The following is a 91,810-nucleotide window of genomic DNA, read 5'->3' on the forward strand; positions in this document are numbered from 1 at the left end:
TGTCCGAGAACGAGTCCACGTACATTCCGATCGGCATGACGCACCGCCTGGAGAATCCGGGCAAGCTGCCGCTGCACCTGATCGAAGTGCAGTCCGGCAGCTACCTCGGCGAGGACGACATCGTTCGCTTCGAGGATATCTACAAACGGGCCTGACGGCGTCGCCAAGATCGCGGCGGAGGATTTCCGCCGCAGATTGTTCACAACATCAAGCCGCCCCCACCAGGCTCGTCACCCGTATCGTCTTCGATTCCGGAATCTCGGAATGCGACAACACCTTCAGTTGCGGCAGTGCCCGGCGCAGGAAGCGCGACAGCAAGGTGCGCAGCGGTCCCGGCACGAGCAGCACCGGCGTCAGGCCCATCGCTTCCTGCTGCTGCGCCGCGTTGGCGGCCTGCTGGACGATGGTGTCGGCCAGGCCAGGTTCGATCCCCGTGCCGTCGCCGCCGGCATTCAGCGCCTGCACGAGCAGGCGTTCCAACCGATTGTCCAGGGTCATGACGGACAATTCGTTCGTCCCCGGGAACAGCTGCTGCACGATGGCGCGGCCCAGCGCGACGCGCACCAGTGACGTCAGGTCGTTCGGATCCTGGGTGCTGCCGCCATGCTCGGACAGCGTCTCGATGATCGTCCGCATGTCGCGGATGTGCACGCCTTCCTGCAGCAGGTTCTGCAGCACCTTCTGCAGGGTCGACAGCGACACGACCTTGGGCACCAGGTCCTCGACCAGCTTGGGCGCATCCTTGGCCAGATGATCGAGCAACGCCTGCACTTCCATCCGGCCCAGCAATTCCGACGCGTGCGTCGTGATCAAGTGGTTCAGATGGGTGGCGATGACGGTGCCCGCATCGACGACGGTATAGCCCATGCTTTGCGCCTCGTCCTTCAAGGCGGCGTCGATCCAGGTGGCCGGCAGGCCGAACGCGGGGTCCGTCGTCACGAGGCCGGGCAGCGTGCCGCTCGCCATGCCCGGGTTGATCGCCAGGTACTGGCCGTTCATCGCCTCGCCGCTGCCCACCTCCACGCCCTTGAGCGTGATGCGGTAGGCCGACGGTTTCAGTTCCAGGTTGTCGCGGATGTGCACGGGAGGCGCCAGGAAGCCGACTTCCTGGGCGAATTTCTTGCGGATGCCCTTGATGCGCTTCAGCAGTTCGCCGTTCTGCCCCTTGTCGACGAGCGGGATCAGGCGGTAACCCACTTCCAGGCCGAGGGTATCGACCGGCAGGACGTCCTGCCAGCTCGCCTCTTCCTGCTCGGCCGGCGTGGTGGCCGCCGCGCCGCCACTACCCGACGCACCACCCGGCCCCGCGCCACCGGCCGCGCCCTGCGCATCTTCCGGCGGCATGTTCTTGCGGCGCTTTTCCAACAGATAACCGCCACCCAACAGCGAGCTGCCCAGCAGCAGGAACACGAGGTTCGGCATGCCCGGGATCAAGCCCATGCCGCCGAGGATGCCGCCCGTGATGTACAGCACTTCCGGTTTCGCGAACAACTGGCTGACGACCTGGCTGCCCACGTCCTTGTCGCTGGCCACGCGCGAGACGACCATACCGGCCGCGATCGAGATGATCAGCGACGGGATCTGCGCGACCAGACCGTCACCGATGGCGAGCAGCGTGTAATTCTTGATAGCGTCGGCAAACCCCATGTCGTGCTGGACCATGCCCACGATCAGGCCGCCGACGACGTTGATCACGGTGACCAGGATGCCGGCCACGGCGTCGCCGCGCACGTATTTCGACGCACCGTCCATCGCGCCGTAGAACTCGGCTTCCTGCGCCACTTCGGAACGGCGGGATTTGGCCTCCTGTTCGCCGATCAGGCCGGCGTTCAGGTCGGCGTCGATCGCCATCTGCTTGCCGGGCATCGCGTCCAGGGCAAAGCGTGCGCCCACCTCGGCGATACGGCCGGCGCCCTTGGTGACGACGGTGAAGTTGATGATGGTCAGGATGATGAAGACAACCAGGCCGACCGTGTAATTGCCCCCGATCAGGAAGTGACCGAACGCTTCGATCACCTTGCCCGCCGCGGCGCCGCCCGTATGGCCCTCGGTCAGCACGACGCGGGTCGACGCCACGTTCAGGGACAGGCGCAGCATCGTCGTCACCAGCAACACGGCCGGGAACGCCATGAAGTCGAGCGGCTTGACCGTGTACAACGCGGTCAGCAGCACGATCACGGACATCGCGATGTTAAAGCTGAAGAACAAGTCCAGCGCGAATGCCGGCAACGGCAGGATCATCATTGCCAGCAGCAGGATGATCAGGATCGGCGCGGCCAGCGCGTTGCCGCGGGAACCGATCTTTTGCAGCCAGGCTGGCACTTTGAAACCGTTCATTGATGCTCCGTCATTCAGGGGTCGGGTCATTGGCCTGGACAAGAACGATCACTTGCCCAGATACAACATTATTGCCCGTACCCGAGAAGCACCATGCGGGAAGCAGACGGGAAAAACCGTCGTATTTCGTAGGGTGGGCACCCCGTGCCCACCGAACTACCGTCAATGATGCGTATTGCCTGGCGTGCGCGCCTTCTGCGAAGCCGGGTTGAACGGATCCATCTCCGGCGGCACCGGCAGCTTGCCCGGACGGTCCGGATACTGGTCGATCGTGCCCTTGCTGTAGGCCCGCAGCTGGTAGACGTAGGCCAGCACTTCGGCCACGGCCGAGTACAGGGCTTCCGGGATCTCGTCGTCGATGTCGGTGTGCTTGTACAGCGCACGGGCCAGTGCCGGCGCTTCCAGCATGGCGACCTTGTTCTCCTTGGCGATCTCGCGGATCCGCGCCGCGACCTCGTCGGTGCCTTTGGCGACGACGCGCGGCGCGCCCCGCTGCCCTTCCGCGTACTTGAGCGCGACGGCGAAGTGGGTCGGGTTGGTCACGACGACGTCGGCGGTCGGGACGTTGGCCATCATGCGCTTTTGCGCCATCTGGCGTTGCATCTGGCGGATCTTGCCCTTGATCTGGGGATTGCCGTCCGATTCCTTCGATTCCTGGATGACTTCCTGGCGCGTCATCTTGAGCTTGTCGGCGTAATGCCACATCTGGTACGGGCCGTCGAGGATGGCGATGGCGCCCAGGGCTCCCACCATCGTCAGGAAGGCCTTGGCGAGCAGGCCGCCCAGGTGCGGCGCGGCCGTGCCGAACGGTTCGGTGACGAGGCCGATCACGGCATCCTTCTGGCTCATCACGACGAACCACGCGACGGCGCCGACGAGCAAGGTCTTGGCGACGGCCTTGAGCAGTTCGACGAGCGCATTGGTCGACACCATATGGCCGAGTCCGCGCATCGGATTGAGCTTGCCGAAATTGGGAGTGAACGCCTTGGCGCTGAAATTCCAGCCGCCGATGAGCATGGGCGCCGCCAGCATCATCAGCATGATGGCCCCCGCCAGCGGCAGGCAGGCCAGGATGACGCCGCCGACGTCCGCGGCGATGCGTTCGAGGAGTACGTTCGGGTTGTAGATCTGCTCGCGGTCGAGCGACAGCCCGCGCTCCAGCACGGTCGACAACTTGGTGACGATACCGCCGCCCATCATCCACAGGCCGGCGCCGGCCGTCATCAGCACGGTGAAGGTGGCCACTTCGCGCGAGCGGGGAATGTCGCCGTCTTCGCGCGCTTGCCTCAGCCGTTTCTCTGACGCTGGTTCGGTCCGTTCTGCGTCGCTGTCTTCCGCCATCCTGCGCTCCGTTGTCCGCCGTCCACAAGGACGACCACTTTGTTCAGGCTGGCATTATTCCAGATGTTGCCCAAGGGCTAGGCAAGAAAAAGGATGGGAAAGAGATCGCATATCACATCCCGGCCTGCCACGAAGGGCAATACCTATGTGAACACGCAACAAAAACCGGCAAAATTGGTAGGAATACCTTTCACTATCTGTCAAAATTGCAAATTGCTTATGTCGAAAATAGAACACATTTTTCGCTGAGTTGACTTTCAAATCGGCATTTGATGAATCAAGGCAATGTTTACTTGCTATATAATTAGCGAGCCACATTGCGCTGTGCAGGTGCCCCGTTAATTGAACAAAAGGATTACAAGATGAAGAAACTCCTCGTCACGACCGCTATTCTGAGCATGCTGTCGGTCCAGGCCTTCGCCCAGACCGCCCCCCTCCCCGCAGTCGGCCAGGCTGGAACGGCCACGGGCGCCGGTGGTGCCGGCGCTGGTGGTGCTAGTGGTGCTGGTGCTGGAGCTGGTGCTGCTGGTGCTGGTGCTGGTGCTGCCGCCGCTGGCACCGCTGGCACCGCCGCAGCAGGTACCGGCTTCTTTGCCACGACCGCGGTCGCCGGTCTGTCGGTCGGCACTGTGGCCGCCATCGGCGCCGCTGTCGCCGCCGTGGCTGTCGCTTCGTCGGACAACGGTTCGACCACGAACCACTCGACCACGACCCACCACTGATCGCAAACGGGACGCCTGCGCGTTCCTTTGCAGCCAGTTGCAAAGAAAACGGCCGCATCTGCGGCCGTTTTCTTTGCCTGTGCGACGAGACGATCAGGCGAACACTTCGGCCTGCGCCAGCAGCTTGCCGGCCTGGTCCTTGGCCGCCAACTGCGGTGCCGCGTCGATGGGCCACTCGATGCCGATCGCCGGATCGTTCCACAGCAGGCTGCGCTCGTGCTCCGGATACCAGTAATCCGTCGTCTTGTAGAGGAATTCCGCCGACTCGCTCAGCACGACAAAACCGTGTGCGAAACCGGGCGGGACCCACATCTGCCGGCAATTGTCCGCGCTCAGCTCGACGCCCACCCAGCGCCCGAAAGTCGGCGACGATCTGCGCAGGTCGACGGCCACGTCGAACACCCTACCCTGTACGACCCGCACCAGCTTGCCCTGCGCATGCTGGATCTGGTAATGCAGCCCGCGCAGGACACCCTTGGCCGACTTGCTGTGATTGTCCTGCACGAATTGAGTATCGACGCCGGTCGCCTGGGCGAAATCGCGCGCATTAAAACTTTCATAAAAGAAGCCGCGGGCATCACCGAAGACTTTCGGCTCCAATACCAATACATCAGGAATGGCGGTCGGGGTAACGGTAAAAGGCATTTGCTCGGTTTATTTCAACAAGTTTAAAAGGTAGTTTCCATAGCCATTCTTGGCCAGCGGTGCTGCGAGTTTTTGCAATGCGGCCGCATCGATCCAACCCTGGCGATACGCGATCTCTTCCGGACACGCGACTTGGAGGCCCTGGCGCTTCTGCAGCGTGGCGATAAAGCTCGCGGCCTCGAGCAAGCTATCGTGGGTGCCTGTGTCGAGCCAGGCAAAGCCGCGGCCCATGATTTCGACATCCAGCTTGCCGCGTTCGAGGTAGCGGCGGTTGACATCCGTGATTTCCAGTTCGCCGCGCGGCGACGGCTTGATGTCGGCGGCCACGTTGCAGACGTCGTTGTCGTAGAAATACAAGCCGGTCACGGCATACGACGACTTCGGCACTTTCGGCTTTTCCTCGATACTCAGGGCGCGCTGGTACGCGTCGAACTCGACGACACCGTAGCGTTCAGGATCATGCACGTGGTAGGCAAACACGGTGGCGCCATCGGTGCGTTCATTCGCACTGTTCAATTGTTTTACCAGGTCGTGACCGTAGAAGATGTTGTCGCCAAGGACAAGCGCACTTGGATCATGCCCCACGAAGTCCTTTCCGATGATGAAGGCCTGGGCCAGGCCATCCGGCGAGGGCTGCACGGCATACTGGATGTTCATGCCCCAGTGGCTGCCGTCGCCGAGCAACTCGGCGAAACGCGGCGTGTCCTGTGGCGTGCTGATGACGAGCACGTCGCGGATTCCGCTCAGCATCAGCGTGCTGAGCGGGTAGTAGATCATCGGTTTGTCGTAGACAGGCATCAGTTGCTTGCTGACGGCCTGGGTAACGGGATACAGCCGCGTACCGGAGCCGCCGGCCAGGATGATGCCTTTACGCTTGAAATTGGTCATGGCTGCCTCTCACAGGAATTGCCGGAGCACGTGACGCACGCCTTCCTGCCACGGCGGGAGGCGGAGATCGAACGTCGTGCGAAAGCGGGTCGTGTCGAGCCGCGAATTGAGGGGGCGCTTGGCAGGCGTCGGATACTGCTGCGTGGACAGCGGCGCGACCGCGTCGACGGTCGCCTTCAGGGTTTTGCCGGCCGCCAGGGCCTCACCGATGACGAATTGCGCATAGGCGTGCCAGTTCGTTTCGCCACCCGACGTCACGTGATACGTACCGTATGGGAAGTCGGCGCTGCGCACGCGCGCATGTTCACGCACGAGATGGGCGCTAAGGTCGGCCAGCAGCGCGGCCGAAGTCGGCGCCCCGAACTGGTCCGCGACGACTGTCAGTGTCTCGCGCTCGCCGGCCAGGCGCAGCATCGTCTTGGCAAAATTGCCGCCGTGCGCGCCCACGACCCAGCTCGTACGCAGGATCAGGTGACGCGGATTGGCGGCCGCCAGCCCCCGCTCGCCTTCCAGCTTGGTGCGACCATAGACGCTTTGCGGCGCTGGCGTGTCGCTTTCCGTGTAGGCACCCTGCTTGGCGCCGTCGAACACATAGTCGGTCGAATAATGGAGCACAAGCGCCCCCAGCTTCGCGCCCTCTTCGCCCAGGATGGCCGGGGCGACGGCATTGACGGCGTGAGCGGCCGCCTCGTCGGACTCGGCCTTGTCGACGGCCGTGTAGGCCGCCGGATTGACGATCACGTCCGGCGCCACGCGACGCACGAGGTCGCGCAGCGCTTCGGCGTCGGCCAGATTGCAGTCCTGCGTGCCGACGGCGACGACTTCGCCGAGCGGCGCCAGCGCGCGCTGCAGTTCGAAGCCGAGCTGGCCGTTCTTGCCGGTCAGGAGAATCTTCATTCAGGCACCATATTGTTGACCGACCCAGGCGCGGTAAGCGCCGCTCGTCACGTTCTGGACCCATTCCTGGTTGTCGAGATACCACTGCACCGTCTTGCGGATGCCGGTCTCGAAGGTCTCGGCCGGCTTCCAGCCCAGCTCGCGCTCGAGTCTCGTCGCGTCGATCGCGTAGCGGCGATCATGGCCGGGGCGGTCCGTCACGAAGGTGATCTGGGTCGCGTATGACTGGCCGTCCGCGCGCGGGCTCAATCCGTCGAGGATTGCGCAAAGTGTACGCACCACGTCGAGGTTCGCCTTCTCGTTCCAGCCGCCGACGTTGTAGACCTCCCCCAGTTGACCTGCCTCCAGCACCCGGCGAATGGCCGAGCAGTGGTCTTTTACGTACAGCCAGTCGCGGATCTGCTGGCCGTCGCCGTAGATCGGCAGCGGCTTGCCGGCCAGCGCGTTGTGAATGCACAGCGGAATCAGCTTTTCCGGGAAATGGTACGGGCCATAGTTGTTCGAGCAATTGGTGGTCAGCACGGGCAGACCGTACGTGTGGTGGTAGGCCCGCACTAGGTGATCGCTGGCCGCCTTGCTGGCGGAATACGGGCTGTTCGGCTCGTATCGGTTGGTTTCGCGGAAAGCCGGGTCGTCCTTGCCGAGGGAGCCGTAGACTTCGTCGGTGGACACGTGCAGGAAGCGGAACGCGGCCTTGCGGTCGTCCGGCAGTGCGCCCCAATATTCGCGCACGGCTTCCAGCAAGTGGAAAGTGCCGACGATGTTCGTCTGGATGAATTCGCCAGGGCCATGGATGCTTCGGTCTACGTGGCTCTCGGCCGCGAAGTTCACGACGGCGCGCGGCTGGTGCTCCTGCAGCAGGCGGCGCACAAGGTCGACGTCGCCGATGTCGCCGTGGACGAAGACGTGGCGCGGGTTGTCGCGCACATTCACCAGGTTCTCGAGATTGCCGGCATAGGTCAGCTTGTCGAGGTTGATGACCGGCTCGTCGGTCAAGGCACACCAGTCCAGCACGAAATTACTGCCGATGAAGCCCGCACTGCCTGTCGTCAAAATCATTTATACATTCTCCAGTTGACGGATAACACACGGGCCGTCCGGACCGCACCCGTTCGGCCGGTCCGAGAATCCGGCGGTACCGCGCGATCCCGATTTCAATTATCAATAAGTTCCGAACCACGCCACGCCGAGCGATTTCTCACCCGGCGTCACGGCAAAGTTCGAATGGGTATCTGTGCGCTGGGCCTGCCACAGCCAGCCGCCCACCGCCATGCCGAGCACGCCGCCAGCGACGACATCCGAGACCCAATGCTGCCGACCCGCCGTACGTCCCAGCGAACCCGCCGCGGCAAGCCCATACAGCCAAGGCGCATCGTACTCCTGCGCAAACGGCGTGACGGCCGCAAATGCCACGGTAGCGTGGTTGGAAGGGAACGATGCGTTCGACCGGTCCGTCGCCCTGCTCCACTGCCCCAGCTCCGCGTTCGGGCGGGCCCGTCCGACGACATGCTTGGTGGCTATTGACAACGCCGCGGCGCCGGCGACCGATTCCAGCGAGATGATACCAATGTTTTGCATGCGCGCATCGCCAAATGCCACTGCGCCAGCAGCTGCACCAGTCAGCAAGACGGGCAGCGCCTTGCCCACATTGCTCCAAGCGCGCGCGACGCTCGATCCCTGGTGCTTCTTCATGAAGCGGTCGACCGGTTTGTCGAGCAAGGCACCGGCCAGGATCGCGCCGCCGCCGATGACAGCGCCGTTAGCCCACTGCGGGAATGTCGGCGTCGTTTTAACGGACTGTTCCACGCGCATGCGGAACAGCGGCCATGGATTCGGCATGACATCGACTGGAGGGTTCACGGCGGGCAGGTTCTGTTCGTCACGCCGCTCGGCGAAGTTGCCGAGGCCGTCGAACGTATTCAGATCCCGACGCGGCTGTTCGACCATTTCGTACAGGTCGCCCGGGCTTGCAACCATCTGGCCGACGTCGCGGGTCCACGGCGATAGGCCGATACCGGCCGTCGCCTGCGTGTCGGACAGCAGCATAATGTTCAGAGGCACCGACAGAAAGATGCCCTTGTCGTTGTATGGATTCGATGGCGTGCCAGGATTCGTGATGTCCTTGCCGCTCGTCTTCGTGTACCAGGCGCCGATCTCGACACCGGATAGGAAGCGTCGCTTGAATTCCATGCGCACGCCATTATCCTTTGCCAGAAAGTGGCCGACACGGGCCGTCGCGGTGATGTCGTATGGAAGCTTGTAGTGCAGGGCCGCGAAACTGGTGACGGTATTGTAGTCTCGCTTGTCGAACCAACCCTTAACGCCACGCTGCTGCAACGCGTCAACCGTCACGTCGGCTGCCCAGCGGCTGTCCTTCGGCAAGTACAGCATCTGGCCGCCGACACCGCGGTACATTTCCTCGTACAGACCGCCGGACACGCGCGCATAGACTCGCTCGGCCGGCATCATGTACTGGTTGAGCATAAAACGGTTCAGCTTGAAGCGGTGGCCGCGCTTGTAGTCGGCGATATCCGTGCGCACATGCTGGAGCAGGCTGTTGGACGGCTGGGTGACGCCAGACACGTTTTCCAATGCGGTCAGCTTGAGGTCGCTGTTCAGGTACAAGCCTGGGGCAACGCGCCGGTCGTAGTTGACCGCGGCCCACAACTCGTAGCGCAGTGCGCCGCTAGGGTCATTGAAGAAGAACGACGTCTTGGGCACAACCTTGAAGCGGTTCGCTTCACGATCTTCCGATGCGAGCTGGACCGTGTTGCCGTCGCGACCGACCTGAACCTGCAGATCAGCGCCTTCGTCCCTGACCTCGGCCAACAGGCTGTCCTGATCCTCTCCGACTTGATCGTCCGGGCGGGCATAGCGCACGATCACCGTCTGCAGGAAGCTGTCGCGATCCGCCAGTCCTGTCAGGTAGTCGGTCAAGCGCTGCAGATCGACGAACTCATAAGTGACGACCGGCTGCTCCAATTTGGTATACGTGATCCGAATGACGCGTGTACCCAGTGGCGCAAACGCGAGCGCGGTGCGCGCGGCGCGGCCCACAGCACGCCCCGTGTTCGAGATGCGACTGTTAGTCAACGACAGCTTGAGCGTGTTGTCTTCAAACGTCACGCGAACATTCTTGAAATCCTGCTGGATCAGGGCCTGGACCAGTGCGGCGCCGTGATTGGGCTGCTGCTGCCACTCATGCGCGCTGACGCGCGGCGGCGCCTTCTTGGAATCGAACGGCGCCGGCTCGTAGAATTTGGGAACGAATTCGCGCTCGGAAAACGGGATGCTGAGGTAAGCATTAGCACTGAAGTGGTCACGATGGCGCGCCACCTGCGCACCCAGCCATCCCCAACGGTATTCGATCGCTGCTGCGACTCCATTCCTGCGCGTCCCAGCCGATGTGTATGCCGCACGAAAATCCTTCTGGTAATCGTTAGCATCGTATTCGGCGACGAGCGCAACCCCAGGTACCGACAACGGCACCCAGCGCACGCCGGCGAAGGCACCCGCCGGACGCTTGTTTCCGTAACCGATACTGGCCTCGATGTTGTGGGTACTACCGAAAGACTTCGACGCTACGACGTATTGGCCTTTGAACAATTCAGTACCGAAAAGGTCCGTCGCACCAACAGCCACGGATGGTCCCCATCCCGATTCGTTTAGCAAGCGCAGTTTTCCGTCCACGACCTTGTCCTTGTACCGGCCGTATTGACTGCCGTATTCGCCTTTGACGTTGGAAAAACCAGGGATTCCGGTAATGGAAACGTAACGACCGGTCAGTTGCAGAAAAGGCACAACGGTGGCACTCGTCCAGAGACTTCCATATGGACTGTCGTAACTGTAGCCGGTTGAAATCGTGCCGTCGGGCTCGACCCATGCGCTCGGCATGTTGATGTAACCGGACTGACCTTGCACTGCGGGGGTTGCTGCAAAAGTGCTGGCCATGCTCAAGGCCACGCATCCGAAACAACCTAACTTAAGAGATGTTTTCAATGATGTAAGTACGACCGCACAACCCGGGACAGACGCTACGAAAAACTAGTCCGGCACGAGTTGAAAAGGCTGGTCTATAGAATTTGTTCAAGATATTGACGGCCCTGAGGTCAACATCGGACTAGGCTTTTCATCCAACCATGCCGTGTTAGTTCAGGTTTGCGTCAACGAATCTGGCAACGCACAAGAATACGATGTTAAAGACCATCTTGGATTCGTAATGTCGCCAGAACCGCGTGATTCCTGCGTTGGCGTTCACGGTCAAAGACCCAGCCCCATTTATTGAAATATTTAATTGCCGAGCGGATATGATAGAACAACAGACGATAATTCCGATACGAACCTTTGGCATATCCATGAACAACCGATACCTGCGGAAAATAGATCGCGCTTCCGATATCCGCGAGCCTTCGGACCAGATCGACATCCTCCATATACATGAAGAAGCGCTCGTCGAATCCGCCGACTTCCAGCAAAGCGGCCGAACGTACCAGCAAAAAGCAACCGGAAAGCGTGGGCACCTCCGATCTGCGTTCCTGCGGCAAGTCGTGCAATTCGTAGCGCTTATCGAGTTTCGCTCGGATGAAATGGAACGGTACGAACCTCCTTACCAACAGGTCTACCGGGGTAGGCAACAGCTTGCACAAGCGTTGCAGTGACCCGTCCGGATACGCCACCCGCGGCATGGCGACCGCAAGATTCGATGTCCTGTCGAACTCTTCCATTAGGCTGGTCAGTGTCGCTGGAACGAAGCCAATGTCCGGATTTAGAATCAGATGAACATCCGACGAAGGACAACCCAGCTTAATGGCAACATTGTGCGCAGCGCCGAAACCGATATTGGCCCCGTTGTAAATATATTCAACCCGATGATCATTGAAGAACTCGCTCTTCAATGGCTCGGGAGAGTTATCAACCACGTATAGCTTCACCTCAGCCGGAACCGCCAGAAAGGCGCGCATCGCGATCTCGAACTGGTCGTTCCTTGATTTATAGAGAACTAAAGATGCAGTTACCTTCATGATCATGATCTTTTTAAAAACAAACCGAAGCGCCTACCGGCTCGCTCCAAATACCGTACGTTCAATATTCCGTTGCGCATCAACAACGGCTAGAGGCACTTCGAAGTTCACCTGTTCGAGAATCTGCCCTTTCTGCATCGCCGCGAGCAGGGACACAATCTCGTCGATCGTCTTCCTGAAATGAGCCGCCCCGTCAAAAAATTCACGAAAAACTCGTGATTCGAGAAGAAAACACGGCACTCCTGCCGTGAGCGCCGCAGCAAGCGGTCGCCCGAAGCCTTCATTCGTGGCGACCGAAACCACCACATCGACAGAGTCGAGAAAACCTTCAAGTGTTGACTGATCGCTTTCCACCAGCTCTTGCCGAATTGTGCCAAACTCTGTACCCAAGCCGGCCAAATACGAAGTCTTGTGACCGTAGATCCTGAATTCGAACAAGTCGCCGTGACCAGCCTTCAGGGTCGCCGCGAACAATCCTTCGTAATTTTTCTTGGGCGAGTCTGTACCAACCAGGCCGATTCTAAGTCTTGGCAAATATACATCGCGCTTGGAATGGCGCTTCCCTAACATCGCCGGAAAAATGTTGGGCGCAAAGAACTGGCGTTCGTCGGAAACACCCAGATCGATTAGAAAATCCTTGGCATCCGACCGGTTGATATGCCCAACCAAACAACGCGACGTGCTAAGCGAAAGCCTTAACAGAAACTTCTTGAGTTTACCCAAGTTACCAAAAAAAGGATATGGATCGTGCAAAACGATGAACTGCGTCGATATAAACGGCAAGGGATGGGGCGTTGGAGTGTAAAGCAAGTCGTCGCCCCTTACACATCCTTGTACAACCTCAATGACAAATCGGATAAAGTTGCATTCCACAACACACAGATCGGGAAACTGCGTCCGCAGATTCGAGGCCACATGCGGCCGCACCAGAACCTTCAAAATGGCATTCTGATTATTTTTTATATAATCCAGTGCATAATAATATAATCCGTTGGTGTTTTTCAGATTATAAAAATTGACGATAACCATTATTACTCTCCGACATTCATCCAAAACGTTGCACAAAAATTGAAAATCATGTGAAGAACAATAAACAAGAACATCGCATACACGTACAGAAAGAAAGCGCCGTACCAGCCCGGAATAAGCAGTACCAGCCATGCATACCAGACCATATCCCGCGATTCTTCAGTAGGTTTCAGCATTTTCCCCATCAGCGCGAGGAGAGCCGACACGACAAGCGCATAAAGAAAGTTTAGCGAAGCATATTGCGGCACAATGAAAAACCATCCAATTATCGTAGGATTCGCATTCCAATTGACTTCCGACGCAGGATCAAGTTGCTGCGCAAACGCAACGCCAGCACTAAGATGATATGGATCACCGAAAAGCCTGTCGATTGCGAGTCCGTGTATCCCTTCCAACCAGAATGGATACATCAAACCTTGTGAATAATTTTCACCTAACGCAGAAGCGAGCTGATATACGCCTATCGAACTCGATATCAATTGCAGTCTATCAAAAACCTGCTGAAGAGCAATACCCATCGCCTGCAGCACATCGATCGACTCGTACACTCCGAGAAATTCGGAGAAACCGGCATTTTGCTTATATGCGTAATACCTGACGAACAATTTTAAAAAATATATCAACGGATAGCCGACCAAAAACAACAGGCCGCCCCATAACACATGTTTTGCCTTGATGGCACGGGCCCGGATCAAGCGTGAGGACTCGAAGAAGATCATGGTCAGCAGAACACCGCTCCATCCACGTATCAGGCTGGACATCAGCCAGATTACGCAGTTAAGCTTGAAATAACGGGACTGCCTATAGAACCCGTAGTAAATGAAAAACAATACATCGACCGGTACGAAAACCCAAAGCATGGACAGAAGCGACTGGTCACGACTGGTAGATCCGGCGACAAAGCTGCCCGTCACGAGAACATAAAGCAAGAACATAGCCTGCAAAAAAGCCAAGGTCCAACTGATCCGCTTGTCCATCAAGACCGGATCGGAAATCTGAATCTTGTAAACGCGAACTTTGTCTACCAGGTTGAACCAGAAAGTCTGCGCGACGATATAGAAGCCTGCCAACAGCAGAAAAATCCGGAAAACCGGTGTTGCCTCATTAATCGGGACGAGCTGTGTTTCACCGAAAAGCGTCTTCTGAGTTATGATCAGAATGGTATAAATCAGATTTAAAAGCAGATAGAAAATCAACCACAGGTATCTCGGCCGTGCGCCAAAGTATCGATAAAACATCTGTTTCCGGATCCTGTGGCAATCAAAACGGATGCTTGACCAGCAACGTGTTCGCGGTCCGCAACAATTCTGCTTTGCAATGGTTGAGCAAGTACGGCAGACAAAAAAGAACTACCTTGGGGTCGACAAATGCCAGCAATGGTACCGATCCTAGATAAATCGGCAATGCGATGGTTTTCATTGTTTCCTCAGAAACATTCACCACTGTTTTTGCCCCGAGATAATGAATCAGCTTGACGATCAGATGCGGCAACGCGCCCAGGACGTAAAAGGTCGCCGCGGGCGAGAGAATTATCACGCGCATCCAAATCTTGAGAGTATTCAGCGCAATGAAACTGGCGATGCGCCAACGAGGCTTTGTCAAGGCGTTGTGCACAATGAAGACGGCAAACAAAATCAGGAGGCAAAACATGACCGGCGTAAAAGATTCAGGACACAATGAATATGTCAGACATCCCATGCCAGCTATCGGGATCACACGCAACGTAAAAAACGTAATCGGATTGAATCCGGCAAACTGCGAGCGCTCGGTCATCCCGACTTCTTCCTTCTTCGCCAGAAGATCGTTCTGGATATAACCGATCTCATAGACCGAATAAAGGAGCAGAAAGCCGAGAACGACCATTGATACCGAGATCTGTTCAAGCCAAGCGACGATCAGGAATGGTACGATTTCCATCAATGCGAAACCAATCAGCCTTGGTATCTGCAATTGCGGTGCATAACGGTAGACGAATACGGAACCCGGGACTAAGGCGAAAAAAAATTCTTTCATGTCGTCACCCTAGTGACAGCCTTATGTTCGACCAAAAAATTCTTTGACGGCTTCCAAAAATCTAGATGACTATCCGAATAGATCGTCCGAATGCTCAGCGCCTGCTGTTCCATTGCACGATAAACTTTGTGCTTCTTGGCAAGGAGGTCGTGTGTCAGAACACCGAAAATGCTCTTGGACGCGTAGACGTCAACGCCCAGCGCTCTCGCTAATGGGCGGGCTACGCGTTCCGGTGTGGCCGACACCAATACAACAACATAGTTATAACGCTTGTAGCGATCGATGCGACGCTTCAGGCCCTCATGCACATTGTCCGAGTCGTTCAGAATCTGCAATGTCAGGGAGCGCAACTTACGTTCCGGAATGAAGGCGGTGATAAGATATTCGATTCGGCGCTTGAGGAAAGGAACGACACACAAGGCGTGTAGACACGACGTGGTCCAGGCAAGCACGCGACGATGGAAGTGTTCGGCACACCACAGTTCGATGATCAATTCATGTAGATTGCGATGAATCAACGTCTTGTCGATGTCAAAAACAATTATTTCTTTTTCCTGATTCATGCTTCGCTCGCGCGGCCAACATCACAGAAATACTGTTCAAGTGACTGAACAGGATCTAAATATTCCGACATGCAATGTAGAGAAAGACCAGGCACGGGCGTCAGCAATTTGCGGCCCATTCCCGCGATCAGTCTGTCGAACATCAAATGGTCTGGCTTGGTCGTGTACAAATGTTCAAAGTCACGCCGAAATACCTCATGCTTCATCATGAACGTACCGCATGTGGACGGGGCAGTCGTCCAGTGCCGCGATTCGGTCGCGTAGAGTGTCGATTGACCGTAATGTGCCGGATATTTGTACCGGTCCGGATGATCGTATAAGGATACATAGTCGAAATTCAGTCCCGACGAATACAATTTGAATACCTCATCGACCCAACCGTCAGCGTGCAGGTAATCATTCTCGAGCAGGTAGACGATATCGCAAGGCTCGAGCGGCAGGTCTCTGACGACCCGCATCATCACCAATGCGGCTTCCACGGCCGAGCGCGCGCTGTGCAGTTGTACTTCGATGTCGCGGTCACATTGTCGCAAATATGTCGCAAACGGGTCAATTTCGAGTTGCTCGGCAGTACCGTTATACAGCACAAGAATGCGAACCCGACTCGCGTGATTACTGGCTTCGACAGTTTCGACGAGGCGGCGAAAGCATTTAACGTAGTCAAAACCATCCGGTCTCGCTTTCGATGGGAATCTGGCGATGTCTTGCGAAATGAATACGTGACGATAAACGATGACAAGATCGCCGATCTGGGCTGCTTTCGGCCTCGGCTGTGGTGCCGGTGACGGCCGGAGTCGGCGATACAAATTCCAGATCGATCGAACCATGCCGTGCGCTCGGATCTTCTGCTTGAAGCGCAGTTTTGCCAAAAGTCTCTCGTCGGAACCCGACACGTTATGAGTTTTATGAAAAATTGAATAAGCCATATCAATGCCGGAGTCTTATACGGGCGGCAACGCTGCCGCTGCAGCGGATTGCCCGGATTACGAGCCAAACGCCATCAATCGACAAGGATTTGCAGATCGCTGGTTATGCCGTCTTGATGAATCTGCCACGTGTCAGCTTTGCCCTCATCGGTGGCGACGAGACTATACCGGCGGCCAATGTCAGCGCGCTGATCAGAGCAATCAAAAGAGACAGTTCGATTCTGCCTGACGGCAGCGGAAGCACATACTTTGCCAACAACACGAACGTGAGTGGAAGGACTAGAATTGGCAAAATATCTTCGAAAACCCAGCGGAAATTGAAATCTTTCGCTGCAAAACGCCTGTGTATTCTAGGCACCCAAAGCACGAAATATCCCGAGTTGGCAAGTAGCCATGCCCAGCCCGCGCCATTCATGCCGAAACGCGTAGTTGCCCATATCAGCCCCGGGATAAGCGTGATGACAAAAATCACGTTTCCGATCAGGTGCAGCTTGAGATCGCCCTTAGCAAATTGCAAATAGTACGGAAACGCGGCAAACGCCATGACGCCGTTGCCGAGCGCGTACAACTGCAAAGAAGTGCTTGCCTTTGCCGCGATCTCAGCACTACCAGTCCACGCAAGAAGCACCGGCGATGCAAAACAAACAAGTACGACGGTCGTCGGAATCGCGGCTACCGCAACAAGTTGAGTCGATTGCCGATAAAGCTTAAGCAAGCCTGTGTCATTTGCCTCGGCGGCCAATTTGCTCATACGCGGCCAGATCGACGCTGTAATTGGCGCACTGATGACCGTCACACCACTCGCGATCATGACGGCCATAGTAAAAAAGCCATAATCGGCTAAGGGCAAGATACCAGACAGGATCAGTTTATCGGTCTGCGTGACTAGAACCCAGACCGACGAGGTAAACGTAATCGTCATCGCAAACTTGACGATGGGAAGTACCGGTTTTATCGACCAACCGATGGCCCCGTCTAGCGAACGTTTAGACGGCAACATTCTCAGATTGATCAGATAAAGCAGCAGTAATTCCGTCAGCGCCACGACCAACTGGTGGATGAAGAATACTTTCGGCGTGTACGAAAAGGCGGCCATCGAACCCAGCACAGCGACGAAACGCAAAGTCGCGATAAAAACATTGAAGCCGCTCATGAGAATAAGCCGCTCGGCACCGGTGATCGCACCGCGGTACAGCCCCCCCATCCATCTCAACGCCACGCATACCGACATGATCTGGACAGCGTTGATCACTGCATTCTTATCAATGTGAGTGACGTTCAGCCAACGCGACGCGACAATATCGGACATGCATAGAAGTGCGCCCCCGCCGAGGACCGCGATCGCGCAGAAAATCAAGCTAATGGCACGGAATAGCTGCCGATAAAGCAAGGGAGACAATGCGCCGCCGTGGAATCGCGCGGTTTCCCTTCCGATCGTGGGCGTGAGGCCCAAATCGAGCATGCCGAAGAATGCCTGCAGCATTGCGAAAAATGCCACCAAGCCATACGCCTCTGCTCCCATGTAACGCACATAGGTAGGCACGAGCACGATGCCTACTATCGTGATATAAAGTTGGCTCGCATAGTTGGCAAGAATGGGGAGCCGTAAACTCACGAAGTGCCCAGACGAGAAGATTGATGTGAAAAAAGGTCGAGTTCCATGAACACCGACACGTCAGACTCGCTCGCTACCGTAAAACCCAAACGCCCGTAGAAGGAACGCAGGCCGGGATTGGTCTTGTAGATTTCCAAACGCATCGTCTTGAAGCCTGCTTTGGCTGCGTATGCAAATGAGCTTCTCAACAACGCAGAGCCAAGACCGGTCGATCGGGCGGACTTGCGCACTGCGACCATCGTGACGAAAGCGCTATCCACAGCCGAATCGTTGCAATATACGGCGACCAATCCGCTAATTTTCCCGGCCTCGTAGACGGTAAAGAGCACCGCCTTCTCGGCGATCTTCCGGCAGTACACGTCGAAGTCGAGCTTAACCGACAGCCTCGGCGTAAAGTCGTTATCTACTTCGACGAGCAAATCCTTGATGTCTTCTGCAACACTCATTTTGCGCCTTGGCCTTCGAAATACGCCCTAATCTCACGACAGATCGCATAAACATCTTCGAGATTCGTATCCTGGTGCACGGGCAGATTCAAAATCTGGCTGGAGATTTCGACGGCAAGCGCATGTTCTTCGCACCGGAGCTGGTCGATCATCCGGTAGTACAAGGCGATCATCGTCATACCTTTCGACATCAGGTGAAAATAGAGCGGCTCCCGCTTGCCATGCTTGACCCGGATCGCAAAGCTTTGCGGAATGTCCGCGTCTTCCAACACATACATGATCTCGATGTGGTTTTGGAGACCTTCGAGCAACTGCACGTAGGCTTCATAGTTCTGGCGGCGGCGGCTGCTGATCGCGGAAAAATCGGACAATGCGTATTGAGCCAGTACATCCCTGTCCGCTTCAATCTCGGCCGGAATCGGCATTATTGAACGGTCCTTGGAGTTTACTTTTAACAAACCCCCGGTGTCCAAGGCAAGGTATTTATGGAGCGAATAAAACGCGAACTCGCCGACATCGCCGATACGGCTGCCCGGAGCATCCAGATAAAAAGCGTGGGCGCAGTCTTCCACCAAGACGGCGCCGACATCGCGACAAAGCTGCGCGAGCGCGTCGAGATCGTTCCGGCAAAAACCGAAGTAGTGAATCACGAGGACGATATCGAATCCCTTCGCGAGCTGGCGCGCAAGATCCTCCATGTCAACACTCAGGTCTCCCTTGATTTTATAGAAATCAAATTCCGCACCGTTGGCCACCACCGGATCATGAACGCCCGAACCCTCGCGTGCGGTGTAGCCAATATACCCTGGGAGAAGCACCCGCCCGGATTTGCCACCGCAAACGGACGCGATGACGTGGCCCCACGCTGCGCGTGCATTTTTTGTAAAATGAGCATTCAGCACGCAATTACGTTTGTCGGTAGCAGATTTCGAAATCATCGTCTTTTCAATACTTTTCTATTACAAGCAATAGGTGTCGTCCAGTAGTTCACGGATACGTTCAGGAGAATTGAACATCATGACGTCGATGATAGACAATCCTGTCTCGAAAGTGCCGCGCCGCTGGCTGTAGGGTTCGAGATTATTACCGAGGAACTTCAACTTGATCTGGGCATCTTGGAATTGTTCCGGCTTGAAAATTTCGACGCCGCCGGTCGGGTTAACGTATTCAGTGCCGCCAAGAGCCTTGGTGATATGCAAGGCCCATTCGCCGGGATGCGTTACTGGATCAATGGCAAGTTGCATCTCGCTGAAAATATCCAATTGCAAATTGACACCGATGTATTTACAAGTCTCACGCAGTACATTCGCGTTCAAATGCGTAATGCTGTCCGTGTCGACCTGCAGGGATCTTTCGATGACGGCAACGGTATCGGCATAGAACGGAGAACGCTTCTTGTAATGCTGGAGCTGACGCAACAGCTTGCCTTTCCAGTCCTCGGCGTTCCGAATCTTGACATCTTTGATCTTTGCACCGAATTCGAACTTTTCCAAAGGCACTGCTACATATTGCCAGCCCTCTTCCGGTTTCAAAATACGATTCCGCTCGATCCAGCCATGACGAATGAACTGGACATCGTCAAACAAGATGAAACGATCGGTCGCCTTGATCAGGCTATAATAGCCGACGTAAGGGAAAAAGTAGGGCTGCATGATCGCGTATTTCATCTTATGCTCCTCGTTTCAGGACCGAGACCACGCGGAACACATCTTCGTCCGTGAGTGCCGGGTAAATCGGCAAGCACAGGACTTTCAAGGCGGCTTTAGTAGCGACAGGAAGATTCGACTGTGCGGCAGACGGCAAGCTACGGTACATCGGAAAATCCGTGATCAATGGATAAAAATAGCGCCGTGCATTGACGCCATATTCCTTGAGCTGTGCGTATAGGGCATCGCGACTCATCGGATAATCGCTTTCCACCAGAATAGGGAAGTAAGAATTGTTGGCAACGATTTGGCCGGTATCGCCAAGGCAAACAATGTTCGGAACATCATGAAGCTCTTGCCGATATATCTCAGCAATTTCAGCACGTCTACGCATAATGTGGTCGAGATGCTTCAGTTGCAGCAGTCCAAAGGCCGCATTGATTTCGCTCATCTTGCCATTGATACCCGGGGCAACCACCGTGGTCTCATCCACAAAACCAAAATTCTTCAGGTGATCGATACGCTGCTTGGTTTTCGCATCGGGACAAACGATAGCACCACCCTCGAAGGTGTTAAAGACCTTCGTGGCATGAAAGCTCAGCACGGACAGGTCGCCGTAATTCAAGACGCTCCCATGGTCGTCGCGCACGCCGAAGGCATGTGCGGCATCGTAGATAACCTTCAGGTTGTAATTGTCGGCGACGCGTTGGATCGCGTGAACGTCACAGGGATTGCCATAGCAGTGGACCGGCATGATAGCGGTGGTCTGCGGCGTGATAGCGGCCTCGATCTTGGCCGGATCGAGATTCAAGCTACCAGGCTCGACATCCACGAACACTGGCCTGTTGCCGTTCCACAGCAACGAGTGAGCAGTCGCAACGAACGAGTAAGGCGTCGTGATTACTTCGCCTGTTACTCGCAAGGCCTGCAGCGCCGTAATTAAGGCCAGAGTGCCATTCGAAAACAGCGCAATATGCTTGACGCCCAGATATTCGCACAAGGCTTTTTCGAGCTCCTGGTGGTACGGGCCGCCGTTGGTCAGCACTTTGTTATCCCAGATTTGCGTCAGATGAGGAATGAACTCATCAAGTGGCGGCAAATAAGGCTGAGTGACGTATATCGGCTTGTTTTTCATTTCAGGTACTCTTGTTATCTTGAAAATGCTGCCAAGGCAGCGATTATCTGGGTATGTCAGCGGAAACCAAGGTGTTTCAGGAGTTCGTTCCACTGAGACGATGGCTGAAGCCCAGACCGAATCGCTTTCTCCCTTGCCTCGGCCGCGAAAGCCCAAAGTGCCGTAAACAGGAAGGTGAAAGACGCCGACAGAATTACGATGATCGCGCGCTTGGGCTTGAATTTCCGTTCAGGAACAACCGCAGGATCAAGGACCTGGACAACCGTCGAGCCGTTCGCCTCGTCCAACCGCGCCACCTCGTATTGTTTGGCAAGCAGTTCGTAAAGCATTTGGTAATACTTGACATTGCGCAGGAGCTTGATATTTTCCAGACCACTCTTGCCGTCTGTATTGGGCGCAGCGTTGCGCGAAGCGTCGGGACGGCCATTCTCAAGCCTCGACAGCTCGGCGCGTAGGCTTGCCAGCTCTTCCGTAGTCTCCTTGAATTCCGGGTGACTCGACGTGACGAATGCCCGCATTGAATTGAGCTTGATTTCGTCCGCCGATATCTGCGCACGCAAGCGCGCCACCGTCTCGAGTACCGATCGACTCTCGGCATCGACGCTGACTACACCATGGGTATCGAGCGCGCCCTTCAATGCCACCTCCGCATTGGCCAGATTATTCTTGGCCTGCTCCAGCTGCCGCTCGAAGAATACACGACGCTGACCGGCCTCGGTTATGGCCAGGACGCTAGTTAGCTTGAGAAGCTCCGAAACATAGGCATTGGCGAGCCTCGCAACCAGTTGCTGATCCTTGTCTTGAACCTCGATCGTGATGATTCCGTCCTTACCAGCTACAATCGCCGTATTCTCTTCGAGTTGCTTGCGGGCCTTTTCGTTAGAGCGGGTATCGTAGATTTTCCTCAGATTGAATTGCTCAATCAAGCGGTCGGCCACAGTCCTACTCCGAAGCATGCCGATGTACAGATCGTTCGGATTTTTCAGGCCGGCGCTACTCGCCGCCAGCCCTGCCATGCCACCTAACTGCGATAGGAGGGCAGCCGCGCCGGATTGCGCTTGCTGAGGCGGAAGCAGCTTGGTATCCGCTTGATAAATGTTCGGAAGCGCAAAGCTCAACGCGGCCGAGACCACCCCGGCTACCAGAGGCAACAGGATAATCTGCTTCTTGCGCTTGGCCATTCCGATTAGAAAATCCATCAAGCTCAGCTCGATGCTTTCGTGCCCTGGAGCATTTGCTCGGGAATCGGTCTTTGATGGATTCTTTTCAACAGCAATATCATTCATACATTTATCGAGGTCAGAGTCTTCGCGTACCTGAATGAGATCAACCATCAATTGCGCAGCGTCTTAACAGCAGCAGCACCGAGACCGAAATTAGCGAGCACTTGTGTCCAATCACGCGCGCCTTGGATGAATTTACTCCAAGCGGTTTGACGATCCAATTTTTCGGGTACGACGATGGTATCACCCGGCATGATCTCGACACCGCCAATCTTGCCGAAGAACCATCCTTGTGACTGAGCCGACACAACAGTACCGTCGACGCGCAATACGAATATGTTATCCATGTCGGCGTCATCAGAAACTCCGGCAATTGTCAGGTAATCGTTGACGCGAGTATTTGGTTTCCAAAGCGGCGAAGCTTCAGCATTAACCGCGCCAAACACGTTCACGAATGCCGGCCTCGGCGGAACCACCAGACGATCACCGTTTTGCAGCGACATTTGCGGCAGATGAGCAAAAGAATTGTCATTGGGGTCCAAGCCAAATGCAATACGGCCAGTCGGCTGGAGTTTTCGAAAACGCGCGATGCGCTCTTCCGCAATTGCACGTTCTGCGTCGAACTGCGCGGTCGCCGCGGCGGCATCAGTTTGGCTCATGCCACGCAGGTTGGCTGCTTGTGTAGATTCCGCGCTACGAATCTGGGCCTCGAAACGGTCCGCAGCACGCTTGAGATTCGCTTCCTGTTCCTTGCGTACTTCTTCGCGATAAAACGCGGTGCCGAACATATATGCGCTCGAGGTCGGGCCGCCGGCCTTTGCGAGAAGGGTTTGAAGCGTATCGCTACGGGTCATCTGATAGACGCCCGGCACATTGACTTCGCCCTCGACGCGCACGAACACCTGACGCTTTGCCATTGGCACCGCCACATCATTTTGTGAGAAGATCGTGACTGTATCGCCTGGCTGCAACTGAATATTGTCGGGGCCATTAGGGTTCGTGAATACGTTACCCAAATTGAATGGGATTAGTTGTACTTTCAGGTCCGAACGATTCACGCGCTCGATAACGGCATAATCCCAGTTGATTTCATCCACCAGCCCGCCAATACGGGATGCAATAGTATCCGCCCTCTCTCGAGTGTCCTTCTCGTTCTCACCGGTAACGATTGCGTTGTTCTGGCGCTTGACCGAATTGCGTGTCAACAAGTATTCCTTGCTTGGAATCAGGTCACTCACCCGCATACCAGATTTGAACGGAGCACGCACCGGTTGATCCACGTTACCGCGCAAGACCACAGCATTCGAGAAGTCCGGCGTGATCGAAACAACGTTCAGCACGTCGCCATTTTTTAGAACACGCTTAAGTCCATCCGCATTCAGTGCAAATTCTTCTACAGTTCGCGGATGGCTGCTGTTCGGATCGATACGTTCAAGAAATGCCCGGCGCGGGTCGGCGACGATAGGCAGGCCGCCTGCAAAGTCCAGCAGAGACTCAATGGTTTCGCCTGTGTTCTTCAATTCGAACACAGCAGGGCTGTTGACCTTCCCGACCAATGCAACGAAACCACCGGCAGGCGGAATGTAGATCGTGTCGCCATCTTGCAGCTTAATGTCTGCGGACTTATCACCCTTGGCAATGAAGGAATACAGGTCGAGTTCTGCCACCGCCTTGCCCCCACGCTTCACCTCGACGTGGCGCATACTGCCATTCGCATTCGGACCGCCACTGGAGAACAGCGCAGTCACCAGCGTTGACAGGCTCGACACAGTATAGGTGCCCGGACGATTGGCTTCGCCCACTACGTACACGGTGATCGCACGCAGCTGACCAAAGGTCACGTTGACGGTAACGCCCTTATACAGCCGAGCGATGGCGGCACGAATGACATTCTGCGCATCGCCAGCTTTCACGCCAGCCAGCGGCACATTTCCGATAGTCGGAATCGAGATCGTGCCATTGCGGTCGATGGTAGCGCGGTAATCGACATCGATAGTGCCCCAGCCGCGGATCATCAGCTCATCTCCCGGGCCGAGCGGATAATCCGACGGAACCGGAGCATTGGAAATCGGTGCAAACGTAGACGGCGCATTCGCAAAAAATTCGGCACCGAAAATTGGAAGTAGCTTACCCGTGTTCTCAGCAATGAATTTTTGGAATTCGCTTGGCTCTACCGGGCTCTTCTGCTGCACACCGACGTTCTGGGGATGCGGAACATTGGCGCCCCCAGCGCCACCTCGGATGGCCCCTTCCCCCAACTCGCTAACCTGACCATTGGTAATCAAGATCTTGCGTGCCGTTCCGCCGCTCAACCCGTTGGGCAGCGCGCCAACGCCCTGGTTCGAAGTGGCAAATGGCTCCTGATTGAAGAGATCTGACTTGTTCGTATCTTGCGCGGATGCGGCAATGGAAGCGACGGCCATGACCACGACCGCAAAACTCTTGTTGAACTTGAACATTGGGCGTTAGGGAAGTGAAGCGTGAATGCATGTGGACCAATCCAACATTTTAACTGAGGGCAACCGAGACTGGGAACCTTTTGTTGCGCCATGGGCCATTAATTGTGCTATGCAATATCGTGACTTCAACATATCTGCCACAGCAAGACTGTCAAAGTATAAGTTGTGCTAACAGAGAGCAACTGGAGTGATCTTTTTGTTAAATTACTTAACATATAAATGCAATCATGATGTGATTTTTGGTGAGAATTGGAACAAACATTTTTGTCTTCTTGGTAGCGACCAAGGTCGATTTTGATAAAATAAACACACCACACTTATGATTTGACGGATCTTCCGGCATGCCGTCATAACCTGGAGCCGCCCAGGATCCCCGTCCTGGCCGCGCCATCTATTGCGCGATCGCGCCGCACACCAACTGCCTTTCTCATAGCGTTTCGACCGGGACTTTGCCCTTAAAGCGAACGAACCAGGTCCCCGCCTCCCATGCTCGTCAACTTCCGGGGCGCGTTGCCCTGCAACGCATGATGAGCCCGACGACGCATCTGCGTTCGACATGATGGTCGTCCCGACGGTGCCGCCAGCCCGCATGTTACGCATCCTGACAAAGCCGTCGATCAGCTATGCAAAATTGAAACCACATCCTCGCCGGCATCGGGCTGACCAACGAGGCATCCGTTCCAACTCGTGTGCAGTGGCTGGTGGACCTTGGCGTCGCGCAAGGCTCACCCAATTCGTCCTGCATCACGGCAACCGGCGCATAGCGGGCGCCGAAATCGATGTCCCATTCTTCGGGGCCAGGACGATATCGCTCATCGGGCCGAGCAGAGCGCCGCTGCCGCCCCGAGTCAGTCGCGACTCCTCTTGGGAATGGCCGTCATACGCCGCGCCAACTAATTGATACGCACGCGGCAACGGCACCATGCAGCGGCCGGGGCCAAATTCGAAGGATCGATGGACGCGATCCGTGTGCAGCTCCCCGTGCAGCGCAGCCAACTGCGGCGCGATGAAGATCCTTCACCCATTGCGGCCTGCAACGTGGGCGCAATGCGGTCCGCCATGTGCGCTGTCTTGAGGCGCGCGCGACAACGGCGAGCCGGCCGACACGCGCGTCGTCGATTAATGTCGCGAGCTTCATGATGGGGCCGCTGCGGATTGCCCTGTCATTGTCGTGCAGCACTACCGACGCGGAGCCCCCATCCCGCCTCAGAACGTCCCGAGCAGGCCTAGCCCCACCGTATTCTGGTAATAGTTGTAGTCGATCAGACTTTGCCCATACCCCGAGAACACCTGGGCATATCCCTTGAGGTGTCCTGCCAGCGGAAATGCCCAGCTGAGCTGGAGGGCACCGCGCCCTGTCGAGAAATTGTGCCGTAACAGTGCCGAGTAATCGCTGCCATTGGCGCGGTACGTGACGGCGAGATCGCCACGCCCCATGTAGTCGACGATGTTCCGATTGTCGTCGCTGGCGGCCGCTTCATTGATGCGCTTCCATACGCGCCCCAACACCGTCCACCCTGCCCGCTCGAGTCCAACCTGCGCATAGACCCGGTTCCAGCTGCGCGACAACGTCGACGCCTGGCCGTTCGACTGGTGCACCAGACCGAGATTAAGAAAGCGCGCGCGCATGCCCAGTAGACTGAAGTGCAGTGGAGTGACGGCCATCAGCTCGGGTTGATAGTTCGTCTCGCGGAAGGGGCTGGACGCCTTGTGATTGCCGGCTTGCCAGAAACTGTTCTGTGTATAGCCGAACCACAGATCGATGGGCTTGTCGAAGGCATTTTCGACCAGCTTCATCTTGAAACCCAACTGGAACACGAGTTCCGAATGCGCAAGGCCGCTCGTCAGGACGTCGAGCCGGCGGAACGGTCGGTAGGGCTCGTCGTTGGGACGCGCCGTACGGGTGGCCATCAGGTAGTTCACCAGATGAGGGCGGAAATTGAACGTGCCACGTTTGTGGTTCTGGTCCAGCTCCCAATGGTCGGCCAGGCTAAAACCACGTGTCGATTCGGGCGCGATGTCGACCGCGTCCGGAACCGGCGACAGATCGACAACAGTTGCCGTGGTAGCCGGTGCGGGCAGAGGCGCCGGCTGGCTTGCCGCTGCGTGGGCGGACATGTCGACCGTTGGGTTCGACGTAGATAACTGGGTCACACCAGCCAGCCGGTCGTAGCACGCCAGGCGCTGACCCGCATCCGCGATGCGTGCACATGCCGCCAGACCTGGATCGGTCTGATGGGCGAGTGCCGGGCTGAGCGCAAGAAAAGAAATGAGGGGTAGGAAACGCGAATCCGTGACGGGCATCGTCTTACTCGAAATAAACTGGCTCAGGTCAATGAATTATTGACAATATCCAAATGACGAGTTTCCCGTAAATCTTCCGCGGACGGCGCACGACAGCGAACTGTCGTGCACCTTCAAGGCAGGCCCGGTGCCCGAATGATCGAGTCGTGCGTACTCAACCCGGCACCAGCAACTCCAACTGCGCCTGCTCCAGATAACACCACTCCCCTTCATGCAACCCCAGCGACTCGAGCGTCAACTCACCGATCTGCGACCGGTGCAAGGCCACGCAATGGTTCCCAGCCGCAGCCAGCATGCGCTTCACCTGATGATATTTCCCCTGCTCGAGCACGATCTCCAGCTGATGATCGTCCCGCTGCACACAGGACTGAGCGGCCAGCGGCGCGGGCTCGTCGTGCAATTGCACGCCGGATAACAATTGGTCAACGAGCGCCTGGGTGACGGGATCTTGAGTCGTCGCCTGGTACACCTTCGGGATATGCCGCTTGGGCGACGACTGCGCATGAATGAACGGGCCGTCGTCCGACATCAGCAGCAGGCCCGTCGTGTCATGATCGAGCCGCCCCACGGGCTGGACGTCGCGCCAGGTGAACTGTTCCGGCAACAAGGTCAGCACACCCGGATGGTGGCTCGGCTTGCGCGAGCACTCGAAGTTGGAGGGTTTGTACAAGGCGATGTAGACGTGTTCGCGATAGACCCACTCTTCGTCGAAGACGGTCAGCACGAGCCCGTCCGTCTCCACGAGGGTCTTGTAGTTATCGTGGACTTCGCCGTTGACGGCCACGTCGCCGTCGTCGATCAGGGCCCGGCAATACTTGCGTGTACCGAAGCCTTGCGACTGGAGCACGCGGTCGAGGGATAGTTTACTCATGGGGCGAGACTGTATCAGAAGGAATGCAAGCGTCAAAGTTCAGCAATCTCGAGGTTTCAACTCGAAGCAAGAACTCGTTTGACACATCTCAAGAATTGACTGTGTCCCGTTGATACACTGAAACCTGATTAGGAATCGACCTACAGTTACTGAGTGTAGGACTAACGGTGGGCCGCACCATCTGGCACATCAGATCGAAAACCCCCAACAACGAGGCAAACGTGCAGATCGAAAAAAAGCAGAACCACAGCACCCCCTCTTCTTTCGCGGCCACAAGCAGCGGGACGAAGGTGGCCCAGGAATATGCCGCAATCTTCCCGACCAGGCTTGCGCTGGCGCGCTGGACGCGCGGTGGCGACATCCCGCATGTACATTGTTTCGAACACGAGTTACCGATGCGAGCCGCGTGGTATGAGCAGGCACAACGTCGGTTCCAGGCCTGGCTCGAGTCGGGCGGGTTTCACCAGCCCGACCCGGGATGCGTGGATAGCGCCGCCGATGCGCCGCAACAAGCCGGCGAGAAAACTCAGCTCAGCAGGAAGTACGTCGTGCATGGCGGTCCGCGATCAGCCATGCGGCCATCGGGCGCGCCGGAAGCCGGCGGGCCGGCACAGGAAGGCGGTTGCGAGGCGCATCAGCGCCAAGCGTCCTCTTTCCCTGGCGTGCAATCGTTTTCAAACAACGACGAACGCCGAAAATGAAAACGACGGCATGACGCCGTCGTTTCCTTCCCGATTGGGACTCCAGCTTGAGGAATTGAATTCTCTCGAAACCGCACGGATGCGGGTCTGAAGCGGTTCCGACAACGTCAGGAATAGTCTGGTTTCCGTGTCGTCTGCGCCGAAACAGCTACACACCAACTATAGACTACCCTTCGTAAGTTTCAAGCCAAATATTGAGACTTATCAGTTGCCCCATGCCCGTGCTCAGCGCAAGCTGGGCACGGCACCCCGGTAGATCGATTGCACCGCGCCGGCACCAACGGATGCGCCGAATTTCTTCAGCACCCGTTCCGGCAAGCCTTCGTGTGCCGTGTAATCGATGATGTCTTCCGCCTTCACGACGTCGCGCGCGACCGTATCCACGGTGCCGAAACCGTCCGCCAGGCCCATCTCGACCGCTTTTGCGCCCGTCCAATAGAGACCGGAAAAGATTTCCGGCGTTTCCTTGAGACGTTTGCCGCGGCCGGCGCGCACGACGGCAATGAATTGCTCGTGGATCTCATTGAGCATCTCCAGTGCATGCTGCTTCTGCTTCTCGGACTGCGGACTGAATGGATCGAGGAAACCCTTGTTCTCGCCGGCTGTCAGCAGGCGGCGCTCGATGCCGAGCTTGTCCATGAGGCCCGTGAACCCGAAGCCGTCCATCAGGACCCCGACGGATCCGACGATACTGGCCTTGTTGACATAGATCTTGTCGGCCGCCGCCGCGATGTAATAGCCACCCGACGCGCAGATCTCGTCGACGACCACATATAAAGGCTTGTTCGGATAGCCTTTTTTGAGACGCTGGATCTCGTCGACGATGATGCCGGCCTGCACGGGACTACCGCCCGGGCTGTTGATGCGCAGGATGACGGCCGCCGAGCCCGGATCGGAAAACGCCTTGTTCAGCGCTGGGATCACGGAGTCGGCCGCGCCGCTGCCTTCGTCGTCGATGGTGCCGTCGATCTCGATCAATGCCGTGTGGCGGCCCATCGCGTCGATGTCCGAACTGCCGAAGTCGAAATCGGAATAGGCCCAGATTGCGAAAAATGCAAGCAGGAGAAACGATAGTTTGAAGAAGATGCCCCAGCGGCGTGCGGCGCGCTGTTCGCGCACGGTGGCGAATACGAGACGCTCCAGGGTCTCGCGTTCCCAGTTGCTGAAGGTCGCGGGAGCGGCCGTTCGTTTGTCGTTCGGATTGTCGTTCGTGGTGTTGTCGCTCATAAATGCCTGATGATGGTTACCCCGTTTGGCTGTCGGTCGCGGCGCCCGCCCGCCCCGGAGCCGGCGGGCGGATGTGCTGGTCCGGCTGCCAGTAGACGCGGTCGTCGGTTTCGCGCACGGCGATCGGCCGCAGCCTGCCGCCGCGGCAGGGTCCGCCTGCGCAGACGCCGCTCTCCGGTGCGTAGATGGCGCCGTGTGTCGAGCACATCAGGTATAGCTTCCCCGTCTCGAAAAATTCGCCCTTGAACCAGTCCAGCTCGACAGGCACATGGGCGCAGCGGTTCAGGTAAGCGTAGATCTTGCCGTGAAAGCGCACGACGAAACCGGTGGCGTCGTCACCGTACGCGCGCACCGGAAACCGGATGCCCTTGCCGCCCTCTTCGACGGTGGCCGAGTCGCAGATGTAGACGTCGTCGGTATCGCTCATGCGTTCTCGACCAGCCATTCATGCAGTTCGGGCACGTTCTTTGCCGTGAAAACGGGATGACACGCCTGCAATTGCTGGACCGGGTGCGCGCCATACTCGACGGCGATGCCGGAAGCGCCGGCATTGTTTGCCATAAGCAAGTCGTGCGTCGTGTCGCCGATCATAACGGTACGCCGCATGTCCTGGCCGAGTTCCCTTGTCAATTCTTGCAACATTGCAGGGTGCGGTTTGGAAAATGTCTCGTCCGCGCAACGCGTTGCGTGGAAGACGGAAAGCAGCCCCGCCGCGTTCAAGGCACGGTTCAAGCCGACCCGGCTCTTGCCCGTCGCAACGGCCAGGAAATAGCCCTCCTGAGACAATTCATCCAGCATCGCCCGCACGCCCTGGAACAGGACGAGTTCATGGTCCTTCGTCAGGAAGTGGTAGCGATAGCGCTCGACCATGCGCGGGTACATGGCCGGGTCGATGTTCGGCATGACGGCCTGCATGGCTTCGCCCAGGCCGAGGCCGATGACGTGTGCGGCCGCGGTGTCGCTCGGCACGGCAAGGCCCAGGTCCTTGGCCGCGGACTGTATACATTTGACGATGGTGGCGGTGCTGTCCATCAGCGTACCGTCCCAGTCGAAGACAATCAGATCGAATTGCTTTCTTGTCATGTCTTCCGGCGCTCGTGGTGCCGGCTCCTCATTCCCGCCTGCGAGAACCGGGCCGCCGGCAGGATCTGCCGCTGGCGGAACCGGGTTCCGGTTGGCGCATTATCGATTGGTGGTGCGTGCTTTGACTTCTTGCGCTGGCCCCAAGCTTACCAAGAAACGCTCGCATTCCGGCGGCAACGCGGCCTGCAGGGTCATCGGCTTGCCCGTGTCCGGGTGCTGGAACGTGATCTGCCAGGCGTGCAGGAACATGCGCCGCAATGCGCCGCGCGCGTCGGTTGCCTTCTGAAGCTGTTTGTTGAGTGCGAAATCGCCGTATTTCTCGTCACCGAGGATGGGAAATCCGGAGGACGCCAAATGGACCCGGATCTGGTGCGTGCGGCCCGTCTTGAGCTCCGCCTCGAGCAGTGCATAGTCCGGCCACTTGCGCAGCAGATTGAACACGGTGTGCGCTTCCTGGCCGCCGGCCTGCACGACGACGCGACGCTCGCCGTCCGGCGTCGTGTATTTGTGCAATGGCAGCTTGACGTGCTGGCGCGGATTGCGCCAGTCGCCCGCGACCATCGTCAGGTAGCGCTTGTCCGTCGTACCGTCGCGCATCTGCTCGTGCAAGCTCGTCAACGCGGAACGTTTCTTGGCGAGCAACAACAAACCGGACGTTTCGCGGTCCAGGCGGTGCACCAGTTCCAGGAATTTCGCGTCCGGCCGCGCTGCACGCAATTGTTCGATGACACCGTACGACACGCCCGAACCGCCGTGCACGGCAACGCCTGCCGGCTTGTCGATCACGAGCAGGTGATTATCTTCGTGCACGATGGCAAACTCGGCGCCGGGCGCGGTGGCGGCCCCAGCAGGTTTTTCGGCCATGCGCACGGGCGGGATACGGACGATGTCGCCCGTCGCCAGACGGTATAACTGATCGATGCGACCTTTGTTCACACGCACTTCGCCCGAGCGAAGGATGCGGTAAATGTGGCTTTTGGGGACACCTTTGCAGACGCGCAGCAGGTAATTATCGATGCGCTGGCCCGCTTCTTCCTCGGTGATTGTGACAAACTGGGCAGTAGCAGGGGGGCGGCTCTCTGTCTGTGATGAAGGGGGAACAACATCGTTTTGCAAGGTCATTCGCTCTGTCTTCCCAGAAATTCTCTCTAAGTCCTTCATTTTGAATATATAATCGACAGGCGGCGGTCAAACCTCTGCTGGTGTAAGAATTAAAACGATATTTTACACAGGGGCGTCTCCATCGGCCCCGCCAAAATGCAAATTCGATGGAAAAAAAAGGAATCCCAAAAAATCGTCGCAAGCGGCAGCAGTGTCGGTGCAGACGCAGAGAGCGCAGCCGCGCAACATGGCGGGCATCGCAACGGCAAGGCGAAAGCGCAGCGACGGATTTCACGGGATTTCTAGACGTGTACGCACATTCCTGTGCGAACCTGGGTTGCACCGCAGTTGCAACCGGGTGGCCGCACAGGATGCAGGATTGGATTGTTTGGAAGTTTAAGGATAAGTACCGGCAAGCCGGCCCCAGGGTCGGCTCGCCGGGTGATGGTGTCGATAACGCTTGCCGTTTCGCCCGACCCGAAGTCAGAACCTAGAAGCCGTCGTGAGCGGTAGTGGTGTTGTTGGAGACAGCGATCCGGGAAGATCATGCGGGTGCGCAGTGCGCATCGCGATCTTCATGGTCCGGATCGCGCCCCGGCTACATCGCTTGGCCCGGCTGTTCCGGGGTTCCACAGGCAGCACACGCGGTCTGGAATCAAGGCTGATATTCGCCTGATTCGCCGGCCGGTATGCATGCCGACTGAAAGTCTGGCTGCGTCGCACCGCTTGCCTGCCCCTGCGCCGCCCCGATCGGGCCGCCCGGGCCGAGCAAGACGATCGTGCGCGCGGCAACTCGTTCGACGCCACTGCGCCCTGTGGCCGGCAATGCCGTGTCACACCCCGGGCATACCACCGCCAACACTCCCTTCCCGCGTACATCCCTGTACTTTCGTCGCTCTGTACTCTGTACAAGACGGCATGAAACGGCCCACGGGTCGCGGAGTTTATAAAAATGAAACGTATGTTGTTTAACGCTACGCAGCAAGAGGAGCTGCGCGTAGCGATCGTCGATGGCCAAAAACTGATCGACATCGATATCGAGACCGCCGGTCGCGAACAGCGAAAATCGAATATCTACAAAGGCGTCATCACCCGCATCGAACCCTCCCTCGAAGCCTGCTTCGTCAGCTACGGCGAAGAACGCCACGGCTTCCTCCCCTTCAAAGAAGTTGCCCGCACCTATTTCCGCGACGGCGTCGACGTCCGCAACTGCACCATCAAGGAAGCCCTGCGCGAAGGCCAGGAAATCATGGTCCAGGTGGAAAAGGAAGAACGAGGCAACAAGGGCGCGGCCCTGACCTCGTTCATTTCGCTGGCAGGCCGCTACCTGGTCCTGATGCCGAACAATCCGCGCGGCGGCGGCGTGTCGCGCCGCGTCGAAGGCGAGGAACGCCAGGAACTGCGCGAGACGATGGACAAGCTGGACCTGCCGCAAGGCATGTCCGTGATCGCCCGCACGGCCGGCATCGGCCGTACCGTCGAAGAACTGCAATGGGACTTGAATTACCTGATGCAACTGTGGCGCGCGATCGAAGGCGCCGGCAAATCGGCCCCGGGTCCGTTCCTGATCTATCAAGAGTCCTCGCTGGTCATCCGCGCCATCCGCGACTATTTCCAACCTGACATCGGCGAAGTCCTGATCGACACGGACGAGATCTTCGACCAGGCCCAGCAGTTCATGAGCCACGTGATGCCCGACATGGCGCACCGCGTGAAGCGCTACACGGACGATGTGCCGCTGTTCTCCCGTTTCCAGATCGAACACCAGATCGAAACCGCGTATTCGCGTACCGTGCCGCTGCCGTCCGGCGGCGCCATCGTGATCGACCACACGGAAGCGCTCGTCTCCATCGACGTCAACTCGGCCCGCGCCACCCGCGGCTCGGACATCGAGACCACCGCCTTCAATACCAACTGCGAAGCGGCCGACGAAGTGGCCCGCCAGCTGCGCCTGCGCGACCTGGGCGGCCTGATCGTCATCGACTTCATCGACATGGAAGTCGCCAAGAACCAGCGCGAAGTGGAACAGCGCCTGAAGGACGCCCTGCACCATGATCGTGCACGCGTGCAGATGGGCAAGATTTCGCGCTTCGGCCTGATGGAATTGTCGCGCCAGCGCCTGCGTCCGTCGCTGTCGGAAGGCTCGCACGTGACGTGCCCGCGCTGCTCGGGCACCGGCCACATCCGCGATACGGAATCGTCCGCCCTGCAGGTGCTGCGCATCATCCAGGAAGAGGCGATGAAAGAAAATTCGGCCGCGATCCACGTCCAGGTCCCGGTCGACGTCGCCGCCTTCCTGCTGAACGAAAAGCGCGGCGAAGTGCTGAAGATCGAGACGCGCCACCGCATCGCCGTCATCCTGATCCCGAACAAGCACCTGGAAACCCCGCACTACAAGCTCGAGCGCATCAAGCACGACGACCCGCGCCTGGACGACGCCGGCGCCAGCTACACGCTGGCCGAGTCGGCCGACACGGACATGGCCTACGCCAAGCGCCAGAAGGAAGAAACGAAGCCGCGCCAGGAAGCCGTCGTCAAGACCATCACCCCGGCCCAGCCGGCGCCGATGGTCGACCGTCAGCCGGCCAAGCCAGTCGAGGCGCCGGCACCCGTCGCCGCCGCGCCCGCTTACGTGCCGCCGCCGGCTGCGGAAGGTTTCTTCGCCAAGCTGCGCAACTTCTTCTTCGGCCGCCCGGCCCAGATCGCACAGCAGCCCACCCCGACCGCACCGCCGAAGCCCGCTGAAGCGGCCCCGGCCGCAGGCGAACGCGGCGAGCGCAATGGCCGCGGCCAGCGCAACGCCCGCGGCGGCCGCAATGCCGCCGGCACCGGCAAGAACCGCGCCGAGCGCGAGGAACGCGACGTGAAATCCGCCGGCGCCGAAGAAGGCGTCAAGCCGGTCGAGGCCGAAGGCAAGCCGGCGCGTCCACCGCGCCAGCCGCGTCAACCGCGCGAGCCGCGCGAGACGGCCGCCGTCACCGCCGACGGCCAGCCGCAAGCGCCGCGCGGCGAACGTGCCGAGCGTGCGGAACGCGGCGAGCGTCCCGAGCGCGGCGAACGTCCGGAACGCGCACCGCGCCAGCCGCGCCCACCGCGCGAAGGTGGCGAGCGTACCGAACGCGCCGAACGCGCCCCGGTCGAGGCCAAGAGCGAAGAACTGAACGCGGCCCAGGCCGTGGCGGCCCAGGCGGCCATCACGCTGGCCGGCGAGCCGGAAATCCCGGAAGCCCTCAAGCCGGTGACGACCGCCGGCCCTGGCAATGAAGAGCTCGACACGGACGCGCAGGGCGACGAGCCGCGCCGCCGTCGCCGTCGTGGCGGCCGTAACCGCAACCGCCGCGATCGCGACCAGGTCGAGGGTGCCGAGCAGGATGCCGTCGAAGGCGAAGCCGCGCCGGCCTTCACGCCGGTGGCCGACGAGGAAGTCGCCAAGGTGCATGCGGAAACGAAGGCTGCGAAGACCAAGCCGGATACGACGCCCGCCAAGGCCGCCGCACCGGGTCCGTGGCCGTTCCCGACGACGGAATCGGTCAAGGCCGCCGCCGTGAAAGCCGCCGCCGAGAAGGCTGCCGCCGAGCAGGCCGAAGCCGCCCGCGTGCAGGCCGCCAAGGCGAAGGCCGAGCAGGAGCAGGCCGCCGCCGCACTGGCCGCTGCGTCGGCCGAGGCCGCCGTACAAGCCGAACCCGTCGTCGAGGCAGCCGCGACCGTCCAGACGCCGTGGCCGTTCCCGACGTCCGAGTCCGTCGCCGCCGCCGTGGCCGAGAAGACTGCCGCCGATGCGGCCGCCGAGCCGGTCGAGACGCCGGCGCCGGCAGCAGCGCCGACCCCGGCTCCTGCCCCTGCCCCTGCCCCTGCCCCTGCCCCGGCTCCGGTCGAGATCGAGCAGCCTGTCGTCGCGCAAGCGGCACCGGTTGCGACAGCTGCCGCACCGGCACCGGCACCGGTCGTCGCCGCACCGGTCGTCGCCGCACCGGCCGACCTGAACGAGCTGCTGGAGAAAGCCGGCCTGACGCTGGCCTCGACGGATCCGGAAAAACTGCGCGCCGCCCAGGAAGCGGCCGCGCAAGCGCCGGCGCCGGCGCGTCCGCGCCGCACGCGCAAGTCGGCGCCGCCGCCGGTCGACGAGCCGCTGATCCAGGTGGATACGCGTCAATAAGCACGTCGACGCCGGTAGGGTGGGTCAGAGCTCACCCGCGAAATTCGAGCTCTGACCCCGAATTTCCGACTTCACCCATCCGTGCTACGATGGCGGCGTCGAAAAAGGCAGGATCGGTTTTGGTAAGCCCGGTCCCTTCGCGTCACGGGTCACTCATGACGCGAAGCTCTGTTCCATGCGTGCGCGCATGAGTACCCGCGACGAACCGTCCGGCGCCCTGCGCCCAACGGGTTCGTTCGCGCGTGCCTGTGCCTGGCAATCGTCCCGAGCGAGCCCACTCATCGGAGCATGCCATGCAACTCAACCATCTCGACCTTCCCGTTCCCGACGTCGCGGCCACCGCCGCCTTCTTCACGACCCATTTCGATTTCCGCCTGAGCGAAACGCGCGGCAACAACGGCTTCGCCCTGCTGCTGGGCGCAAACGGCTTCGCGCTCGTCCTCACGCGGCGCCGCGCCGAGGGCGTCCAGGCCTATCCCGACAACTTCCACGTCGGCTTCCTCGTCGAGTCCGACGCGACCGTGCACGCCCTGCACGCCCGCCTGCAGGCGGCGGGCAGGCACGATCTGCCGCCCGTCTCGGTGCAGCGCGGCGCGACGTTGTTCTATGTCCACGCGCCGGGCGGCATCCTCGTCGAAGTGAGCCATCGCCCATCCGCTTGAAACGTGTAAGATGGGCAACCTGATCGATACGCCTGCCCATCCGCCTTGTCCGCCCTTCCCTTCCGCACCGCCCTGCGCTACTGGCTCAAGCTGGGCTTCATCAGCTTCGGCGGCCCGGCCGGGCAGATCGCCATGATGCATGCCGAGCTCGTCGAGCGCCGGCGCTGGATCTCCGAACGGCGTTTCCTGCACGCCCTGAATTACTGCATGTTGTTGCCGGGCCCGGAAGCGACGCAGCTCGCGATCTACATCGGCTGGCTGCTGCACCGCGTGCCGGGCGGGATCGCGGCCGGCGTGTTGTTCGTGCTGCCGTCGCTGGCGGTCCTGATCGCCCTGTCGTGGATCTACATGGCGTGGGGCCACCTGCCCGCCATCGCCGGCATCATGGACGGCATCAAGCCGGCCGTCGTCGCCATCGTGCTGGCGGCGGCCTGGCGCATCGGCAGCCGTACGCTGCGCAACGGCCTCCTGATCGGGGTCGCGCTGGCCGCCTTCGTCGCCATCGATCTGCTCGGCGCGCCGTTTCCGCTCGTCGTGCTGGGCGCGGCGCTGGTCGGGCTGGTGGGCGGTCGGCTGCGGCCCGCGCTGTTCGAACTCACAGGTGCCCACGCGGCCGCGGCGGATGGGACGCGCCACCCGCCGGCCCTGATCGACGACGCGACGCCGACGCCGCCCCACGCGCGCTTCAGCTGGCGCCGCCTGGTGACGGTCGGCGCCGCCGGCTGCGCCGTCGGGCTGGCGGGATGGGGCGCGCTGGCCCTCGCCTACGGGCCGGACGGCGAATTGCCGCGCATGGCCGCCTTCTTCGGCAAGATGGCATTCATGACGTTCGGCGGCGCCTATGCCGTGCTGCCCTACGTCGTGCAGCAGGCCGTCGAGCACTACCACTGGCTGGACGCCAACCAGATGATCGACGGCCTCGCCCTGGGCGAAACGACGCCCGGCCCGCTGATCATGATCGTCGCCTTCGTCGGCTTCCTCGGCGGCTGGACCCACATGCTGTTCGGGCCCGGCGCGCGCTTTCTCGCCGGCGCGGCGGCGGCCGGCGTGGCGACGCTGTTCACGTTCCTGCCGTCGTTCGTATTCATCCTGGCGGGCGGGCCGTTCGTCGAGTCCACCCGGGGCGACGTACGGCTGACGGCGCCGCTCACGGCGATCTCGGCGGCCGTCGTCGGCGTCATCGCGAGCCTGGCCGTGTTCTTCGGCGCCCACGTGTTCCTGCCGCACGGCGCGCCGCGCTGGGATGCGATCGCCATCGGGACGGCGGCCGCCGTGGCGCTGTTGCGCTACAAGACGGGGACGATCAAGACCATCCTGGCCTGCGCCCTGGCCGGCCTTCTGCTATCGTATTGGCATGGCTGAAAAAATCATCATGGTGGCCGACGCGCGCGCATCCGCGCTGGCCGTCCCCGACACGCTGGAGACACCGAACGGCCTGCTCGCCGACGCCCTCGGGCGTCCTCTGCACGACCTGCGCATCTCGGTCACGGACCGCTGCAACTTCCGCTGCGTGTATTGCATGCCGAAGGAAGTCTTCGACAAGGACTACACCTACCTGCCGCACGCCGCGCTGCTGAACTTCGAAGAGATCGCGCGCGTGGCGCGGCTGTTCGTCGCCCACGGCGTCGAGAAGATCCGCCTGACGGGCGGCGAGCCGCTGCTGCGCAAGAACCTCGAGCGGCTGGTCGAACAGCTGCGCGCCATCGACACGCCGTCCGGCCGCCCGCTCGACCTGACGCTCACCACGAACGGTTCGCTGCTGGCGAAGAAGGCGCAGCTGCTCAAGGATGCGGGCCTGGACCGCGTGACCGTTTCGCTCGACGCCATCGACGACGCCGTGTTCAAGCGCATGAACGACGTCGACTTCGCCGTGGCCGACGTCTTGGCCGGCATCGACGCGGCCCACGCCGCCGGCCTCGGCCCCATCAAGGTCAACATGGTCGTCAAGGGCGGCATGAACGACGACCAGATCCTGCCGATGGCGCGCCACTTCAAGGGCACGCCGGCGATCCTGCGCTTCATCGAATACATGGACGTGGGCGCGTCGAACGGCTGGAACATGGCGGAGGTCGTGCCGTCGCGCGAGGTCGTGCGCCGCATCTCGGCCGAGATGCCGCTCGAACCCGTCGGCGCCAACTACCCTGGCGAGACCGCGCAGCGCTGGCGCTACGCGGATGGCGGCGGCGAAGTCGGCATGATCTCGAGCGTCACGCAAGCCTTCTGCCGCGACTGCTCGCGCATCCGCCTGTCGACCGAGGGCAAGCTGTACACGTGCCTGTTCGCGACGCGCGGCCACGACCTGCGCGAACTGCTGCGCGCGGGACGCACGGACGAGGAAATGCAGACGGCCATCGCCCGGCTCTGGCGCGCGCGCGACGACCGCTATTCCGAAACCCGCACCGTCAACACGGCGGGCCTGTCCCCGCGGGCGGAGAGCGCCCGGAAAATCGAAATGTCCTATATCGGCGGATAACAACATGAACCAGGAATCCATCAGCGGCCTGATCCTCGCCGGCGGCCGCGGCACGCGCATGGGCCATGTCGACAAGGGCCTGCAGCCCTTCGGCGGTACGACGATGGTCGCGCACGTGCTTGCGCGCCTCGAACCGCAGGTCGCGACCGTCGCCATCAACGCCAACCGCAACCAGGACACGTATGCCGCGTACGGCGTCCCCGTCTGGCCCGACGACACGCCCGACTTCGCGGGCCCGCTGGCCGGCCTGCAGGCGGGGCTGCGCCGCTGCGCGACCACGTATCTGCTGACGGCGCCGTGCGACTCGCCGTTCCTGCCGGCCGACCTGGCCGAGCGCTTGCTGGACGGCCTGCGCGCGGCCGACGCCGACCTCGCCGTGGCCGTCACCGAGGAAGACGGCCGGCGCCAGGTGCACCCCGTCTTCTGCCTGCTGAAAGCGAACCTGGAACCGGTGCTGTCGGCCTACCTGGACGGCGGCGGGCGGCGCATGGACGGGTGGTATTCGCAGATCAAGGTGGCGGAGGTGCCGTTCGACGATGCCGACGCCTTCCGCAACATCAACACGCTGGACGAGCTGCGCCAGCTGGACGCGGCGCCGCCGTCCGCGCCGCGGCTGGCCGACGTCGTCAGCTGCCTGTCCGCGTACGATCCGGACGCCCTGCCCGTGCGCGACGCCCAGCGCATCATCCGCGAATTCGTGGCGCCGGTGCGCGCGACCGAGATGGTGGCGCTGCGCGCGGCGCTGGGCCGCGTGCTCGCGGCCGACATCGTCTCTCCGATCGACGTGCCGGCGCACGACAACTCGGCGATGGACGGCTATGCCCTGCGCGGATCGGACCTGCCCGCGGACGCGCCCGCGCGCCTGCGCGTGATCGGCACCGCCTACGCGGGCCGCCCCTTCGACGGCAGTCCGCGACCGGGCGAATGCGTGCGCATCATGACGGGCGCCGTGATGCCGGCCGGCTGCGACAGCGTCGTGCCGCAGGAATTCGTCGGCGTCGAGAACGATACGATGGTCATCGCGTCCGGCACGATCCGCGCCGGCGACAACCGCCGCTTGGCCGGCGAAGACCTGAAGGCCGGCAGCGCGGCCCTCCGTGCCGGCAAGATCGTGCGGCCGGCCGACCTCGGGCTGCTCGCGTCGCTGGGCGTGGCGGAAGTCCCCGTGCAGCGGCGGCTGCGCGTGGCGTTCTTCTCGACCGGCGACGAATTGCGCTCGATCGGCCAGCCGCTCGACGAGGGCTGCGTCTACGACAGCAACCGCTACACGATCTACGGCATGCTGCAGCGCCTGGGCTGCGACCTGATCGACATGGGGGTCGTGCGCGACGACCCGCATGCCTTGGAACAGGCGCTGCGCGACGCCTGCGAAAACGCGGACGCCATCATTACGTCGGGCGGCGTCTCGGTCGGCGCGGCGGACTACACGAAGCGCATCATGGCGCGGCTGGGCGACGTGACGTTCTGGAAGATCGGCATGCGCCCGGGCCGCCCGCTGGCCTTCGGCCGCATCCACTCGAACGGCCGCAGCGCCTTTTTGTTCGGCCTGCCGGGCAATCCGGTGGCGGTCATGGTCTCGTTCTACTTCTTCGCCCGCGACGCGCTGCTGCGCATGATGGGCGCCGAGGCCCCGCTGTCGTTGATGCGCGCCCGATCGAACGCCACGATCCGCAAGAAGCCGGGCCGCACGGAATACCAGCGCGGCGTCCTGACCCGCGGCGCGGACGGCGAGCCGACCGTCGCGATCACGGGGTCGCAAGGGTCGGGCATACTGCGGTCGATGTCGGAGGCAAATTGCATGGTGGTGCTGCATGATGAGCAGGGCGCGGTGCAGGCGGGTGACATGGTCGACGTTCTGCTATTTGAGGGCTTGATCTAGGTAGGGTGGACGGCTCGGCCGTCCACGCGTCCAACCGGCTCCGCAACGGCCGCGACACTACTCGAAATCCAGCCTTCGCACTTCGGCCGTTCCGCCCCAGTCCGCCGCATACACGCCGGCATTCACGTACCGCCCAAACGTCGAATACGGCCACGCCCTCGCTGTCTCGGCGTACCCATGTTTGACCGGATTGAAATGGATGTAATCGAGATGCCGCTGCATGTCGATGTCATCGCGAATACGGTGCTCCCAAAATCGACGTTGCCAGATGGTGCCTTCGCCTCGCCGCGCCTGAGCATCGCTTCCCCGCATCCGATATTGGTTCCCACACACGTAAGACACCCGATGCTTGATCTGTGACCAGCGTTGCGAGAAATCGGTATCGTCGGGCGGCAGGGTCCAGATGCAATGCATGTGATCGGGCAGCAGGACCCAGCCATCGATCGAGAACGGTTGCGATACACGAACGGCACGGATCGCGTCGCGTAGTGCAGTCCGGATCACGGTATCGCACAGAATCGGACGACGTCGGTATGCGATGACCGTGAAGAAAAAGGTAGTGCCATCGTTGGCGCGGCGGAAGCGGGACATCGATGCAGTATGCCGAGGTCCCAATTAAGAACGGTGCAGCAGATCAAACAGTGGTTGAACGCGTGGACGGCGAAGCCGTCCACCCTACTCGTCCTCGGTACTGGAAGCGCCCAGCATCAACTGCGCAGCCTCGCTCGGCAACGCCTCCACCGACTTGAGCTTGCGCGCCATCTGCCGGCTGCGCACCTCGGCGCTTTCGATGTTCTTCGCGGCGCGCTCCAGGGTCAGCTTGGTCTGCGCCAGCACGTCGCCGAACTTGCCGAATTCCGTCTTCACCGCACCCAGCACCTGCCACACTTCCGACGAGCGCTTTTCCAGCGCCAGCGTGCGGAAGCCCATCTGCAGGCTGTTGAGCAGCGCCGACAACGTCGACGGCCCCGCGATCGTCACGCGCAAGGTGCGCTGCAGGTCGTCGGCGAGGCCCGGGCGACGCATCACTTCGGCGTACAGGCCCTCGGTGGGCAGGAACAGGATGGCGAAATCCGTCGTCGCCGGCGGGGCCAGGTATTTGTCGCAGATGGTCTTCGCCTCGCCGCGCACGGCGCGTTCCAGCTCCGCGCCCGCGCGCGCGACGCCGTCCGCGTCGCCCAGATCGGCCGCTTCGAGCAAGCGCTCGTACTGCTCTTTCGGGAACTTGGCGTCGATGGGCAGCCACACGGGTGGGCCGCCGTCGATTGAGCCCGGCAGCTTGATCGCGAATTCCACGCGCGCGTTCGAGCCGAGCACCGTCTCGACGTTCTTGGCGTACTGGTCGACGGTGAGCACCTGCTCGAGCAGCATCTCCAGTTGCACCTCGCCCCACGTGCCGCGCGTCTTCACGTTGACGAGCACCCGCTTCAAGTCGCCCACGCCAACGGCCAGCTGCTGCATCTCGCCCAGGCCCTGGTGCACCTTTTCCAGGCGCTCGGAGACCTGGCGGAACGATTCCGTCAGGCGCGTCTCCAAGGTCGCGTGCAGCTTCTCGTCGACAGTCTGGCGCATCTCTTCGAGGCGCTTGGCGTTGTCGTTCTGCAGGTCGCGGATCTTCGACTCGAGCGTCGCGCGGATCTCCAGCATGCGCTGGGCGTTCGACTCCGTCAGGTTCGCCAGCGCGCCGTTCAGCGTGTCGGAAAAGCGCTTGAGCGCGCGCGCCTGTTCCTCGCGGCCGCCCTGGGAATTCAACTGGATCTGCTGGCGCATGCCGTCCAGCTGCTGCACGGTGGCGGCCTGGTTCTGCGCGAGATGCGCGGCCAGTTCCTGGCGCGTCGCCTGGGCGCTGTGCTGCAATTCCTGGCGCAGCTCGCGCTCCAGGCGTTCGAAGGCGTGGCGCTCGTCGCCGCCGCGGCGCGCGCGGGTCAGCAGGACGATCTGCAGGCCGAGCACCGCGGCCAGCGCCAACGCGAGCACGATGAATTCGACGGTCGACATGGTGTCAGTGCGCCCTGTTGCGCATCCAGTCGGCGGTCTGATAAAAGGATTGCATCAGCGCGAGGCGCAGGTCGTAGTCGTAGCCGAGATCTTCCAGCGCCATCGCCATGCAGCGCAGCCACTGGTCGCGTTCCGAGGTGCCGATCGCGAACGGCAGGTGGCGCGCGCGCAGCATCGGGTGGCCGTAGCGCTCGATGAAGAGGTTCGGCCCGCCCATCCAGCCGGACAGGAACATGAACAACTTGTCGCGCGAACTGTCGTTGGGAACGGGGTGCATCGCGTGGATGCCGGCGAAATCCGGCTCCAGTTGCATCAGGTCGTAGAAACGGTCGACCAGTTCGCGCAGGCGGGTTTCGCCGCCGATGATCTCGTACAGGGTGCGGGAATCTTGGGGTGCGGTGGATTCAGACATCTACCCATGATAGCGCAGCGGGCCGAGATCGTGGGATTTCAGGCCTCCCGCAAGGTCTGCAACGGCGGCTGGCGCAACACATTGCGCAAGCCGAGCCAGCCCCCGACCAGCGCGCACACGGCCCCCGCGATCAGTCCGACGATCCACACCTGCGGATCGAACCGCCATGGGAACTTGAACTGGTATTCGGCCAGCGCCCAGCCCAGCGCCGCCGCGCCCGATGCAGCCAGCAGGCCGGACAAGCCGCCGACCAGCACGAACTCGATGCGCTGCGCCTGCGCCAGCTGGCCGCGCGTGGCGCCCAGCGCGCGCAGCAGGCCGGCCTCGCGCGTGCGCTCGGCCTGCGATCCCATCAGCGCCGCGTACAGCACGAGCACGCCCGACGCGAGCGTGAACAGGAACAGGAATTCCACGGCGACGACGACCTGGTCGAGCACCTCCTGCACCTGGCGGATGATGCCGCTGACGTCGATCACGGTGAGGTTCGGCCACGTGCGCGTCAGGGTGTTCGCGAGGCCGATGCCGCGCGCCGGCAGGTGGAACGCGGTCATGTACGTCGTCGGCGCGTCGCGCATCGCGGCCGGGTTGATGATGACGAAGAAGTTGGCGCGCATCGAGCCCCATTCCAGCTTGCGCAAGCTGGTGATCTTCGCCTCGACGATCTGGCCGCCCATGTCGAAGCGCAGCGTGTCGCCGAGCTTCAGGCGCAGCGTGCGCGCGATGCCCTGCTCGACGGACGCTTCCGCCACGCCCGGCGCGTCGCGATACCAGCGGCCTTGCACGATCTCGTTCGTCGCCGGCAGTTCGCTCGTCGACGACAGGTTGAATTCGCGCTCCGCGAGGGCCTTCGCGCGCTCGTCCGTGTAGGTGGAGGCCGTGACCGCGTTGCCGTTCACGGCGACGAGGCGGCCGCGGATCATCGGGTACAGGGTGACGTCGCCCACGCCGGCCGCGCGGATGGTGCGCGCGACGCCGTCGCGCTGGTCGGGCTGGATGTTGATGATGAAGCGGTTCGGCGCGTCCGGCGGCGTGGCCAGGCGCCATGCCGACATCAGGTCGCCGCGCACGACGGTCAGCACGAGCAGCGCCATCAGGCCGAGCGACAGCGACACGATCTGCACGACCGTCGCGCCGGGACGCCGCTGCAGCGACGTGATGGCGAAGCGCCAGGCCTGGTGGCGGAACGCGCCGCGCAGGCGGCGCAGCGCGAACAGCGCGAGCCAGCCGACGAGCGCGAACAGGCCGAATGCGCCCGCGAAGCCGCCGGCCGTGAGCAGCGCGAGCCGCAAGTCGCCGGCCTGCCACAGCAGCAGGCCGGTGAAGACGGCCGCGCCGAGGCCGTACGTGGCCAGCGCCAGCGGCTTCGGCGCCGCCTGCTCGCGCCGGATCACGCGGTTGTGCGGCACGTTGCGCAACTGGAGCACGGGCGGCAGCGCGAAGCCCACGAGCAGCAGCATGCCGGTGGCGATGCCCTGCAGCGCGGGCAGCGCCGACACCGGCGGCAGCTCGGCGGGAATCAGGTTCTTGACCATCTCGAGCAGGACGAAGTGGGCGCCGAAGCCGACGAGTACCCCGAGCACGCTGCCCGCGAGACCGACGATGGCGAACTCGATGAGGAACAGCGCCCCGACTTCGTTCTGCGTCATGCCGAGGCAACGCAGCATGGCGCAGGCGTCCAGGTGGCGCTGCATGAAGCGGCGCGCGGCCATCGCGACGGCCACCGCAGCCAGCAGCGCCGACAGGAGACTCACCAGCGACAGGAAGCGCTCCGCGCGGTCGATCGTCGAGCGCATCTCGGGCCGGCCGTTTTCCAGCGTCTCGATGCGCACGCCGCGCACGTTGCCGGCCTTGATGCGCGCGCGCAGCCAGCGCTCGTAATCCGCGACCGCGGCCTGGTCGTTGGGCGCGCGCGCCGCCACCTGCATGCGGTAGGTGACCCGCGCGTAGTCGTCGACGAGCCCCGTGGCCTTCAGGTCGGCGAGCGACAGCATCACGCGCGGCGCGAAGTTGGCGAACGAGGCGCCGCGGTCCGGCTCCGACGCGATCAGGCGCGCGATCCGGAAGCTCTTGTCGCCCAGCTGGATCGTCGAGCCGACCTTCGCCCGGAGCGGCGGCAGCAGGTTGACGTCGACCCACACCGTGCCGGCGGCCGGCGTGTCGTGGGTGACGTCGCCGAGGGCTTCGCTTGCATCGATAGTGCTCGTCGTCACGCGCATGGCACCGCGCAGCGGATAGGTCGCCGACACGGCTTTCACGGAAGCGAGCAGCGCCTGCGACGCGTCGCCCCGGCCCGCCTGCGCCATGCTGGGAAACGTCACCGTGTCGGCCAGCTGCAGGCCGCGCCGGGTCGCCTCGGCGCGCCAGTCCAGGGGGAGCGGCTGGTCGGCGTTCACGAGCAGGTCGGCGCCGAGCAGCTGGCGGGCGTCGCGGTTCAGGCCAGCGCGCATGCGGTCGACGAAGAAGCCGACGGCCGCCAGGGCCGACACCGCGACCACCAGCGCCACCAGCAGGAAACGCAGTTCGCCCGTGCGCCAGTCGCGCGCCGTCATGCGCAGGGATTGGATCAGCATTCGATCATGCCTGCGCGGCGTCGAAGAACGCGTCGACTTCGGCAAGGTAGGCGCGCTTGCGCTCGGGCTCGAGGAAGGCGGCGCTGAAGCTGTTCTTCGCCAGCTGGCACGCGTGGCCCGCGTCGAGCGGCAGCGCGGCGAACGCGGCCAGGTAATTCGCGTTGACGTAGCCGCCGAAATAGGCCGGGTCGTCCGAATTCACGGTGGCGACGAGGCCCGCGTCGAGCAGGCGGCGCAGATTGCTGTCGCCCATCGCGTCGAACACGCGCAGCTTGAGGTTCGACAGCGGGCACACCGTCAACGCGATCCGCTCGCGCGCCAGGCGCGCCGTCAGGTCGGGGTCTTCGAGGCAGCGCACGCCGTGGTCGATGCGCTCGACGTTCAGCACGTCCAGCGCGCTCTCGATATAGGCCGGCGGACCTTCCTCGCCGGCGTGCGCGACGAGGTGCAGGCCGAGGTTGCGGGCGCGCTCGAACACGCGCGCGAACTTTTCCGGCGGATGGCCGACCTCGGACGAATCGAGGCCCACGCCGATGATCTTGTCGCGGAACGGCAGCGCCTCTTCCAGCGTGGCGATGGCCTCGATCTCGGACAGGTGGCGCAGGAAGCACATGATCAGGGTGGCGCTGATGGGCCCTTCCTGGCAGGCGCGCCAGATGCCGTTGATGACCGTCTCGAACGGCACGCCGCGCGCGGTGTGCGTCTGCGGATCGAAGAAGATTTCGGCGTGGCGCACGTTGTCGGCCGCGGCGCGGTTCAGGTACGCCATCGTCATGTCGTAGAAGTCCTGCTCGGTCAACAGGACGCTTGCACCGGCGTAATAAATGTCCAGGAAAGACTGGAGATTGGTGAAAGCGTAAGCTTGTCGCAACGCATCAACCGATGCGTAGGGGAGCGACACGGCATTCCTTTGCGCCAGCTCAAAAATCAGCTCGGGCTCGAGCGAGCCTTCGATGTGGATGTGCAATTCTGCTTTCGGCATCGCCTGCAACAAGTGGTGCAGCTGTTCGTTCAGCATGGATTCTCCGAATGGAATAGATTCAAGCAAGCAGTGTAGCGCATGGACACGGGCCCCTCATTTCACGGGAGAATTCAGGCTATATCGCTGCGCCATACGCGTGCGCCGCTGCTTAGCAAGATAGTGCACTATTTACTTACCAATTAATAAACACGATTGTGGCTACCGGGATCAGAAGTCCTGTTTGGAAATCATGTCGATATTACCAAAAATGGTGTAAAGGCTTGTTCCGCATTCCTATTTAAAAATATTATTTTCTCATTTGTTTCAAGAACTTACGAACACAACGCACAGGTGCGCGACACTGTTTTGACTTCGAGAACTAATAGGCAGATAATAAATTTCATAAGCGTAAGAAGACGCTCTCAGCGGGCGCTAACAATCCGGCGAGGGACCTCGCCACCAGCGCGGATCCACGACCAGCGGGCTCCACGAGGTCCCGGTGAAACCGGATGAAAACAAGAACATCGCCCTTCGTTTTGTGTCAGATCTTCTGACCTCCAGACTCGGGCGGCGACCCCAACAAGAACAACTGGGGACCTTGAAAAACCGTCGCGAGCGGCAGCAGTTTTGTTCGAGAAGCGCAGCTGTACTTGGGTACAGCGAGCATCGCAGGACAAAAATGCAACGCGCAGCAGGTTTTTCGATGTGCCCACTGCCGGAACGGGGCTTGGGCGGCCATCTCTGTAGGCCGCCGAACAGTGATCAGTGTTAGCACATTAGAGGACATTCACATGACCATTTTTGACAACTACGCAGCCCGCTACGAGCGTACCCGGGAAGAGGAATACTCCCTGTCTGAGTACCTTCAGCTTTGCAAAAAAGATCCCCTGACTTACGCCAGCGCTCCCGAGCGCATGCTGGCCGCAATCGGCGAGCCCACCCTGGTCGACACCCGCCTCGACCCGCGCCTGTCGCGCATCTTCGCCAACAAGGTCATCAAGGTCTATCCCGCTTTCCGCGAGTTCTACGGCATGGAGGAAGTGATCGAACAGGTCGTTTCCTATTTCCGTCACGCGGCCCAGGGCCTGGAGGAGCGCAAGCAGATTCTTTACCTGCTGGGACCGGTCGGCGGCGGCAAGTCGTCCATCGCGGAAAAACTGAAGCACCTGATGGAACAGGTGCCGTTCTATGCGCTGAAAGGCTCGCCGGTGAACGAATCGCCGCTCGGCCTGTTCAACGAGGAAGAGGACGGCGCCATTCTCGAAGAAGACTACGGCATCCCACGCCGCTTCCTGCGCGCGATCCCGAGCCCGTGGGCCGTCAAGCGCCTGCACGAATACGGCGGCGACATCAACAAGTTCCGCGTCGTCAAACGCTATCCGTCGATCCTCAAGCAGATCGCCATCTCGAAGACGGAACCGGGCGACGAAAACAACCAGGACATTTCCTCGCTGGTCGGCAAGGTCGACATCCGCAAGCTGGAAGACTATGCGCAGGACGATCCGGACGCCTACAGCTATTCCGGCGGCCTGTGCCTGGCGAACCAGGGCCTGATGGAATTCGTCGAGATGTTCAAGGCGCCGATCAAGGTCCTGCACCCGCTGCTGACGGCCACGCAGGAAGGCAATTACAAGGGCACCGAGGGCTTCGGCGCGATCCCGTTCGAAGGCATCATCCTGGCGCACTCGAACGAATCCGAGTGGAAGACCTTCCGCAACAACCGCAACAACGAGGCGTTCCTCGACCGGATCTACATCGTCAAGGTGCCCTACTGCCTGCGCGTGTCGGACGAGATCAAGATCTACGACAAGTTGCTGCGTAACTCCTCGCTGGATAAAGCACCGTGCGCGCCGGGTACGCTGCGCATGATGGCCCAGTTCGCCATCCTGTCGCGCCTGAAGGATCCGGAAAACTCGAGCGTCTATTCGAAGATGCTGGTGTACGACGGCGAGAACCTCAAGGACACCGATCCGAAGGCCAAGTCGCTGCACGAATACGTCGACTATGCGGGCGTGGACGAAGGCATGAACGGTCTGTCGACCCGCTTCGCCTTCAAGATCCTGTCCAAGGTCTTCAACTTCGACAACACCGAAGTGGCGGCGAACCCCGTGCACCTGCTGTACGTGCTGGAACAGCAGATCGAGCGCGAGCAATTCCCGGGCGAGACCGAACAGCGCTACATGTCGTACATCAAGGAGCACTTGGCGAACCGCTACGTCGACTTCATCGGCAAGGAGATCCAGACGGCCTACCTGGAAAGCTATTCCGAGTACGGCCAGAACATCTTCGACCGCTACGTCACGTTCGCCGACTTCTGGATCCAGGACCAGGAGTTCCGCGATCCGGACACGGGCGAAAGCTTCGACCGCGAGACGCTGAACGCCGAGCTCGAGAAGATCGAGAAGCCGGCCGGCATCTCGAACCCGAAGGATTTCCGCAACGAAATCGTCAACTTCGCGCTGCGCGCACGGGCGACGAACGGCGGCAAGAATCCGGCGTGGACCAGCTACGAGAAGTTCCGCACGGTGATCGAGAAGAAGATGTTCTCGAATACCGAGGAGCTGCTGCCGGTGATTTCGTTCAACGCGAAGGCCAGTGCGGAAGATGCGACCAAGCACGCCGACTTCGTTGCACGTATGGTCGAAAAAGGCTATACGCCCAAGCAGGTGCGCCTGCTGTGCGAGTGGTACTTGCGCGTCAGGAAATCCTCGTAAAGGCCATCGCAAAACAAGGAGCGTGGGCGGGCGCCGGAATCCACGACGCCAACCACGCGACGGCGCGGCGCGTTAATATGTAGGGGACCGGGAAGGAATCCGGCCCGCCGCGAATTTCAGCAGGAGGCCTGTTTTGACTTACCTCATCGACCGACGCTTGCAGGGCAAGAACAAGTCTGCGGTCAACCGCGAACGATTCTTGCGTCGCTATAAGGCGCAAATCAAGGATGCGGTGGGCCGGGCGATCAAGGGTCGCTCGATCACCGACGTCGAAAATGGCGAGAAAGTCTCGATTCCCGTCAAGGACGTGAGCGAGCCGCATTTCGGGCACGCCCATGGCGGTGTCTGGGAAACCGTCAACCCCGGCAATACGGAATACCAGAAAGGCGACACGATCAACCGCCCCCGCGGCGGTGGCGGCGGCGCCGGACGCGGCCGGGCCGGCAACAGCGAGCAGACGACCGAAGACGATTTCATCTTCGAGCTGTCGCGCGAAGAATTCATGAATTACTTCTTCGAAGACCTCGAGTTGCCGAACATGGTCAAGACGCAGCTGACCCAGGTCGTCGAATACAAGAACCAGCGCGCCGGCTACAACATCTCCGGCACGCCGTCGAACATCCACGTGCTGCGCTCCCTGCGCGGCGCGCTCGGCCGGCGCATCGCGGTGGGCGGCACCTCCCGCAAGCAGCTGACGGCCCTCGAGCACCAGTTGCGCGATCTGCAGGAACAGGGGGCGGAGGACGACGACCCGATGGTGATCGAACTCAAGCACAAGATCCACCATCTGCACACGCGGCTGCTGGCGATACCGTTCATCGATCCCATCGACCTGCGGTACAGCAACCGGATCAAGATCCCGAAACCGTCCACGGCGGCCGTCATGTTCTGCATCATGGACGTGTCCGGATCGATGGACGAGAGCCGCAAGGACACCGCCAAGCGCTTCTTCATCCTCCTGTACCTGTTCCTCAAGCGGGTCTACGAACACATCGACGTCGTCTTCATCCGCCACCACACGGCGGCGGCCGAGGTCGACGAAAACGAGTTCTTCCACTCGCGCGAGTCGGGCGGCACCGTCGTGTCGTCGGCGCTGCACCTGCTGAACAAGGTCATCAGCGAGCGCTACAGCAACGGCGACTGGAACAGCTACGTGGCGCAGGCCTCGGACGGCGACAACTGGGACAACGATTCCGTGCTGTGCAGGCAGATCCTGACCAGCGCCATCATGCCCAAGGTCCAGTACTACACGTATGTCGAGATCACCGACGGACCGCCCCAGAACCTGTGGGAGCAGTATGCCGAGGTCGCGGCCACGCACCAGAACTTCGCCATGCAGAAGATCGTGACGCCGGCCGACATCTATCCGGTGTTCCGTGAATTGTTCAAGAAGCAGCCCAAGTAGCGAGGCCCGCTATGCCAAGAGACCCCAACAACCCGCGCGCCCTGCCCGAGCAATCGGAATGGACCTTCGACCTGATCGAGCAGGCGCACGAGGAAATTCGCAGGGTGGCCAGGAAATTCGGCCTGGACACCTACCCCAACCAACTCGAGATCATCTCGGCCGAGCAGATGATGGACGCATACACGTCCGTCGGCATGCCCGTGTCGTACAATCACTGGTCGTTCGGCAAGCATTTCCTGACGACGGAAAAAAGCTACAAGCGGGGCCAGATGGGCCTCGCCTATGAAATCGTCATCAACTCGAATCCCTGCATCGCCTATCTGATGGAGGAAAACAGCTTGACGATGCAGGCCCTCGTGATCGCGCACGCGGCCTACGGTCACAATTCTTTCTTCAAAGGCAACTATCTGTTCCGGACCTGGACCGATGCCGACGCCATCGTCGACTATATGGTCTTTGCGAAGAACTATATTGCCGAGTGCGAACAACGGCACGGCATCGACGCCGTCGAAGAGCTGCTCGATTCCTGTCACGCGATCCAGAACTACGGCGTGGACCGCTACAAGCGGCCGGCCAAGCTGTCGGTCGCGCAGGAAGCCGCGCGCCAGAAGGAGCGCGAGGAATACATGCAGTCGCAGGTCAACGAACTGTGGCGCACCCTGCCGCGGCGCGAAGAACAGGTGAAGGACCAGGCGCCGCCCCGCTTCCCGCTCGAGCCCGAGGAAAACCTGCTCTACTTTATCGAGAAGTATGCGCCGCTGCTGGAACCGTGGCAGCGTGAACTCGTACGCATCACGCGCAAGATCTCGCAGTATTTCTATCCGCAGCGCCAGACCCAGGTCATGAACGAGGGTTGGGCGACCTTCTGGCACTACACGATCCTGCACGAACTCTATAAAGAAGGCATCGTCGGCGATGGCTTCATGCTGGAATTCCTGCAGAGCCACACGAACGTCGTCTACCAGCCGCCGGCCACGAGCCCCTATTACAACGGTATCAATCCGTACGCGCTGGGGTTCGCGATGATGACGGACATCAAGCGCATCTGCGAAGACCCGACGGACGAGGACCGGGCCTGGTTCCCCGACATCGCCGGCAGCGACTGGCTCAAGACGCTTGATTTCGCCATGCGGAACTTCAAGGACGAGAGCTTCATCGCCCAGTACCTGTCGCCCAAGCTGATCCGCGACTTCCATTTTTTCGCCGTGCTGGACGACGACCGCAGCGACAAGCTGACGATTTCGGCCATCCATGACGAAGCCGGATACCGCTATGTACGCCAGCAGCTGGCCGATCAGTACAATATCGGCAACCGCGAGCCGAACATTCAGGTCTGGCAAGTCAATACGCGAGACGACCGCGCGCTGACGCTACGTCACACCCAGTTCCAGCGCCGCCCGCTGAACCAGCAGGCGCACGAGGTGCTCAAGCACGTCGCACGCCTGTGGGGCTTCGATGTGCGCCTCGAGACCGTTGACCCATCCGGGCGTGTCGTCAGCAGCCTGGAGTGCCGCCGCGAGAAGCGCGCACGTTACTGATCTCCCTGCCCGCGCTACCAGTCGCGGGCATTTTTTTCTTCCATCCTGTTGACACCCTCTTCACCTTGTGATGTAGTTCAACTAACTCCAGACGCGGTTAGTGAGCCATATCAATCCCCTGTATTCACACAAGATCTTGTTATGGCCGCCCCTCTGATCTAGGGGGAAAACCGTTTCAACAGTACGCCCTCCTGCACGGAATTTAGCTATAGTTGGCAGAAACGCCATGTACGTTTCTTATGATATTTGCTGAACAGCAAAATTGGCATGGAAAATTCGGCAATCAAGGGGCGTTTGGCTTATCTTCCACACATCACGAAAGGGGTCCGCTCGACATTGCAAAACAACTAACTTCCACCTCCATCGGCCCGCCTGCGCCGGTTCTTTATTGATCACGTTCGTTGCCTGTTTTTACAGGCAAATAGCCTCTCTTTGAGAGTGCAAAAATGTATGTGCAAAAAAGAATTCGTAGGTATAATTCGCCGATGTCCCGGATGCGGCTCTTAGCTTTTTGTCGTGTTTTGTGGGTTTAGTAGCAACAAAAAAAAGGTTGGTATTGGAGAAAGCAGGATGAATTTTTCGCATGAGAAGAACCCCGGGAAGAATTTGACTGGTATCACCATTGTCATCGTCTTGCACCTGATCGTTGCTTACGGGATCGTCACTGGTCTTGGTAAAAAGATGATCAGCAAGGTAAGCGAGGCAGTGGAAACCAAGATCATTGAAGACGTAAAACCGCCGCCACCTCCGGAGACGCCGCCCCCGCCGCCGCCGCCGGAAATGAAGGCGCCGCCTCCGCCGTTCATCCCGCCGGTGGAAGTGCAAGTGCAAACTCCGCCGCCGCAGCAAAATGTGATCGCTAACACGACGCAGGCGAAACCGGCGACGACGGAAATCATCAAGGCTCCGCCGGCACCGCCGACGCCGGCACCGGCCAAGCCGGCCGGCCCGGCCCGGACCCCGGCAGTTGCAGACTTCAATACGTGCTCGAAGCCGGAATATCCGAAATCGTCGCTGCGTAACGAAGAAACAGGTGTGTCGACGATCTCGTTCCTGATTGGAACGGACGGCGGCGTGAAGGCGGCCAAGGTCACGAAGACCAGCGGCTTCCGCGACCTGGATAAGGCTGCTCAGGTGGCACTGGGCAAGTGCCGGTTCAAGCCGGCAACCGAGAACGGCCAGCCCATCGAGTCCTGGCAGCCGGTACAGTACGTCTGGACGCTGGAATAACCAGAGGCAGCGTATCGTCTCAACGTAAGATTTTCGTTGTCATTAAGTTCAGCGAACTGTTCATTTTAAATTTTTGGAGGAAGCATGTTTAAGAATACCCGTTTGTCCGCTACCGTAGCGGCTCTCCTGTTCTCGGTCACTGCGGCATCGGCACTGGTGTCCGCTCCGGCCTTCGCCGACGCTCCGGCCTCGGCAGCAGCGAGCGCACCGGCAGCGGCACCGGCAGCTGACGCAGCAGCACCGGCAGCCGACGCTGCCGCAGCGGCACCGGCACCGGCAGCAGCACCGGCAGCTGGCGGCGAAGCCAAGAAGGAAGAAGTCGAGAACCCGTTCGGCCCCTCGGCCGTGTGGAATGGCGGCGTCGTCTCGCGCATGACCCTGATCATCCTGTCGATCATGTCCATGGGCTCCTGGTACATCATGATCACCAAGCTGCTCGACCAGATGAAGATCTTCAAGCAGTCGAAGGAAACCAACCAGAAGTTCTGGAAAGCACCGTCGATCGCCGCTGGCTCGGCTCAACTGACCGATGGCTCGCCGTTCCGCTTCATCGCTGAAACCGGCACCAAGGCAACCCAGCACCACGACGGCGCCCTGCTCGAGCAGATCGACCTGTCGACCTGGGTGACCATGCAGATCCAGCGCGCCGTGGACAAAGTCCAGTCGCGTCTGCAAGATGGCCTGTCGTTCCTGGCAACCGTCGGTTCGACCTCGCCGTTCATCGGTCTGTTCGGTACCGTCTGGGGTATCTACAACGCACTGACGAACATCGGTATGACCGGTAACGCGTCGATCGACAAGGTCGCAGGTCCGGTGGGTGAAGCACTGATCATGACCGCATTCGGTCTGTTCGTTGCAGTTCCGGCCGTTCTGGGCTACAACTGGCTGGTTCGCCGCAACAAGGCCGCAATGGAAGACGTCCGCTCGTTCGGCGCTGACGTGCACTCGGTCCTGATCTCGGGCGCCATGCACACGTCGGAAGCTGCACGTGCCGCCGGCGCTACTGCTAAAAAGGTTGGCTAAACCATGGCAATGAGTGTTGGCTCCGATAGCGGAGAAGAAGATGCAGTGATGTCAGAGATCAACACCACGCCCCTCGTGGACGTGATGCTGGTTCTCCTGATCATCTTCCTGATCACCAGCCCGGTTGTCCTCCACCTGCAGAAGATTAACCTGCCGATCGAGACCAACCAGCCTGTCAAGACCACGCCGGAAGACGTGAACATCTCCGTCAACAAGGACGGAGAGATCTACTGGAACCAGAAGCACCTGGCGAACACCGACGAACTGTTCGATTTCCTGGCCAAGGAATCGGTGAAACTGCCGCAGCCGGAAGTGAAGATCCGTGGCGACCAGCAGACCCGCTACGAAGCGATCGGCAAAGTGCTCTACACGGCCCAGCGTGCCGGGATTCAGAAGGTCGGTTTCATCACCGAACCGCCTGATAAGGGCTGATCCAACAGGACGCAACCCGCCAGCGTGATAGCTTTACACGGCTGTCACGCTGGTTCCCAAGATTTGAAAGGAAACACCATGGGTATGAACGTTGGTTCGTCCGGTGCTAAATCAGCAGATCCGGAACCGATGATGGAAATGAACATGACGCCGCTGATCGACGTCATGCTGGTGCTGATCATCATGATGATCATTACCATTCCAAAACAAAACCATTCGGTTAACTTGAACATGCCGGTTGGCAACCCGCCGCCGCCGACCAAGGAACCGGTTGTGATCACGATCGACGTGGACTTCGACGGTACGATTCTCTGGGATAACGTCCCGGTTCCGGATCGCGCCACCCTCGAAGCAAAGCTGGCCAACGTGGCAGCCCAACCTGATCAGCCGGAAGTGCACCTGCGCCCGAACAAGCTGGTCGAGTACAAGGTTGTCGCCGGCGTGATGGCAGCGGCCCAGCGTCTTGGCGTGACCAAGATCGGTATGGTCGGTAACGAACAGTTCCAGTAAATCGCTTTGGCTATAATGAACACGGCAGGGTTTCCCTGCCGTGTCTATTTTGAATGAAAGAATTTCGCTAATGTCCAAATTCCGCCTCGCACACCTCGGCCTCGTTCTGGCCGCACTCGGATTCACCGCCGCCGCTCCGGTCGTTGGCCTGGCTCCCGCCTATGCGGCTGAGACCGTTCGCCCGGAAATCGGCAAGCCTCTGGTGGAAGCCCAGCATCTGATGAAGTCGGGCAAGAACAAGGAAGCGCTTGCCAAGCTGCGCGAACTCGACAAAATCAGCGGCAAGTCGGCGAACGAAAGCTACCTGATCGAACGCACCCGCGCCGGCGCCGCGACGGGCGCCGGCGATTACGATACGGCCGCCAAGTCCTTCGAATACCTGATCAGTTCTGGCAAGCTGCCGGCCAGCGAAAAAGCCCAGGTGTCGGAAGGCCTGATCAGCATCTACATGCATGCCGGCGACCTCAACAAGGCCAATGCCGCGATCGAACGCCAGCTCAAGGAACATGACGATCCCAAGCTGCGCGCCTACCTCATGCAGAACTATTACAAACAGGGCAACATCAAGGCCCTGGAAAATGAACTGCATGCTGCCGAGAAGAATGGCCGCCTGAGCGAAGACCAGTTGGGCATGCTGGCCAACATCCAGCTCAAGAAGAACGACAAGGCCGGCTACGTCAACACCATCGAGAAACTGGCCGCCAACTATCCGAAAGCCCAGTACTGGAACGACCTGCTGAACCGCGTGCAGGGCAAACCGGGCTTCTCGGGCCGCCTGGCCGTGGACGTCTACCGTCTGAAGCTGGCCAACAACCTGATGAAGAAGCCGAGCGAGTTCATGGAAATGGCCCAGCTCGTGCTGCAGGCCGGCGCCCCGGCTGAAGCCCTCAAGGTCATCGACAAAGGCTACAAGGCAGGCGCACTGGGCACCGGTCCGGACGCCGCGCGTCACCAGCGTCTGAAGGATCTGGCCGAGAAGAACCTGGCCGAGCAGAACAAGACCCTGGCCGCGACCGAAGCCCAGTTGCGCAAGGACGGCGACAACGACGGCCTCGCCGATCTGGGTTACGCACTGGTGCAGTCGGGCCAGGCCGACAAGGGTCTCAAGATGATGCAAGCGGCCTCCAAGGCCGGTGACCTGAAGCATCCGGAAGACGTCAAGCTGCACCTGGGCGAAGCCTATGCCGTCGCCGGCAAGAAGCAGCAAGCCATCAATACCTTCAAGTCCGTCGGCGGTGACGACGGCGCGGCCGACCTGGCCCGCTACTTCATCATGGCGATCAACAAGCCGATCTCCGGCTAAGTTCCCCTGCTTTACGCCTGACGGCCGCCCGCGGCGGCCGCACGAAGCGCAGCCCGCTATTGCCGGCTGCGCTTTTTTGTAGGCCAAGTCATTGCGCTGTGCAACATGTCCTTTGCCGTATAATCTGGTATTTCGCCTAGAAGCACGAACCATCCAATGAAGGTATTTCGCGGACTTCCCAACGACAGGGCACGCGCGCCTTGCGCTCTCACGATCGGCAACTTCGACGGTGTCCACCGCGGACACCAGGCGCTGCTGGCACACGTGACCGCGAGCGCCCGCCGGCTCGGACTGGAAGCCGCCGTGATGACCTTCGAGCCCCATCCGCGTGAATATTTCGCGGCGCGCAGCGGCGATATGTCGAAAGCCCCCGCGCGCATCGCCAACCTGCGCGACAAGCTCGAATCGCTGGAGCAAGCCGGCGTCGACCGCGTCATCGTCGAGCACTTCAACGAGCATTTCGCGTCGATGTCGCCGGCCGAGTTCACGGCGCGCGTGCTCGTCGAGGGCCTGCACGTGAAATGGCTGATGGTCGGCGACGACTTTTGCTACGGCGCCCGCCGCGCCGGCAATGTCGCGCTGCTCGCCGAGGCCGGCAAGCGCCACGGCTTCGAAGTGCACAGCTTGCCCGCCGTGCTGCACGACGCCACCCGGATCTCGTCCTCGGCCGTGCGCGCCGCGCTCGCCGCCGGCGACTTCGACACCACGCGCGCCCTGCTCGGCCACCCATATTCGATGTCCGGCCACGTCATCCACGGCCAGAAGCTGGGCCGCACGCTGGGCTTTCCGACCTTGAACCTGCGCGTCGCGCACCGCCCCGCGCTGGCCGGCATCTTCGTCGTGCAGGTGCACGGCCTGGCCGAGGGGCCGCTGCCGGCCGTGGCCAGCCTGGGGGTGCGCCCCACCGTCGAGGACGCGGGCCGGATGCTGCTGGAGGTCCACGTCTTCGACTGGGACCAGCCGTGCTACGGCAAGCTCGTGCGCGTGGAATTCCTCACCAAGCTGCGCGACGAGGAAAAATACATCGACCTGCCGACGCTCACCGCAGCCATCGCACGCGATGCCCAGCAGGCGCGCGCCTGGTTCGCCCGGCGCGCCGGCGCGCTCACGGCCACCGACCGAATTTGACCAGGTCTCCCGCGGCCTCGCCTCCGGCAACGACCGCGCCGTCCCGTCATCACGAACAACAGCAGTCCACTTAAGAAACCACCATGTCCGATACCAAGCAGGGCCAGAAAGGCCAACAAGGCAACAAGAAGCCGGAAAGCAAATACCCGGTCAACATGACCGATACCCCCTTCCCGATGCGCGGCGACCTCGCCAAGCGCGAGCCGGGCTGGGTCAAGCAATGGCAGGACAAGAAGATCTACCAGCGCATCCGCAAGGCGGCCGCCGGCCGTCCGAAATTCGTGCTGCACGACGGTCCGCCGTACGCGAACGGCGACATCCACCTGGGCCACTCCGTCAACAAGATCCTCAAGGACATGGTCGTCAAATCGCGCACCATGGCCGGCTACGACGCCCCCTATGTGCCGGGCTGGGACTGCCACGGCATGCCGATCGAGATCCAGATCGAAAAACAATTCGGCAAGAACCTGCCGACGGCGGAGGTGCTGCAAAAGGCGCGCGCCTACGCGCTGGAGCAGGTCGACCGCCAGCGCGCCGGCTTCATCCGCCTGGGCGTGCTGGGCGAGTGGGACAACCCGTACCTGACGATGAACTTCAGTAACGAGGCCGACGAGCTGCGCGCCCTCGGCACGATGCTGGAGAAGGGCTATGTCTATCGCGGCCTGAAACCCGTGAACTGGTGCTTCGACTGCGGCTCGGCGCTGGCCGAGGCGGAAGTGGAATACCAGGACAAGCGCGACCCGGCGATCGACGTCGGCTTCCCGTTTGCCGAGCCCGAAAAAGTCGCGCAGGCGTTCGGCCTCGATGCCCTGCCCGCCGGCGCCGGCTTCATCGTGATCTGGACGACGACCCCGTGGACGATCCCGTCGAACCAGGCGCTGAACATGCACCCCGAGGTGACGTATGCGCTCGTGAAGACCGACCGCAACGGTAGCCCGGTGCTGCTGATCGTTGCGAAGGACCTGGCCGAGAGCGTCCTGCAGCGCTACAAGCTCGAAGGCGGCATCGTCGCGACGACGACCGGCGACAAGCTGGCCGGCATCCGCTTCAAGCACCCGCTGCACGCGGCCGATCCGTTCTTCGACCGCACGTCGCCCGTCTACCTGGCCGACTACGTGACCACCGACAGCGGCACGGGCGTCGTGCACTCGGCGCCGGCCTACGGCCTGGAAGACTTCCAGTCGTGCAAGGCGCACGGCATGAAGGACGACGAGATCCTGAAGCCCGTGATGGGCGACGGCCGCTTCGCGAGCACGCTGCCGCTGTTCGGCGGCATGACGATCTGGGAAGCGTCCAAGCCGATCTGCAACGCCCTGTCCGAAGCGGGCGCCCTGTTCGAACTGAAGATGTTCGACCACAGCTATATGCACTGCTGGCGTCACAAGACCCCGATCGTCTACCGCGCGACGAGCCAGTGGTTCGCGGGCATGGACGTCAAGCCGAAGGACGGCTCCCCCACGCTGCGCGAATCGGCGCTGGCCGGTATCGCCGAGACGCAGTTCTTCCCCGACTGGGGCCAGGCGCGCCTGCAGGGCATGATCGCCAACCGTCCGGACTGGACCCTGTCGCGCCAGCGCCAGTGGGGCGTCCCGATGGCCTTCTTCCTGCACAAGGAGACGGGCGACCTGCACCCGCGCACGCCCGAACTGCTGGAGCAGGTGGCCAAGCTGATCGAAGAAGGCGGCATCGACGCCTGGCACAAGCTCGATCCGCGCGACCTGCTCGGCGATGAGGCCGCGATGTACGAAAAGAACCGCGACACGCTGGACGTGTGGTTCGACTCCGGCACGACGCACCAGACCGTGCTGCGCGGCTCGCACGCGGCGCAGTCGCACTTCCCGGCCGACCTGTACCTGGAAGGCTCGGACCAGCACCGCGGCTGGTTCCACTCGTCGCTGCTGACGTCGTCCATGCTGAACGGCCGCCCGCCGTACAAGGCGCTGCTGACGCACGGCTTCACCGTCGACGAGCATGGCCGCAAGATGTCGAAGTCGCTCGGCAACGTGCTGTCGCCGCAGAAGATCAGCGACACGCTGGGCGCCGACATCCTGCGCCTGTGGGTCGCGTCGACCGACTACACGGGCGAACTGGCGCTGTCCGAGGAGATCCTGAAGCGCGTGACGGAGGCATATCGCCGCATCCGCAACACGCTGCGCTTCCTGCTCGCGAACACGTCGGACTTCGATCCGGCCAAGAACGCCGTGCCGGTGGCCGAGATGCTCGAGATCGACCGCTACGCGCTGGCCGAGACGGCGCGCCTGCAGGCCGACGTGGCGGCGCACTTCGAGCGCTACGAATTCCACCCGGTCGTCGCGCGCCTGCAGAACTTCTGCTCGGAAGACCTGGGCGGCTTCTACCTCGACATCCTCAAGGACCGCCTGTACACGACGGGCGTGAACTCGCACGCGCGCCGCTCGGCGCAGACGGCGCTGTGGCACATCGCGCACGCCCTGTTGCGCATCATGGCGCCGATCCTGTCGTTCACGGCCGAGGAAGCGTGGGCCGTGTTCGCGGGCGCGCAAGCCTACCGGGACAGCGACGAGACGATCTTCACGCAGACGCTGTGGACCTTCCCGGCCATCGAGGACGCCGCCGCCCTGCTGGACAAGTACGCGTTGCTGCGCGCCGTGCGCGCCGACGTCACCAAGCAGCTGGAAGAAGTGCGCGCGTCCGGCGCGATCGGCTCGTCGCTGCAGGCGGAGCTGGCGCTCAAGGCCGCGGGCGACAAGTACGCGGCGCTCGCCAGCCTGGGCGACGACCTGAAGTTCGTGTTCATCACGTCGCAGGCCGCCGTCGACCAGGTTGCCGATGCGGCGGCGGAAACGGTCGCCGTGACCCCGTCCGACGCCGCCAAGTGCGAACGCTGCTGGCACTACCGCCGCGACGTGGGCCACGACCCCGCGCATCCGGGCCTGTGCGGACGCTGCACGAGCAACCTGTTCGGCGACGGGGAGCAGCGCCGCTTCGCCTGACGCACCGGCGCCCCGGGCCACGCGCCCGGGGTTCTCAATTCACGACCATCGACATGGCCACCAAAAAAAAACCAACATTCTCCGCCGTTTCGTCGCGCTCGAGCGGCAGCCTCGCTCCCTGGCTCGGCATCGCCTTCATCGTCATCCTGCTCGACCAGATCAGCAAGATCACCATCACGCGCACCTTCATGCACGGCGAGGAAAAGCCGATCACGAGCTTCTTCAACCTGGTGCTCGCGTATAACCCGGGCGCGGCGTTCAGCTTCCTGTCGAACCAGGGCGGCTGGCAGCGCTACCTGTTCGCCGGCATCGCCATCGCGGCCGTCTGCTTCATCATCTACCTGCTGCGCAAGCACGCGGGCCAACGCATGTTCTGCTGGGCGCTCGCGCTGATCATGGGCGGCGCCCTCGGCAACCTGATCGACCGCGTCGCCTACGGCCACGTGATCGACTTCCTCGATTTCTACTGGCGCGGCCTGGGCCACTTCCCGGCCTTCAATGTCGCCGACACCGGCATCACGATCGGCGCCTTCCTGTTCATCGTCGACGAACTGCGCCGCGTGAACAAGCACTGAGCAACACCGAACATCGCATCGCGGAGGATTTCATGAGCATGGACCTCAAGGGCAAGAAAATCGTCCTCGGCCTGTCCGGCGGCGTGGCCTGCTACAAGGCCGCGGAACTGTGCCGCGCCCTCGCCAGGCAGGGCGCGCACGTGCAGGTCGTGATGACCGAGGCGGCCACCCATTTCATCGGGACGGTCACCATGCAGGCCCTGTCCGGCCGCGGCGTCTTCACGGACCAGTGGGACGGCCGCATCCCCAACAACATGGCGCACATCGACCTCACGCGCGACGCCGACGCCATCCTCGTCGCGCCCTGCTCGGCCGACTTCCTGTTCAAGCTCGCGCACGGCGCCACCGACGACCTGCTGTCGACCCTGTGCCTCGCGCGGCCGCACCGCGTGCCGCTGCTCGTGGCGCCGGCGATGAACGTCGAGATGTGGGAAAAGCCGGCCACGCAGCGCAACGTCGCGCAGCTGCGCGAGGACGGCGTCCGCATCCTCGGTCCGGCCGCCGGCTCGCAGGCGTGCGGCGAAACAGGCATGGGCCGCATGCTGGAGCCGGACGAACTGCTCGACGAACTCGTCGCCTCGTTCCAGCCCAAGCTCCTGGCCGGCAAGCGCGTGCTGATCACGGCCGGGCCGACCTACGAAGCGATCGACCCGGTGCGCGGCATCACCAACCTGTCGTCGGGCAAGATGGGCTATGCGATCGCGCGCGCGGCGCGCGAAGCGGGCGCCGACGTCACGCTCGTCTCCGGCCCCACCGCGCTGCCCACGCCGCACGGCGTGCGCCGCATCGACGTGCAGAGCGCGCGCCAGATGCTGGATGCCGTCATGCAGGCCGTCTCCGGCCAGCACATCTTCGTGGGCGTGGCCGCCGTCGCCGACTGGCGCGTGGACAATGCCAGCGCCCAGAAGATCAAGAAGGACGGCAGCGGCGACGCGCCGCAGCTGCACTTCGCGCAGAACCCGGACATCCTCGCGAGCGTGGCCGCGACCACCTCGCTGAACGGCTGGCCGTATTGCGTCGGCTTCGCGGCCGAATCCGAGAACCTGATCGAATACGGCGCGGTCAAGCGCGAGAAAAAAGGCATTCCTCTGCTCGTCGGCAATATCGGTCCGCAGACGTTCGGGCAGGATGAGAATGCGATCGTGCTGTTCGACGAAAACGGCCACACGGTGCTCCCGCGCGCAAGCAAGCTGGAACTGGCGCGCCAGCTCGTTTCCGAAATCGCCAAGCGCCTGGAACAACGTTCGCTGCTGGCCTGAACCACCCTGCATGACACGACCCACCGAAGCATCCATGAAAAACATCGACCTGAAAATCCTCGACCCGCGCATGAAGGACTTCCTGCCGGCCTACGCCACCGCCGGCAGCGCGGGCCTCGACCTGCGCGCGTGCATCGAGGCGCCCATGACCATCGAACCCGGCCAGACCGTGCTGGTGCCGACCGGCCTCGCCATCCACATCGGCGATCCGGGCTATGCGGCGATGATCCTGCCCCGCAGCGGACTCGGCCATAAGAGCGGCATCGTTCTGGGTAATCTGGTAGGCTTGATCGACTCCGATTACCAGGGCCAGCTGATGGTCTCGACCTGGAATCGCGGCCAGGCCACGTTCACGTTGCAGCCGATGGACCGCCTGGCGCAGCTGATCGTGGTGCCTGTCCTGCAGGTGGGCTTCAACGTCGTGGAGGATTTCGCAACGAGCGACCGGGGCGCCGGAGGATTCGGCTCCACCGGCAAACATTAATAAGAGGAGCACATGACCGGACATCTTCGTCAGCGCCCCGCGGGCATTCAGACTGCCGCGCTGGGCATCGCCGCAGCCCTGCTGCTATCGGCCTGCGCCACGCACGCACCGCGCGCCCCGGGCACGCCGCGCATCGTCGAGCGCCCCGTGGAAGCCCCCGCCCTGAGCCCGCAGATGGCCGCCGCGGCCGAGACCCTGACGAAGATGGCGGCCCTGCAGGACCGGTTGTACAAGGTCGCCTCGCCGTTGCTGATCCAGAATGCCGAATTGTGCAAGGGCCAGGCCCGCAACCTGCTCGGCTTCACGGCGAAGAACCGCTGGTCCTACCCGGGCGACTACAACGAAGCCGCCCATGTCGCCTTCGGGATGGACGAGCGCCTGCAGGTCACGGACGTGCTGACCGGCAGCGGCGCCGCGCGCGCCGGCCTGCAGACGGGCGACGTCCTGCTCTCCGCCGGCGGCAAGCCGCTGCCGGCCGGGGAGCACGCGCTGTCCCAGGCGGGCGCCATCTTCGGCAAGATCATCGCGTCGCAACCGAGCCTGCCGATGACGGTCGAACGCCACCGGAGCGCGCGCCAGCTGACGATCCCCGTCACGCGCGCGTGCGCCTTCGCGATCGAACTGGGCAACTCGGACAACGTCAACGCCTACGCCGACGGTTCGCGCGTGCTCGTCACGCGCGGCATGATCAACTTCACGCACGACGACGACGAACTGGCCTTCGTGCTGGCCACGACGATGGCCCACAACATGCTGGGCCACCCGGCCGCGCAGCGCAACAGCGCGACGATCGGCAGCATCATCGACAACCTGAAAAGCATCACGCCTGACACGTCGATGCTGATCGGCAGCGGCGGCATCAAGGCGATGCCGGCGGAAGCCGACGCCGCCGCGGACCGCCTCGGCATCTACCTGGCCGCGCGGGCCGGCTACGACATCAAGGAGGCGCCCGCGTTCTGGACGCGCCTGGCCGAGACGTATCCATCCACCGTGCTGAACGCCTACAGCGCCAATCATCCGGCGTTGCCGCAACGGTTGGCGGCCGTGGAAAAAGCGATCGCGGAGATCAAGGCCAAGCGGTCCGCGAAGAGGCCTTTGCTGCCTTGACCGCGCAAGCATCCGCATGATCGACAGGGCCGCGCATGCGGCCCTTTTCACGTCCGCATGCGCCCCGTAGGGTGGACGGCTTCGCCGTCCACGCATTCAAACGCCCTCGAAATCACCCGGCCGCCAGCGGCGGCGCCGCGCTTTTTGTATCATGACCGATTCCCCGCCCCGTCGCGCAATTCGAGCGCAAGAAACGGGAAGGCGGGGGAAGCCGCGCGCCCTACCATCCGGCGCGGCCCCGACCTGAACCCGAACCAGGAACCATGAACACTGCCAACCTGCTGCGCCTCATCGTGCTTGCCGCCATCTGGGGCGGCTCCTTCCTCTTCATGCGCATCAGCGCGCCCACGCTGGGCCCCGCCGTGCTGATCGAATTCCGCGTGCTGTTCGCGGCCCTGTTCCTGGCCGCCGTCGGCGTCGTCCTCAAGAAGCGCCTCGATGTGCGCCGCCACTGGAAGCATTACTTCATCCTCGGCTTCTTCAATTCCGCCTTCCCGTTCCTGCTGTTCGCGTTCGCGGCGCGCACGCTGCCGGCGTCCGTGATGGCCGTGTTGAACGCCACCGCGCCGATGTGGGGCGCGCTGCTCGGCGCCGTGTGGAACCGCCAGCCGATCCGCGCGCGCACCGCGCTGGGCCTCGTACTGGGCACGCTCGGGGTCGCGCTGCTGGTCGGCTTCGACCGCGCGACCAGCCGCCCCGGCGCCGGCCTCGCCGTCGCGGCCGCGTTGCTGGGCGCGTTCAGCTACAGCGTCGCGAGCCTGTACGCGCGCACCGCGACGAGCGTCGAGCCGTTCGCCAACGCGCACGGCACCATGTGGACGTCCGCGCTGATGGTGCTGCCCGCCCTGCCCCTGTTCCCGCCCGCCGGCCCGCCGACCGCCGGCATCGTCGGCGCCGTGGTCGCACTCGGTGTGCTGTGCAGCGGCATCGCCTACATCCTGTATTTCCGCCTGATCGAGCAGGTCGGCACGACGTCCGCCCTCACCGTCACGTTCCTGAGCCCCGTGTTCGGCATCCTGTGGGGCGCGCTGTTCCTCGGCGAAACGGTAGGCTGGTACACGATCGTCGGCTCCGCCATCGTGCTGGTCGGCACCGCGTTCGTCACCGGATTCATGCCCCGCGTCAAGCGGGCGGCGACTACGCCGGCGGCGGGCAGATGAGCAGCGCGCGCCATACGATCGCGCTGCCGCCCGGCTACCGCCGCGCGGACGCCTTCACGTTCCACGGCCGCGACGCCGATGCGCTGGCCGAGCAGGTCGATCCGCAGGCCGGTCGCATCCGCAAGGGCGTGCTGCTGGGCGGCGTGCCGACCGTGCTCGACATCACGCTGCACGACGACCGCGCCGACTGCGTCGTGGACAGCGACGGCACGGCCGCGACCGAGGCGGTGCGCGACGCCCTCGTGAACATGCTGGGCCTGCGCATCGATCCGGCGCCGTTCGAGCAGGCGGCGCGCGACGATCCGCTGTTCGGACCCGTCGTCGCGCGCCAGCCGGGCCTGCGCGTGATCCAGTCCGCCACCGTGTTCGAAGCGCTGACGTGGGCCATCATCGGCCAGCAGATCAACCTGCCGTTCGCGATCGCGCTGCGCCGCACGTTCATCGCCCAGGCGGGACGCGCCCACTCCAGCGGCCTGTGGTGTTATCCGGAGGCATCCGACGTGGCCCGCCTCGACGTCGAACAACTGACCGGCCGCAAATTCTCGGGCGCGAAGGCCGAGACCTTGCTGCGCTTCGCCCGCCTCGTGGCAAGCGGTGCGCTGTCGCTGGACCGCGAGACCGAGGCCGCCGGCGTGAGCGAGCGCCTGCTCGCCGTCAAGGGCATCGGCCCGTGGACGGTGAACTATGCGCTGCTGCGCGGCTGGGGCTATGCGGACTGCTCGCTGCACGGCGACGTGGCCGTGCGTAACGCCATCGGCCGCCTGCGCGGGACGGAACGGCCCGACATGCGCGCGGCGGAAGCGTTCCTGGCAGCGTATCGCCCGCACCGCACGATGGCCGCGGCCTATCTCTGGGCCAGCCTGAACCAGCCGGCCGGCTGACGCACCCGGCACGGATATCTTGTGCCGCCACAAGGCGCGGCCGCTTCGCTTGTCCAGACTGCTCCTAGCGGACACGAGCGGAGATATCCATGAAAGCGAAAACATGCATGGCGGCAGTGCTGATGGCGCACGCCGTCCTGGCCCGGGCGGACGCGCCGGCCGCGACGAACGATCCCGAGAACCACGGCGCGTACCTGTCGGCCGCCTTCGGCAACGGCCGCATCCATGGCGGCAACGCGAGCGGCTACCGCTGGATGCGCGGGCGCACCTTCGAAGTGCGCGCCGGCCGGCGCCAGGACGACGTGTTCGGCCTCGCGCTGCCGCCAGCCTGGGCCATGCGGGTCGACTTCGTCCATTACAACGAAGGGCATCCGGACAACAACCACCGCGACGGCTTCGCCCTGCAATGGCTCGTCGTGCACCGGTTTTCGCGCATGTGGACGGGCGAACTGGGCGTCGGCCCCTACCTGAGCATGAACACCACCGAAGTCCGCACGGAGGCCGGCTACCGCCAGATCGACGACGCCCGCCTCGGCGCGCTCGTCAGCGCCGGCCTGCGCCTGGCCGTGCCGGGGCCGTCCGGCACCCATCTGCGCCTCGGCTACAACCACGTGGCCATGCATACCGTGCACCGGTCCGACGCGCTCGTGCTGGGCATCGGACGCCAGTTCGACGCGGCCGAGCCGGCGCCCGACGTCGTGCCGGACGGGCGGCTCTGGCTCGGCGGCACGTTCGGCACGTCGATCACGAACATGGCGGGCACGCACGGCGCGCACGCGGGCGTGATCGAGGCCAGGCAGTATGCCGAGCGGTGGGGCATCGGCTACAAATTCCTGTTCGAAGGCGACGACGGCGCGCGCGTCGACCGGCGCGGGCTCGCGGGGCAGCTGTGGTACGTGCAGCCCGTGACGCCGCGCTTTTCGATGAGCGCCGGCCTCGGCCCCTATTTCGCCGCGAACCGGCGCGACGGCAACCGCACGGCCACGAATCTCCTGATCAGCTTCCAGGCCGAACGCGCGCTGTCCGCGCGCACGCGCGCCATCGTCAACTTCAACCGCATCAAGACCTTCCGGAAGACGAACGACCGCGACCTGTTCCAGGTGGGCCTGCTGCGCCGCTTCTAGGGTGCGCCTAGGCATGGCCCTGCCAGCAGGGCAGCCCGTCGAACTGCTGGGCGCCTTCGCCGGCGAACCGGATCAGTTCGGGCAAGGGCACCATGGCCAGGTTGTCGCGCCCGTAGTGCCCGCCCAGCGCGCTGGGAATCTTGAGGCAGTACTTGCGCCCGGCCGTGAGGGGGCCCAAGGTCGTCTCGGCCAGGTGCACCTGCTCGGGCATGTACCAGCCGTCGAGGAATTCCTGGTTGTACGACAAAGCGTCGAGGGCGGCGCGGTCCCCGGCGACCGGTTCGCACCGCAGGTCTTGCGGCGACAGGCGCCAGTACATGCCGTCCTCGTCGCGGACGATCAGATTGCCGAAGGCGTTCTCGCCCAGCACCTCGACGGCGTTGAGGCCGGTCCAGCCCCACGCGTCGTTGATGTCTTCCACAGTAATCATCGTTAGCTCCGCTTTCAACGCACTCCCTGTCTTCGACCGGGCCGGACGGGGCGCGTTGCGGCGGGAGCGGGAATGCTTGAGGCGGGTCGAACGGGCGGGCCCGGCCGGGCAAAAACGAAAAAGCCGCTGATCCGGAACAGGATCAGCGGCTTTGGAATCTGGTTGCGGGGACAGGATTTGAACCTGTGACCTTCGGGTTATGAGCCCGACGAGCTGCCAGACTGCTCCACCCCGCGTCTGATGCTTTGCATTATACGCACCTTTGGCACTTTAGGCAATCGCGGTTCTCCGACTCCCGTCGATCGCAGCATAAGCTGCCTCCATCGCGACGCAAACCGCTGGCGGATTGCGGCCCAGCCGCCTCCAATACAGTGGTAAAGTAAGGGCAATTCAATTCATCCGTTTCCTATGAAATTCTGCTCCGAGTGCGCCCACCCGCTCACGGTGGCCATCCCCGAAGGCGACAACCGTCCGCGTTTCGTGTGCACCAATTGCGGCACCATCCATTACCAGAACCCGAAGATGGTGATCGGTTCGATCCCCGTGTGGGAACAGGACGGCGCACTCAAGGTCCTGCTGTGCAAGCGCGCCATCGAGCCGCGCTACGGCTACTGGACGCTGCCGGCCGGCTTCATGGAAAACGGCGAGACCACCAGCGCCGCCGCCGCGCGCGAGACGGAAGAGGAAGCGGGCGCCAACATCGAGCTGGGCAACCTGTTCACGCTGCTGAACGTCGTGCACGTGCACCAGGTCCATTTGTTCTACCTGGCGCGCCTCGTCGACCTGGACTTCGCGCCGGGCATCGAAAGCCTGGACGTGCAATTGTTCAGCGAAAACGAAATCCCGTGGAGCGACCTGGCCTTCCCCACCATCCGCACGACGCTCGAACTGTTCTTCGCCGACCGCGTGCGGATGCGCGAAGACGGCGGCACTTATGGATTCCACACCCGCGACATCGCGGGCCCGATGAGGGCGCCCGTCCAACCCGACTGACCGCCGACCATGATTCCCTGGCTCGAGGCCCATACGCCGTTCCCCGACGTGTCCGAAGCGTTGACGACCGACGCGCCGGGCCTGCTCGCGGCCGGAGCCGACCTCTCGCCGCAACGCCTGCTGCAGGCCTACCGGCACGGCATCTTCCCCTGGTTTTCCGAGGGCCAGCCGATCCTCTGGTGGAGCACCGATCCGCGCATGGTGCTGTACACCGACCGCTTCAGGGTCAGCGAGAGCCTGAAAAAAACCCTGCGCAAGATCGAACGCAGCCGCCAGGCCGGCGGGCCCTGGGTCGTCCGTTTCGACGGCGCCTTCGAGGCCGTGATGCGCGCGTGCGCCGCGCCGCGCAGGGACGGGCCCGGCACGTGGATCTCGGAAGACATCATCGCCGGCTACACGGGCCTGTTCCGCATGGGCTACGCGCACTCGTCCGAGGTGTGGCTGGACGGCGAGCTGGTCGGCGGCGCCTATGGCGTGTGCATCGGCCGCATGTTCTATGGCGAATCGATGTTCGCCCGGGTGTCGGACGCGTCGAAGGTCGCGCTGGCCTACCTGGTCGCCTTCTTGCGGCGCCATGGCGTGGCGATGATCGACTGCCAGCAGGAGACGGGCCACCTGGCGTCGCTGGGCGCCGTCCCGATCCCGCGCCGCGATTTCCTGCAGCACCTGCGCCGCGCGATCGACGAGCCGCCCATCGAACGGTGGGAAGTCGCGCCACCGTTGACCACCTAACGGTGCGCGGCGCCGTCTTTGGCTACAATGGGTTCCACATACGTCGTTCCGAGAGCTTTGCATGACGCACCTGAATGATCTGCCATTTTCCACGCTGCAGTTCTACACAACGGCACCGTATCCTTGCAGCTATCTCGACGCGCGCCAGGCCCGTTCGCAGGTCGCCACCCCGTCGCACCTGATCAATGCGGACGTGTACTCGGAACTCGTGCGCAACGGTTTCCGCCGCAGCGGCATCTTCACGTACCGCCCCTATTGCGACGGCTGCCGGGCCTGCATCCCCGTGCGCGTGGCCGCGGAGCGCTTCATCCCCAACCGCAGCCAGCGGCGCGCCTGGAAGCGCCACGACGACCTGGCGGCCATGGTGGCCAACCTGTCGTTCTCCGACGAGCACTATGCGCTGTACCTGCGCTACCAGACGACGCGCCACGTGGGCGGCGGCATGGACCAGGACAGCCGCGACCAGTACGCGCAATTCCTGCTGCAGAGCCGCGTCAACACGCGCCTCGTGGAATTCCGCGAGCCGGACGGCACATTGCGCATGGTCTCGATCATCGACGTGCTGTCGGACGGCTTGTCGTCCGTCTACACGTTCTTCGACCCGGACGTGCCCGGCGCCTCGTTCGGCACGTACAACGTGATGTGGCAGATCGGCCAGGCGCGCGAGCTCGGCCTGCCCTACGTCTACCTGGGCTACTGGATCGAACAGAGCCCCAAGATGGCGTACAAGATCAATTTCAAGCCGCTGGAGGCGCGTATCGACGGCGTATGGGGTGTGCTGGACCGTTAAGCGGCTGTATTGATCGTGATAGTGCGGCGTTTCAGCCATACAAGGTAAAATGGCGCCCAATCCACGATAGCCGATCATGTCCGACAAACTCCTGTACGCCCTCGCCCGCCCCCTGCTGTTCTCCCTCGATCCCGAAACGGCCCACAACCTGACCCTGCCCGCGCTGCGCCGCGCGGCGGCCCTGGGCCTGACGGGCATCGTCAGGAAACCGAAACCGGATCCGCGCACGGTCATGGGCATCACGTTCCCGAACCCGGTCGGCCTGGCCGCCGGCCTGGACAAGGACGGCGCGTACATCGACGGCCTGGCCGCCCTCGGCTTCGGCTCCATCGAGATCGGCACCGTGACCCCGCGCGCCCAGCCGGGCAACCCGCGGCCGCGCATGTTCCGCCTGCCGGCCGCGCGCGGCATCATCAACCGCATGGGCTTCAACAACGGCGGCGTCGACGCCTTCGTCGCCAACGTCCAGTCGTCGCGCTTCTACCAGGAACGCCAGGGCGTGCTGGGCCTGAACATCGGCAAGAACGCCGACACGCCCATCGAACGTGCCGCCGACGACTACCTGGCCTGCCTGCGCAAGGTGTATCCGTACGCCAGCTACGTCACCGTGAATATTTCGTCGCCGAATACGAAGAACCTGCGCCAGCTGCAGGACGCCTCCGAACTGGATGCGCTGCTGTCGCAGCTCAAGGAAGAGCAATCGCGCCTGGCCGACAAGTACGGCCACTATGTGCCGCTGGCGCTGAAGATCGCGCCGGACGTGGACGGCGACCAGATCCGCAACATCGGCGGCGCCCTCGTCCGCCACGGCATCGACGGCGTGATCGCCACCAACACCACCTTGAACCGCCGCGACGTGGAAGGCATGCGCCATGCGAACGAACAGGGCGGCCTGTCCGGCGCGCCCGTGTTCGACCTGTCGAACATCGTGATCCGCGCGCTCAAGGCGGAAGTGGGCGACACCGTGCCGATCATCGGCGTGGGCGGCATCATGAGCGGCCGCGACGCCAAGGCGAAGATCGCGGCCGGCGCCCGGCTCGTGCAGCTGTACAGCGGCCTGATCTACCGCGGCCCCGCCCTCGTGCGCGAGTGCGCGGACGCGCTGCGCGAGCGCTGATCCCTGTCATGCGCCGCTGCGCGCGGGCGCGGCTAGCGGAAATTCAAATGCCTTCGCCCTGGTCGACGAACACGTGCATGCGCCTGGGCTTCACCAGCAGCGTGTCGCCGTCGCGCAAGCCCAGCTCGCGATAGCGCTCGTTCGGAATCACGGCCTCGATCATCTGGGCGTTGTCGGCGCGCTCCAGGTCCAGCTGGGCCAGCGGGCCGATCGCGTGCGCGCGGCGCAGCTTCACGGCGACGCCCTCGCCGCCCGCAACGTAGCGTTCGACGTCGAGGTCGTGCGGGCGGACGTAGGCGATGCCTGCGCCGTTCTTGACGTCCGCGTACTGCGGCGCGTGGAACGTCGCGTCGCCACTGGCCAGCACGCCTTCGTGCACGCGGCCGTGGAACAGGTTGACGTTGCCCAGGAAGCCGTAGACGAACGGCGACGCGGGATGGTTGTAGACGTCGGCCGGCGTGCCGAGCTGCTCCACGTGCCCCTGGTTCATCAGGACGACCTGGTCCGCCACCTCGAGCGCCTCTTCCTGGTCGTGGGTGACGAAGATCGACGTCACGTGCAGCTCGTCGTGCAGCTGGCGCAGCCAGCGCCGCAGTTCCTTGCGCACCTTGGCGTCGAGCGCGCCGAACGGTTCGTCCAGCAGCAGCACGCGCGGCTCCACCGCGAGGGCGCGCGCGAGGGCGATGCGCTGGCGCTGGCCGCCCGAGAGCTGCGGCGGATAACGGTCGGCGATCCAGTCCAGCTGCACCAGCTCCAGCAGCTTCTTGACCTTGTCGCGGATCTGCGCTTCGGACGGACGTTCGCGCCGCGGCTTCACGCGCAGGCCGAAGGCGACGTTCTCGAACACGGTCATGTGCTTGAACAACGCGTAGTGCTGGAACACGAAGCCGACCTGGCGCTCGCGCACGTGACGGTCGGATGCGTCCTCGCCGTCGAGCAGCACGCGGCCCGCATCCGGGAACTCGAGGCCGGCGATGATGCGCAACAGGGTCGTCTTGCCGCAACCGGACGGGCCCAGCAGCGCCGTCAGCTCGCCGTCGGCAAACTTCAGCGACACGTCGTCCAGGGCCGTGAACGGGCCGAACTGCTTGCGGATATTGTGGACTTCGATCGTCATGTTCAATGCTCCGTGGTGCGGCCTTGCACGCTGGCCTTGTGGGCCCGGTGCATGCGCCATTCGATAAAGGTTTTCACGGCCAGCGTCACGAGGGCCAGCAAGGCCAGCAGAGACGCGATCGCGAACGCGGCCGTGAAGTCGTATTCGTTGTAGAGAATCTCGACCTGCAGCGGCATCGTGTTGGTCTCGCCGCGGATGTGGCCGGAGACGACGGACACGGCGCCGAACTCGCCCATCGCGCGGGCGTTACACAGGATCACGCCGTACAGCAGGCCCCATTTGATGTTCGGGAGCGTGACCTTGAAGAAGGTCTTCCAGCCGGACGCGCCCAGCACGAGGGCCGCCTCTTCCTCTTCGCTGCCCTGCGCCTGCATCAGTGGGATCAGTTCGCGCGCGACGAACGGGAACGTGACGAAGACGGTCGCCAGCACGATGCCCGGCACGGCGAACAGGATCTTGATGTCGTGGTCCGTCAGCCAGGGGCCGAACCAGCCCTGCGCACCGAACAGCAGCACGTAGACGAGGCCCGCGATCACGGGCGAGACCGAGAACGGCAGGTCGATCAGCGTCAGGAGGACGCTCTTGCCGGCGAAGTCGAACTTGGCGATGGCCCACGCGGCGGCCACCCCGAACACGAGGTTCAGCGGCACGGCGATGCCGGCGGCGATGAACGTCAGCTTGATGGCGGACAGCGCGTCCGGATCGAGCACGGATTCGCGGTACGTGTCCCAGCCCTTCGTGAGCGCTTCCGTGAACACCGCCACGAGCGGCACGAACAGGAACAGCGTGAGGAACAGCAGGGCCACCGCGATCAGCGCGTAGCGCACCCAGCCCGGCTCCAGCGTGTTCGTGGCCCTGGCTTGCGATCGATCGTCGAGGACGGCACTCATGTCACTTCCCCGCGCGCTTGCGCGCCCAGGCCTGCAGCAGGTTGATGGTCAGCAGGAGGGAGAACGACACCAGCAGCATCACGACGGCGATGGCCGTGGCACCCGTGTAGTCGTACTGCTCCAGCTTGGTGATGATGAACAGCGGCGTGATCTCGGACACCATCGGCATATTGCCGGCGATGAAGATCACCGAGCCGTATTCGCCGGTCGCGCGCGCGAACGCGAGCGCGAAGCCCGTCAGCAACGCGGGCACGATGCTGGGCAGGATCACGCGGATGAAGGTCTGCCACGGGCTGGCGCCCAGGCTGGCGGCGGCTTCTTCCAGTTCGCGCTCCGCGTCTTCCAGCACCGGCTGGACCGTGCGCACGACGAACGGCAGGCCGATGAAGGTCAGCGCGATGACGACGCCCAGCGGCGTGAACGCGACCTTGATGCCCGCCCGTTCCAGGTATTGCCCGATCCAGCCGTTGGACGAGTACAGCGCCGTCAAGGTGATGCCGGCGACCGCGGTCGGCAGGGCGAACGGCAGGTCGACCAGGGCGTCGACGAAGCGCTTGCCCGGGAACTGGTAACGCACGAGCACCCACGCCACGATGCCGCCGAACACGACGTTGATGGCGGCGCCGAGCAGCGACGCGCCGAAGCTCAGCCGGTACGACGCCATCACCCGGTCGGACGTGACGGCGCCGACGAACGCGTCCCAGCTCATCGTGAACGTCTTGAGGAAGATGGCCGACAGCGGAATCAGCACCAGCAGCGCCAGATAGAAAATCGTGAACCCGAGCGAGAGCCCGAAGCCGGGGATCACCCGGTTGGCGCTGCTGCGCGATCGTGGAATGGTCATCGTACGCCTTATTACGTTTTCTTCTAACGAAACTAGATAATCTCACGAAAACCGCATATCACAAACGAAGCATTCCTCATTTGCATAGAAGATTCCCATCTTAGCGGCCCCAAAAGCAGGAAAGGCGCCTCGCGGCGCCTTTCGCTCGGTCCGGCCGGTTCGGCCCGGCTCGGTTCGACTCAGTGGAGCAGCTTGACCGCCACGCCCGCCAGCGTCATCGCCAGCAAGCCCCGCAGCACTCGTTCCGGCACGGCCCGGGCGGCCCAGGCGCCCAGCGTGATCCCGGGCAGCGACCCGACCAGCAAGGTCAGCAGCAGGGTCCAGTCGATCGACCCCAGCCACCAGTGGCCGACCGCGGCGATGGCGGTCAGCGGCACGGCGTAGGCGATGTCGGTGCCCGCCACCTCGGCCGGCGTCAGGCGCGGATACAGCATAACGAGCAAGGTCGCCCCGATGGCGCCCGCGCCGATCGAGGAGATCGTCACGAGCGTGCCCAGCAGCGCTCCGGACGCGACCGTGGCGGCGAACAGGCTGCGGCCGTGCAACTGGTGCGACGGGCTGGCGTTGACCCAGGCGAGCATCTTGCCGCGGAACAGGATGGCGACGACGGTCAGCAGCACGGACACGGCGATCGTATAGCGGATCACCTTGCCGATCGCGGCATTCAGCGGACCGAAGTACTGCAGCGCCAGGGTGGCGACGAGCGCGGCCGGCAGCGCGCCGAGGCACAATCGGCCGACGATGTCCCAGTGCACGGTGCCGCGCGAACGGTGGGTGATCGTGCCCGCACTCTTCGTAATCGAGGCGAAGGCAAGGTCGGTGCCGACGGCGACGGACGGCGTCACGCCGAACATCAGCGTCAACAGCGGCGTCATCAATGAACCACCGCCGACCCCGGTCAGGCCGACCAGCAAGCCAACTGCGAATCCCGACAAAATGTATTGAATGGACATGCTTTACCCCCAGGTTGGACCCAAGGGTAATGGTCCTCAGCCGTAAAACAAACAACACGTTCCTTATTTGCTTATGCGGACTGTAATATCTGGCAATAACGATAGGTTTGGTGGGCACGGGGTGCCCACCCTACCGTGTGCAGGTTGGTAGGGTGGGCGGCCCCCCGCCCACCATGCATGCCGCATGCGGCGCTTATTTGTTCGGCTGCGGGGTCAAACGGAGATACGGCTTCGGCGCCGTGAACCCTTTCGGATATTTCTGCTTGAGCTGCTCCGGATCCTGAATGTTCAGCGGAATGATCACGTCGTCGCCATCCTTCCAGTTGCCCGGCGTCGCCACCGTGTAGCCGTCGGTGAGCTGGAGCGCGTCGATCACGCGCAGCACCTCGTCGAAGTTGCGGCCGGTGCTCATCGGATAGGTGATCATCAGGCGGATCTTCTTGGCCGGATCGATCACGAACAGGGAGCGCACGGTCGCCGTGGCCGACTGGTTCGGGTGGATCATGTCGTACAGCGTCGAGACCGATTTGTCGGCGTCGGCGATGATCGGGAAGCCGACCACGGTCTGCTGGGTTTCCTCGATATCCTTGATCCATGCCTTGTGTTGCTCGGCCGGGTCGACGGACAGCGCGATCGCCTTGACGTTGCGCTTGTCGAATTCCGGTTTCAGTTTCGCGGTGAGGCCCAGCTCCGTCGTGCACACCGGCGTGAAGTCGGCGGGGTGCGAGAACAGCACGACCCACGAATCGCCCGCCCACTCGTGGAAGCGGATGCGGCCGATGGTGGAATCCTGCTCGAAGTCCGGCGCCGTGTCGCCCAGGCGTAAAGTCATCATGATCTCCTTTGGTGGATGCGCGGGCCGCCGCGGCTGTCGCGGCGGGTCAGAAAAAACGGTTGTACAGCACGACGGCCCAGGTGGCGGCCGCCATCGCGATCGCCAGCGCCACCGCCGCGCTGCCCAGGTCCTTCGCCGCCTTGGACAGCGGATGGCGTTCCAGCGACACGCGGTCGACGACGGCTTCGATGGCCGCATTGATCAATTCCACGAGCAGCACGAGTCCCAGCACGGCGATCAGCGCCAGTTTCTGGAATGCCGAAATCTTCAGCAACAGCGCGACGACGGCCGCCGGCACGGCCACCATCACCTCCTGGCGGAACGCGTGTTCGTGCCGCCACGCCGTGCGGAAACCCTCGATCGAATAGCGGAAGGCGCCCGCGATGCGGCCCAGGCCGCCTTTACTCTTGAACTCGCTGCTCGGTTGATCCATGTTGTTTCGACAAGCTGTACAGAAACGCCATTATGCCCACACAGCTCTACCCGCACGCAACACCAAACTGACAGGATTGCCCATTCTTTTCGCATTGTGGTATAAAGTAGAGAAATATACCGCACCGCACCAACCACATCATGAAAATGGAAACTCCAGAACCGGCCAAGACTTCCATCCAGGTGATCGAGCGCATGGTGGCGCTGCTCGACGTACTGGCCGGTCACCCCGATCCCGTCAGCCTGAAAGAGTTGTCGAAGATCTCGGGCCTGCACCCGTCGACGGCGCACCGCATCCTGAACGACATGGTCGTGACGCGTTTCGTCGACCGCGTGGAACCGGGCACCTACCGCCTCGGCATGCGCCTGCTCGAACTGGGCAACGTCGTCAAGAGCCGGCTGTCCGTGCGCGAAGCCGCCGTCGACCTGATGCGCGCGCTGCACAACAAGACCAAGCAGACCGTCAACCTGTCGGTCCGCCAGGGCGACGAGATCGTCTACATCGACCGCGCCTTCTCCGAACGCTCCGGCATGCAGGTCGTGCGCGCGATCGGCGGCCGCGGCCCGCTGCACCTGACGTCGACCGGCAAGCTGTTCCTGTCCGTCGACGAGCCGAAAGCGATCCGCGCGTATGCCACGCGCACGGGCCTCGCCGGCCACAACAAGAATTCGATCACGGACCTGACGCGCCTGGAGCGCGAATTGTCGCTCGTGCGCGCACGCGGCTATGCGCGCGACAACGAGGAGCTGGAACTGGGCGTGCGCTGCATGGCGGCCGGCATCCACGACGACAGCGGCAAGCTGGTCGCCGGCCTGTCGATCTCGGCGCCCGCAGACCGCCTGCAGGACGATTGGCTGGAAGACCTGGTGACCACGGCGGCGCAGATTTCCGCCACGCTGGGCCACCGCGTCGGCGGGCCGAGCTGAAGCGCCGCCCCGGCCCGCTTACTGCACGACGGACGTCGCGGCGGCGGCGGACACCGTGGCCGGCACCGTCGCCGACACGGTCACCGGCACGCCGGCCGCGGCCGTGGCCGACATGCCGGCCGGCTTGAGCGTTTCGAGCCAGCGGCGCATGCGGCCGGCGTCGGCCGTGCGCGACTGCTTGCCCTTCGAATCGAGGAACACCATGATCACGTTACGTCCCTGGATCATGGCCTGCATCACGAGGCAGCGCCCCGCTTCGTTGATGAACCCGGTCTTTTGCAGGCCGATGTTCCAGTCCGGCATGGCGACGAGATAGTTCGTGTTGTGGTACTGCAGCGGCCGGCCGCCCGCCTGCACGACATAGTTCGGATCCGTCGTGTACTGGCGCAGCAGCGGCTCCTGGTGCGCCACCTTGACGAGCCTGGCGAGGTCGCGCGCGCTCGACACGTTCTCGCTCGACAGGCCGTTCGCATCCACATAATGCGTGTCGTTCATGCCGAGTTCACGCGCCTTCGCGTTCATCGCCTCGACGAACGCCTGGATGCCGCCCGGATAATTGCGGCCCAGCGCGGCGGCGGCGCGGTTTTCCGAGCTCATCAGCGCGATGTGCAGCAGATTGCCGCGCGTCATGCGGGTGCCGACGGCCAGGCGCGAACTGGTGAATTTGTGGCGGTCGACGTCGGCGTCCGTGATCGTCAGGACCTCGTTCAAATCCTGCTGCGCCTGCACGACGAGCAGGCCCGTCATCAGCTTGGTGATGGAGGCGATGGGCAGCGCGACGGCCGCATTCTTTTCGAACAGCACTTCCGAGCTCGTCTGGTCCATCACGTAGGCGACGTTGGAGCGCAGGTCGAGCGGATCGTGCGTGCGGTTCAGGCCGGCAATTTCGCCGGCGCTGAGCACGGCGACGGCCGGCGCGACGTGGCGGATGCGCCGATACACGACGCGGCGCTTGCCGTGCACCATCTCGATCCGGCGCACCATGCGCTCGCGGTTGTCGTCCGCGATGACCTTGGCCAGGTAGGGGCGCTTGGCCTTGACCCGCTTGGCGGCGGCCGCGTGTCCCTTGTGCTTGGTCGCGGCTGCGGCGGGTTCGAGCACGAACATCATGGAAATGGCGGCTGCCAACGCGAGCTTGAGCATCTGAAAATCCTTGAACGCGAACTGAAGAGCACTGAATGCAGTGTAGCGGAAGACGACTGGAGCGCAAGTGCGCACCAAGCGAAATGTACCACCTGCGCCCGCTTTTTTCTACAACGAAAAAAACAATGCGTTGTAGAAATCCCTTGGTTTTTCAATAGCTTGCGGCGACGGACCGCAAATGCTACTCGATGAAACGGGCGAAGGCCGATACCGGCTCCCGTGCCGTGACGAGGGTATTTTCGACCTTGCCGGGATCCGCGTAGCCGAGCGCCATGCCGCACACGATCATCTCGTTGTCGGGCAGTCCGAGCTCGTCGGAAATGATGCGGTGAAACTGCGTGAACGCGGCCTGCGGGCACGTGTCCAGACTGCGGCCGCGCGCCGCGATCATGATGTTCTGCAGGAACATGCCGTAGTCGAGCCAGGAGCCCTGCTCCAGGATGCGGTCGATGGTGAAGATCATGCCGACGGGCGCGTCGAAGAAGCGGTAGTTGCGGCCGTGCTGGGCCGCCATGCCGGCCTTGTCGTCGCGCGTGAGGCCCAGGAGCGCGTACAGGTCCCAGCCGACCTTGCGGCGCCGGTCGACGAAGGGCGACACCCATTCGCGCGGGTAGTAGGCGTATTCCTCGACGTGCTCGCGGTTGCTGGCCGGATCCTTGTAGACGGCCAGGATGCGCTCGGACAGGCGTTCCTTCGCGGCGCCCGTCAGCACGTGGACTTTCCACGGCTGCGTGTTGGTGCCGGACGGCGCGCGCGCCGCCACTTCCAGGATGGCCTCGACGTCCTCGCGCGCGACCGGCGTCGGCAGGAAGGCGCGGATCGAGCGCCGCGACGTGATGGCGGCGTCGACGGCGCGTTGTTGTTCGGTGGTGATCATGCGGCCTCCATTAACGTGCAACAAGTCTAGCATGGGCGCTTCGCCCCGTTGGCGCTTGCTGCAGAGCACTAAACTGTTGTAACGACGCAAACAAAAATGCCGCAAACGATTGCATCCATTGATCTTACTCAACAGATTGCTGTTCAATTGTGCGACGCATCAAAAGTGCTTGACGCATAATCGAAAAACGTGAAAAATGGCTTCATGTTGCGGCGCACAATCGTCGAGCTTCACAAGCCGCCCCAAGTTTTTCAGCAGCACCGCTTCACTGGTCCAAAGCAGGTGTCCCAAGGCACCTCAAAGCAAAGTTCACATAACGATCCATTACTGGAGAACCATATGTTTGCATTCCCTGAGCAGTTTTCGAACGCGACCAAAGCCAATCTCGAATCCCAGTTCGCCCTGCTGTCGGCCCTGACCTCCAAGACCTTCGAAGGTGTGGAAAAGCTGGTGGGCCTGAACATCAACACCGCCAAGGCCGCCCTCGAGGACTCGTCGGCAACCGCACGCCAGCTGCTGGCTGTCAAGGATGCCCAGGAATTCTTCGCCGTGTCGGCCGCGCAAGCGCAGCCGGCCGCTGAAAAGGCCCTGGCCTACGGCCGTCAAGTGGCATCGATCGCCGCCGACACCGGCGCCGAGTTCTCGAAAGCCGCCGAAAGCCAGTTCGCCGAAGTCAACCGCAAGGTGATCTCGCTGGTCGACGAAGTAACCAAGAACGCCCCGGCCGGTTCGGAGACCTATGTGTCGGCCCTGAAAACCGCCATCAGCAACGCCAACGCCGGCTACGAACAGTTCACCAAGACGACCAAGCAAGCCGTCGAGGCGATCGAATCGAACCTGAACGCCGCCGTGTCGCAGTTCACGCAAGCCACCCGCAAGGCTGGCGCCGCCGCCAACTCGGCCGCCGCCGCCTAAGCAGCAGGAATCACCGCTGCTTCCCCCTCCCAAGGAAGCAGAACGGCCCGGACCGCGCAAGCGGTTCCGGGCCGTTCGTCTTGTTACGCGCGGTTTATTCGCCCAGGTACGCCGCCTGCACGCGCGGATCGTGCAACATGTCCTGGGCATTCCCGGTCATCGTGATCGCGCCGGATTCCATGACGTAGGCGCGGTGCGCGGCCTGCAGCGCCAGCTTCGCGTTCTGCTCCACGAGCAGGATCGTGATGCCCTGCTTCGACACGTCGCGGATCACCTCGAAGATCTTGTCGACCATGATCGGCGCGAGACCCATCGACGGCTCGTCCAGCAGCAGCAGCGTCGGATTGCACATCAGGGCGCGCGCCATCGCCAGCATCTGCTGCTCGCCGCCGGACAGCGTCCCGGCCAGTTGCCCGGAGCGCTCCTTCAGGCGCGGGAACACGGCGTACCACTTCTCGATGTCCGCCTCGATCCCGGCCTTGTCGTTGCGCGTGTAGGCGCCCATCAACAGGTTTTCGTGGATGGTCATGCGCGTGAACACGCCGCGGCCTTCCGGCACCATGGCCAGCTTCTGCTCGACCAGCTTGAACGACTTGTGGGCGTGCAGCGTCGCACTCAGCGATTGGCCGAGATAGGCGATCGTGCCTCCCACCTTGCACGGCGGCAGCGTGCCCGTGATCGCTTTCAGCGTCGTCGTCTTGCCCGCGCCGTTGGCGCCGATCAGCGTGACGAGTTCGCCGCGGTCGACCGCCAGGTCGATGCCCTTGACGGCCTTGATGCCGCCGTACGCCACCTTCAGGCCGGCAATTTTCAGAACGTTATCGGCCATCAATGGGCTCCTCCGAGATACGCGTCGATGACGGCCTGGTTCTTCTGGATCTCGGCCGGCAGGCCTTCCGCGATCAGCTTGCCGTATTCCAGCACCGACATGCGGTCGCACAGCCCCATCATGAGTTTCACATCGTGTTCGATCAGCAGGATCGTGATGCCCGTGCGCTGGATCTTGACCAGCAATTCGCGCAGCGCGACCTTTTCCGTGGCGTTCATGCCGGCCGCGGGCTCGTCCAGCGCGAGCAGCTTCGGCTCCGTCGCCAGCGCGCGCGCGATTTCCAGGCGGCGCTGGTCGCCGTAGGACAGGAAGCGCGCCGTGCGCAGCGAAAACTGGCCGATGCCGACGAAGTCCAGCAATTCCTGCGCGCGGGCGCGGATCGCCGCCTCTTCCCGGCGCGCCGCCCCGTGGCGGAAGATGGCGCCGAACACGCTCTGGTGCGTGCGCACGTGGCGCCCCACCATCACGTTTTCCAGCGCGGACATTTCGCCGAACAGGCGAATGTTCTGGAAGGTGCGCGCGATGCCGGCCTTGGCGACGGCATGCGGGGCCGACGGCGAGTACGGTTTGCCGTCCAGCTCGAACGTCCCGGTGTCCGGCTGGTACAAGCCCGTGATCACGTTGAAGAAGGTGGTCTTGCCGGCGCCGTTCGGGCCGATCAGGCCATAGATCTGGCCCTTGGCGATCTTGATGCCGACGTCCGTCAGGGCCTGCAGGCCGCCGAAGCGTTTATTGACGCCGGAGATGTTCAGCAGGATGTCGCTCATGCCTCGTTCTCTTCCTTTTCTTCCTTCGCGATGGCGGCGGCCGGACGGTCTTCCTTCACGGGCGACGGCCACAGGCCGGCCGGACGGTTCAGCATGATCAGCACCATGGCCAGGCCGTACAGCAGTTGGCGCAGCACCTCGGCCTCGATGACGACCTTGCCGAACAGCGCCTGCTGCGCAGGCTCGACGACGTGGCGCAGCACTTCCGGCAGCGCGGCCAGCAGCACGCCGCCCATCACGACGCCGGGGATGTGGCCGATGCCGCCCAGCACCACCATCGCCAGCACGGCGATAGATTCCGTCAGCGAGAACGATTCCGGCGAAACGAAACCCTGGAACGCGGCGAACATGGCCCCCGCGACGCCCCCGAACGACGCGCCCATCGAGAACGCGAGCAGTTTCACGTTGCGCGTGTTGATGCCCATCGCCTTCGCGGCGATCTCGTCCTCGCGGATCGCGACCCAGGCGCGGCCCAGGCGCGAATGCTGCAGGCGGCTCGTGATGAAGATCGTCACGATGCACAGCAGCAGGAACAGGAAATAGTACGCGTTGACGGACGGCATACCGAAGCCGCCGATGTACACGGTCGCCCGCGAGCCCGGCTCGCCCGCCAGCGAGAGGCCGAAGATCCGGATCGGATCGATCAGGTTGATGCCTTGCGGGCCGTTGGTGAAATTGATCGGATCGTTCAGGTTGTTCATGAAGATCCGGATGATCTCGCCGAAGCCCAGGGTCACGATGGCGAGGTAGTCGCCGCGCAATTTGAGCGTCGGTGCGCCCAGCAGCGCGCCGAACAGCGCGGCCACGAGCGCGGCCAGCGGGACGACGAACCAGACGGACAGGTGGATCCCGTTCTCAAGCACGTCCTCGCCGAACAGGCGCACGATGGCGTCCTGCAGCTCGGGGTGGTAGTTCAGGACGGATTCCAGCAGCGCGGCGAATTGCGGCGATGCGAACAGACCGGTGAGATACGCGCCGACGGCGAAGAATGCGATATAGCCCAGGTCGAGCAGGCCGGCGAAGCCGACGACGATGTTCAGGCCCAGCGCCAGCATGATGTACAGCAGCGCCATGTCGATGATGCGCACCCACGAGTTGCCGTACTGCGCGGCGACGAACGGGAAGATCAGCACCACGGCCAGCAGTACCGCCATGCTGGCGTACGATTGCTTCGGCTTGTGCGCGGTGTCGAACGTCAGGAGAGCCATTCTCGATGCCTCCTTACGCGCGGTCTGCCACGCGCTCGCCCATGATGCCGGACGGACGCACGGTCAGCACGAGGATCAGCACGACGAATGCGAAGATGTCCTGGTAATTACTGCCCAGGAAGCCGCCCGTCAGGTCGCCGATATAGCCGGCGCCGAGGCTTTCGATGATGCCGAGGACGATCCCGCCGATCATCGCGCCATAGATATTGCCGATACCGCCCAGGACGGCGGCCGAGAACGCCTTCATGCCCGGCACGGTGCCCATCGCGAACTGGATCGACGCGTAATTCGCGCCCCACATCACGCCGGCGACGGCCGCCAGCGCGGCGCCGATGGCGAACGTGGCCACGATGACGCGGTTCGAATCGACGCCCATCAGGCCGGCCACGCGCGGGTTCTCGGCGACGGCGCGCATCGCGCGGCCCATGCGGGTCTTTTCGACGAGGAAGACGAGGCCGACCATGGCGCCGGCCGCCAGCACGAGCAGCAGCACCTGGGTTTGCGAGATGACGGCGCCGGCGACCGCGATCGGCTTGGACGACAGCAGCTGCGGGAACGGCAGCGGGCTGCGGCCCCAGATCATCATGGCGAACGTCTGCAGCAGGATCGACACGCCGATCGCGGTGATCAAGGGAGCCAGGCGCGGCGCGTTGCGCAGCCGGCGGTAGGCGATGCGTTCGATGAGAACGTTCACGAGCATCGTGACGGGAATCGCGCCGACGATGGCGATGGCCAGTTGCACGCCGCCGGGCAGGCCGGGGAAGACGCCGTTCAGCAGTTTCAGGATCGACAGGCCGACCATGGCGCCGATCATCAGCACGTCGCCGTGGGCGAAGTTGATGAGGTTGAGCACGCCGTAGACCATCGTGTAGCCGAGCGCGACGAGCGCATACATGCTGCCCAGCACCAGCCCGTTCAGGATCTGTTGGACAAAGATATCCATGCTTGTGTGGTTTCCTTTCGAACTAACAAAAACGGCACCCGTGGTACGAGTGCCGCTATTCAAGCAACATAATTCCGAACATCATCATAACATCGGAAAATGGATGAGTTGCCCGAATTTCAAACATCGCTTACACGTCGCGCAGGGTCACCACGGGCATCGTCAACTCGCGCTTGTAATTGACGCCCGGTTCCGGGTAGTCCTGGAAGAATTCCAGGGCAATGGCATCGAAGCCGGAGGGCGCGCGCGGACGCAGGTCGAGGGCGTTCATGGATAGGGCGGAGGGAGTGTTTGCAACAGGGCCCGCGGCGCGTGCGGCCGCGGGCGGATGGGACCGGTCAGGCGGCCGCCTTGCCGGCGTCCAGGCCCTTGGGCAGCGGGAACGTGACGTTTTCCTCGACGCCCTCGAGCGCGCGCACGCTGGCGGCGCCCAGGTCCTTCAGGCGCTCGATGACGGCCTGCACGAGCACTTCCGGCGCCGACGCGCCGGCCGTGACGCCGATGCGCTTCTTGCCGGCGATCCAGGCCGGATCAATGCCGGCGGCGTTGTCGACCATATAGGCCGGCGTGCCCTTCTTTTCCGCCACTTCGCGCAGGCGGTTCGAGTTCGAGCTGTTCGGGCTGCCCACGACGATCACCACTTCCACCTGCGGCGCCATGAATTTCACGGCTTCCTGGCGGTTCGTCGTCGCGTAGCAGATATCGCCCTTCTTGGGCTCGACGATGTTCGGGAAGCGCGCCTTCAGCGCGGCGATGATCTCGGCCGTATCGTCGACGGACAGCGTGGTCTGCGACACATACGCCAGCAGATCGGGGTCGGCGACGTCCAGCTTCGCGACGTCCTCGACCGTTTCGACGAGATGCATGCCCTGTTCCGCCTGGCCCATCGTGCCCTCGACCTCCGGATGGCCGGCGTGGCCGATCATGACGATCTCGGCGCCCTGCTTGCGCATCTTGGCCACTTCCACGTGCACCTTGGTCACCAGCGGGCAGGTGGCGTCGTAGACCTTCAGGCCGCGCGACTCGGCTTCCTCGCGCACGGCCTTCGACACGCCGTGCGCGGAAAACACGAGCGTGTTGCCGGCCGGGACGTCGTCGAGGTCTTCGATGAAGATCGCGCCCTTGTTGCGCAAGTCGTTGACGACGTAGGCGTTGTGGACGATCTCGTGGCGCACGTAGATCGGCGCGCCGAACTGCTGCAGGGCACGCTCGACGATCTCGATCGCACGGTCGACGCCGGCGCAGAAGCCGCGCGGCTGGGCTAACAGGATCTCGTTTTCCATGGTTCGTGATGGGCTGTGGTTAGAGCACGGAAATCAGCTGGACTTCGAACTTGAGCGGCTGCCCGGCGAGCGGATGGTTGAAATCGAACACGGCGTCGTTCGCGCGCATGTCGCGCAGCACGCCGGCAAAGCGGCCGCCGCCCGGCGCGCGGAAGTCGACGAGGTCGCCGACCTGGTAATCGGCATCCGGTTCGGAATTCTCGTCCAGGGTCTTCTTCGTGACGACCTGGATCAATTCGGGATTGCGCTCGCCGAACCCCTCCGCGGGGCTCAGGTCGAACGTCGTGTGCGTACCTTCGGCCAGGCCGAGCAGGCGCTGCTCCAGGAACGGGGCGAGCTGGCCCTGGCCCAGCAACAACGTGGCCGGGGTGCTGCCGAAGGTCGTCACGATGTCCGTGCCGTCGGCAGTGGCAAGGCGATAATGCAGGGTCAGGTACGACGATTCGGTGACGATGGGAGCGTTGGAGGAAGACATTCGCGTTTCGGTTAGACGTGCAAACCGCTATTGTAAGCCACCCGTGCCGCTCCCGCCTCAGCCGTCGTCATTTTGTCGTGGCCGGGAAACGCAGGCTCAGCGGCGCAGCTTCCAGCCGCCGTCCACGTCGATGACGCTGCCGGTGATGAATGTATTGCCGGCAAGCATGATGATGACCTCGGCCACGTCCGCCGGCGTCCCCACGCGGCCGGCGGGCACGGCCGCGCCCATGTCCTCGAAGAGGCGGCTGCGCTGCGCATCCGGCACGCGGTGCCACCACGGCGTATCGATCACGCCCGGCGCCACCATGTTCACGCGCAACGGCCGCAGTTCGGACGCCAGGATCGGCAACATCGCCTCCAGCGCCCCGTTGATGGCCGCGAGACCGGCCGTCCCCGGCTGCTGGGCGCGGGCGGAGATGGCGCCGACCAGCGTCGCGGAACCGCCGGCCGCGATGCCGGCGAGGCTGGCCTGCAGCACGTTCAGCTGGGGCCAGAACTTGCCGTCGAAGCCGGCACGCAGGTCGTCCAGCGCGAGGTCCCGGAACGTGCCGGCGCCGGACGCGCCGGACGCGCACACGACCAGGTGATCGAACGGGCCGTGCCCGGCGAAGAACGCGTCGCATTGCGCGCGGCTGCACGCGTCGAGCTGGGCAAAGCGCACGCCGGGAACGTCGAGGGCGGCGCCCTTGGCGGCGTCGCGCCCCGTCACGGTCACGCTGGCACCCAATGCCGCGAAGCGGCGTGCGCTCTTCAGGCCGATGCCCGACGTGCCGCCGATGACGATGATGCGCTGGTCTTTCATGGTCTGCCTTTCAAGGTGGGTTAGGATGTCAGGCAGTGTAGGACCGGCCGCGCGGCGGCGGAAATCGTATCCGGCGATACGACCCATCGGGGCCGCCGATCACGCGGCGACGCGAACGACCTGCTCGCGCAGCCAGGCCAGCGCCGGGTCGGCGTGGAAGCGCGGATGCCACGCCGCGTACAGCGAAAACCCCTTGCAGTCGAACGGCAGCGCGAACTGGTCGAGCACGCCGGCATGCAGGGCCGCCAGGCGCGACGGCACGGTGGCGACGTGATCGGACTGGCACAGCAAACCGGGCACGAGCGCGAACGATTGCACGGACAGCACGACGTTGCGCGCGCGGCCCAGCGCCTGCAGATGCTCGTCCATGAACCCGTGCAGGCTGCCGCCGCTCGTCGAGACGAGCACGTGGCGCAGCGCGCAATAGGCGTCGAGGTCGAGCGGCGCCGAGCCGCGCGGATGGCCCTTGCGCTGCACCATGACGAAATGTTCTTCGACCAACAGCCGCGCGCGCATGTTCTCGGGCACCATGCGCTCCGACCCGATCAGCAGGTCGACCTCCCCTTCCTGCAACTGCGCCGCGATCCGGGCGCCGTCGGCCATGCGGAACGCGAGCCGCACGCCCGGTCCCGCGCACTGCGCCAGCAGGCCCGCCAGCGGCAGGCCCAGCACGGCCGTCGACAGATCGCTGGCGGCGATCTGGAACGTACGCTGGGCCGTCGCCGGATCGAACGCCGGCTGCCCGCGCACGATGCCGGCCAGCTGGTCGAGCGCGGCGCGCACGGGTCCGGCGAGGTCGAGCGCGCGGGCCGTCGGGTTCATCCCGCGGCCATTGTCGGCGGGCAGCAGCAGCGGGTCGTCGAACAACTGGCGCAGGCGCGCGAGCTGGCCGGACACGGCGGACTGGCTCAGGTGCAGGCGCTGGGCGGCACGGGTCACGTTTGCTTCCGTCAACAAAGCGTCGAGCGTGACGAGCAGGTTCAGGTCGAAGGCGCGAAGATCGTTCATGCGCCTATTATTGCGCATGCCCAAGCCGATACTGCCCCGCCGCGCGAATAATGCACGGTCTCACATGGAGGGCTCGATGGGTATCGAAGACTGGCCGGAACGGACCCGGCCGCGCGAACGGCTCGTGCGCGAAGGGGCGCAGGCGCTGTCGGATCCGGAACTGCTGGCGCTGTTGCTACGCGTGGGCGTGCGCGGCAAGAGCGCGGTGGAACTGGGCCGCGACATCCTGCAACATTTCGGCTCGCTGCACGGCCTGTTCGGCGCGAGCCTGGACGATGTGTCCGAGGTGCACGGCCTCGGCATGGCCAAATATGCGCAATTGCAAGCCGTGATGGAACTGGCCCGCCGCGCCATCGCAGAACAATTGCAGGCGGGAGAGGCGTTCGGGTCGCCCGACCTCGTCAAGCGCTACCTGCGCCTCAAACTGGGGGGCCAGCGCCACGAATCCTTCGTCGTGCTGTTCCTGGACGTCAAGAACCGCCTGATCGCCGACCGCGAACTGTTCCGCGGCACGCTCACGCAGACGAGCGTCTACCCGCGCGAAGTCGTCGTCGAAGCCCTGTCGCGCAACGCGGCCGGCGTGATCCTCGCGCACAACCACCCGTCCGGGTTGCCGGACCCGAGCGAAGCCGACCTGCGTCTGACGCGCGCGCTGTCCCAGGCATTGGACCTCGTGGACATCCGCGTGCTCGACCATTTCATCGTCGCCGGCCCGCTCATCCACTCGTTCGCCGAGCACAACCAGCTCTGACCCCGAATTTTCGGGCTCATGCCGGTGCTGCTACGATGATGGTTTGATCATGACGGATGAGCCAATGACCCTACGCATCCTTGCCCTCTGCGGCAGCCAGCGTGCCCGTTCGATGAGCGCCGGCGTGCTGCGCGCCTGCCGCGATCTCGCGCCGGCCGGCGTCGCCATCGAACTCTTCGAGCAGCACAAGGATTTCCCGCTGTTTAATCCTGAACGCACCGACGTGCCGCCCGGCGTAGCGGCCCTGCAGGAGGCGATCACGGCGGCCGACGCCCTGCTCATCGCCAGCCCCGAGTATGCGCACGGCGTCACGGGCACGATGAAAAACACGCTGGACTGGGTCGTCGGCCACGCGCCGTTCGCGGGCAAGCCCGTCGCCGTGCTGAATCCCTCGTACCAATCTTTCCACGCGGACGAAGCGCTGAAGGAAACGCTGCGCACGATGTCCGCCGACCTCGTCCTCGACGCCTGCCTGCGCGTTCCCGTCATCGGTTCCGGCGCCGATCCGGCCAGGATCGCGGAGATTCCCCGCTTCGCGACACCCATCGCCGCCGCGCTGCGGGCGCTCGTGGCGCATGTCGAACGCGCGGCGGCGCGGGAATAACGGTGTGAAAACAGGACCTTACGACGCAAACATTGCGAAAATTTACGATTGTTAAATTCAAGTCGTTTATTGAGAAACAATTTTTTTCCGCAAGTTGTTGATTACGCGACGGTTTTCAAGCTATACTCTCGTTTTTCCAATTGTGGAAGTTTATTCAAGGAGTGCGCTATGGCACGTGTTTGCCAAGTTACTGGCAAGGGTCCGATGGTTGGCAACAACGTCTCCCACGCCAACAACAAAACCAAGCGTCGTTTTCTGCCGAACCTGCAGAACCGTCGCATCTTCGTAGAATCCGAAAACCGCTGGGTCTCCCTGCGTGTGTCGAACGCCGGTCTGCGCGTCATCGACAAGCTCGGCATCGACGCTGTGCTGGCCGACATGCGTGCCCGCGGCGAGAAAATCTAATTAGGGAGTCATCATGGCAAAAACTGGCCGCGACAAGATCAAACTGGAATCGACCGCAGGTACGGGTCACTTCTACACCACGACCAAGAACAAGCGCACGATGCCGGCGAAAATGGAAATCACCAAATTCGACCCGAAAGCACGCAAGCACGTGATCTACAAAGAAACCAAGATCAAGTAATCTGGTTCTTTGCAAAGAAAGCCGCCCACGACACAGTGCGCGGCTTTTTGTTTTTCGGAGCCATTGATTCGGGTCATTTGATCCACCGGCCCGCGCCGCTATAGTCGAGCGTCACCTTCGCTGGAGAACGCATGATGTGGCGCTTCCGACTGTCGTTCCTGCCCGTCCTGGCCTGTCTCGCCGCCTGTTCCACGCCCTACCGCCCTCCCGTCGTCGTGCACGACAGCGCGACCTTTCCCGGCATCGCAGGCATCGTCGCGATCGCCGGCGCGCGGCCCGTCGACGTGATCCTCGTGCACGGCATGTGCACCCACGATGCCGGCTGGGCCGAGCGCCAGATCGACCGCATCGCCGGCATCGTCGACGAGCACGCGCCGGCCGCCGGGGCCGTCTCCACGAGCGCCCCCGGACGCGTGGAACTCGTCGAGCGCACGCGCACGCTGGCCGGCGGCACGGTCCGCTTCCACGCCCTCGTGTGGTCGCCGCTGACGGCCCAGCTGAAGCATCAGCTCGACTTCGACATGACGGGCGCTCCGACCGATTGCACGGGTGCCGGCCAATGCAAGCCCACGCGCGCGTCGCTGAACGGCTACGTCAAGGACAACCTGCTGAACGACTGCCTGTCCGACGCCGTCATCTACGAAGGCGAAAGCCATGTCGCGATCCGCGACGCGATGGTCGAGACGATCGCGCACGTGCTCGACAACAATCCGGACAGCGAGGCGCCCCTCGTCGTCGTCGCGGAAAGCCTGGGCAGCAAGATGCTGTTCGACGCCTTGAGCGCCATGCTGGAATCGTGGCGCCCCCGGACCCGCGCGCTGGGCCAGCAGGCGGCGCGCCGGCTCGGCCTGCTGTTCATGGCCGGCAATCAATTGCCAATTCTCAGTCTGGCCGAGCAGTCGGCCGGCCCGCGGGCGATGGCGGTGCAGGATTCGCTGCAGCGCTTCCTGGACTTGCGCCGGCACCAGCCCAATCGCCGCACGGAAGCCCTGCAGCGCCTGGCCGTCGTCGCCTTTACGGACCCGAACGATTTGCTGTCCTACCGGCTGCTGCCGGCCCGCTACACGGCGCCGGACGTGGCCGTGGCGGACGTGCTCGTGTCGAACGACAGGAGCTGGCTGGGTTTGATCGAGAATCCGATGACGGCCCACCTGGACTATCTGGCGAATCCGGCCGTGGGCGCGATGATCGCGTGCGGCCAGCCCAAGAGCGCGGGGTGCAGATAAACAAAACGGCTCCCGCGTGAACTGAACCCCAAAAGTTGGACACCAACTTTTGGGGTTTTTTCATGGCGAAGTACGACGAGCAATTCAAGCTCTCGATAGTCGGGCAGTATCTCGACAAACAAGGTGGCTACAAGACTGTGGCGATGAAGCACGGTTTGTCGCACGGGATGGTACGGCGCTGG

The 91,810-nt window shown here is 62.6% G+C and carries 85 protein-coding genes, 1 tRNA gene and 1 pseudogene; 37 read left to right on the plus strand and 50 right to left on the minus strand.

The genetic code is table 11. The annotated features are described in order from the left end of the window. A pseudogene (locus ISF28_RS28975) lies at positions 1-155 on the plus strand (mannose-1-phosphate guanylyltransferase/mannose-6-phosphate isomerase); the annotation flags it as partial. A gap of 52 nt (positions 156-207) precedes the next feature. On the opposite strand, the gene flhA reads toward ISF28_RS28975, so the two are convergent. Together flhA and flhB are read right to left on the minus strand one after the other, a co-directional pair. Then, complete coding sequence (gene flhA, locus ISF28_RS28980) at positions 208-2,337, minus strand: flagellar biosynthesis protein FlhA (protein WP_198120647.1); 2,130 nt, start codon at positions 2,335-2,337, stop codon at positions 208-210. A 162-nt stretch (positions 2,338-2,499) separates the two neighbouring features. Further along, the gene (gene flhB / locus ISF28_RS28985; protein ID WP_198120648.1) at positions 2,500-3,678 is read right to left on the minus strand and encodes a flagellar biosynthesis protein FlhB; all 1,179 of its coding nucleotides are present in this window, start codon (positions 3,676-3,678) and stop codon (positions 2,500-2,502) included. A 362-nt stretch (positions 3,679-4,040) separates the two neighbouring features. Between flhB and ISF28_RS28990 the strand changes: the two genes are divergently transcribed. Further along, on the plus strand, positions 4,041-4,400 hold the full coding sequence (locus ISF28_RS28990; protein WP_198120649.1) for a hypothetical protein: 360 nt from the start codon (positions 4,041-4,043) through the stop codon (positions 4,398-4,400). 93 nt (positions 4,401-4,493) lie between these two features. On the opposite strand, the gene rfbC is transcribed toward ISF28_RS28990, so the two are convergent. From rfbC to ISF28_RS29090, 20 genes are all read right to left on the minus strand, one after another. Next, the gene (gene rfbC, locus ISF28_RS28995) at positions 4,494-5,045 is read right to left on the minus strand and encodes a dTDP-4-dehydrorhamnose 3,5-epimerase (RefSeq protein WP_198120650.1); all 552 of its coding nucleotides are present in this window, start codon (positions 5,043-5,045) and stop codon (positions 4,494-4,496) included. Between the two features lie 9 nt (positions 5,046-5,054). Further along, positions 5,055-5,933 carry a glucose-1-phosphate thymidylyltransferase RfbA gene (gene rfbA, locus ISF28_RS29000; protein WP_198120651.1) on the minus strand — a complete coding sequence of 293 codons (879 nt, stop codon included), beginning with the start codon at positions 5,931-5,933 and terminating at the stop codon, positions 5,055-5,057. Positions 5,934-5,942: 9 nt separating this feature from the next. After that, positions 5,943-6,830 (minus strand): dTDP-4-dehydrorhamnose reductase, encoded by an 888-nt coding sequence (gene rfbD, locus ISF28_RS29005; protein ID WP_198120652.1) that lies wholly within the window; start codon positions 6,828-6,830, stop codon positions 5,943-5,945. After that, the gene (rfbB, locus tag ISF28_RS29010) at positions 6,831-7,889 is read right to left on the minus strand and encodes a dTDP-glucose 4,6-dehydratase (protein WP_198120653.1); all 1,059 of its coding nucleotides are present in this window, start codon (positions 7,887-7,889) and stop codon (positions 6,831-6,833) included. 102 nt (positions 7,890-7,991) lie between these two features. Next, positions 7,992-10,781, minus strand: coding sequence for a YjbH domain-containing protein (locus ISF28_RS29015; RefSeq protein ID WP_198120654.1), 2,790 nt, complete (start codon positions 10,779-10,781; stop codon positions 7,992-7,994). 245 nt (positions 10,782-11,026) lie between these two features. Beyond that, the gene (locus ISF28_RS29020; RefSeq protein WP_198120655.1) at positions 11,027-11,857 is read right to left on the minus strand and encodes a glycosyltransferase family protein; all 831 of its coding nucleotides are present in this window, start codon (positions 11,855-11,857) and stop codon (positions 11,027-11,029) included. A 27-nt stretch (positions 11,858-11,884) separates the two neighbouring features. Continuing rightward, positions 11,885-12,880, minus strand: coding sequence for a glycosyltransferase (locus ISF28_RS29025; protein ID WP_198120656.1), 996 nt, complete (start codon positions 12,878-12,880; stop codon positions 11,885-11,887). A 2-nt stretch (positions 12,881-12,882) separates the two neighbouring features. After that, entirely contained in the window at positions 12,883-14,118 is a 1,236-nt protein-coding gene (wzy, locus tag ISF28_RS29030) for an oligosaccharide repeat unit polymerase (RefSeq protein WP_198120657.1), read from the minus strand. Positions 14,119-14,140: 22 nt separating this feature from the next. After that, positions 14,141-14,893 carry a hypothetical protein gene (locus ISF28_RS29035; protein ID WP_198120658.1) on the minus strand — a complete coding sequence of 251 codons (753 nt, stop codon included), beginning with the start codon at positions 14,891-14,893 and terminating at the stop codon, positions 14,141-14,143. Beyond that, positions 14,890-15,456, minus strand: a complete 567-nt coding sequence (locus ISF28_RS29040) for an HAD family hydrolase (protein WP_198120659.1) — start codon at positions 15,454-15,456, stop codon at positions 14,890-14,892. The genes ISF28_RS29035 and ISF28_RS29040 overlap by 4 nt, the downstream gene beginning before the upstream one ends. After that, positions 15,453-16,325, minus strand: a complete 873-nt coding sequence (locus tag ISF28_RS29045) for a hypothetical protein (protein ID WP_198120660.1) — start codon at positions 16,323-16,325, stop codon at positions 15,453-15,455. The genes ISF28_RS29040 and ISF28_RS29045 overlap by 4 nt, the downstream gene beginning before the upstream one ends. A 160-nt stretch (positions 16,326-16,485) precedes the next feature. After that, the gene (locus ISF28_RS29050; protein WP_198120661.1) at positions 16,486-17,997 is read right to left on the minus strand and encodes an oligosaccharide flippase family protein; all 1,512 of its coding nucleotides are present in this window, start codon (positions 17,995-17,997) and stop codon (positions 16,486-16,488) included. Then, on the minus strand, positions 17,994-18,443 hold the full coding sequence (locus ISF28_RS29055; RefSeq protein ID WP_198120662.1) for a GNAT family N-acetyltransferase: 450 nt from the start codon (positions 18,441-18,443) through the stop codon (positions 17,994-17,996). Before ISF28_RS29055 ends, ISF28_RS29050 begins: the two co-directional genes overlap by 4 nt. After that, positions 18,440-19,381, minus strand: coding sequence for a DegT/DnrJ/EryC1/StrS family aminotransferase (locus ISF28_RS29060; protein ID WP_198120663.1), 942 nt, complete (start codon positions 19,379-19,381; stop codon positions 18,440-18,442). The genes ISF28_RS29055 and ISF28_RS29060 overlap by 4 nt, the downstream gene beginning before the upstream one ends. A gap of 21 nt (positions 19,382-19,402) precedes the next feature. After that, a complete protein-coding gene (locus ISF28_RS29065; RefSeq protein ID WP_198120664.1) occupies positions 19,403-20,110 on the minus strand; it encodes a WbqC family protein in 708 nt (235 codons plus the stop codon). 1 nt (position 20,111) lies between these two features. Next, positions 20,112-21,224 (minus strand): DegT/DnrJ/EryC1/StrS family aminotransferase, encoded by a 1,113-nt coding sequence (locus ISF28_RS29070; protein WP_198120665.1) that lies wholly within the window; start codon positions 21,222-21,224, stop codon positions 20,112-20,114. 56 nt (positions 21,225-21,280) lie between these two features. Further along, on the minus strand, positions 21,281-22,510 hold the full coding sequence (locus tag ISF28_RS29075; protein WP_229519451.1) for a GumC family protein: 1,230 nt from the start codon (positions 22,508-22,510) through the stop codon (positions 21,281-21,283). A 47-nt stretch (positions 22,511-22,557) separates the two neighbouring features. Then, a complete protein-coding gene (locus ISF28_RS29080) occupies positions 22,558-24,906 on the minus strand; it encodes a polysaccharide biosynthesis/export family protein (protein ID WP_229519452.1) in 2,349 nt (782 codons plus the stop codon). A 1,206-nt stretch (positions 24,907-26,112) separates the two neighbouring features. After that, the gene (locus ISF28_RS29085) at positions 26,113-27,210 is read right to left on the minus strand and encodes a phospholipase A (RefSeq protein ID WP_198120667.1); all 1,098 of its coding nucleotides are present in this window, start codon (positions 27,208-27,210) and stop codon (positions 26,113-26,115) included. A gap of 154 nt (positions 27,211-27,364) precedes the next feature. Next, complete coding sequence (locus ISF28_RS29090; protein WP_198120668.1) at positions 27,365-28,081, minus strand: pseudouridine synthase; 717 nt, start codon at positions 28,079-28,081, stop codon at positions 27,365-27,367. Between the two features lie 167 nt (positions 28,082-28,248). Here ISF28_RS29090 and ISF28_RS29095 point away from each other — a divergent pair, with 167 nt between their 5' ends. Further along, positions 28,249-28,782, plus strand: a complete 534-nt coding sequence (locus ISF28_RS29095; protein ID WP_198120669.1) for a hypothetical protein — start codon at positions 28,249-28,251, stop codon at positions 28,780-28,782. 225 nt (positions 28,783-29,007) lie between these two features. On the opposite strand, the gene ISF28_RS29100 is transcribed toward ISF28_RS29095, so the two are convergent. From ISF28_RS29100 to ISF28_RS29115, 4 genes are all read right to left on the minus strand, one after another. Continuing rightward, positions 29,008-30,009: a S49 family peptidase gene (locus ISF28_RS29100; RefSeq protein ID WP_198120670.1), complete on the minus strand. Its 1,002-nt coding sequence runs from the start codon at positions 30,007-30,009 to the stop codon at positions 29,008-29,010. Between the two features lie 16 nt (positions 30,010-30,025). After that, a complete protein-coding gene (locus tag ISF28_RS29105) occupies positions 30,026-30,436 on the minus strand; it encodes a Rieske (2Fe-2S) protein (protein ID WP_198120671.1) in 411 nt (136 codons plus the stop codon). Next, positions 30,433-31,092: an HAD-IIIA family hydrolase gene (locus tag ISF28_RS29110; protein WP_198120672.1), complete on the minus strand. Its 660-nt coding sequence runs from the start codon at positions 31,090-31,092 to the stop codon at positions 30,433-30,435. The genes ISF28_RS29105 and ISF28_RS29110 overlap by 4 nt, the downstream gene beginning before the upstream one ends. Before the next feature lie 99 nt (positions 31,093-31,191). After that, positions 31,192-32,214 (minus strand): RluA family pseudouridine synthase, encoded by a 1,023-nt coding sequence (locus tag ISF28_RS29115; protein WP_198120673.1) that lies wholly within the window; start codon positions 32,212-32,214, stop codon positions 31,192-31,194. A gap of 931 nt (positions 32,215-33,145) precedes the next feature. Between ISF28_RS29115 and ISF28_RS29120 the strand changes: the two genes are divergently transcribed. The 5 genes from ISF28_RS29120 (at position 33,146) to moeA (ending at position 41,363) form a co-directional block, all read left to right on the plus strand. Further along, on the plus strand, positions 33,146-36,349 hold the full coding sequence (locus ISF28_RS29120) for an Rne/Rng family ribonuclease (RefSeq protein WP_198120674.1): 3,204 nt from the start codon (positions 33,146-33,148) through the stop codon (positions 36,347-36,349). Between the two features lie 293 nt (positions 36,350-36,642). After that, positions 36,643-37,011, plus strand: a complete 369-nt coding sequence (locus ISF28_RS29125; RefSeq protein WP_198120675.1) for a VOC family protein — start codon at positions 36,643-36,645, stop codon at positions 37,009-37,011. A gap of 45 nt (positions 37,012-37,056) precedes the next feature. Next, the gene (chrA, locus tag ISF28_RS29130) at positions 37,057-38,373 is read left to right on the plus strand and encodes a chromate efflux transporter (protein ID WP_198120676.1); all 1,317 of its coding nucleotides are present in this window, start codon (positions 37,057-37,059) and stop codon (positions 38,371-38,373) included. Further along, positions 38,366-39,484 (plus strand): GTP 3',8-cyclase MoaA, encoded by a 1,119-nt coding sequence (gene moaA / locus ISF28_RS29135; RefSeq protein ID WP_198120677.1) that lies wholly within the window; start codon positions 38,366-38,368, stop codon positions 39,482-39,484. The genes chrA and moaA overlap by 8 nt, the downstream gene beginning before the upstream one ends. 4 nt (positions 39,485-39,488) lie before the next feature. Next, positions 39,489-41,363, plus strand: coding sequence for a molybdopterin molybdotransferase MoeA (gene moeA, locus ISF28_RS29140; protein WP_198120678.1), 1,875 nt, complete (start codon positions 39,489-39,491; stop codon positions 41,361-41,363). A gap of 57 nt (positions 41,364-41,420) precedes the next feature. Here moeA and ISF28_RS29145 read toward each other — a convergent pair whose 3' ends face one another. The 5 genes from ISF28_RS29145 to ISF28_RS29165 all read right to left on the minus strand — a co-directional run bounded on the left by ISF28_RS29145 (position 41,421) and on the right by ISF28_RS29165 (position 47,361). After that, positions 41,421-41,954 carry an REP-associated tyrosine transposase gene (locus tag ISF28_RS29145; protein WP_198120679.1) on the minus strand — a complete coding sequence of 178 codons (534 nt, stop codon included), beginning with the start codon at positions 41,952-41,954 and terminating at the stop codon, positions 41,421-41,423. An 84-nt stretch (positions 41,955-42,038) separates the two neighbouring features. Next, complete coding sequence (locus ISF28_RS29150) at positions 42,039-43,361, minus strand: DNA recombination protein RmuC (RefSeq protein WP_198120680.1); 1,323 nt, start codon at positions 43,359-43,361, stop codon at positions 42,039-42,041. 4 nt (positions 43,362-43,365) lie between these two features. After that, on the minus strand, positions 43,366-43,773 hold the full coding sequence (locus tag ISF28_RS29155) for a group II truncated hemoglobin (protein WP_198120681.1): 408 nt from the start codon (positions 43,771-43,773) through the stop codon (positions 43,366-43,368). Between the two features lie 38 nt (positions 43,774-43,811). Then, entirely contained in the window at positions 43,812-46,343 is a 2,532-nt protein-coding gene (locus ISF28_RS29160; protein ID WP_198120682.1) for an ABC transporter permease, read from the minus strand. Positions 46,344-46,347: 4 nt separating this feature from the next. Continuing rightward, positions 46,348-47,361: an adenosine deaminase gene (locus tag ISF28_RS29165; RefSeq protein ID WP_198120683.1), complete on the minus strand. Its 1,014-nt coding sequence runs from the start codon at positions 47,359-47,361 to the stop codon at positions 46,348-46,350. A gap of 734 nt (positions 47,362-48,095) precedes the next feature. Here ISF28_RS29165 and ISF28_RS29170 point away from each other — a divergent pair. From ISF28_RS29170 to ISF28_RS29250, 17 genes are all read left to right on the plus strand, one after another. After that, entirely contained in the window at positions 48,096-50,018 is a 1,923-nt protein-coding gene (locus ISF28_RS29170; RefSeq protein ID WP_198120684.1) for a PrkA family serine protein kinase, read from the plus strand. A 133-nt stretch (positions 50,019-50,151) separates the two neighbouring features. Further along, on the plus strand, positions 50,152-51,423 hold the full coding sequence (locus ISF28_RS29175) for a YeaH/YhbH family protein (protein ID WP_198120685.1): 1,272 nt from the start codon (positions 50,152-50,154) through the stop codon (positions 51,421-51,423). Positions 51,424-51,434: 11 nt separating this feature from the next. Then, positions 51,435-52,961: a SpoVR family protein gene (locus tag ISF28_RS29180; RefSeq protein WP_198120686.1), complete on the plus strand. Its 1,527-nt coding sequence runs from the start codon at positions 51,435-51,437 to the stop codon at positions 52,959-52,961. 570 nt (positions 52,962-53,531) lie between these two features. Beyond that, positions 53,532-54,191, plus strand: a complete 660-nt coding sequence (locus tag ISF28_RS29185) for an energy transducer TonB (RefSeq protein WP_198120687.1) — start codon at positions 53,532-53,534, stop codon at positions 54,189-54,191. A gap of 84 nt (positions 54,192-54,275) precedes the next feature. Beyond that, positions 54,276-55,214, plus strand: a complete 939-nt coding sequence (locus ISF28_RS29190) for a MotA/TolQ/ExbB proton channel family protein (protein WP_198120688.1) — start codon at positions 54,276-54,278, stop codon at positions 55,212-55,214. A 3-nt stretch (positions 55,215-55,217) separates the two neighbouring features. Further along, complete coding sequence (locus ISF28_RS29195) at positions 55,218-55,646, plus strand: ExbD/TolR family protein (protein WP_198120689.1); 429 nt, start codon at positions 55,218-55,220, stop codon at positions 55,644-55,646. 78 nt (positions 55,647-55,724) lie between these two features. Beyond that, positions 55,725-56,156, plus strand: coding sequence for an ExbD/TolR family protein (locus ISF28_RS29200; RefSeq protein WP_198120690.1), 432 nt, complete (start codon positions 55,725-55,727; stop codon positions 56,154-56,156). A 70-nt stretch (positions 56,157-56,226) separates the two neighbouring features. Beyond that, positions 56,227-57,459, plus strand: coding sequence for a tetratricopeptide repeat protein (locus ISF28_RS29205; RefSeq protein ID WP_198120691.1), 1,233 nt, complete (start codon positions 56,227-56,229; stop codon positions 57,457-57,459). Between the two features lie 156 nt (positions 57,460-57,615). Beyond that, positions 57,616-58,587 (plus strand): bifunctional riboflavin kinase/FAD synthetase, encoded by a 972-nt coding sequence (locus ISF28_RS29210; RefSeq protein WP_198120692.1) that lies wholly within the window; start codon positions 57,616-57,618, stop codon positions 58,585-58,587. 83 nt (positions 58,588-58,670) lie between these two features. Further along, positions 58,671-61,559, plus strand: a complete 2,889-nt coding sequence (ileS, locus tag ISF28_RS29215) for an isoleucine--tRNA ligase (protein ID WP_198120693.1) — start codon at positions 58,671-58,673, stop codon at positions 61,557-61,559. Between the two features lie 53 nt (positions 61,560-61,612). Beyond that, on the plus strand, positions 61,613-62,134 hold the full coding sequence (gene lspA / locus ISF28_RS29220) for a signal peptidase II (RefSeq protein ID WP_198120694.1): 522 nt from the start codon (positions 61,613-61,615) through the stop codon (positions 62,132-62,134). 38 nt (positions 62,135-62,172) lie between these two features. Beyond that, positions 62,173-63,393, plus strand: a complete 1,221-nt coding sequence (coaBC, locus tag ISF28_RS29225; protein ID WP_198120727.1) for a bifunctional phosphopantothenoylcysteine decarboxylase/phosphopantothenate--cysteine ligase CoaBC — start codon at positions 62,173-62,175, stop codon at positions 63,391-63,393. A 34-nt stretch (positions 63,394-63,427) separates the two neighbouring features. Beyond that, entirely contained in the window at positions 63,428-63,877 is a 450-nt protein-coding gene (gene dut, locus ISF28_RS29230; protein WP_198120695.1) for a dUTP diphosphatase, read from the plus strand. Positions 63,878-63,889: 12 nt separating this feature from the next. Then, complete coding sequence (locus tag ISF28_RS29235) at positions 63,890-64,984, plus strand: M48 family metallopeptidase (RefSeq protein ID WP_198120696.1); 1,095 nt, start codon at positions 63,890-63,892, stop codon at positions 64,982-64,984. Positions 64,985-65,247: 263 nt separating this feature from the next. Next, positions 65,248-66,144: a DMT family transporter gene (locus ISF28_RS29240; RefSeq protein WP_198120697.1), complete on the plus strand. Its 897-nt coding sequence runs from the start codon at positions 65,248-65,250 to the stop codon at positions 66,142-66,144. Further along, positions 66,141-67,025 (plus strand): DNA-3-methyladenine glycosylase family protein, encoded by an 885-nt coding sequence (locus ISF28_RS29245; protein WP_198120698.1) that lies wholly within the window; start codon positions 66,141-66,143, stop codon positions 67,023-67,025. The genes ISF28_RS29240 and ISF28_RS29245 overlap by 4 nt, the downstream gene beginning before the upstream one ends. A gap of 89 nt (positions 67,026-67,114) precedes the next feature. Continuing rightward, positions 67,115-68,149: a hypothetical protein gene (locus tag ISF28_RS29250; protein ID WP_198120699.1), complete on the plus strand. Its 1,035-nt coding sequence runs from the start codon at positions 67,115-67,117 to the stop codon at positions 68,147-68,149. Between the two features lie 7 nt (positions 68,150-68,156). Here the strand turns inward: ISF28_RS29250 and ISF28_RS29255 are convergent, their stop codons facing one another. Continuing rightward, complete coding sequence (locus ISF28_RS29255) at positions 68,157-68,579, minus strand: T6SS immunity protein Tdi1 domain-containing protein (RefSeq protein ID WP_198120700.1); 423 nt, start codon at positions 68,577-68,579, stop codon at positions 68,157-68,159. 159 nt (positions 68,580-68,738) lie between these two features. Further along, positions 68,739-68,815: transfer RNA gene (locus ISF28_RS29260), tRNA-Met, on the minus strand. Between the two features lie 172 nt (positions 68,816-68,987). Here ISF28_RS29260 and ISF28_RS29265 point away from each other — a divergent pair. The 4 genes from ISF28_RS29265 (at position 68,988) to ISF28_RS29280 (ending at position 72,211) form a co-directional block, all read left to right on the plus strand. Next, the gene (locus ISF28_RS29265) at positions 68,988-69,572 is read left to right on the plus strand and encodes an NUDIX hydrolase (protein WP_198120701.1); all 585 of its coding nucleotides are present in this window, start codon (positions 68,988-68,990) and stop codon (positions 69,570-69,572) included. Positions 69,573-69,581: 9 nt separating this feature from the next. Beyond that, positions 69,582-70,304, plus strand: coding sequence for a leucyl/phenylalanyl-tRNA--protein transferase (aat, locus tag ISF28_RS29270; protein ID WP_198120702.1), 723 nt, complete (start codon positions 69,582-69,584; stop codon positions 70,302-70,304). Positions 70,305-70,365: 61 nt separating this feature from the next. After that, on the plus strand, positions 70,366-71,094 hold the full coding sequence (locus tag ISF28_RS29275; protein WP_198120703.1) for an arginyltransferase: 729 nt from the start codon (positions 70,366-70,368) through the stop codon (positions 71,092-71,094). Between the two features lie 76 nt (positions 71,095-71,170). Continuing rightward, positions 71,171-72,211 (plus strand): quinone-dependent dihydroorotate dehydrogenase, encoded by a 1,041-nt coding sequence (locus ISF28_RS29280; RefSeq protein WP_198120704.1) that lies wholly within the window; start codon positions 71,171-71,173, stop codon positions 72,209-72,211. A 43-nt stretch (positions 72,212-72,254) separates the two neighbouring features. Here ISF28_RS29280 and ISF28_RS29285 read toward each other — a convergent pair whose 3' ends face one another. From ISF28_RS29285 to ISF28_RS29310, 6 genes are all read right to left on the minus strand, one after another. Next, a complete protein-coding gene (locus ISF28_RS29285; RefSeq protein WP_198120705.1) occupies positions 72,255-73,328 on the minus strand; it encodes a sulfate/molybdate ABC transporter ATP-binding protein in 1,074 nt (357 codons plus the stop codon). Between the two features lie 2 nt (positions 73,329-73,330). Beyond that, positions 73,331-74,218 (minus strand): sulfate ABC transporter permease subunit CysW, encoded by an 888-nt coding sequence (gene cysW / locus ISF28_RS29290; RefSeq protein WP_198120706.1) that lies wholly within the window; start codon positions 74,216-74,218, stop codon positions 73,331-73,333. A gap of 1 nt (position 74,219) precedes the next feature. Beyond that, positions 74,220-75,062 (minus strand): sulfate ABC transporter permease subunit CysT, encoded by an 843-nt coding sequence (cysT, locus tag ISF28_RS29295; RefSeq protein ID WP_198120707.1) that lies wholly within the window; start codon positions 75,060-75,062, stop codon positions 74,220-74,222. A 179-nt stretch (positions 75,063-75,241) separates the two neighbouring features. Continuing rightward, positions 75,242-76,015 carry a sulfite exporter TauE/SafE family protein gene (locus tag ISF28_RS29300; protein WP_198120708.1) on the minus strand — a complete coding sequence of 258 codons (774 nt, stop codon included), beginning with the start codon at positions 76,013-76,015 and terminating at the stop codon, positions 75,242-75,244. A 193-nt stretch (positions 76,016-76,208) separates the two neighbouring features. Then, complete coding sequence (locus ISF28_RS29305) at positions 76,209-76,847, minus strand: peroxiredoxin (RefSeq protein WP_198120728.1); 639 nt, start codon at positions 76,845-76,847, stop codon at positions 76,209-76,211. Positions 76,848-76,896: 49 nt separating this feature from the next. Continuing rightward, positions 76,897-77,283 carry a diacylglycerol kinase gene (locus ISF28_RS29310; protein WP_198120709.1) on the minus strand — a complete coding sequence of 129 codons (387 nt, stop codon included), beginning with the start codon at positions 77,281-77,283 and terminating at the stop codon, positions 76,897-76,899. A 140-nt stretch (positions 77,284-77,423) separates the two neighbouring features. Between ISF28_RS29310 and ISF28_RS29315 the strand changes: the two genes are divergently transcribed. Beyond that, positions 77,424-78,209, plus strand: a complete 786-nt coding sequence (locus ISF28_RS29315; protein ID WP_198120710.1) for an IclR family transcriptional regulator — start codon at positions 77,424-77,426, stop codon at positions 78,207-78,209. An 18-nt stretch (positions 78,210-78,227) separates the two neighbouring features. Here the strand turns inward: ISF28_RS29315 and ISF28_RS29320 are convergent, their stop codons facing one another. Next, positions 78,228-79,352, minus strand: coding sequence for a serine hydrolase (locus ISF28_RS29320; RefSeq protein WP_198120711.1), 1,125 nt, complete (start codon positions 79,350-79,352; stop codon positions 78,228-78,230). A 181-nt stretch (positions 79,353-79,533) separates the two neighbouring features. Continuing rightward, positions 79,534-80,229 carry a nitroreductase gene (locus tag ISF28_RS29325; RefSeq protein WP_198120712.1) on the minus strand — a complete coding sequence of 232 codons (696 nt, stop codon included), beginning with the start codon at positions 80,227-80,229 and terminating at the stop codon, positions 79,534-79,536. 339 nt (positions 80,230-80,568) lie between these two features. Here ISF28_RS29325 and phaP point away from each other — a divergent pair, with 339 nt between their 5' ends. Then, on the plus strand, positions 80,569-81,144 hold the full coding sequence (gene phaP / locus ISF28_RS29330; RefSeq protein WP_198120713.1) for a TIGR01841 family phasin: 576 nt from the start codon (positions 80,569-80,571) through the stop codon (positions 81,142-81,144). Positions 81,145-81,238: 94 nt separating this feature from the next. On the opposite strand, the gene ISF28_RS29335 is transcribed toward phaP, so the two are convergent. The 9 genes from ISF28_RS29335 to ISF28_RS29375 form a co-directional block, all read right to left on the minus strand. Beyond that, positions 81,239-81,973 (minus strand): ABC transporter ATP-binding protein, encoded by a 735-nt coding sequence (locus ISF28_RS29335; RefSeq protein WP_198120714.1) that lies wholly within the window; start codon positions 81,971-81,973, stop codon positions 81,239-81,241. Continuing rightward, positions 81,973-82,740 (minus strand): ABC transporter ATP-binding protein, encoded by a 768-nt coding sequence (locus ISF28_RS29340; RefSeq protein WP_198120715.1) that lies wholly within the window; start codon positions 82,738-82,740, stop codon positions 81,973-81,975. The genes ISF28_RS29335 and ISF28_RS29340 overlap by 1 nt, the downstream gene beginning before the upstream one ends. Continuing rightward, entirely contained in the window at positions 82,737-83,948 is a 1,212-nt protein-coding gene (locus ISF28_RS29345) for an ABC transporter permease subunit (protein WP_198120716.1), read from the minus strand. The genes ISF28_RS29340 and ISF28_RS29345 overlap by 4 nt, the downstream gene beginning before the upstream one ends. 13 nt (positions 83,949-83,961) lie before the next feature. Continuing rightward, the gene (locus ISF28_RS29350) at positions 83,962-84,891 is read right to left on the minus strand and encodes a branched-chain amino acid ABC transporter permease (RefSeq protein ID WP_198120717.1); all 930 of its coding nucleotides are present in this window, start codon (positions 84,889-84,891) and stop codon (positions 83,962-83,964) included. A gap of 130 nt (positions 84,892-85,021) precedes the next feature. Beyond that, complete coding sequence (locus ISF28_RS29355) at positions 85,022-85,162, minus strand: hypothetical protein (RefSeq protein ID WP_198120718.1); 141 nt, start codon at positions 85,160-85,162, stop codon at positions 85,022-85,024. A gap of 67 nt (positions 85,163-85,229) precedes the next feature. After that, positions 85,230-86,174 (minus strand): 4-hydroxy-3-methylbut-2-enyl diphosphate reductase, encoded by a 945-nt coding sequence (gene ispH / locus ISF28_RS29360; protein WP_198120719.1) that lies wholly within the window; start codon positions 86,172-86,174, stop codon positions 85,230-85,232. A gap of 19 nt (positions 86,175-86,193) precedes the next feature. Next, positions 86,194-86,649 carry an FKBP-type peptidyl-prolyl cis-trans isomerase gene (locus tag ISF28_RS29365; protein WP_198120720.1) on the minus strand — a complete coding sequence of 152 codons (456 nt, stop codon included), beginning with the start codon at positions 86,647-86,649 and terminating at the stop codon, positions 86,194-86,196. Positions 86,650-86,745: 96 nt separating this feature from the next. Then, a complete protein-coding gene (locus ISF28_RS29370; RefSeq protein WP_198120721.1) occupies positions 86,746-87,453 on the minus strand; it encodes an SDR family oxidoreductase in 708 nt (235 codons plus the stop codon). 99 nt (positions 87,454-87,552) lie between these two features. Then, positions 87,553-88,461, minus strand: a complete 909-nt coding sequence (locus tag ISF28_RS29375) for a LysR family transcriptional regulator (RefSeq protein ID WP_229519453.1) — start codon at positions 88,459-88,461, stop codon at positions 87,553-87,555. Positions 88,462-88,537: 76 nt separating this feature from the next. On the opposite strand from ISF28_RS29375, the gene radC reads away from it, so the two are divergent. From radC to ISF28_RS31340, 6 genes are all read left to right on the plus strand, one after another. Next, positions 88,538-89,212, plus strand: coding sequence for a RadC family protein (gene radC / locus ISF28_RS29380; RefSeq protein WP_198120723.1), 675 nt, complete (start codon positions 88,538-88,540; stop codon positions 89,210-89,212). Between the two features lie 64 nt (positions 89,213-89,276). Continuing rightward, complete coding sequence (locus ISF28_RS29385) at positions 89,277-89,816, plus strand: NADPH-dependent FMN reductase (protein ID WP_229519454.1); 540 nt, start codon at positions 89,277-89,279, stop codon at positions 89,814-89,816. A gap of 168 nt (positions 89,817-89,984) precedes the next feature. Beyond that, the gene (gene rpmB / locus ISF28_RS29390) at positions 89,985-90,221 is read left to right on the plus strand and encodes a 50S ribosomal protein L28 (RefSeq protein WP_091657194.1); all 237 of its coding nucleotides are present in this window, start codon (positions 89,985-89,987) and stop codon (positions 90,219-90,221) included. Between the two features lie 13 nt (positions 90,222-90,234). Next, complete coding sequence (gene rpmG / locus ISF28_RS29395; protein WP_005665735.1) at positions 90,235-90,402, plus strand: 50S ribosomal protein L33; 168 nt, start codon at positions 90,235-90,237, stop codon at positions 90,400-90,402. A 131-nt stretch (positions 90,403-90,533) separates the two neighbouring features. After that, entirely contained in the window at positions 90,534-91,628 is a 1,095-nt protein-coding gene (locus ISF28_RS29400; protein ID WP_198120725.1) for a hypothetical protein, read from the plus strand. Between the two features lie 62 nt (positions 91,629-91,690). After that, the coding region (locus ISF28_RS31340; protein WP_198118848.1) for a transposase at positions 91,691-91,810 on the plus strand (120 nt) is incomplete at its 3' end.

Source organism: Massilia rhizosphaerae (assembly GCF_016093545.1).
Taxonomy (GTDB): Bacteria; Pseudomonadota; Gammaproteobacteria; order Burkholderiales; family Burkholderiaceae_D; genus Telluria; species Telluria rhizosphaerae.

What these genes read in the sequence shown, in the direction of transcription:
- flhA (WP_198120647.1), bottom strand. Translation starts at nt 2,337, where the DNA reads ATGAACGGTTTCAAAGTGCCAGCCTGGCTGCAAAAGATCGGTTCCCGC.
- flhB (WP_198120648.1), bottom strand. Translation starts at nt 3,678, where the DNA reads ATGGCGGAAGACAGCGACGCAGAACGGACCGAACCAGCGTCAGAGAAA.
- ISF28_RS28990 (WP_198120649.1), top strand. Translation starts at nt 4,041, where the DNA reads ATGAAGAAACTCCTCGTCACGACCGCTATTCTGAGCATGCTGTCGGTC.
- rfbC (WP_198120650.1), bottom strand. Translation starts at nt 5,045, where the DNA reads ATGCCTTTTACCGTTACCCCGACCGCCATTCCTGATGTATTGGTATTG.
- rfbA (WP_198120651.1), bottom strand. Translation starts at nt 5,933, where the DNA reads ATGACCAATTTCAAGCGTAAAGGCATCATCCTGGCCGGCGGCTCCGGT.
- rfbD (WP_198120652.1), bottom strand. Translation starts at nt 6,830, where the DNA reads ATGAAGATTCTCCTGACCGGCAAGAACGGCCAGCTCGGCTTCGAACTG.
- rfbB (WP_198120653.1), bottom strand. Translation starts at nt 7,889, where the DNA reads ATGATTTTGACGACAGGCAGTGCGGGCTTCATCGGCAGTAATTTCGTG.
- ISF28_RS29015 (WP_198120654.1), bottom strand. Translation starts at nt 10,781, where the DNA reads ATGGCCAGCACTTTTGCAGCAACCCCCGCAGTGCAAGGTCAGTCCGGT.
- ISF28_RS29020 (WP_198120655.1), bottom strand. Translation starts at nt 11,857, where the DNA reads ATGATCATGAAGGTAACTGCATCTTTAGTTCTCTATAAATCAAGGAAC.
- ISF28_RS29025 (WP_198120656.1), bottom strand. Translation starts at nt 12,880, where the DNA reads ATGGTTATCGTCAATTTTTATAATCTGAAAAACACCAACGGATTATAT.
- wzy (WP_198120657.1), bottom strand. Translation starts at nt 14,118, where the DNA reads ATGTTTTATCGATACTTTGGCGCACGGCCGAGATACCTGTGGTTGATT.
- ISF28_RS29035 (WP_198120658.1), bottom strand. Translation starts at nt 14,893, where the DNA reads ATGAAAGAATTTTTTTTCGCCTTAGTCCCGGGTTCCGTATTCGTCTAC.
- ISF28_RS29040 (WP_198120659.1), bottom strand. Translation starts at nt 15,456, where the DNA reads ATGAATCAGGAAAAAGAAATAATTGTTTTTGACATCGACAAGACGTTG.
- ISF28_RS29055 (WP_198120662.1), bottom strand. Translation starts at nt 18,443, where the DNA reads ATGAGTGTTGCAGAAGACATCAAGGATTTGCTCGTCGAAGTAGATAAC.
- ISF28_RS29060 (WP_198120663.1), bottom strand. Translation starts at nt 19,381, where the DNA reads ATGATTTCGAAATCTGCTACCGACAAACGTAATTGCGTGCTGAATGCT.
- ISF28_RS29065 (WP_198120664.1), bottom strand. Translation starts at nt 20,110, where the DNA reads ATGAAATACGCGATCATGCAGCCCTACTTTTTCCCTTACGTCGGCTAT.
- ISF28_RS29070 (WP_198120665.1), bottom strand. Translation starts at nt 21,224, where the DNA reads ATGAAAAACAAGCCGATATACGTCACTCAGCCTTATTTGCCGCCACTT.
- ISF28_RS29075 (WP_229519451.1), bottom strand. Translation starts at nt 22,510, where the DNA reads ATGAATGATATTGCTGTTGAAAAGAATCCATCAAAGACCGATTCCCGA.
- ISF28_RS29080 (WP_229519452.1), bottom strand. Translation starts at nt 24,906, where the DNA reads ATGTTCAAGTTCAACAAGAGTTTTGCGGTCGTGGTCATGGCCGTCGCT.
- ISF28_RS29085 (WP_198120667.1), bottom strand. Translation starts at nt 27,210, where the DNA reads ATGCCCGTCACGGATTCGCGTTTCCTACCCCTCATTTCTTTTCTTGCG.
- ISF28_RS29090 (WP_198120668.1), bottom strand. Translation starts at nt 28,081, where the DNA reads ATGAGTAAACTATCCCTCGACCGCGTGCTCCAGTCGCAAGGCTTCGGT.
- ISF28_RS29100 (WP_198120670.1), bottom strand. Translation starts at nt 30,009, where the DNA reads ATGAGCGACAACACCACGAACGACAATCCGAACGACAAACGAACGGCC.
- ISF28_RS29105 (WP_198120671.1), bottom strand. Translation starts at nt 30,436, where the DNA reads ATGAGCGATACCGACGACGTCTACATCTGCGACTCGGCCACCGTCGAA.
- ISF28_RS29110 (WP_198120672.1), bottom strand. Translation starts at nt 31,092, where the DNA reads ATGACAAGAAAGCAATTCGATCTGATTGTCTTCGACTGGGACGGTACG.
- ISF28_RS29115 (WP_198120673.1), bottom strand. Translation starts at nt 32,214, where the DNA reads ATGACCTTGCAAAACGATGTTGTTCCCCCTTCATCACAGACAGAGAGC.
- ISF28_RS29120 (WP_198120674.1), top strand. Translation starts at nt 33,146, where the DNA reads ATGAAACGTATGTTGTTTAACGCTACGCAGCAAGAGGAGCTGCGCGTA.
- ISF28_RS29125 (WP_198120675.1), top strand. Translation starts at nt 36,643, where the DNA reads ATGCAACTCAACCATCTCGACCTTCCCGTTCCCGACGTCGCGGCCACC.
- moaA (WP_198120677.1), top strand. Translation starts at nt 38,366, where the DNA reads ATGGCTGAAAAAATCATCATGGTGGCCGACGCGCGCGCATCCGCGCTG.
- moeA (WP_198120678.1), top strand. Translation starts at nt 39,489, where the DNA reads ATGAACCAGGAATCCATCAGCGGCCTGATCCTCGCCGGCGGCCGCGGC.
- ISF28_RS29145 (WP_198120679.1), bottom strand. Translation starts at nt 41,954, where the DNA reads ATGTCCCGCTTCCGCCGCGCCAACGATGGCACTACCTTTTTCTTCACG.
- ISF28_RS29150 (WP_198120680.1), bottom strand. Translation starts at nt 43,361, where the DNA reads ATGTCGACCGTCGAATTCATCGTGCTCGCGTTGGCGCTGGCCGCGGTG.
- ISF28_RS29155 (WP_198120681.1), bottom strand. Translation starts at nt 43,773, where the DNA reads ATGTCTGAATCCACCGCACCCCAAGATTCCCGCACCCTGTACGAGATC.
- ISF28_RS29160 (WP_198120682.1), bottom strand. Translation starts at nt 46,343, where the DNA reads ATGCTGATCCAATCCCTGCGCATGACGGCGCGCGACTGGCGCACGGGC.
- ISF28_RS29165 (WP_198120683.1), bottom strand. Translation starts at nt 47,361, where the DNA reads ATGCTGAACGAACAGCTGCACCACTTGTTGCAGGCGATGCCGAAAGCA.
- ISF28_RS29170 (WP_198120684.1), top strand. Translation starts at nt 48,096, where the DNA reads ATGACCATTTTTGACAACTACGCAGCCCGCTACGAGCGTACCCGGGAA.
- ISF28_RS29180 (WP_198120686.1), top strand. Translation starts at nt 51,435, where the DNA reads ATGCCAAGAGACCCCAACAACCCGCGCGCCCTGCCCGAGCAATCGGAA.
- ISF28_RS29185 (WP_198120687.1), top strand. Translation starts at nt 53,532, where the DNA reads ATGAATTTTTCGCATGAGAAGAACCCCGGGAAGAATTTGACTGGTATC.
- ISF28_RS29190 (WP_198120688.1), top strand. Translation starts at nt 54,276, where the DNA reads ATGTTTAAGAATACCCGTTTGTCCGCTACCGTAGCGGCTCTCCTGTTC.
- ISF28_RS29195 (WP_198120689.1), top strand. Translation starts at nt 55,218, where the DNA reads ATGGCAATGAGTGTTGGCTCCGATAGCGGAGAAGAAGATGCAGTGATG.
- ISF28_RS29200 (WP_198120690.1), top strand. Translation starts at nt 55,725, where the DNA reads ATGGGTATGAACGTTGGTTCGTCCGGTGCTAAATCAGCAGATCCGGAA.
- ISF28_RS29205 (WP_198120691.1), top strand. Translation starts at nt 56,227, where the DNA reads ATGTCCAAATTCCGCCTCGCACACCTCGGCCTCGTTCTGGCCGCACTC.
- ISF28_RS29210 (WP_198120692.1), top strand. Translation starts at nt 57,616, where the DNA reads ATGAAGGTATTTCGCGGACTTCCCAACGACAGGGCACGCGCGCCTTGC.
- ileS (WP_198120693.1), top strand. Translation starts at nt 58,671, where the DNA reads ATGTCCGATACCAAGCAGGGCCAGAAAGGCCAACAAGGCAACAAGAAG.
- lspA (WP_198120694.1), top strand. Translation starts at nt 61,613, where the DNA reads ATGGCCACCAAAAAAAAACCAACATTCTCCGCCGTTTCGTCGCGCTCG.
- coaBC (WP_198120727.1), top strand. Translation starts at nt 62,173, where the DNA reads ATGGACCTCAAGGGCAAGAAAATCGTCCTCGGCCTGTCCGGCGGCGTG.
- dut (WP_198120695.1), top strand. Translation starts at nt 63,428, where the DNA reads ATGAAAAACATCGACCTGAAAATCCTCGACCCGCGCATGAAGGACTTC.
- ISF28_RS29235 (WP_198120696.1), top strand. Translation starts at nt 63,890, where the DNA reads ATGACCGGACATCTTCGTCAGCGCCCCGCGGGCATTCAGACTGCCGCG.
- ISF28_RS29240 (WP_198120697.1), top strand. Translation starts at nt 65,248, where the DNA reads ATGAACACTGCCAACCTGCTGCGCCTCATCGTGCTTGCCGCCATCTGG.
- ISF28_RS29245 (WP_198120698.1), top strand. Translation starts at nt 66,141, where the DNA reads ATGAGCAGCGCGCGCCATACGATCGCGCTGCCGCCCGGCTACCGCCGC.
- ISF28_RS29250 (WP_198120699.1), top strand. Translation starts at nt 67,115, where the DNA reads ATGAAAGCGAAAACATGCATGGCGGCAGTGCTGATGGCGCACGCCGTC.
- ISF28_RS29255 (WP_198120700.1), bottom strand. Translation starts at nt 68,579, where the DNA reads ATGATTACTGTGGAAGACATCAACGACGCGTGGGGCTGGACCGGCCTC.
- ISF28_RS29265 (WP_198120701.1), top strand. Translation starts at nt 68,988, where the DNA reads ATGAAATTCTGCTCCGAGTGCGCCCACCCGCTCACGGTGGCCATCCCC.
- aat (WP_198120702.1), top strand. Translation starts at nt 69,582, where the DNA reads ATGATTCCCTGGCTCGAGGCCCATACGCCGTTCCCCGACGTGTCCGAA.
- ISF28_RS29275 (WP_198120703.1), top strand. Translation starts at nt 70,366, where the DNA reads ATGACGCACCTGAATGATCTGCCATTTTCCACGCTGCAGTTCTACACA.
- ISF28_RS29280 (WP_198120704.1), top strand. Translation starts at nt 71,171, where the DNA reads ATGTCCGACAAACTCCTGTACGCCCTCGCCCGCCCCCTGCTGTTCTCC.
- ISF28_RS29285 (WP_198120705.1), bottom strand. Translation starts at nt 73,328, where the DNA reads ATGACGATCGAAGTCCACAATATCCGCAAGCAGTTCGGCCCGTTCACG.
- cysW (WP_198120706.1), bottom strand. Translation starts at nt 74,218, where the DNA reads ATGAGTGCCGTCCTCGACGATCGATCGCAAGCCAGGGCCACGAACACG.
- cysT (WP_198120707.1), bottom strand. Translation starts at nt 75,062, where the DNA reads ATGACCATTCCACGATCGCGCAGCAGCGCCAACCGGGTGATCCCCGGC.
- ISF28_RS29300 (WP_198120708.1), bottom strand. Translation starts at nt 76,015, where the DNA reads ATGTCCATTCAATACATTTTGTCGGGATTCGCAGTTGGCTTGCTGGTC.
- ISF28_RS29305 (WP_198120728.1), bottom strand. Translation starts at nt 76,847, where the DNA reads ATGACTTTACGCCTGGGCGACACGGCGCCGGACTTCGAGCAGGATTCC.
- ISF28_RS29310 (WP_198120709.1), bottom strand. Translation starts at nt 77,283, where the DNA reads ATGGATCAACCGAGCAGCGAGTTCAAGAGTAAAGGCGGCCTGGGCCGC.
- ISF28_RS29315 (WP_198120710.1), top strand. Translation starts at nt 77,424, where the DNA reads ATGAAAATGGAAACTCCAGAACCGGCCAAGACTTCCATCCAGGTGATC.
- ISF28_RS29320 (WP_198120711.1), bottom strand. Translation starts at nt 79,352, where the DNA reads ATGCTCAAGCTCGCGTTGGCAGCCGCCATTTCCATGATGTTCGTGCTC.
- ISF28_RS29325 (WP_198120712.1), bottom strand. Translation starts at nt 80,229, where the DNA reads ATGATCACCACCGAACAACAACGCGCCGTCGACGCCGCCATCACGTCG.
- phaP (WP_198120713.1), top strand. Translation starts at nt 80,569, where the DNA reads ATGTTTGCATTCCCTGAGCAGTTTTCGAACGCGACCAAAGCCAATCTC.
- ISF28_RS29335 (WP_198120714.1), bottom strand. Translation starts at nt 81,973, where the DNA reads ATGGCCGATAACGTTCTGAAAATTGCCGGCCTGAAGGTGGCGTACGGC.
- ISF28_RS29340 (WP_198120715.1), bottom strand. Translation starts at nt 82,740, where the DNA reads ATGAGCGACATCCTGCTGAACATCTCCGGCGTCAATAAACGCTTCGGC.
- ISF28_RS29345 (WP_198120716.1), bottom strand. Translation starts at nt 83,948, where the DNA reads ATGGCTCTCCTGACGTTCGACACCGCGCACAAGCCGAAGCAATCGTAC.
- ISF28_RS29350 (WP_198120717.1), bottom strand. Translation starts at nt 84,891, where the DNA reads ATGGATATCTTTGTCCAACAGATCCTGAACGGGCTGGTGCTGGGCAGC.
- ISF28_RS29355 (WP_198120718.1), bottom strand. Translation starts at nt 85,162, where the DNA reads ATGAACGCCCTCGACCTGCGTCCGCGCGCGCCCTCCGGCTTCGATGCC.
- ispH (WP_198120719.1), bottom strand. Translation starts at nt 86,174, where the DNA reads ATGGAAAACGAGATCCTGTTAGCCCAGCCGCGCGGCTTCTGCGCCGGC.
- ISF28_RS29365 (WP_198120720.1), bottom strand. Translation starts at nt 86,649, where the DNA reads ATGTCTTCCTCCAACGCTCCCATCGTCACCGAATCGTCGTACCTGACC.
- ISF28_RS29370 (WP_198120721.1), bottom strand. Translation starts at nt 87,453, where the DNA reads ATGAAAGACCAGCGCATCATCGTCATCGGCGGCACGTCGGGCATCGGC.
- ISF28_RS29375 (WP_229519453.1), bottom strand. Translation starts at nt 88,461, where the DNA reads ATGAACGATCTTCGCGCCTTCGACCTGAACCTGCTCGTCACGCTCGAC.
- radC (WP_198120723.1), top strand. Translation starts at nt 88,538, where the DNA reads ATGGGTATCGAAGACTGGCCGGAACGGACCCGGCCGCGCGAACGGCTC.
- ISF28_RS29385 (WP_229519454.1), top strand. Translation starts at nt 89,277, where the DNA reads ATGACCCTACGCATCCTTGCCCTCTGCGGCAGCCAGCGTGCCCGTTCG.
- rpmB (WP_091657194.1), top strand. Translation starts at nt 89,985, where the DNA reads ATGGCACGTGTTTGCCAAGTTACTGGCAAGGGTCCGATGGTTGGCAAC.
- rpmG (WP_005665735.1), top strand. Translation starts at nt 90,235, where the DNA reads ATGGCAAAAACTGGCCGCGACAAGATCAAACTGGAATCGACCGCAGGT.
- ISF28_RS29400 (WP_198120725.1), top strand. Translation starts at nt 90,534, where the DNA reads ATGATGTGGCGCTTCCGACTGTCGTTCCTGCCCGTCCTGGCCTGTCTC.